The sequence below is a fragment of the Planomonospora sp. ID67723 genome (assembly GCF_015711605.1).
Lineage (GTDB): Bacteria > Actinomycetota > Actinomycetes > Streptosporangiales > Streptosporangiaceae > Planomonospora_A.
In genome coordinates this window covers 57672-173014 of record NZ_JABTEZ010000002.1, presented here as the reverse complement: position 1 = coordinate 173014, position 115343 = coordinate 57672, and the positions used below count along the sequence as shown (strand labels likewise).

Sequence of the window (115343 nt, the reverse complement as noted above, 5' to 3'; positions counted from 1 at the left end):
CGCTTCGCCGCCGAACTCGGCGTGGCCGGCCTGGCCGTGCCCGAGGAGTACGGCGGAGCGGGGTGCGGCGCGGCGGAGACGGCCGTCGTCTGCGAGGAGCTCGGCCGCGCGCTCAGCCCCTACCCCTACCTGTCCACCGCCGTGCTGGCCGTCGAGGCGATCAGGGCAGGCGGCGACCCGGAGGCGATGGCCCGCCTGCTGCCCGGCATCGCGGACGGCTCCCGCACCGCCACCGTCGTGTTCCCCGGCGACGCCGAGCTGTCCCTGGCCGGAGGCCGCCTGTCCGGCACCGCCCCCTACGCGCTCGACGGCGAGGTGGTGCTGGTCTTCACCGGCGGCGAACTGGTCGAGGCCGTCCCCTCGTCCCGCGCGCCGCGCACGACCCTCGACCCCGCCCGCCCGCTCGCCGCGCTCGTTTTCGACGCCGTCCCGGTCCGCCCCGCCGGCGACGGCACGGCCTGGCGCCGCGTCCGGGACCTGGGCGTCACCGGCCTCGCCGCCGAACAGACGGGCGGCGCCGCCCGCTGCCTGGAGACGGCCGTGGCCCACGCCCGGGAGCGCCGGCAGTTCGACCGCCCCATCGGCTCCTTCCAGGCCGTCAAGCACAAGCTCGCCGACCTGCTCCTGCTGGTCGAGTCCGCCCGCTCCGCCGCGCGCGCCGCCGCCCGCGCCCGCCCCGGGGACCTCGCCGTCGCCGCCGCGGTCGCCGGTTCGTACTGCACCGAGGCCTACCTGGCCGCCGCGGGGGAGAACATCCAGATCCACGGCGGCACCGGCGTCACGTGGGAGCACTCCGCCCACCGCTACTTCAAGCGCGCCACCGCCGACGCCCAGCTCTTCGGCCCGCCGCACGCCCACCGGGCCCGCCTGGCGGCCGCCGCCGGACTCTGACCGCCCTCAGAGTCCCGGCGTCTTCGGGACTCAGCCGCCGAGGAGCTCCTCCCAGGGGTGGCGGGAGGACGTGCGGCGGGTGGTGTCGAGGGCGTCGGCCAGCCGCCACGCGCCCGGACGGGCGTTCAGGCGGGCGCGGCCGAGGGGGTCGACGGCGCGCAGGACGAAGCACACGCCCATCACGTCGAGGGTGGCGGATCCGGAGGTGGCCGGCCCGACGGGGGTGACCAGGGCCCCGGGGAGGTCCGGATCGTCCACGCGTCCGGCCAGGTCGGCGGCCACCTCGGCGGCGTAGAGGCCTTCACGCCACTCGACGTACCAGCTGTGGTCCGTCCCCCGCCACCACGTCAGGTCACGGCAGGCCTCCATCAGTTCGGCGTCGCAGGCGAGCGCGGCCATCACCCGGCCGAACGCCTCGTAGCGGCGCGCGCCGGTCGGCTGGATCTCTTTGGGCGCGCTTGTGGAGCGCCATCCACGCAGTCCCCTCATGACTGGGAGCGTGCCACCTCCCGCGTGCCGCGCGCCCCCTCTTTGCCGCTTCTTCGCCGCTACCTCACGAGAACCCGCACCGGGGAACCGGCTTGTTCGGCGGAGTGCCGGTTTCGCCGCCGGAAGAGCGGGGTCGGCTTGTTGCCTTCCCACCAGGCTGGTAATCTCGCCAAGCGAGCGCTTGGTTAAATAGCGAGCCGCGACCGGGGAACGACGTGACACAACGGAGGCGTGGATGACGTCCCTACGGATCAGCCTGGGATACGAACTGGAGGTCCGCGGGCGTTCCCGCGAGGTCGAACAGCGCGCGTTCCGGAACGTGATCGACCAGGTGGTCCTGGGCGACCGGCTGGGCTTCGACACCGCGTGGTTCGTCGAGCACCACTTCACCCGGGGCTTCTCCCACTCGTCGGCCCCCGACCTGGTGCTGGCGGCCGCCTCCCAGCTGACCGAACGGATCCATCTGGGCCTCGGCGTGGTCCTGCTGCCCTTCCAGTCCCCCATCCGCACGGCGGAGCGGGTCGCGACCCTCGACGTCATCTCCGGCGGCAGGGTGGAGTTCGGCACCGGCCGGGGCGCGTCCCCGCTGGAGTACCAGGCGTTCCAGAAGCCGTTCGAGAAGTCGCGTCAGATCTGGGAGGACTCCCTGGAGGCGACCCTGGCGATCTGGAACGCCGACGGCGAGCCGGTCAGCCGGTCCAACGAGTTCTTCGAGATCCCCGACGTCGCGGTCTACCCCCGCCCCGCGCAGGTCCCGCACCCGCCGGTGTGGGTGGCCTCCACCTCGCTCGAGGGCTATCTCGCCGCGGCCAGGCACGGCTACAACCTGCTCGGCATGACGATGCTCAAGGGCCTCGACGACGTCGCCGAGGACATCGCCCGATACAAGGCGTGCCTGGCCGACAACGGCTTCGACCCCGCGACGCGCCGGATCGCGCTGATGATCCCCTGGTTCGTCGGGCGCACCCGCGAAGAGGCGATCGAGACCGCCTCCGACCCCGTCCTGTGGTACATCAGGCGGCAGGTCAACCTGGTCACCCCGCCCGACTACTACGACGCCCGGCACGCCACCCACAAGGTCCTCGGCCAGTTCGCCGCCGGGATGCCCCCGGAGGAGGCCATGGCCACGCTCCGCGAGCACCACATGGTCGTGGTCGACGACGTGGAGGGCTCCCGCAAGGCCGCGGCCAGGATCGCCGAGGCCGGGGCCACCGACCTCATCCTCCAGGCGCAGGTGGGCGGCCTGCCCCACGAGGACGTCTGCGAGTCGATGCGGCTGTTCATGACCGAGGTGATGAAGTGACGACTCCGGCGGGCCCGACGGCGGCCCCGATGACGTGGAAGACGCGCGGCGACCTGGCCGCGGCGGGCCGGAGCGCGACCGGGCTCCTGCTGGTCTCCCCCGACGGCGACAGCATCGTGCCGGGCGACCCCGCCGGGGCGGCCGGGGCCTTCACCGCGGCGCTGGAGGCCGCGGGAGTGGGACCGGCGGACCGGGTCGTGGTGGCCCTGTCCGGGGACGGCGAGCTGGCCGGCCCGCAGTGGGCGCACGCCGCGGCGCAGGTGGGCCGGGCGGCGGCCTCGGTCGGCCCCCGGGGGCGGCTCCGGCTGCACCGCGCGCTGGAGTCCCTGGGGGCGACGACCCTGGTGACCACGCCGACCGGGGCGATGGACCTGCTCGCCCGGCTGCACCTGGAGTTCCTGCTCGACCCGCTCGATCTCGGCCTGCGGAACATCGTCCTCACCGGTGAGATCGCCTCCCGGCGGACCATGGCGCACCTGGCCTCCGAGTTCGAGTCGCGGGTCACCGAGGTCTACAGCTCCCCGTTCACCGCGGCACCGCTGGGCTGGAGGTCCTCGGAGACGGAGCCGCTCACCCTTTCCGGCCCCGGGGCGGTCCGGCTGGCCTCGCTGGAGAAGGACGAGCTGCTGGCCCCGCCGTACTCGGAGGGCCTGGCGGAGCTGGTGGTCGTCGACGGCGAGACCGTGCTGCGGACCGGGCAGGTCGCCCGGGTGGCCCCGGGCGAGGCGGTCCCCGCGCCCGAGCACACGGTCGGCGACCACGTGCTGGTGCGCGGCGTCTGGCTCTCGCTGCCCCGCATCCGCAGGGCGCTCGGCAGAGTCGACGGGGTGTCCGGCTGGGAGCTCGGCATATCGCGGCAGGGCACGCTCGACTCCGCGGTCTTGACGGTGACGTTCAACCGGGAAAGCCTCGTCAGGAATCCCATGTGGAAGTCCCGCATCCAGCAGTCGCTCAAGGCGCTCACGCCGATCACGATCGCCGTCGAGGTCTCGCAGGAGGTCGCGGGGGCGGCGGAGTCCGGCACCGCGGTCGCCGCGACGGGCACGGTGCGCGACGCCCGCGGCCACCACCTGGGCGCGGACCGCACGGCCGTCGCTCCCTGAGCCGTCCCGGAGGCGCGAGATGGACGTTCCCGACTGGGGGACCATCCCCCGGATGCTGCGCGACCAGGCCAGGAACCATCCCTCCGACGTCGTCGTGGCCGACGGGGAGGTACGGCTCTCGCTCACCGAGCTGCGCGCGCACGCCGGATCCGTCGCCCGGGGCCTGATCGCGATGGGCGTCGGGGCCGGGGACCGGGTCGCGATCTGGGGCCTCAACGACCTGCAGTGGGTGCTGGCCGCGTTCGGGGCCTGGGACGCCGGGGCGGTCGTGGTGCCGCTGTCCTCTCGGTACAAGGGCATCGAGGCGGCCGGGCTGCTGCGCAAGACCGGGGCGGTCGTGCTGGTCACCGGCGAGGGCCCGGACGGCGCGGTCTTCACCGACCTGCTGGCCGAGGCCGTGGGCGGGCCCGTGGCCGGGCGGCCGTTCGCCGGGCTGCACGCCCTGCGGCACGCGGTCGTGCCCGAGGGCGTGCAGCGGCCGGGAACCCTCCGGCTCTCCCAGCTGCTCGCCGCGGGCGCCCGGATCTCCCGCGCCGAGGCCGAGGACCGGGCGCTGGCCGTACGTCCCGGGGATCTGTGCGAGATCATGTCCACCTCCGGCACCACCGGCACGCCCAAGGGCGTGATGCTGGAGCACGGCCAGGTGCTGCGCGGTTACTGGGACTGGGCGGAGATCGTCACGCTCGGCCCGGGCGACCGCTACCCGGTCATCGCGCCGTTCGCCCACGGGTTCGGGCTCAACGCGGGGCTGCTCGCCTCGGTGCTGCGTCGCGCCACGATGCTGCCGATCCGGATGTTCAGCCCGGAGCTGCTCACGGAACTGGTGCGGAAGCGGAGGATCACGGTCCTGGCGGGCCCGCCGACCCTGTTCCACCGCATGCTGGACGAGGTCGACACCACCGGCCACGCGCTCCGCGTGGCGATCTGCGGCGCCGCCTCGGTCCCCGCCGAGCTCGTCCGCAGGTCCCTGGAGCGGCTCGGGCTGGAGCGCATGATCAACGCCTACGGGCTGATGGAGGGCACGGTCGTCTCCATGACCAGGGCCGGGGACCCGGTGGAGGTCATCGCCTCCAGCACCGGCCGCCCGGTGCCGGGCGTGGCGGTCAGGATCGTGGACGACGAGGGCCGGGAGGTGCCGGTCGGCGGGCGCGGTGAGGTCCTCGTGAGCGGGTACGGCGTCATGCGCGGCTACTGGGACGAGCCGGGCAAGACCGCCGAAGTGGTCCGCGACGGCTGGTTGCACACCGGGGACATCGGCGTCCTCGACGCCCGCGGCAACCTCGCGATCGTGGACCGCAAGAAGGAGCTGTTCATCGTCAACGGGTTCAACGTCTCCCCCGCCGAGGTCGAGGGCCTGCTGCTGCGGGAGGGATCGCTGGCCCAGGCCGCGGTGGTCGGAGTGGCGGACGAGCGGCTCGGCGAGGCGGGCTGGGCGTTCGTGGTGCCCCTGCCGGGGGCGGCGGCCGATCCGGAGAAGATCATCGCCTGGGCCCGGGACAACATGTCCAACTACAAGGTGCCCCGGCGGGTGGTCGTGGTGGACGAGCTCCCCGTGAACGCCAACGGGAAGGTCGACAAGAACGCCCTCCGGGACAGGATCGTCGCCTAGCGGCGGGCACGTGTGCGGGCGCGATCGCGGGAGTACGTTGGAAGAGCGCCTTTCAACGACGGGAGCCGCCGATGCTGCGACTGCTCGCCGGAGAGGCCGCGCGCCGGTTCGGGGGGCGCGTCGCGGTCGACTCCGGCTCCCTCGCCCTGTCCTTCGCCGAGCTCGACCGCGTCTCCGACGGCGTCGCCGCCGGTCTCGCCCACCGGGGCGTGCGGATGGGCGACCTGGTCGCCCTCGCGCTCCCCGACGGGCCGGAGTTCCCGATCTGCTACCTGGCCGCGGCCAAGATCGGCGCCGTCACCGCGGGGCTCCGCCCGGGGCCGGCGGTGCCGCTGCGCCGTCTCGACCCGGCGCTGGTCGTCACCGCCCCCGGCCTGCTGCCGCCGCTCCCCGCCCTCGATGTGGTCACCCTCCCCCTCACGGATCGGCCGGGCAAGCGGGAGCCGTACGACACCGGTCGGCTCGCCGGGCTGCACCGGGCCGAGAGGCCGCCTCCTCCGCTGCCGCCCGATCCCGGACGCCCGGTGGCCGTGGTGTTCACCTCCGGGACCACGGGTACGCCCCGGGGCGCGGTCTTCTCCGACCGGCAGCTGGAGGCGGTGCGCGCGCACGGGGCCGGGCTGCGCTGGGGCACGGGCGACCCGCGGCTGCTCTTCCGCCATCTCGGCCACCTGACGTTCATGACCAGGCTGCCGGTCTTCCTGCAGACCGGGCGGACCGCGCACGTGCTGCCCCGCTGGGAGCCCGCGGCGGTGCTCCGGGTGCTGGCCGAGCACCGGCTCGGCGTGCTGCAGGGCACTCCCGGGCAGTTGGCCGGGCTCCTGGCCCACGAGTCGCGCGCGGCCCGCGGGCGGACGGGCCTGCCGCACCTGCGCCTGGTGCTGTCCAGCGGCGGCCCGCCCGGCGCCGGGCTCGTCCGGGCGCTGCGGGAGCGGTTCGGCGTGCCGGTCTGCAACCGCTACCTGTGCACCGAGGCCGGCCTGGGGCTGGGCACCCGGCCCGAGGACCCGCCGCAGGACGCCGAGCACACGGTGGGCCGCCCGCGGGGCGGGGTGAGCCTGGCGCTGCGGGACCCCGCGGGGCGCTCACTGCCGCCGGGAGAGGTGGGCGAGGTGCTGCTGCGCTCCGGCGCGGTGACGAGCGGGTACTACCGCGACGCCGGCGCGAGCGCCCGGATCCTCACCAGGGACGGTTTCGTGCGCACGGGCGACATGGGCTACCTCGATCATGTTGGCCGGCTGAGTCTAGTAGGGCGTGTTCCCGTTGATACACAATCGCGGGCATAACCCTCTGGGAGGCGACGTGTCACTGCGAGTGGTGATTGTGGGATCGGGCCCCGCCGGGATCTACACGGCCGAAGCACTGGCCAGGCAGGCCCCGGGGCCCGTCGAGGTGGACGTGCTGGAGCGGCTGCCCACGCCGTACGGGCTGGTGCGGTACGGCGTGGCCCCCGACCACACCTCCATCAAGTCGATCGCCGGATACCTCCGCCGGGTGCTGGAGCTGCCGGGCGTGCGTTTCCTCGGCGGGGTGGAGTTCGGCCGGGACGTCACCACCGAGGACCTGCTGGCCTGCTACGACGCGGTCGTCTACTGCACCGGTGCCATGGTGGACCGGCGGATGGGCATCCCCGGCGAGGACCTGCCGGGGAGCGTGGCCGCCACCGACTTCGTGAACTGGTACTGCGGCCACCCCGACATGCCCGGCGACCGCTTCGTCCTCGACAGCCCCGAGATCGCGGTGATCGGCGTGGGCAACGTGGCGGTCGACGTGGTGCGCGTCCTCGCCAAGACCGCCGAGGAGCTGCGGGCCACGGACGTGCCGGAGGAGGTCCTGGCCCGGCTGGCCTCGAGCCAGGTGAAGGCCATCCACATGATCGGCCGCCGCGGGCCCGAGCACGCCAAGTTCACCCTGAAGGAGCTGCGGGAGCTCGGCGAGCTGGCCAACGCGGACGTGTGCGTGCGCCCCGATGAGGCTCCGGTCTCGGTGGACCTCGCGGACCTGCCCCGCCAGGTCCGGGGGAACGTCGAGGTGATCCGGGCCTGGGCCGCCCGCCCGCCCGAGGGCCGCCCCCGGCGGCTGGACGTGCGGTTCTGGATGCGCCCGGTGGAGATCCTGGGCGACGGGCGGGTCGAGGCGCTGCGCCTGGAGCGGACCCGCCTGGAGGGCGGCAGGGTCGTCGGCACCGGCGAGTTCGAGACCCTCCCGGTCGGCATGGTCCTGCGCTCGGTCGGGTACCAGAGCGTCCCCCTGCCGGGAGTGCCCTTCTCCGAGGCCACCATGACCGTGCCCAACGAGGCGGGGCGCGTGCGCGGGCGCGAGTACGTGGCGGGCTGGCTCAAGCGCGGCCCCACCGGAGTGATCGGCACCAACAAGTCCGACGCCGCCGAGACGGTCCGCACCCTCCTCGCCGACCTCGCCGGCCGCGAACCGGTACGGCGCGCGGAGCCGGACGCCCTCCTGGCCGAACGCGGGGTCTCACCCGTGACCTACCGGCAGTGGCTGGACATCGAGGCCGCCGAAGCCGCGCTGGCCCGGAGCCTGGACCGCGGCGAGCGGGTGAAGCTCCCCGGGCTCGCCGCCATGCTCGGCGCCCTCGGCCGGCCGGGGTGAGCCACGGCGGCCCGGCCGGAGCGGGGCGGCTCGGTCCACCGTCCGGCCGATCCACCATCCGGCCGACGAAATCGCTAAGGAGGCCGACACCCGCGCCGATGAACGCTACGTGAACGGACCAATGGCTGACGAAGTCCCGGGGCAGGCGTCGAGGACCCCCCTCCCGGGAGACTCTGCGCACGGATCCCCCAAGGGCCCCGTCGCCAGAACGGACGCGCGCGCCGCGTCCGGTGCATCCACCTCATCTGCCGGCATTCTCACGCCCGGAAAGATCGCGGCCGAGCTCGACATCCTGGAGAGCACCACCGGCTACAACATGGAGGTGGCCTACGACCGCGCCGTGGAGCTGGAGCGGATGGCCGAGCAGCTCGGCGAGGTCGTCCTGGCGCTGCGCGCCAAGCTCGTCCAGGTCGACGTGCAGACCCGCTGGGGCGAGCTGGCCTCGGTGGTCCCGGTGATGTGGCAGGTCAACCAGTGGGCGGTCACCAACGACTGCCGGCCGCTGCTGGCCCGCAGCCATCTGATGATGGCGCGCGCCTACTGGGAGCTCGCCGACATGGCGTCCGTGCTGGAGCACATGGTGAGCTCCATGGAGGCGCTCGACGAGGACACCCTGCCCCGCATCCGGTTGACCCACCTGATGAAGCTGGCCGACGCGCTCGACGAGACCGGTTCCGTGGAGGCCTCCCGCGAGCGGTACCGGCAGGCCGAGCGCCTGGCCGCCACGATCGACGTGGAGCGGCACGTCACGGTGCTCAACAACCTCGCCTACGCCGAGTACAAGGCCGGGCGGTACGACGTCGCCTGGGAGGTCGTCGAGCGCCTGCTGGCGATCAGCGAGATGGGCGGATACGACCCCGACGCGCTCATCATGGACACCGTGGCGCGGGTGCAGATCGCGCTCGGCCACTATCCCGAGGCCGTGATGGCCGCCCAGACCGGCATCCTGATGCACGAGTCCCAGGAGCTGACGCACGCCACCGTGCTCCCGGAGGTGCTGCTCACCCTGGCCCTCTCCCAGCGGCACATGGGCGACACGAAGAACGCCCAGCGCAGCCTCGACCGGAGCCGGATGATCTGCGAGGAGCACGGCTACACCAGGATCCTGGTCCAGGTGCGGCAGGAGCAGGCCGAGCTGTACGCCGCGTCCAACGACTACCGCCGGGCCTTCGAGGCGTACAAGGTCTACCACGCCACCGAGAAGGAACTGGTCTCCATCCAGCAGGAGGCCCGGGCCCGGACCCGGCAGGCCATGTTCGAGGCCGCCGAGGCCCGCCAGGAGGCCGAGCTCTTCCGCGAGCAGGCCCGCCGCGACCCGCTCACCGGGCTGCGCAACCGCCGCTACGTCGACGAGCACCTGCCCGCCATCCTCACCGACGCCGCCGCGACCGGCGGTTCGGTCACGATCGCGCTCGTCGACCTGGACCACTTCAAGAGGATCAACGACACCTGCTCCCACGATGTGGGAGACCAGGTCCTGGTCGCCATCTCCGCGATGCTCGACGCCGTCCCGGCCGGCGCCACGCCGGGGTTCGCCGCGCGGATGGGCGGCGAGGAGTTCCTGCTGGTCATGGCCGGGGTGACCCCGACCGAGGCGGTGGCCAGGCTGGAGGACCTCAGGGCCGCCGTCGCCGCCCGCTCCTGGCGGTCGATCACCGGCGAGCTGCCCGTCACCGTGAGCATCGGCGTCACCGCCTCCCAGCCGGACAGCACCCAGGCCGAGCTTCTCGCTCTCGCCGACGCGAACCTGTACACCGCCAAGCACAAGGGACGTAACCGCGTCTGCGCCACCTCCGGCGCCACCGGAGCCCCGCTCGTCGCCGCTCCCGCCGGCGAGCGGCGGCGCCATCGCGACACCCCGGTCCCGTCCGACGCCGGTTGAGGCCCGGGCGGCCCGGGCGGCCCGGGCCGCCCAGGCGATGTGGACGGCCTGCCTGCCGCTCCGCCGGGTGCCGATGGTCGTGCACTCCCCGGAGCGACCGCCGTGAGGGACGCACTAAGGTTCGGTTGACCCCCGTACGTCCACGAGGAGCACCATCATGCGCGTCACTCTCGCCGACCCCCTCTCCCTGATCCCGGGCTTCGAACGGGCCCACCGGGAGCAGTCGGTGAGATATCCGGCGGCGGCGCCCGGGTGGCAGCCGGTGCACACCGTCTACGTGCCGGCCGACCGGTTCGGCGCGGGGACGGTCGCGGAGTGGGGGGCAGCGGCGCTGGAGCTGTTCACCCGGCACCTGCCGGGACCCGAGCACCTCGGTGCGCTCTTCGGCCTCCCGGCGCCGCTGGCCGGCGACGTGCACGGCAGAGTGGCCGCCAAGCTCTCCCGGGAGCCCGTCGAGGACCTGCGGATCGACTTCGAGGACGGGTACGGCGTGCGCCCCGCCGAGGAGGACGGCCACGCCGCCGGGGCCGCCGAGGCGGTCGCCGCCCTGCACGCGGCGGGCGCGCTCCCCCGCCGCTGGGGGCTGCGGGTGAAGTCGTTCGCCGACGGCGACCCCGGCCGGAGCCTGCGGACGCTGGACGGGTTCCTCACGGGGGTGACCGAGCGGGCCGGAACCCTGCCGGAGGGGTTCACGGTCACCTTCCCCAAGGTGCTGATGAGGGACTACCTGTACCAGTTCGCCGACTGCCTGGCCGCCCTGGAGCAGGGACTGGGCCTGCCCGGGGGGACGCTCCGGTTCGAGGTCCAGGTCGAGGCCACCCAGACGGTGGGATTCCTCGACACCGGCCTGGCCGCCTCACTCGGCGGCAGGCTGGCGGCCGCGCACTTCGGCGTCTTCGACTACACCGCGAGCTGCTCGCTCCCCCCGCACGAGCAGCGGCTGGACCACCCGGCCTGCGACCACGCCCGGCACGTCATGCAGACGGCGTTCGCCGGGACCGGCGTCGAGCTGTCGGACGGTTCGCTGGCCGCCTCGCCCGCCTCCGACGGCAGGGACGACGTCCACGCGCTGTGGGCCCGTCACGCCGAGCTGGTCGGGCACTCGCTGCGGCACGGCTTCTACCAGGGCTGGGACATGCATCCCTCGCATCTCGTCAGCCGCTTCGTCACGGTCTACGCCTTCCACCTGCGCCACCACGCCGAGTTCGACCAGCGGGTCCGGGCCTGGCAGGAGCAGCGCGAGGCGGGCGGCGGGGTGATGGACGAGCCCGCGACGGTCAAGACGATGGCCGCCGCGCTGCGCCGGGCGGGCCTGGCTCTCTGATGCGGGCCCTCTGATGCGGGCCCTCTGAGAAGGGCCCTCTGATAGGGACTCTCCGGGCGGACCGGCGGGGGCGGGGCAGGCAAGGCGTCCGCGGTGCCGGAGCCCGGCCGATCAGTCGATCAGGTCCCGCCAGCGGCGGACCCTGAGGGGGTCGACCGGGCCGGACCACGACGTCCGCACGGCGCTCCCGACGTGGAAGGCGCGCACGCCGTACTCCAGCAGGGCCGAGACATGGGCGGGCCTCAGCCCGCCACCCGCCATGATCAGCGGGCCGTCGCCCGCCTCGCAACGGGTCTTCAGCAGGGGCAGGCCGTCTCCCACCCCTCCGGAGGAGCCCGCGGTGAGCACGGTGGCGAGGTTGGGCAGCAGCCGGACGGCGCGCCAGGCCGCCTGGAGATCGGCCGCGTGGTCCACCGCCCGGTGGAAGGTCCAGGGCAGCGGGGCCACCGCGTGGATCATCGCCTCGGTGGCGGCCAGGTCCACCGCGCCCTCGGCGTCCAGGAAACCGAACACGAACCCGGCCGCACCCGCCTCGGCCAGCGCCTTGGCGTCGCGCCGCAGGCTCTCCAGCGACTCGGGCCCGGCCAGGAACGAGGCGTCGGCGCGAAGCATCACCATCTGCGGCAGCGTGCACTCCCTGGAGATCGCCGCGACCGTCTCCACCGCGGGGGTGAGCCCGTCGGACATCATGTCGGCGACGATCTCCAGGCGGTCGGCGCCGCCCTCCTCGGCGGCGACGGCGTCACGCACGTCGAGCGCGATCACCTCAAGCAGGGATCCGGTCATGAGGTGAGGCTATCGGATGGCTTTGTCCTAGGATCGCCCTGGTTCAGACGCGCTCCACCACCTGTTCGGCGCCCACCGGTCCGCGATGGTCCGCGAACGGCAGAATCGTCCCGGGGATGCCGCCGCGCAGACCTCCGGCCCGCTGGAACAGGGCTCCGGAGGCACGGTGCGGGAGGTCGACCGTGCGCAGGTGGGTGAACCGCTGCCGCCGGTAGTAGGCCTGCAACCCCGGGTTGTCCTTGGCGCAGTCCAACCGGAGCCATCTCCTGCCCGCGGCGAGCACGCGCAGTCCCGCCCAGTCGAGCAGCGCCTCGCCCAGACCGCGGCCGCAGTGGCTGCGGGCCACCGAGAGCTTGTGGACGTAGAGCGCGGAGCCGGGACCGTCCCCGGGGGTCCAGAACTCGGGGTCGGCGTGGCCGTCCAGGGCGACGGTGGCGGCCGGGCCGTCCGCGCCGTGCACCACGTACATGGCGCCCTCCTCGATCAGCGGGGCGATGCGCCCGGCGGGGAAGCCCCCGGCCGGCCACTGGCGGATGCCCCGCGAGTCCAGCCAGGCCGCGGTCTCCGCGAGCAGGGCGAGCACGGCGGGGAGGTCGTCGCCGGTCGCCCTGCGCAACGTCAGCCGACGCGGTGTGGCGAGATCGACGGTGTTCGAGTGCATGGTTCATCCCTTCGTTGCGGTGGGTGTGCGAGATGACACGGAGAGTGTCTGATCGGTGGCGCACGGCATCCATGCCGGACCGCGGGAGGCCGCTAGGGGCCCGAGGCGAAGCGCAGAAAGAGACCGCACCGGCCCGCGTGACGGACGCGGCCGGGTGCCCGCCCGTGGCACGGGCGGGACGGAGGCCGCCCGGTCAGGGCGGCCACGGGGACCTCAACGGCTTTCCAGCTCGTATCTGATCAGGTGCTTGTCCGCGGGGAGAACGGAGACGGCGACGCGCACGGGGGTGCCCTCCCCGTCGTATCCGACCCGGACGTAGACGACGACCGGTGTGCCCAGCTGGAGCTGGAGGCGCTCGGCCTCCGAACTGGTGGGCATCCTCGCCCAGATGTCGTCCACCACCCTGGTCTGGGGGTGGCCGAGCTCCTCCAGCACCCGGTTGGCCCCGCGCGCGATGTCTCCGGGGCGGGCGATCTCGGAGCCCGAGACGAGCGCGAGCGGGAAGTAGGAGTCGTTGGTGTTGTACGGCTGGCCGTCCACGAACCGCAGCCGGCGGCGGACCACGGCGAGTTCCTCGTCGGGCAGTTCCAGCCTGCTGGCGATCTCCTCGGGGGGGTGCACGATCGAGACCTCGATCTCCTGGCTCGGCTCGCGCCCCTCCCGGGAGACCGCCCACGCGAAGGCCTCGCGGGTCTCCCCCGGCTGCGGCTGGAGCTCGCGCTGCGGGTGGATGAGCAGCGGGCGGCGCTCCCGCACCACGGTCCCGCGGCGCGGGGTACGGGTGACCAGGCCCTCGTTGACCAGTTCGCCCAGGGCCAGCCGGACGGTGTTGCGGCTCACCTGGTGGGCAGTCATGAGCTCCGCCTCGGTCGGCAACTGGTCCCCTGGCCCGAGCACGCCGGAGTAGATGGTCCTCCTGAGCTCGGAGGCCACCAATTGGTACAGCGTTGACCGTGCCATTAAGTCCCCTTTATTCCAACAAAACTAGACGATCTGGTTCTAGTGGGGAACAGCCCCTTGACCCAGCCCTCCGAGAGCCGCATCATCCAATCGTTGGTACAAATCCACCGAAAGGTCGGCAGGGGGTGAATGCCGGTGCTGTCGGCCCGCGCGGGTACTCCGTACCTGCCCTGGCGCGATCCCTGCGAGGCGACGCGTTTACTGCGTTACGCGTTGCATCGCCTGGGATTCACCCACACCTACCAGAGCAATGGGAGCGGGATGTCCGTGCTTTCGGTGCTGACCGATCTGACCGTGTGGTGCAAGAACGGATCGTTCGTATGGCATGAGGACGGGCGCGAGGTCTCGCATCCGGCGGACGACCCGGTCGGAGCCGCACGGCTGATCGCCCTGCACTACCGGCGGCCGGCCTCCGAGAACGAGGCAGACGACGCGGAGGCCGCGGACTTCATCCCCACCGACTCCCTGCGCGAGTAGCCGGCCGGAGGACCCCATCCCTCGCCGGGGTCCTCTAGCCGCCGCGCGGGGGCGGAACGCGTCCTGGCGGGTCCCCCACGCCCGCCAGGGCGCGCTTTCGCGTCCTGTCCCGCGGCTCTGACGGCCCTTCTCTCCATCGCGGGCCCATGACCATGATGGGCGAGCAGGCGGCTGTCTCACCGGAGACGGGGGCGTTCGAAGGACCCGGCGGCCCGGCCCGCCGCGAACGCCGTACGGCTCCGGCTGATCGGCGGGTCGCCCCTGCTGGAGGCCGCCACCGCCGGGGGCGGCCTGTTCCCGGCCTCCTGCCCGGACGCGCCCGAGGACACGTGCGTCTGGGACTACCGCCCGGGTTCGCGGAAGGCCCGGCTGCGGACCGGCGAGCGGATCACCGTGCACGGCCGGCTGGGCCCGGGGCCGCGCGCTCAGCCCGCCGGACCCCAGTCGACCAGCGAGAGCGCCTCGTCCACTGCGGTGAAGGACCCCCGGACGAGCTGCCCGTCCTCGGGGGGCCCGTCTCCCCGCCAGTTGCCGTACACAACGCACTCGAGCGCCTCGGCCAGCCGCACTCTCACCACGACGTACGGCTCCCGCGCTCCCGGCAGGAAGGGCTGGTGGCTGACGATCCAGCTCTCGATCCGGCCGACGGGCTCGATCTGCCGCCAGCGCCAGCGGGGGGTCCGGCAGCGGTGGCAGTAGGCGCGGGCCGGGAAGCGGAGCGTGCCGCAGGTCTCGCACTCCTGGACCGCGAACTCGTGCCGGGCGGTCCGCTCCCACCACGGCGCCGAGTCCCGGTCGGTCACCGGGCGGATCGCCTCCGCGGACACCGGTTCACCCCTTCCTGAGGATCAGCGCCGAGGTGGCGGGCAGGATGTAGCCGGGCTGGGCGGTGGACAGGGCCACCTCGGCGCCGTCCACCTGCCGGTCGCCCGCGTCGCCCCGCAACTGCGAGACGGCCTCGGCGACGTGGTTGATCCCGTGCACGTACCCCTCCGAGAGGAACCCGCCGTGCGTGTTGACCGGGACCCCCTCGCCGGAGGCGGCGTACGGCCCGCCCTCGCCCTTGGCGCAGAAGCCGTAGTCCTCCAGCTGGACCACGACCGAGTAGGTGAAGCAGTCGTAGATCTCGGCCACGTCGATCTCGGCCGGTCCGACGCCCGCCTGCCGGTACAGGCGCGGGGCCATCTCCGCGGCGGCGGTCACCGTGACGTCGGGGTTGCCGCCGGACAGGAAGGAGTCGCCGCCTCCCCAGGCCGCCGCGGAGATCAGCACCGGCGTCCGGCGCAGGCCGGCGGCCCGCTCGGCGGTGGTGACGACCAGCGCGCAGGCGCCGTCGGTCTCCAGGCAGCAGTCGAGCAGCCGGAACGGTTCGGCGATCCAGCGGCCGGCGAGGTAGTCGTCCAGGGTGATCGGGGTGCGCATCAACGCCCGGGGGTTCTTCACCGCGCTGGCGCGCTGCCGTACGGCCAGCTGCCCGAAGTGCTCCTCTTTGGTGCCGTATTTGCTCATGTGGGCACGGGCGAACATCGCGTACTGCTGCGGCGGCGCGACGTATCCGTACGGCGCCTGGTACTGGACCTCCGGACTGACCGGCAGACCTCGTCCCGTCCCGCCCATCCGGAACTCCGAGCGCGCGTTGATCGCCCGGTAGCAGACGACCGTCTCGGCCACGCCCGCCGCGACCGCGAGCGCGGCCTGCCCGATCACGGCGTGCGAGACGCTGCCGCCGCCGAACTGGTCGAGGTGCCAGACCGGCTCGTGGATGCCGAGCGCGGGGCCGACCACCGAGGGGGCGGCCGAGTCGCCGACCCGATGGGTGGCCAGGCCGTCCACGTCGTCGGCGCTCAGGCCCGCGTCCTCCAGGGCGGCCATGATCGCCTCGCAGGCCAGGGTCAGCGTGCTCACCCCGGAGTTCCTGGAGAACCGCGTGTACCCGACGCCGGCGATGGCCGTACGGTCCCGGAATCCCGCCACACGCGCTCCTTCCGATTCCAAGCAAGCGCTTGGCCAGAGGCTAGGCCGCGCCGCTCGCGGGTGTCAACGGCGCTCCCGGCGGCCGGAGACCACGGACGGGCCCGTCCGGACGGCCTCGGCCCGGACGGGTGAGGGGCGGGCGGCAGGGGGCCGCCGGCGAGCGGCCGGGACTTTTTCCGGCGCCTCCCTACCATCCAAGCAAGCGCTTGGTAATATAGGTGGCGACGGCGGGCCTCCGCGCCTGCCGTCATCATCCCCTCGGGGGTCGATCGGGCGCGGTTGAGGAGGCGAGTCCGACCATGAGCACCCACGCGGCACGGCTGCTGCAGCAGGGCGGCCACCACCGCGCCCACCCGAACGGGCACGGGATCACCGCCAACGGAGCCGCCATGCGCAACGGCCTCTCCCAGGGCCCGTCCGACCACGACCACCCGTCCGTGGACGGCAGGCGGTTCCGGTCCGTGCTCGGCCATTTCGCCACCGGGGTCGTGGCCATCACCGCGATCGACCCCGATACCGGCGAGCCGTGCGGCCTGGCCGCCAACTCCTTCACCTCGGTCTCGCTCGACCCTCCGCTCGTGGCGTTCTGCGTGGCGCACACCAGCACCAGCTGGCCCCGCGTGCGCGCCGCCAAGACCTGCACGGTCAACGTGCTGGCCGAGCACCAGCAGCCGGTCTGCGCGGCGCTCGCGAGCAAGGGCGGCGACAAGTTCGCCGGGCTGGACTGGAGCGAGTCCCCCAGCGGCAACCCCGTGATCAGCGACGCGCTGGCATGGATCGACTGCTCGGTCGAGGCGGAGTACCCGGCCGGCGACCACGTCATCGTCGTCGCCCGCGTCCACCAGCTCGACACCCACGGCGACAGCGGCCCCCTGCTGTTCTTCCGCGGCGGCTACGGCCGCTTCCACCCGTGACGTCCTCCCCGCGGCCCGGAGCGCGGGCGCCCCACGCCGGAGGTGTCCGATGACGGACTTCCGCGACGAGGTCCGCGCCTGGCTCCAGGAGCACCTGAGCGGCGAGTTCGCCCATGCCCGCGGCCTGGGCGGGCCCGGCCGCGAGCACGAGGGGCACGAGGTCCGCCTGGCCTGGGAGCGGCTGCTCGGCGCGGCGGGCTGGACCTGCCTGGGCTGGCCCAAGGAGCACGGCGGGCGGGACGCCACCCTCGCCGAGCAGGTCGCCTTCCACGAGGAGTACGCCCGCGCCGACGCTCCGGCCAGGGTCGGGCACATCGGCGAGGGTCTCATCGGCCCCACCATCCTGGAGTTCGGCACCGAGGAACAGAAGCGCAGGTTCCTGCCGCCGATCCGCCGCGGCGAGGAGCTGTGGTGCCAGGGCTACTCCGAGCCCGAGGCCGGGTCCGATCTGGCCAACGTGCAGACCCGGGCGCGGCTGGAGGGGGACGAGTGGGTGATCACCGGCCAGAAGGTGTGGACCTCGCTGGCCCACGTCGCCGACTGGTGCTTCGTCCTGGCCCGCACCGAGCCGGGTTCACGGCGCCACAAGGGTCTGTCGTACCTGCTGGTCCCGATGGACCAGCCCGGCGTCGAGGTCCGCCCGATCGTCCAGCTCACCGGAACGAGCGAGTTCAACGAGGTCTTCTTCGACGGAGCCCGCAGCGCCGCCGGCAACATCCTGGGCGCGCCCGGCGAGGGCTGGCGGGTGGCGATGGCCACCCTCGGCTACGAACGCGGCGCCTCCACCCTCGGCCAGCAGATCGGGTTCCAGCGGGAGTTCGACCGCGTCGTGGCGGTCGCCAAGCGCACCGGCGCCGCCGAGGACCCGATCATCCGCGACCGGTTGGTCCGGTCGTGGCTGGAGTTGCGGATCATGCGCCTGAACGCGCTGCGCACGATGACCTCCCTGTCCGCCGGGGAACCCGGTCCCGAGGTCTCCATCGCCAAGCTCTACTGGTCGGAGTGGCACCGGCGGCTGGGCGAGCTGGCGCAGGCCGTACAGGGCAGGGCCGGGCTGGTCGCCGACGGCCCGCCGTACGACCTCAACGACCTGCAGCGGCTCTACCTGTTCAGCCGGGCCGACACCATCTACGCCGGCTCCAGCGAGATCCAGCGCAACATCATCGCCGAACGCACCCTCGGCCTCCCCAGGGGCTGAGCCCTTCCGAGGCGATCGGCGAGACCGGATCCGTGGCCGCCGGTGAAATGCGATCATGTGACAGAGCCTGGCGAGCAGGCGCCGTGACCACGGGAGACGCGCAATGACCGAGGTGTACACCGGGGCGAGCATGTCACTGGACGGCTACATCTCCGGGCCGGGCGAGACGGGGTTCGAGCACCTCTTCGCGTGGTACGGAAGCGGCGACACGGCCGTGCCGACCGCCAAGCCGGAGATGACGTTCCGCATGTCCGCGGCCAGCGCGGAGCATGTCCGCGGCGTCCTCGACAACACCGGGGCGCTGGTCGTCGGCCGCAAGCTGTTCGACTACACCGACGGCTGGGGCGGCACCCACCCGATGGACCGGCCCGTGGTCGTGGTCACCCACAGCGTGCCGGAGGGATGGCCCCGCGAGGACGCGCCCTTCACCTTCGTCACCGACGGCATCGAGAGCGCGATCGAGCAGGCCAAGGCCATCGCCGGAGACCGGACGGTCGGGGTCAACGGCGGCACCATCGCCCGGCAGTGCCTGGACGCGGGCCTGCTCGACGAGATCTGGGTCGACCTCGTCCCCGTCCTGCTCGGCGGCGGGACCCCCTTCTTCGAGCAGTTGGAGAACGCTCCGGTCGTCCTTGAGGGACCGGTCTCGGTCGTCGAGGGCACCGGCGTCACCCACCTCCGCTACCGCGTCCGCCGCCCGTGAATCTCCGTGGTCCGGGGAGGCGTGACTCCCCGGACCACGACCGCGCGGGGTGGCCACGGAGCTGATCTCCGACGAACGTCTCCGCCGGGGGCTGCGGGACCGGGCCGCAGGCGGTGTCGTCTCAGTCAGTGAGTACGGCTGGCCGATCTCCGGCGGTTTTTCTAGGTTTCCTCCATGAGCAACCGCCCGTTCGAGATCATCTGCGAGGTCGAGCCGCCGACCCGGCCCGACCTGAGGCACGTCCGGCACCAGATCGGCACGCTCGGCAAGGTCGCCGACGCCTTCCTGATCCCCGACAACCACATCGGCCGCGCCACGGTCTCCAGCGTCGCGGTCGCCCACGAGGTCGAGGCCATGGGCGGGCGGAGCATCGCCTGCCTCAACTCCCGCGACCGCAACCTGCTGGGATTCCGCCGCGACCTGCTCACCGCGGCCGCGTACGGGGTCGACCAGTTCCTGTTCGTCTACGGCGACAAGCCCACCGCGGGCGGCCGGACGAGCGAGCTGAACGTCCGCGCGATGATCGACGAGGTCCGCACCGCCTCGCAGGACCCCGCCTTCGCCGGCGTCCGGCCCTTCCGCGCCGGTACGGCGGCCGGGCTGCGCCCGCTGCCGGTGTGGAAGCGGGCGGCGGACTTCATGTTCGTCCAGGTCAGCTTCTCGCTGGAGGCTCTGCTGCGATGGCGGGAGGCCAACCCGGTGGACATGCCGGTCTACGCCGGGGTGATGGTCATCGCCAGCGAGAACCACGCCCGCCGCCTGGCCGACGCCATCCCGGACATCGACATCCCCGAGGAGCTGGTACGGCAGGTCGCCTCCGACCGGAACGCCGGGGTCGAGGCCGTCTGCGAGCAGGTGCTTCGGATCAGGGAGTCCGGGGCCTTCGACGGGGTCCATCTCGTCCCGGTGGCCCGCTACCGGGAGGTGGCGGCCCGGCTGGAGGACCTGCTCGCCTGATCGGCCCGCGTCCGGCGTGCCCGCGGACCACCGGCCCCGGGCCCGGCCCGCGCACCGGCCGGGGCGGGGAAATAGCGATCGCCGCTGATCGAACATCTGGTCGCGTGAGAAACCGATCATCAAAGTGGGGGCCATGACCGACCGCGCCGAGATCCGGGCCGGTGACCGGGACCGGGTGGCCGGATGCTCCGTGCCGCGGCCGGCGAGGGGCGCATCAGCGTCGACGAGCTGCACGAGCGGCTCGACCGGACGTACGCGGCGCGGACCGGTGGCGCCGGGCGGGAGAAGTGTCGGTCCCCCGTGGCAGGATGCGGCGAATGGCTGCCATACATCCTGTCGGGCATGAGAACACCATCGACCACGAGCACGCCGCCGGTCACGAGCACGGCGCGGCGCCCGCGACCCGGCCGTCCGGGTCCCGCCGCAGGGCGGGGACGGCGAGCGCCTCCCGTGGCTGAGCGCAAGCACGGCGTGCCCGCACCCGAGACCCGCAGCACGATCAGCGGTGAAGACTGGGACAGCGAGGATCTCGCCGACCGGTCCTACGAGCGGGTCGCCTTCCTCGACGTGGACATGACCGAGGCGACGAGCCGGGGCGCGGTCTTCACCGAGTGCACCTTCCGCAACGTCCGGTTCAACGCCTCCACGCACACCGAGAGCGCTTTCCTGAACTGCACCTTCACCCGCTGCACGTTCTTCGACGCGACCTTCACCGACTGCAAGCTCGTCGGGAGCATGTTCGACGGCTGCACCTTCGAGCTGCTGAAGGTCTCCGGCGGCGACTGGTCGTTCGCCGGCCTGCCCGGGGCCGGTCTGCGCAGCGCCTCCTTCAGTGATGTGCGGCTGCGCGAGGCCGACCTGACCGGGGCCCGGTGCGAGGGGGCCGTGCTCCAGCGCCTCGACCTGTCCGGCGCGTGGCTGCACAGCGCCGACCTGACCGGCTGCGACCTGCGCGGCAGCGACCTGTCCGCGGTCGACCCGCTCAACGTCACGCTGAAGAACGCGGTGATCGACCTCCCCCAGGCCGTCACGATCGCCACCGCGATGGGCCTGGTGGTGCGCTCCGAATAAGGGCCCGCACCGGCCCCCTCCGCCCGGACCGTCCGGACCGCTCGGGCGGCCGGATCCGAGCGCCGGGCCGCACGGCCTGGCAAGCGCACGGTCAGCGGCCGGTAAGCGCGCGGTCAACGCTCCCGGCGAGAGTCCGTGTCAGGCCCGCGAACGCGGACCTGACTGACGGAGACGACCGGGAGCCCGCATGAAGAACACCAACGTCCTCATCTCCGGCGCGAGCATCGCCGGGCCCGCGCTGGCGCACTGGCTGCGCAGGTACGGCTTCGCCGTCACGGTGGTCGAGCGGGCCCCGGCCCCGCGCGAGGGCGGCCAGGCGGTCGACTTCCGCGGCGCGGCGCACATGACCATGCTCCGGCGCATGGGCGTGCTGGAGGACATCCGCCGGCTGCGGACCACCCCGGGCCCGCTGACCGTGGTCGACGCGGCCGGCACGCCGGTGGCGAGCCTGCCGCCGGAGTTCACCGGCGGCGAGGTGGAGATCCTCCGCGGCGACCTGAGCCGCCTGCTGTACGAGCGGACCAGGGACGACGCCGAGTACGTCTTCGGCGACTCCATCGCCTCGATGGCCGAGACCCCGGCCGGGATGGACGTCGTCTTCGACAGCGGCGCCCGCCGGACCTTCGACCTGGTGATCGGGGCCGACGGACTGCACTCCAACGTGCGCAGGCTGGCATTCGGCCCCGAGGAGGAGTTCGTCCACCGGTCCGGCTACTACATCGCGATCTTCACCATGGACGGTGACCCCGGCACCGGTCCGGGCACGCTGCTCTACAACGAGCCGGGGAGGAGCGTGTCGGTGGGTGAGGTGCACGGCCGTACCGCCGCCGGGTTCGTCTTCACCACCCCGGAGCCGCTCGTCTACGACCACCGCGACGCCGCCCGGCAGAAGGAGCTCGTGGCCGCCGTCTGCGCGGGGATGGGCTGGCGGACCCCGCAGCTGCTGGAGGGCATGCGGGAGGCCGGCGACTTCTACTTCGACTCCATCAGCCTGGTCCGCATGGAGCGCTACACCTCCGGGCGCGTGGCGCTGCTCGGGGACGCCGGGTACGGCGCCACCTGCGGCGGCATGGGCGCCGGGATGGCGATGATCTCCTCCTACGTGCTGGCCGGGGAGCTGGCGGAGGCCGGCGGCGACCACCGGACGGCCTTCCCCCGCTACGAGGAGGCGATCCGCGGCTACGCCGCGGCGTGCCAGAAGGTCGCCGGGAACGTCGGCCCGTTCCTGGCGCCGCCCACCGAGAAGAAGATCCGGAGCCGGAACCGGGCCTACAGGATCCTGTCCTCCCGCATCCTGTCGGGCCTGCTCAACCGGATGACCACCAAGTCGGCGAACTCGATCACGCTCAAGGACTACGGGAGCGCGTGCAGCGCGAGCGGCTCGCTGCGCTGACCGGCGCCGGCGGCACCGGGCACGACCGGCCCGCGGCCCGCGCCGGATCCCCGGTCGCCGGCCGGAGGGCCGCCGATTCCCTCAATCCCTGATATGTCGTTAACGCGTTCCAAAATCAGCCTCCGGCGTCTGGCGGAACGGATATCCCCCGGTTTACGGTGCGCACCATGACCACCGACAGGCGCTCGGCCCACATCCTCGACGTTCTCGTCACCGAGTTCGGCGACTCCATGAAGCTCGACCCTCCGGCCTTCCGGCGCAAGTTCCGGAAGATGGCCGCCTCTCCCTTCGCCTTCTACCGGGGCAGCGCCAGCCTGTTCTACGCGGACATGACCGGTGCGTTCGCCGACGAGGCGTTCCTGGACGAGCAGACGCGCCGGGTGTGGATCCACGGCGACCTGCACGCTGAGAACTTCGGCACCTACATGAACGCCTCCGGCGTCCTGGTCTTCAACGTCAACGACTTCGACGAGGCCTACGTCGGCCCCTACGTCTGGGACCTCAAGCGGTTCGCGGCCAGCGTCGCGCTGATCGGCTACGCCAAGGCGCTGTCGGACGAGGTGATCTCGGGGCTGGTCGCCGAGTTCTCCCATGCCTACCTCGCCGAGCTGAACGGCATCGCGCACGGCGGCGACGACGCGATCGGCTCGCTGACCCTGAAGACCACCAGCGGCGTGCTGCACCAGGTGCTCCAGCGCGCCCGGCTCAACACCCGGGTGGCCCTGCTCGACCTGGAGACCACGGTCGAGAACTACGACCGGCGCTTCGCCGTCCTGGAAGGCCGCTACCCGGTCGACGAGGAGACGCGGCAGGCGGTCGAGGCGGCCTTCCAGGACTACCTGACCACGCTCCCCGCGGTCTCCGAGGTCGAGCACCGGATCAAGGACTTCGCGCTGCGCAAGGGCGTCGGCATCGGCTCGGCCGGGCTGCCCTCCTACAACCTCCTGCTGGAGGGGCACACCGAGGCTCTGGAGAACGACGTCATCCTCTACATGAAGCAGGCCCAGGTCCCGGCCGTGGCCCGGCACATCACCGACGAGAAGGTGCACGGCTACTTCAGGCACCAGGGCCACCGCACCGCCGAGTCCCAGCGCGCCCTGCAGGCCTACGCCGATCCGTGGCTGGGCTACACCACGCTGAACGGCGTCGGCCAGCTCGTCGCCGAGATCTCGCCGTACTCCGCCGACCTCGACTGGAGCGACGTCAACGAGCGCGAGGACCTCGCCTCCGTGATCCGGGACCTGGGCACGGCGGTGGCGCGCATGCACTCGGTGGCCGACGACGAGTCCAGCCACGACCTGGTCGACTTCTCCACCGAGGACGCGATCGTGACCGTGATCGGCGGCGACGAGAAGGGCTTCACGGGCATGCTCGTCGACTTCGCCCACGCCTACGGCGCCCAGGCCAGGACCGACCACCAGCTCTTCGTCGACCTGTTCCGCAACGGCCGCCTGCCCGGTCTCTGAGACAGGTCTCCAGGCCGGGCTCAGGCAGGGGTCCGGCTCCCCTCGGCGAAGTGGCAGGCGACCTGGGGCCCGGACGCGGCGGGCAGGATGCCCAGCGGCTGCGACCGGCAGCGCCCGTCGACTCCGGCCTCGGCCGCCTTCCCGGCGGCGAGGACCTGGCATCGGGGATGGAAGCGGCAGCCTCCGGGGACGCGGGTCGGGTCCGGCGGCTCGCCGCGCAGCACGACCGGCGCGGGCGAGTCGGGGAGCACCGAGAGCAGCGCCTGGGTGTAGGGGTGGGAGGGCGAACCCAGCACCTGCTCGACCGGGCCCGACTCGACGATCCTGCCGAGGTACATCACCGCGACGCGGTCGGCGATGTTCCAGGCGAGGCCGAGGTCGTGGGTGACCACCAGCGCGGACAGGCCCAGTTCCGCGCGCAGGCGCAGCAGCAGGGCGAGGATCTCGCCGCGCACGGAGGCGTCCAGGGAGGCGACGGGCTCGTCGGCGACCAGGACGCCGGGGTCCAGGGCCAGCGCCCCGGCGATGACCACGCGCTGCCGCTGCCCGCCGGACAGCTCGTGCGGGTACAGCGGGAAGAACCGCTCCGGGGGGCGGAGCCCGGCCCGCGACAGCGCCGAGGCGACCCGTTGCCGCTCGTCGCGCAGGCCGTGGATGCGCGGCCCCTCGGCGACCGCCTCGTAGACGGTGTGCCGGGGATTGAGGGACCCGGTCGGGTCCTGCGGAACCAGCTGGACCTCGCGGCGGTACGCCTTGAGCGCTCGGGTGGAGTAGGCCAGGGGCGTCCCGCCGTACCGGACGGTGCCCGAGGCGGGCCGCTCCAGGCCGAGCAGGGTGCGCGCCAGCGTGGTCTTGCCGCAGCCGGACTCGCCCACCAGCGCGACGATCTCGCCCTCGCCGACGGTGAGGTTGACTCCGTCGACGGCCCTGGCACGCCGCCCGCGCGAGGTGAACTCCACGTGCAGGTCTCTGGCTTCGAGCAGGGTCATGCGCTCTCCTTCGCCGGCCGCGCGGCCGGAGCCGCGTCCGCGCCGCCCGCCTCCGGGTCCGCTTCCGGCCCCGCCCCCGTGCCGGGCCGCGTCACCGGATCCGGTACGGCCTCCGGATCGGGCAGGACGTGCACGCACGCGGCGGTGTGCGGGGACGGGACGGTGTCCGGGGGCGGGGCGTCCCCGGGGGTACGGCCCGCGGGCCACAGCCCGACCTCCCGCCACGAGCACGACGGCAGCGCCACCGGGCAGCGGGGGTGGAAGGAGCAGCCGCCCGGCAGCCGCATGGGGTCGGGCGGATCTCCGCCCAGGCCCCGGGGCGCCAGGCGGGAGGCGAAGTCGCCGACGGTGGGGAACGCCTCGGCCAGCGCCCTGCCGTACGGGTGCCGGGCCCCGGCGAAGACCTCGCGCGAGGGCCCCGTCTCGACGACCCGCCCGGCGTACATCACCGCCAGCCGGTCGCAGGTCGCCGCCAGCACCGACAGGTCGTGCGAGATCATGATCAGGCCGATGCCCCGGTCGGCGATGAGCGAGCGGATCAGCGTGAGCACCTGGGCCTGGATCATCACGTCCAGGGCCGTCGTCGGCTCGTCGGCGATGATCAGGCGAGGTGAGCAGGCCAGCGCCATGGCGATCATCACACGCTGCCGCTGCCCACCGGAGAGCTCGTGCGGGTAACTCCGGGCCCGCCAGCCGGGCAGGCCGACCTGTTCCAGCAGCTCGGCCACCCGCGACCGGGCCTCGGCCGGGGTCGCCAGGCCGTGCACCAGCAGCGGCTCGGCGATCTGCGCACCGACCCTGCGCACCGGGTTCAGCGCGTGCTGGGCGCCCTGGAAGACCACCGAGGCGGAGGCCCACCGCACCGCGCGCAGCCTCCCCCAGGTCATCGTGAGCACGTCCTCGCCGTCCAGCAGGATCTCCCCGCCGACCCTGGCGGTCCTGGGCAGCAGCCGCAGCACCGCCATGGCCAGCGTCGACTTGCCCGAACCGGACTCCCCCGCGACGCCGAGGGCCTCGCCCTCGGCCAAGTCCAGCGAGATCCCGCGCACGGCGGGCACGTCGCCGGCGGTGCTCCGGTAGGTGACCGCCACGTCGCGCAGGTCCAGCAGCCTCCCCGGCCGTGTCCCCGCCTCCGCCGTCACCCGTGTCTCCGGCTGCCTCTCCGACGGCGTCACGCGGCCCCCCTCAGGCGTGGGTTGAGCACGGCCTCCAGCGCCCGGCCGCAGAGTGTGAACGCCAGGACCACCGCGACGATGCACAGGCCCGGCGGGAGCACGTACCACCACGCGCCGGAGGTGACCGCGCCCCAGTCGTAGGAGCCGCGCAGCATGCTGCCCCACGACGCCTGCCCCGAGTCGGCGCCGAGGAAGGCCAGGGTCGACTCGGTGACGATGGCGCTGGCCACCGTGAGCGTCGTGTTGGCCAGCACCAGCGGGGCCACGTTGGGCAGCACGTGCCGGGTCATGACGTGCCAGTGCCCGGCGCCCAGCACTCGGGAGCGCTCGACGTACGGCCGGGCCTCGACGGCCAGCGTCTGGGCCCGGATCAGCCGGGCCGTCGAGGCCCAGGAGGTCACCCCGATCGCCAGGACGATCGTGGAGGTGCCGCCACCGAGGATGGCCGCGAGCACCAGGGCCAGCACCAGCGAGGGCAGGACCAGGAACCAGTCCGTGACCCGCATCAGCACAGCCGAGGGCCAGCCCCGGAAGTGCCCGGCGGTGATCCCCACGACCGTGCCGATCACCATGCTGAGCAGCGCGGACAGGAACCCGATGAGCAGCGAGACCCGTGAGCCCCACATGATCATCAGCAGGATCGAGCGGCCCGACTCGTCGGTGCCGAGCGGGAACGCGAGGCTCGGCGGCGCCATCTTCGCCCCCGTCGCCCTCGTCACGTCCAGGCCGGACGGGTCGGTGACCAGGGGTGTGGCCAGGGACGCCAGGACGGCCGCGACCAGGATGGCGGCGCCGTACAGCCCGGCCCGCTGCGCTCGGTAGTCCCGCCAGAACCGGGCGATCCCCTCACGGCGGCGCGCCGTCGCCTCGCTCATGCCGCTTCCCCGCCCAGCGGCTCGGAATCCGCATCCGCGGACGCACCGTGCCCACTGATTCGCTCGCTCATGCGGACCTCACCCGGGGATCCAGGACGTGGTAGAGCACGTCGGCCAGTGTGTTCATGACGATCACCGCCACGCACAGGACCATGAACGTCCCCTGCATCACGGCGAAGTCCGGGCCCTTGATCGCCTCGTAGAACAGCAGGCCCAGCCCCGGCCAGGAGTAGACGGTCTCGGTGGTCACCGCGCCCTGGACCACCAGCCCGATGTGCAGGAAGACCAGCGTCACCGTGGGCAGCATGGCGTTGGGCACGGCGTGCCGGAGGCGCACCTCGGCGTCACGCAGGCCCTTGGCGCGGGCGGTGGTCACGTAGTCCTGGCCGATCTCGTCGAGCAGGGACGAGCGCATGACGACCAGGTACTGGGCGTAGACGACGGCGACGAGGGTGATGCACGGCAGCACCAGATGATGGGCGACGTGCAGCAGGTAGAGCGGGCCGCCGGGCGCGTCGACGTCCTCCATGCCGCGGGTGGGGAAGATTCCCGGGATCGGCCCCACCCCGGCGGCGAAGACCATCAGCAGCAGCAGGCCGAGCCAGAACGTCGGCACCGACCACAGGACGAGAGAGATCCCGGTGGAGAAGCGGTCCAGCCGCCCCCCGTGATTCCAGGCGGCCCGGGTGCCCTGCCACAGGCCGAGGGTGACGGCGACGGTCAGGCCGGTGCCGACCAGCAGCAGGGTCGGTCCGAGCCGCTCGCCGATGAGCTCGGCGACCGGGCGGCGGTACTCGTAGGAGGTGCCCAGGTCGCCCTGGAGTGCTTTGAGGACGAAGTCCAGGAACTGCTCCGGCAGCGGCCGGTCCAGCCCCATCTGGCGGCGGAGCAGGTCGAGCTGGTCCGGGGTGAGCGGCACGTCCCGGGTGTAGGCGATGGCGGGGTCGCCGGGGATCATCCGGAACAGGAAGAACGTCGCGACGACGACCATGCCGATGCTCAGCAGCGCGCCGCCGAGCTTGGCCAGAGCGTAGCGGAGCACGCCTCGCCAGGCCCCGGAGAGCGCCCCGTCCTTCCCCGTGTCCTTCCCCGGGGCCTCCCCGGGGCCCGGCGCCGGCCCGGCGGCGGGCCCGGTCTCGATGGGTACGGTCATGCGCCTTACCCGCGTCCGGTCCGGGCGGGTACGGCCATGCGGCCCGCCCGGTCCCTGCAGCGCGTCCGGTTCATGAGGGTCGTCCAGTCCATGCGGGTCTACTCCCGGTCGTCCGCGGCGGCACGGCGCCTCCGGGCCAGGAGATACCCGCCCGCGCCGAGAACCACTACCGCGGCCGCCGCGATTCCCACGATGAGACCGGTGGAGGAGCCGCCCCCGGCCGGCCCTCCGGACGGGGTCGCCACCGCCTGGAGCGAGTAGACGGGCCAGTAGCCGCTGCCGCCGTACAGGATGCCCTTGTCCTCCGGGACCGGGGTGATCGAGGTGATCCGGTCCTTTCGGTAGCCCTCCAAGTTGTTGGGGTAGTAGAGGGCGATGACCGGCGCGTCGGTGTAGAGCTTCTCCTGCATCCGCTTGATCAGCTCGGCACGCGCGGCCCGGTCGAGCTCGACCAGTTGCGCCTGGTAGAGCCGTTCGTACTCCTCGTTGCAGTAGAACGACTCGGTGCCGCCGCCCTCACCCGCCGCCGTCGGCCGCCGGCTGCACAGGTGGGTGGCGAAGACCTCCTCGGGATCGGGGTTGACCGACCAGCCGCTGATGGCGATGTCGTACAGCGCGGTGCTCCCGGTCTCCTCGGTGAACTTGTTGGAGTCGAGCTTGCGCGTGGTCAGCCGGATGCCGATGTCCTTGAGCCAGCCGGTGAGGAACTGGGCGAGCTTGTCCTCGACCGGGTCCTCGGTGTGGATGCTGAAGCGCATCTCCAGCCTGCGGCCCCCGTCCGGCATGGTGCGGACGCCGTCCGGGCCCGTCCTGTACCCGGCGTCGTCGAGGATCTTCTTCGCCCGCTCCGGGTCGAAGGTGACCCGCGTCCCGCCCTGGGCCTCCCAGAAGAACTCCTTGTACATGGGCGGGACGATCGAGCCGTCGGCGGGCACGGCCAGGCCGTTCTGCACCTGGTCCACCAGGGCCTTCTTGTCGATGGCGTGGTGGATGGCCCGGCGCACCCGGGGGTCCTTCAGCGCCGGGTGGCCGTCGCCGATCTCCTCGCCGTCCGCGGTGGCCGCGCCGGGGTTGAGCTGCAGGTAGGAAGCCCGCCGGCCCTGGGTGTTCCACTGCACGATGTTCGGGTCGCCGGCCAGTGCCGTGAAGTGCGGCCCGGACAGCCGGCCGATCCAGTCGATGTCGCCCTTCTTCAGCCCGACGTTGGCCGCCTCGGGGTTCTCGTAGAAGATGACGTGCAGCTCGTCGATCTTGGGGGCGCCGCGCCAGTAGTCCGGGTTGGCCTTCAGCTTCACGTAGGCGTTCTTCTTGTGCTCGATCGCGATGTACGGCCCGTTGCCGACGGCCGGATACTGCTCGGCCTCGAAGGCGGCGATGTCGGGGACCTTCTCCCAGACGTGCCTGGGCATGATCGGGATCGGCAGTTCCAGCATCGACGCCTGGGGCTTCCTGGTCGTGATGACCAGCGTGCGGTCGTCCCTCGCGGTCACGGAGGCGAAGTTCTCCACCGCCGGGCCGTTGGCCGTCTTGGCCCCCTCATCGGTCATGATCTTGTTGAGGGTCCAGGCGGCGTCGTGCGCGGTCACCGGGGCGCCGTCGGACCACTTCGTGTCCCGGATCTTGAAGGTCCACGTCAGCTTGTCGGCCGAGGTCTCCCAGGACTCCGCCAGGTCCGGGCTCGGCGCGAGGGTCTTGGAGTCGGGAGTCGTCAGGTAGGCGTACATCCACCGGTGGACCGAGGTCGAGACCACCCGGACCGCCAGGAAGGGATTCATCGAGTCGATGGCCTGGATCGCTCCCAGCCGGACGATCCTCTTGCCCTCGGCGGGTTCCCGCACGGCCTGCGCCTGCGCGGCGGTCGCGGGGAGAGCCGCGAGCGACAGCGCCAGGCCCAGCGCCGCCAGCCGCGCACCCAATCTGGTCATGGCGGTCCTCACCTTCCAGCCGGCTAATCGTTGTAGTCGAAGTCACACCGTGTCGGGACCACGTGTCAACGAGTCATGGAAGATTGTTTCACTCTTGTTTCTTTTACCGGCATTATTTTTCACTCCCTTCGCACGTGAAACCGACCAGTCGGTATGGACGCCGGGACGGTCGTACGGCATGCTTACCGGACATGAGTCTGTTCTCCGTGGAAGGTAAGACCGTCGTGGTCACGGGCGGTTCCCGAGGGATCGGCCGGATGATCGCGGCGGGGTTCGCCGAGGCCGGAGCCACGGTCTACATCTCCTCGCGCAAGGCCGCCGAGGTCGAGAAGACCGCCGCCGAACTGGGCTGCACCGCCGTACCGGCCGACCTGTCCACCGCCGACGGCGTCGCCGCGCTCGTGGAGGCGGTCTCCGCCCGCGAGGACCGGCTGGACGTGCTGGTCAACAACGCCGGGGCGACCTGGGGCGCACCCCTGGAGGAGTACCCCGAGCACGCCTTCGACAAGCTCTGGGGCGTCAACGTCAAGGGCGTGTTCTACCTGACCCAGCGCTTCCTGCCGCTGCTGCGCGCCGCCGCCTCCGCCGAGTCCCCGGCCCGGGTGATCAACATCGGCTCCGTCGACGGCATCCGGGTGCCCGCGCTGGAGACCTACGCCTACTCCACCACCAAGGCGGCCGTGCACATGCTCACCCGCCAGCTGGCCCACCGGCTCGCGGCCGAGTCGATCACGGTCAACGCGATCGCGCCCGGCCCGTTCGACTCCAAGATGATGGCCTTCGCCCTCGACGACCCGGGCACCCGCGACGCGATCGCCGCGAGCGTGCCGCTGGGCCGGATCGGCAGCCCCGAGGACATGGCCGGAACCGCGATCTACCTCGCCTCGCGGGCGGGCGCCTACCTCACCGGCGCCGTGATCCCGGTGGACGGCGGCATCACCACCCACGGATAGCCTCCCCCGCCCGGGGTCGCGCCCCCGAGGGGTCTCCGGCCACGGGCGAGCCCGGTTCCGCCCGCCCTCAACACAACCGCAAACTTCACATCTTGCCGCTGACGATCACGGGTGACACCGTGATCGCCATGGCGAACCGCTTCAAAGTGATCGCGACGGCCGTCCTGGCCGTCGCCGTCACCTTCCCCGCCGGGGCCGCCCACGCGGATCCCCCTGCCGCATCCCCCACCCCCGCTCCCACCCCCTGCGACGCCACCCAGACGACCCCCTCACACATCGGCGGCGTGCCCACGCCCCGCAGCGTGCTCGGCTTCGACCTCGGCGAGCGCGAGGTCACCACCGCCGAGTCCGACACCCTGCTGGCCGCGATCGACGCCGCCAGCGACCGGGTCGTCTCCGGCAGCCTGGCCACCAGCGCACAGGGCCGCGCGCTGAAGTACGCGATCGTCGGCACTCCCCGCAACATCCGGAACCTGCCCGCGATCGAAGCCGCGATCAAGCTGCTGCGCAACCCGCTGACCCCCGAACCCGCCGCCCGGGCCGTCGCCCGGACGACGCCCGCGATCCTCTGGGTCGCCGGGAACGTCCACGGCGGCGAGGAGAGCGGCACCGACGCCGCGCTGAAGACCCTGCACGACCTCGCGGGACGCGACGACTGCGCGGCCCGGCGCATCCTGGACAACGCCGTCGTCGTCATCCTGCCGACGCAGAACCCCGACGGCCGCGAGGCCGACACCCGGCGCAACGCCTACGCCTTCGACATGAACCGCGACTGGTTCGCCCGGACCCAGCCGGAGACCGACGGCAAGATCGAGCTGCTCCGGAAGTATCCGCCGCAACTGTTCGTCGACGCCCACGAGATGGGCGGCACGGAGTACTTCTTCCCGCCGAACGCCGACCCGTTCTACCACGACATCGCCGAGCCCGCGATCGGCTGGATCAACGACGTCTACGGCGCCTCGATGATCGGCGAGTTCACCCGGCGCGGGATCCCCTTCTTCAACCGCGACGTCTACGACATGTTCTACATGGGCTACGGCGACACGGTCCCGACGACCGGCTTCAACGCCGCCGGCATGACCTTCGAGAAGGGCAACGCCTCCCCGATCGCCGCCCGGACCTTCGAGCAGTGGCTCACCCAGTGGGTCTCGCTCTCGGCCGCCGCCGACCGCAAGACGGAGATCCTCACCGCCTGGGCCGGGATGCACCGGGACGCCTTCCGGCAGGGCCTGGCGGGCGAGCTGGAACCGAACAAGGTCTACAACCCCGGCAACGAGGTCATCACCCAGGTCCCGGACCGGAAGGTCCGCCACTACTTCCTGCGCGCCGACGACCCGGCCAAGAAGGCCGAGACCGACCTGATCGTCCGCCGCCTGCAGCGCATGGACGTGCAGGTGTTCAGGCTCGCCCGGCCGCTGACCGTCAGGGACTTCAAGGCGTACGGCAGGCCCGAGGCCAGGACCGTCCTGCCCGAGGGCACCTACTGGATCCCCATGGCCCAGGGGCAGAAGCACTGGATCCAGGCCATGCTCCACGAGGACGCCTACACGCCGTTCCCCTACTTCTACGACGTGACCGCCTGGAGCCTGCCGCTGCTGGCCAACGTCTCCGGCGGCTCCTCCGGAGCCGTGCTGCTCCCGGCCGCGACCCCGGTCAGACCCGTCGCAGCGCCTTCCGGCCGGGTCACCACCTCCCGCAGGATCGGCGTCCTGCAGATGGCGGGCCCGTCCCAGGCCGCCAACGAGTCCACCGGCTGGCTCCGCCACCGGCTCGACCGCGAGTGGAAGCTCCCGTACGAGGTGCTCGTCCCCGCCGACGTCGCCGCGGGCAAACTGACCGGGCTGGACGTGCTGCTGGTCCCCGACGGCCCGTCCGCCGCGGCCGACACCGCCCTCGGCGACGCGGGCCGTGCGGCGCTGCGGGACTGGGTCGCCGCGGGCGGCCGGTACGTCGGCTGGGCGGGCGGCACCCGGCTCGCCGTGCTGGCGGGTGTCTCCGGCGTCACCCTGGCCGAGCCGACCTCCGACGTGCCCGGCTCGCTGCTGCGGGCGACCGTCTCGCAGGGGCCGCTGAGCACGGGCGTGGGGCCGAGCGTGATGTCCTTCTACGCCTACGACCTGGTGATGCGGGCCGCCGACCCGTCCCACGCGGTGGTCTCCTACCCGGCCGCGGACTCGCCGCAGTGGTTCCTGTCCGGCTTCGCGCGGGGCGCCGAGGAGCTCGGCGGCACGGCAGCGGTGGTGGCCGAGCCGGTCGGCGCGGGCCACGCGGTGCTGTTCGCCGCCGACCCGAACTTCCGCGCCTTCACCGACGGCACCGCCAAACTCGTCGCCAACGCCGTCACCGCCGACCTGCCCTCCGCCCGGCTCAAGGCGCAAACCCCCGCGCCGGAGGCCGCCCGCGCCGCGGCGGCCGTACCCGACCGGGAGTCCCCGATCCGGATCACGGTCCCCCCGGCCCAGAAGGCCGCTCTGGCCGGGGTCCTGACCGGCTTCGGCGCCGCCTGGACCGAACAGCCCGCCCCCGGCGGCGCGGTCCGCCTCGTCGTCGCCAACCCCGGCGGCCTGAGCCTGGACGAGCACCCGTGGGCGGCGAAACTGCCCGGGGCCCTGCGCGCGGCGGGCGTCACCCCGCTCGCGGTGGCCCTGCCCCGCTGAGCCCCGCCGATCCATCCGGTACGGCGTGCGTCCTCACCCTGCAGACGCACGCCGTACTTCTGACCGGGCCGGCGCTCCGACGGCGAACGGGGATCGGTTCCCCTCATCGGCACCGTCCCATTCGTGGAGGGCGAAAAGCTGTCCGGCGGCGACGGCCCGTACGGCCGCCGCGGGATAGCCGATCGTGTCGGGAGGAAGGTCGTCCAGCGGGAACCAGGCGATCTCGGAGCACTTGTCCGGCTCGGCGTTGCACGGCTCGCCCTCCCATCCGCCGGCCAGGAAGAACAGCCCTACGCGGTCGGGGGCGCGGTGCATGACGTGGGCGAAGGACAGGTCCTCGGGGGCGATGGTCACGCCGGTCTCCTCGCGGGCTTCGCGCACGGCCGCGTGCACGGCCGACTCCCCCGCCTCCAGGTGGCCGGAGGGCAGGTGCCAGCGGCCGTCGCCGTAGCCGGTGTTCGCCCTGCGCATCAGCAGCAGCTCGCCGTCGCGGACCAGGAGGACGTGGACATCCACGATCGCCCTGAACCGCTCTGCCCGGCCCGGCCGGGAGGTACGCCGGTCGAGGGCCTGGACCCACTTGGCGGCGACCGCGGCGACCTGGACCAGCTCGGTCCGGAGCGCCTCGGGGTCGTCCTCGGCGAACGCCTCCAGCACCTCCTCGATGAGGATGTGCCGCCAGCTCAGCGTCCCGTCCGCGAACGCCGCCGAGGTCTCGTCCTTGGCCCGCTCCGCGGCGGCCGCGCCCTCCGGGCCGGTGCCGTCGGGGATGTCCTGGATCCCCCACCTCGCGTCCTGTGCGGCCCGCTCCGCCCCGATGTCGGCGAGTACCCGGGCCAGCGAGCCCGGCACGCCGAAGTCTCCGTCCGCCGCCGGGCTTGCCGGGGCCTGTTCCGCTCTGTCCACGCCGAGGCACGCTACCGGATCCGCGGGCTTCCGGAAGGGCGGCCGGCACCGGACTCGTGGTCCGGCGCCGGCCGCCCCGGCCGCGGGGTCAGGTGGCCCCGTCGGTGTCCGCTGCCCGGATCGGGCCCGGCCGGGCCGTCAGTACCGGACCTTGACGGTGGCGCCGGTGAAGTCCGCCGTCGCGTGCAGGCTGATGTAGACGTATCCGGCCGGCGGGTCGGTGACGGTGATGGTCTCGGCGTTGCCGGCGCCGGTCGAGCGCTTGGTGTACGACGAGGCGGTGGCCCAGGTGGCGCCGTTGTAGTAGAGGTCGGCGTTGCCCGTGCCGCCCGAGGAGGTGACGGTCAGGGTGCGGACGCCCGCGGGGAGGGACAGGTAGAGGTAGGCGTAGTTGCCTTCGGTCTCCACCAGGCCGCTGCGCCTGCAGTCGCGGTCCAGCCGCCTGGTGTCGGCGGAGGTGCACTCGGGGACGGCCGAGACGGTGACCTGCTTGGTGCTGGTGGCGGTCGCGCCGTCGTCGTCGGTGACGGTCAGCTTCACGGTGTAGGTCCCGGCGGAGCCGTAGGCGTGCGATGGGGCGGCGGCGGTGGAGGTGGCGCCGTCGCCGAACTCCCACCGGCGCGCGGAGATCGTGCCGTCGGGGTCGGTGGAGGTGTCGGTGAAGGCGGCGGTGAGCTCGTCGGCGGTGAACGTGAAACCCGCCGACGGCGCCCGGTTGGAGCCGCCACCGCCGCCCGCGCACCCGCCCGCGGCGCACTCGGCCAGCCACGTCCGCCAGTCGGTGTCGTAGCGGCTGCCGAGTGTGCCGGTCAGGAAGGACCGGGCGGAGTCCCACGCGCCGGTCCTGTAGTGGCCCAGCACGGTGGCGACGTCGCCGGGGTGCTTCTCGATCATGTACCGGACCGCGAGGTAGCCCCAGCGGTAGACGCGGGTGGTGTCGTGGGAGTAGGTGGTGTCCCACAGCGTGCTGAGCCGGTAGGTCTGCCGGGCCGCCTCGGTGATCGCGCCGTCGTAGACGACCTTGCGGTAACCGTAGGAGACGTACTCGGCGAAGCCCTCGATCCACCAGACGGTCGGCGTGGAGATGCCGGCGGTGAAGTCGCCGTGCATGTTGAAGCGGCCGTCGAGGTAGTGCGTGTACTCGTGGTTGAGGTTCCAGATCATGAAGTCCGGCCGTTTCCACTCGGCCTCGTAGGCGATGAACCTCGGCTGGTTGCCCGAGGCGGCCGGGTCGCCCTCCAGGTACATGCCGCCGTTGTCGGTGTCGATCCCGAACATCACCCCGGCGTAGGTCTGGTAGTCGGCGCTGGAGTCGAAGACGCAGACCTCCAGGGTGGTGTTGCGGTCGCCGGCGACCGGGCGACCGCCGCTCCTGGCGAGGTCGTGGAAGTAGGCGTCCTGCCCGGCCAGACCGGCGCAGGTCTCGGCGAGCTGTCCCGAGGTCATCTGCTGGGCGCGGATCCTGATGCCGGCGCCGCAGGTGCGGGTGACCGGCAGAGCCGCGGCGGCCAGCCTCCGCTGCAGGTCGCAGGTGCCGTAGAAGGAGCAGTTGGCCTTGTCGTACTGGTCGGCCATCTCCGCCGCCCCGACCCAGAGCCGGGCGGTCGGCCCGGTCATGCTGCTGCGCGAGAGCAGGCTCCTGACCAGCGGCCGGACCGTGGACCGCAGCGGCTGGTGCTGGAGGAAGCGGCTGAGTTCACGGCCGGCGTTGGAGGCGAGGTAGCCGCGCTCGGTGCCGAGCAGGCCGATGTGCTTCAGGGCGAAGGAGCTGAGCGTGTTCAGGATGCTCGGGTCCGACTGGACGGCGGTGACGAACGCGGGCACCTGGTGTCCGCGGAAGAGCACGGTGTAGGCGTTGTTGACCGCGTTGACCATCCACCAGTGCGCGTCGTAGGAGCTGTCGTAGCCGTCGAGCAGCCGCTTGACGACGTGGAGGTAGCGGTCGTTCTGCTCGGAGCTGTCGATCAGGGTGACCGCCTCGGCGAGGACCTCGCCGTTGGCGTCGCTGACCGTCATGGAGCGGCGGTTGCCGAAGAAGGCGTCGAGTCCGGCCTCGACGGCGGCCTCCAGCGCCTTGCCGTAGGGGCCCACGGTGGACGCGTTGGACCACTGGACGTAGTAGCCGGCCCGCAGGTACAGCACGAGCTGGGCGGTGCCGGTGCTGTTGTCCCCCGGGTAGGAGGCGGCGTTGTCCCGCAGAGCGTAGGCGACCGTGGTCATCTGCATCTCGCGGAAGGCCCGGCGGGCGTCGTCGCCGGACAGGTTGAACAGGGTGTTGACGCAGTCGGTGGCCGAGGACCTGATCTGCCGGACCAGGGCGCTCCCCGAGCGGCTCGTGAAGTCGGCCGGGTCGCAGGCCGCCGCCGCGGCGCTCCTGTTCTTCGGCGACGACGGCCTCGGGCGCGGCGCGGTCTCCACGGGCTCGTCGTAGTCGCGGCGGAGCGCGTCCGTCGAGGCGGGCAGAGGCGGGCGGTCCCGTACGGCCAGCCGGGACCTGCGGACGTGCTGCGGGTCGTCGTCGGCGGAGCTCGCCTTGACCGGCGCAGGCTCACCGGTCGGGCCCGTCCTCGCCGGCGGCACGGCGGTCACGTTCGCGGGCGACGCGCTGGCCGCGACCGCGGGCACGGCCGGCGCCGGATGCAGGAGCAGGCCGGCGGCGGTCAGGGCGGCGAGCAGCCGCAATCGGGTGGGCCTGGTTGCCAATTTTACCTCCGGGGGTGTCCATCGACGGATGGAGGCGGGAGAGGGGCCGGGGACCGGTCGAAGGGGATGCGCGCAGTCCGCAGCTTGCTGGCCGGAGGCGGTTCGCCGTCATAGGGCGCCGCATAATTCTTTGCTATGACCCCGCTGCGGAGGAGCCGGCGTCCGCGCCGCCTGCGCAACGGGACGGGGACGGACCATCCGGGGACGGGCCGCCGGATCCGGGGCCGCACCGGCCTCTCCGGCTCGGGGCGCCGGATTCCCCGGAAAGGAGCGGGCGCGGCCCCTGCGGATCAGGAAAGGAAGTCCTCCACATATCCGGCCACCAGCCGTGATATGTCACATAATTCTCACCATGGAGCTCGATCTCAGGCATCTCCGCATGATCTGCGCGATAGCGGAGGCGGGCAGCGTCACCCGGGCGGCCGCCATGCTGGGCCTCTCCCAACCGGCCATGACCTCCCAGCTACGCCGCGTCGAGGCCGTCGTGGGCGGGGAACTGTTCGCCCGGAGCCGCTCCGGGGCGGAGCCGACCGTCCTCGGACGCCAGGTCATCGCCCGCGCGCGCATCGTCCTCACCGAGGCGGAGACGCTCTTCGGCGACCTGCGCGGGTTCTCCGGCCCCGCGGGGGACATCCGGCTGGGCTGCGCGCATCTGGCCTGCGTGGCGAGCGTCGTGGAACGGGTGAGCGCGTCCCTGCCCGGCCGCGGGGTCTCCCTGCGCATCGAGCCGTCCGCCGTGCTGCTGGCCGAGGCGCTCGCTCGCGGTCACCTCGACGCCGTGCTGCTGGCCGTCGTCGAGGGGTTCGGCGTCACCCTGTCGGGACCGGTCACCAGCCGGACGCTGATCCCCAGGTATCCGATCTTCGTCGCGCTGTCGGCGGAGCACCCGCTCTCCGGGCAGGACGAGATCCGGCTGGCCGACTTGAGGGACGAGGCGTGGATCAGCCCGCCGGGCGCCGAGGACGGCTCGCTCGCCGCGCTGCGGGCCGCATGCCGGGCGGCCGGCTTCGAGCCCGACGTGCGCTACGACGCCCCCAGCGGTGCGGGCCACCCCCTGATCGCGGCCGGCCACGGAGTACGCCTGGTCGACCCCACCTGGCCCGCGGCGGCCGGCACGGTCGTCCGCCCGCTGGCCGGAGAGCCCCAGGCCGCCCGGCTGGTCATGGCCTGGCGCAGGGACCGGCTGAGCCCCGAGGACGTCGCGGCGGTCTACCGCGGCCTCGCGGACGCATACTCCGACCACGTGGACGACAACCCGGCCTTCAGCCGCTGGTGGAACGCCCACCCCGAGGTCCACCCCCTCCTGTGACGCACCCGCTGCCGGAGCACGCCGGGTGCCGTCGACGGACGTGGGGGGTCGTGGACCCCGTCCGGACGAGGCCGCCGGGACGTGTCTCGAAGAAAATCGTGGAAGGCATGTCCATCGGGACACCTCCCGTTCGTAGTAACGGCATACGGCGATCCCGCCGCACGAGAACACCACAGGACACAGGAGCCCAACCGTGAAGTACATGTTGCTGATCTACAGCGCCGGGACCGACGCCGCCGACACGGCCGCGGCGGCCGACGCCCCCTCCTTCGAGGACTGGATGATCTACGACAAGGCCGTGAAGGACGCGGGGATCTGGGTCTCCGGGGACGCGCTGGCGGACCTGACCACCGCCACGACGGTCCGGGTCGGCCCGGCGGGTGAGCGGACCGTCACGGACGGGCCGTTCGCCGAGACACGCGAGATCCTCGGCGGCTACTACGTCATCGACGTGCCGGACCTCGACGTCGCGCTCGACTGGGCCGCCCGCTGCCCCGGCTCGCGCGGCGGCGGGTCTGTCACGGTGCGGCCGGTCGCCGAGTTCGAGGCCTGACCGAGATGGAGGAGCGGGCAGCCGAGACCGTGACCCCCGCGGAGTCGACCGTGGAGGCGATGTTCCGCGAGGAGCGCGGACGGCTGCTCGCCTCCCTCGTCCGCCGCTTCGGCGATCTCGACCTGGCCGAGGAGGTCGCCTCCGAGGCGATCGAGGCGGCGCTGGTGCACTGGCCGGCCGAGGGCGTTCCGCCCAAGCCCGGGGCCTGGCTGATGACGACGGCACGGCGCAAGGCCGTCGACCGGCTGCGGCGGGACCGGGTCTACGCCGCCCGGCTCGCCGTCCTGCAGGTGGAGGCGGACCGGACCGGTCCCGTCCCGCCTGCGGGTGCGGACGGCGACCTGCCCGACGAGCGGCTGCAGCTGTTCTTCACCTGCGCCCATCCGGCGCTGCCCGCCGAGGACCGCGGGGCGCTGACCCTGCGCTGCCTCGCCGGACTGACGACACCCGAGGTCGCACGGGCCTTCCTCGTGCCGGTCGAGACGATGGCCAAGCGGATCGTGCGGGCGAAGAAGAAGATCCGCGAGGCCCGCATCCCGTTCCGCGTACCCGGCGCGGACGAACTGCCGGAGCGGCTGCCGGGGGTGCTCCAGGTCATCTATTCGATCTTCACCGAGGGCTACGCGGCCAGCTCGGGCCCGGATCTGCAGCGGCTCGACCTCGCCGAGGAGGCCATCAGGCTGGCGCGGATCCTGCGCCGGCTGCTGCCCGCCGAGCGGGAGGTCGCGGGCCTGCTGGGGCTGATGCTCCTGATCCACGCGCGGCGCGCCGCGCGGACCGGCCCGGACGGCGGGCTCGTGCTGCTCGACGACCAGGACCGCGGCCGCTGGGACCGTACGATGATCCGGGAGGGCAGCGACCTGGTGCTCGTCGCGCTGACCGGCGGCCCGCCCGGCCCGTACGGGGTGCAGGCCGCGATCGCCGCCCTGCACGACGAGGCTCCGGACGTCGCGACCACCGACTGGCCGCAGATCGTGGCGCTCTACGACGTGCTGCTCACTCTCGCGCCGTCCCCGATCGTCGCGCTGAACCGGGCCGCGGCGGTTGCGATGCGCGACGGCCCGGAAGCGGGCCTGGCGCTGCTCGACGGGCTGTCCGGCGAACCGCGGCTGCGCGGCTACCATCCGTACCCGGCGGCCCGGGCGGACCTGTTGAGCCGGCTCGGCCGGTTCTCCGAGGCCGCGGCCGCCTACCGGCAAGCACTCGGCCTGGCCGGCACCGGGCCCGAGCGCGCATACCTGCGACGCAGGCTCGACGTGGTCGAGGCGGCCGCCGTCAGCCCGGAAAACGGATGAAGGACGGGGGAACGCCGTCCGCCAGCCAGACGCCGTTGGCGCTGAGGCGGAACTCGTGCCCGGCCGCGCGCATCGCCCCCGCGTCGACGGCCAGCACGACCGGCTTTCCCCGGCGCGCTCCGACGCGGGTGGCGGTCTCCGGGTCGGGTGAGAGGTGGACGTGATGGCGGTTCATCGGCCGCAGCCCTTCGGCGCGGATCGCGGCCAGGTTCCCGGCCACCGTGCCGTGGTAGAGGAGAGCGGGCGGCTCGGCCACCGGGAGATCGAGGTCCACCTCCACCGAGTGCCCCTGACTGGCCCTGATCCTGCCGTCCTCGATCGCGTAGCGCCGCTTGTCGTTGCCCGCCACGACCTGTTCCAGCTCCGCCCGCGAGATCGGGAACCCGTGCGCCGCCGCCGCGGCCAGCAGCCTGTCGACCCCCACCCAACCGCGCTCGTCCAGCTCGATCCCGATCTGCTCGGGCTGATGCCGCAGATGTTTGGCCAGATACTTGGAGATCCTCACCAGCCGCCGCTCGTCCAACGCGCCCTCACGTGCGCCGTCGCGCCTGCGCGCCGCCTTCGCCGCGCCGCGCGAGCCCTTTCCTCTCACCTCTCGCCGTCCTCTCCGTCGACAAGCACATGAGTCCAGCCTCCCCGCCGGGCGAACGGCGCGTCCACGGGTTTTCCGGCGCCCGGCCGCTGCCGGCTACGCCCCCGGCGGAATCCGGACGGTCTCCACCCAGCCGGGAGGGGCGGGCGGATCCTCGCCGATCAGAGCGGCGATCAACCGGCACGACGGGTTCTCCCCGGGCCAGGGGGTGTACCCGTCGGTGAGGACGATCACCACGTCCGGCCGGTCGCGCGCGGCGAGCGCCGCCCGGATGCCGACGCGCATGTCGGTGCCGCCGCCTCCGGCGAGGGCGATCTGCTCGGCGGAGGTCACCCGGGACACCGCGTGCACGTCGGCGTCGCAGGCCAGCACGGTGACCCGGTTGCCCCGCAGGCCGACCTCCCGCAGCACCCCGCCGATCTCGCCCAGCGCCGCCGCGAGCTCGGCCTCGCCCATCGATCCGGAGGTGTCGACGACGACGGCCACCCGCGGCAGGGGGCGGCGCAGGCTCGGCAGCACGGCTCCCCGCAGCGCCGGGGTGCGGCGGGACGGGCGGCGGTAGGTGTAGTCGACCGCGCCTCCGGCCCAGGCGACCGCCTCCCGGACCGCGCCGGCCAGCACCCGCCGCCAGTCCACGACGGGTTCGAGCGTCCGCTCCGCCCAGCGCCGCCAGCCCGCCGGGAGGCTGCCCCGGGCGCGCTGGTGGGCACGCATCGCCTCGGCGGTGTGCCGGCGCAGGGCCTCCGCCTCGACCGGGCCGAGGCCCGCCGTGCCGGAGGCGTCGCCCAGCTCCCAGGGGGCCGGCCGGCCGTGGGCGCCCGAGCCGCAGTCGGGTGCGCGGACGTGCGCCGGCAGGCGCGGCAGGTACTCCTCGAACAGCAGCCCTTCCGGCAGGCCGAAGAGGCGGGGCTCCATCCGGCCCTCGGGCAGGGTCAGGCGGTCGGCGAGGAGGTCGTCGTTGATCTCGCAGTCCTGGGCGACGTTGATCCGGAACCGGTCGCGCTGGTCGGCGGCGGCGAGCCGGTCGGCGCGGCCGTGGTGGTCGCGGAGCAGGTGCGCCACCTCGTGGATCCAGACTCCCGCGAGCTCGGGCACCGACGTGGCCTCGACGAAGGCGGGCGAGACGTAGCATCGCCAGTGCCGGTCGACGCCCATCGTCGGCACGCCCGCGCTCGGCACGACCGACAGCGCGTACAGCGCCGAGGCGAGGTAGGGCCGCTCGCCTGCGGCCCGGTACCGGGCGGCGAGCAGTTTGACCCGGTCGAGGGCCGCACCGCGCTCCTCGCCGGACGTCCCGCCCCGCCCCCCGGCGGACGCCCCGCGCCGGCCGCCGCCGGGTACGCCGTCCTCTTCCCCGCCCGGTCCCGCCATGGATCAGCCGCCTCCGGGCAGCGCGCCGGAGAGCTGGAGCAGGTCCAGGAAACCGTCGATGCCGCTCGGCACCGGCCAGCCGGTGTCGCGCAGCGCCGCCAGATCGACGGCGGCCTGCGCCGCCACGTCGGGCACGCCCGCCTCGACGGCCTTGGCCAGCACCGCCCAACCGGCCTCCCAGCGGGAGCGGGTGAGCTCGCCCTGGACCGCGGCGACCACGGCGGTGAGAAACGCCAGTTGCCGATCGCCCCGCTCGGGCAGGGCGAAGGCGTCCGGGTCGGCCAGCACCCTGTCGGGGTCGGGCAGGTCGAGCTGGTCGAGATAGGAGAGCAGCTCGATGCCGGCGCCGTCGCCGATCGCGCCGACCACGGCCATGGCCACCGCCTCCGAGCCCGCCCGTGCCGCGTACCCGGTCGCGAGCAGCCGCAGCGCCATCTCCCAGGTCCGCGGGGACGGCCAGGCCCCTCCCCTGGCCTCGGCATCGGCGGGCATGTGGTGGACCAGCCCCGGCCGGGCGGTGAGGAAGCCGGAGATCGCGCCGCGGGCGCGGGCGAGCGCGCCGGGGACCCTGGCGGGGTCGACGACCGGGACGGGCACCTCCGGCCAGGTGCCGGCCATGCCCCGGGCCACCGTCCGGGGGTCGTGCGTCCAGCGCAGATGGACGAAGCGGTTGGCCAACGGCGGGCTCAGGTGCCAGCCGTCGGCGGCGCTGGACGGCGGGTTGGCCGCGGCGACGATCCGCACCGCCTCCGGCAGGGCCAGGCTGCCCACCCGCCGTTCGAGGACCACGCGCAGCAGTGCCGCCTGCACGGCGGGCGGCGCGGAGGACAGCTCGTCGAAGAAGATCAGGCCCCGGCCCGTCGTGGCGAGCCGGACCGCCCAGTCGGGCGGGGCCATCGGCACACCCGTCACGGCGGGGTCCTCACCGACGATCGGCAGCCCGGCGAAGTCGGACGGCTCGTGCACGCTGGCGATGACCGTCTCCAGGGGGACGCCCAGTCCGGCGGCGAGCCGCTCCATGCCCGCGGACTTGCCGATGCCCGGCTCGCCCCACAGCAGGACGGGCTGGTTGGCCGAGACCGCCAGCGCCAGCGCCTCCAGCCGCGGGTTCACCGCCGGCTCGGTCCGCACGGCGCGGGCCCGGCGGTTGAGGTCGTCGGCGGCGGCCAGTGGATCCGTCGCGGCGGCGTTCACTTTTTCTCGTTCGCCTTCCCTGCTCATGCGTCGCCGGACGGCTCATCCGGCCACAGGCCGGCGCCGATGCCCTGTTTCCTGAGAAACTCCAGGTCGCGGCGCTTGTACCGGTGGATCAGGTTGCCCAGCGAGAGGCCCTCCTGGTCGACTGCGTCGATCCGCGCCCCCGCGGCGAGCAGCGCCCGCACGAGGTCCGCGGAGCCGCGCTCGGCGACGGCCGTGTGCAGCGGGGTGCGCTCCCGCTGGTCCTCCGCCTCGAGGCCGAGGCCCGCCGCCAGGAGCCGGGGCAGCAGCGGCTCGTGGTCGAGCAGGTTCAGCACGTGCAGGAGCGTCCGCCCCATGCCGTCGCGCACGTGGGGATCGAAGCCCCCGTCCAGCAGCCGCAGCACCCCCGGGGTGTCGCCGTGCTGCGCCCGCTCGAACAACTCCCGCCGCTGGGCGCGCAGCACTCTGGGCAGCCGCCCGCTTCCCGAGGTCCACGCCTGCTGTACGGCGAAGCACCCGGCGACGGCCCCGCCGAAGGCCCGCATCGCGCGTTCGCGCTGCTGCTCCACCGCGCTGTGCGGCATCTGGAGGCCGCCGTCGCGGGCGGCCACCTCGTGCCACTCCCCCCGGCACCGGACCCGGACGGGAGCGGGGGCGGGAGGATCCGGCGGCCCGTACGGGCCGCCGGTGTCCGGGCGGCCGGGGAACAGGGAGGCGCGCACCAGCGGGTGCAGGTGGTCCGGGGAGATCCTGGCGTCGCGCAGCAGATCGAGATCGGGCAGGCGGCGCCAGCAGGCCTCGGGCAGGACCGTGGCGGCTTCCTTCTGCCGCTCGGTCAGCCGGCACCTCAGGCGTCCCCGATCCGGTCCGGGTTCGACCATCACGACCTCGTTCCACCCGTACAGGATGTGAAAGCGGTCCCCCTCGCCCTCGTCGGCCAGCCTCCGCATCTCCGGCCCGAGCCGGGTCAGCACCAGGGGGATCCACTTCATGACGTCCAGCGGTCGTCCCTCGTGCCAGCGGGTGCGCTCCTCCTCCGGCATGTCCAGGTCGATGCCCACGGCGGCGAAGGCCGCCGCGGTCATGCCCTCCTCGTGCAGCGAGGTGACCCACTCCGTACGCGCGGCGGGGTCCTCGTGTCCCGGGTCCGCCGCGGGCAGATCGGCCGCCGTGCGCGGGGTGCCGTCGGCGTCGAAGAACGGCGCTCTGTCGTTCCCGCCCCCGCAACGCAGCCGCAGTTCGGCGGTGTGCCGTACGTCCCACAGGTGCCGCGCCGCCGCCCAGTCCCGAGAGAGCTCGGACCACGACCAGCCGGGCGCCCGGCCGTCATGGACCCGGCCGAGGCGCAGCGTGAGCCGCTGCGGCCCGCCGGTCATCAGAGGCGTGGCCACGTGGAGGCGGGGGACCTCCGGCCGCCCCGGTGGGCCGTAGCCGGCCAGGACCACCTTCTCCCCGGTGGCGAGCGTGGTGTGGCCGTGCAGTATCCGGGGCAGGTGCCAGCGGAGCAGGTCCGGCGCGAGATGGCGCAGATCGTCTTCGAGCTCCGCCGCGACCGCAGCGCCGTACTCCCGGGCGACCCCGGCCAGGTCGAACGCGACGTCGACACCGGCGACGGCGCACGCGCCCCGCCAGTCTCCGGCCAGGCGCCGTTCGGCCGCCTGCTCGATCATCCATCGGGGCACCGCGTAGCGGCGGACCCGCTGCCAGCTCGCCGCCTCGTCGGGCGGGAAGATCAGAGGGGACGGGCGCACACTCACCGGTAGACGCTCCCGATCGCCCGCAGGTCGGCCGCGGTCCGTCCGGCCGGTCGCAGGCGCGGCGCGAGGGAGCGCTTCACTTTCCGGGGCACGCCGGGCCCCATCCCGACGTACTCCAGGAGCGTGTCGCCGCGGACACCCGCCAGCAGCGCCTTCGCGCCCCGCCCGGTGAGGCCGGTGTGGCGCAGTTCCAGCCGGCGCAACGGGCTGCCCGGCAGCGCGGCGGCCAGCGCCTCCGCCCCGGCGTCCCCGGTGGCGTTGGAGGGGGCTCCCAGGGCCTGCTCCGACGGCGGCCTGCCCAGGTCGAGCGCCTCGATCCCGCCGAGCGCGGCAGCCAGCGCCCGCGCCCCGGCCAGGCCGATCCCGTTCCCTCCCAGGCCGAGCCGGACCGGCCGGGCCGGGTCGGCCGCCGCGGCGAGCATCGCCGCGCCCTCGTCGCCCAGATGGTTGGCCTGCAGGTAGAGCTCGCGGACGCCCGCGTCGCGGATCAGCGCGGCCAGCAGCGGGGCCGCATCCGCGCCGAGGCCGTTCCCGCCGAGGAAGAGGCGCTCGACCGGCCGCGGCCGGTCCGCCAGGGCCGCCAGCAGGACGCGCAGGCCCTCCGCGGTGAGGCCGGTGTTGACCAGGTCGAGGGTGCGCAGCGTGGTGTTGCGGCGCAGCATCGCGGCGAGTGCGCCGACCCCGGCGTCGCCCACGGGGTTGCGTTTGAGCCAGAGCGCCAGCACGGTGCCGTCGGCTGACAGCCGGTCGGCGAGGGCCCCGGCTCCGGAAGCCTCGATGCGGTTGCAGCCGAGGTACAGCGTGCGCAGGCCGTGGCCGGCCTCCAGCGCGGCGGCGACCGCCCGGGCGCCCGCGTCTCCGATGGCGTTGGTGCCCAGCAGCAGGTGGACCGCGTGCGGGGAGTCCACGACGGCGGGCAGCAGCCGGGCCGCGCCCGCCGTGCCGAGCCCCTGCTTGCACAGGTCGACCCGCCCGTCCGGCCGCAGGGTGCCCAGCGGGAACGCCTCGTCGGCCTCGACCGGGGCCGGTACGGCCAGCCGGGCGAGGAGCGGATCGAGGCCCGCCGGGTCGGCGGGCGGCACGTCGGGGTGCTCGATCGCGGGGCAGCGCACGGGCGTCGGCTCGGTCATCACCACTCCACCGGTCGGTAGTCCTTCAGGAACAGGCCGGACATCCGCTCCCCGCCGACGCCGCGCACGATCGGGTCGTACACCCGGGCGGCCCCGTCGATGACGTCCAGCGGCGGGCGGAAGCCGGCCTCCCGCTGCGCCGTCTTGGCCGGATGCGGCCGCTCGTCGGTCACCCAGCCGGTGTCCACGCTGTTCATGTGGATGCCGGAGGCCGCGTAGTCGGCGGCGGCCGTACGGGTCAGCATGTTCAGCGACGCCTTGGCCATGTTCGTGTGCGGGTGCCGGACGGTCTTGTTCTCCCGGGAGAAGCTGCCCTCCATCGCCGAGACCTGCACGACGTACCGGTCGGGGAAGGGGGAGGCCTCCAGCAGCCCGCGCAGCCGCGAGGTGAGCAGGAAGGGGGCGAAGGCGTTGATCGTCTGCACCTCCAGCCACTCCACCGGGTCCACCTCGTGCAGGCGCAGGCTCCAGCTGTTGTGCTCGCGCAGGTCCAGCGGCTGGCCGGTCTCGTCCGTACGGCCGGCGGGGAAGAGCGCCTCCAGGTCGGGCTCCCGCACCGCCGTGCCGCCCCCGGCGGGCGCGCGGCCGTCCGTCGCGGCCGGGCGGGAGGAAGCGCCGGGGCTCCCCGGCGAGAGGGCGGGCACCACGGAGGGGAGGACGGGAGCGGCCTCTCCCCCGGCGTCCGCCACGTCGACCCCCGCGGCCTCGCCCGTCAGCGGATCGTTCTCGGCCGCGCGGACCTCACGGTGGTAGGCGGGCGGGCGGCGGATCGTCTGGGCGGCGTTGTTGACGAGGATGTCGAGGTGCGGGAACCGCCGGTGGACCGAGTCCAGCAGACCCGCCACCGCGGGCAGGTCGAGCAGGTCGACGCCGTGCACGTGCAGGCGTTCCAGCCAGTCCCCGGAGTCCCGGACGGCCGCGAACCTGCGGGCGGCGTCGCGGGGGAAGCGGGTGGTGACCAGGACCTCGGCGCCGTCCCGCAGCAGCTTCAGCGCCACGTGAAAGCCGATTTTCACCCGGCCCCCGGTGACGATCGCCCGTCGTCCGCGCAGGTCGCAGCGGGCGTGCCGGCGGACGAGGTTCTCCTCCGAGCAGTCGGAGCAGAGCAGGTGGTAGTCGGGATGGACCTGCCGGTAGAAGGTCTTGCAGACATAGCACCGGCGCGGGCGGGCCAGCAGGCGCGGGACCGTCACGGGAGAAACGGTGGGAGACACGGTGGGAGGCGTCGCGGGAGACACCGTGGGAGAGGTCGCGGTCTCCCCACGGGACGAAGCGGTGACCGCTCGCGGAGCCGGACCGCCGGCCGCCGGCTCTGAGCCGGGGTCCTGCTCCCGGTAGCGCTCGGAGGCGGCGACGGCCTCCTGGTCACGGCGCCTCAGGCCGGCTCGCCGTGCCGCCTTCCGGGCCTTCTTGTTCGCCCGGTGGATCTGCCCGGCGGCCTGGCGCACGGCCTCCCAGCGCGGGTCGTCGGGGTCCGCCTCGCTCGCCCGCGCCAGCACCCGCAGGCAGGTCTCGATGTCCTGCTGCGTCAGCACGGGACCGTCCGGCTGGGCGTCACCCCGTCGCGCGGGCTGATCGACACCATCACCTCTCCTCGTGAAAGACGGCGAGGCCGGCCGGATTCGAACCGGCGTCCTCCTGCTCGCAGCTAGGGCGCGACGACCTCTGCGCTACGGCCTCGCCGCCCGACAGCGTAGCGAACGATCGCGACATTTCATCCATCGCGCGAAGCCACACGGCTGCGGGCGGTCCGCCTGGCGGGGACCTGAGGGGCAGAGGCGGCGAGACCGGCCGGATTCGAACCGGCGTCCTCCCGCTCCGAAGGCGGGCGCGACGACCTCTGCGCTACGGCCCCGCCGCCCGACAGCGTAACCGGGAGGACGCGCCCCGGCGGCGCCGGGCCGCCGGGCTCCGGCTCAGGCCGGGGAGGCCCACCTGAGGACCGCGCGGGCCAGATTCTCCGCGGCGCCGGGGGCGTAGCGCAGGAACAGGTACGGCTCGGCGAGCTCGGCCTCGATGAGGGCGGGACTGCCGTCGGGGAGCCTGACCAGGTCCACGCGGGCGTAGAGCACGCCGGGGAACTCGGCCAGGACCCGCTCGGCGAGGGCGACCTGGTCGGCGGCGGGGGTGCGGACCTCGGCCCGGGCGTTGTCGGCGTCGGGTGCGGTGGTGCCTCCGGCGAGCATCGGGTTGCGGCGTACGGCGTGGCTGAACCGGCCGCCGAAGTAGAGCAGCGAGGTCTCCCCCTCGGTCTCGACCATGTCCAGGTAGGGCTGGATCATCACGGTGCGGCCCTCGGCCGCCAGCCGGGCCGCGTGGGCCGTCGCCTTCTCCCGGTCGGCGGTCCTGATCGTGTCCCGGGCGCCCGCCGAGATCGCGGGCTTGACCACGTACTCGGCGAGGACCGGGAGGTCGGCGGTCTCGCCCGGCGCGACCCAGGAGGTGGGGATGGTCGGGACCGCCAGGTCCCGCAGGTAGGTCTTGTCGGTGTTGCGCGCCAGCACGGCGGCGGGGTTGGCCAGCCGGGTCACGGCCTCGACCCGGTGCGCCCAGGCGAGGAACTCCTCGCGCCGGGCCACGTAGTCCCAGGCCGAGCGGACCACGACGACGTCGAAGGCGGCCCAGTCGACTGCGGGGTCGTCCCAGCGCACGATCCGCCCGGAGATCCCGGCATCGGCCCATGCGGCGAGCGCGATCTCCTTCTCGTCGTCGAATCCGTCCAGGTCCTCGTAGGTCACGTACGCCGCGGAGATGCTCACGAGAATGCCCCAATGTCAGTATCTAAACAACATTAAGGACATTACACATCGACGGCGGGGCCCGCCTCGGCGGATTTCCACGATCTGAGACGGCCCGTCCGCCGGGCGCCGGGCTCACCCGCCGTAGACCGGCTCCGGAGCGGGCGCGTCGGCGAGCAGCTTGGCGACCGCCTCGCCGACCTCGGCCGGTTCCCAGCGGGTGTCGCGCTCGGCGCGCGGGCCGTGCCGCCAGCCGCCGGCGAGCGAGATGACCCCGCCCTCCACCTCGAACACCCGACCTGTGACGTGTGCGGCCTCCGCCGACCCCAGCCAGGCCACCAGCGGCGCCACATTGGCCGGGTCCATGGCGTCGAAGCCGCCCTCCGGCCGGGCCATCGCCTGCGCGAAGACCTCCTCGGTCATCCGGGTGCGGGCGGCCGGGGCGATGGCGTTGACGGTCACGCCGTACCGGCCCAGCTCGGCGGCGGCCACCAGGGTGAGAGCCGCGATGCCCGCCTTGGCGGCGGCGTAGTTGCCCTGGCCGACGCTGCCGAGCAGACCGGCTCCCGAAGAGGTGTTGATCACCCGGGCGTCCACCCGCTCTCCGGCCTTCGACCGCTCCCGCCAGTGCGCCGCGGCGTGCCGCAGCGGCAGGAAGTGCCCCTTGAGGTGGACGCGGATCACGTCGTCCCACTCGTGCTCGGTCATCGAGACCAGCATGCGGTCGCGGACGAACCCGGCGTTGTTCACCAGCACGTCCAGCCGCCCGAAGGCGCTCAGCGCCATCTTGACCAGCCGCGCGGCGCCGTCCCAGTCGGCGACGTCGTCGCTGTTGGCCACCGCCCGGCCGCCCATGGCCTGGATCTCCCCGACCACGTCCAGCGCGGGACCGCCGGAGCGCCCGCTCCCGTCCGGGCCGGTGCCGAGGTCGTTGACCACGACCTTCGCCCCCTGCCGGGCGAACTCCAGGGCGTGCTCCCGCCCGATTCCGCGCCCGGCCCCGGTCACGACCACCACGCGCCCGTCACAGATCCCGCCCATGCAAAGGTCCCTTCGCCGTGATCATCCAGAGTTTCCGGGAGTTCACCCGCCCTGTCCAGAGGCGATCTCCCGCCAGGCCGGGACCTCGCCGCCGCCGTGCAGGGCGATCTCGGCCCCGGTGACGTAGCCGGGAGCGGCCAGCCACAGGCAGGCGGCGGCCGCGTCCGCGGGAGACGCCATCCGCCCGGCCGGGATCGCCGCGCCCATCCGCCGGACGCCCTCCGGCCCGCCGTAGTGACCGGCCGCGGCCTCGGTCTCGGCGAGGCCGACGACCACCGTGTTGACCCGGACGCGCGGGGCCCACTCCGCGGCGAGGCAGGCCGCCAGGTGGTGCAGGCCCGCCTTGGCCGCGCCGTAGGCGGAGGTGCCGGGCGAGGGGCGGGTGCCGCTCGAACTCCCGATCATGATGACCGAGCCGGCGGCGCCCGCGGCCAGGAGCGGGTGGGCGCGCTGGGCGACCAGCAGCGGCGCGGTGAGATTGAGCTCGATGACGCGGGCGTGCAGCCGGGCGGGGGTTCCGGCCACCGGCGCGTACGGCGAGCCCCCCGCGTTGTTCACCACGACGTCGAGCCGGCCGTACCTCTCCTCGATCCCGCCGACCAGCCGGTCCACGTCCGCCGGATCCCGCACGTCGGCCGTCACGAGGCGGCCGGGGACGGCGGTCGCCGGCTCCTTGCGGGCGCACACGACCACCTCGGCACCGGCGCCCAGGAACGCCCCGGCGATCCCGGCGCCGATCCCCCTGGTCCCGCCGGTCACCAGAACCACGGAGCCGGTGTAGTCGTAGGAGACCCGCATCCCGTCCTCGCCCTCTCCGCCCGCCTTGCCGCACGCCACCATACCAAGCAAGCGTTAGGTAAAACAGGGGAAAGAGAGGAACGCCCTTTACCAAGTAATGTCAGTGCATTTCAGACATGCGACCCCCGGCACCGGACGACGGCTCAGACCGGGAGGTCCCCGGCGAGGAGTTCGGCGGCGGCCTGACCGCAGACGCGGGCGGAGCCGTGCGTGGCGATGTGGACGGCGCCGAGGTCGGAGCGGCCGGGCAGCCCCATCTCGACCACGGCGGAGTCCGGGCGGGCGGCCAGGATGTGGCCGAGCGCGTCCGCCTGCCAGGCGTGCCGGTGGGCGTCACGGACCACGAGGACCAGGGGGCGCCCGGCGGCGGAGGCCAGCACGGCCTCGACGGCACCCCCGGTGGCGGTCGAGGCGTCCAGACGGGTCACCGTGGTGCCGGGCAGGAGTTTGCCGAGCGGCTCGCCCACCCCCCAGGGGGTGCCCTTGTCGATGGCGAGGTTCATCTCCGGGGCGAGCTCGACCACGTGCGGCGGAGCGGGCAGCGGGAGGACCGCGGAGGCGGAGCGGCGGGTGACCTTGAGCGCGCGCCGGGCGGCGGCCAGGCCGGCCGGGACGTCGCCGGGGCGGCCGGGGACCGCCGGAGGGACCTGGCCCGGGGCGCTCCACGCGGCGAGCTCGGCGACCCTGCGGGCCGCGTCGGCCAGGCGCTCCTCCGGGAGCCGCCCCTCGACCACGGCGTCCACGATGGCGTCGCGGACCAGGATCGCGGTCCGCTCGTCGGCGTTCTCCCCGCCCACGCAGACGGCGTCGGCGCCCCCGGCGATGGCCCGGGCCGAGGCGCCGCCGATGCCGTAGGGCCCGGAGACGGCCGCCATCTCGATGCCGTCGGTGACGATGACGCCCTCGAAGCCCATCTCCACTCTGAGCAGGTCGTGCAGGATCCGGCTGCTGAGCGTGGCGGGCAGTTCCCCGTCGTGGGCGGAGACCAGCAGGTGGCCGGTCATGACCAGGCGCACGCCCGCCTCGATCGCCGCGCCGAAGGGGCGCAGCGCCACCTCGTGGAGCTCCTCGGCGGTGGCGGTCACCAGCGGGAGACCGTGGTGCGAGTCGACGGCGGTGTCGCCGTGGCCCGGGAAGTGCTTGGCGCAGGCGGCCACGCCCGCGGACTGCAGCCCTCTGACCCAGGCGACGGTGTGCCGGGCGACGAGCTCGGGGTCGGCGCCGAAGGAGCGCAGGCCGATGACCGGGTTGTCGGGGTTGGAGTTCACGTCCGCCGAGGGCGCGAAGTCGACGTTGACGCCCGCCCTGGCGAGGTCGTGGCCGAGGTCTCTGGCGATCCTCTCGGTGAGCTCGGCGTCGTCCACGACGCCGAGCGCGTAGTTCCCCGGCCGGGTGCTCCCGGTGGCGGCCTCCAGGCGGGTGACCTCTCCGGACTCCTCGTCGATGCCCACCAGGACGTGCGGGTTCTCCGCGCGCAGCGCCGCCGTGAGCTCGGCCATCTGGGAGGGGGAGGCGATGTTGCGGGAGAAGAGCACCACTCCGGGCAGCCCCTCCCCCAGCCGCCGCCGGAGCCAGTCGGGCGGTGTCCGTCCTTCGAAGCCGGGGAGAAGAACCGTGTCGGCCAGCCGGAGCAGCTCAGGGCCGCGCTTCATGCATCCTCCTCGCCTGGCGGACCGGCGGCATGGCCTGCCGGACGCGTGCGGACAACCCGTCGTCTCATGGGCCGCGAGAAAGCGCTCTCGTCCGGCTTGGGCGCAAATCTAATAGGAAAGTTTCCTAATTGCTATAGGGCTGACCACGGGTCTTCCGGCCCCAGGTCACGCTTGAGTGACGTCTGGGACGGAACGGTCCGGGAAGCGGGCCGGTTCAGACGGCGTCGGGGACGAGGCGGTCGTCCCGGACGCCGAAGCCCGCAGCCGTCCGCACCGGGGAGCCCGGCCTGTCGACGAAGTCGACGGCGCGGTAGGCGGCGTGGAAGCCTTCCACCCCCGCCGTGCAGACCACGTAGCCGCGGCGGCCGTCGAAGAACCTCAGGTGCGGGTTGGCCGCGAGGACCGCGGCGGAGTCGGTGGCAGGAGGCATGCTGGTCACCGACGAGCCGACGAGCTCCACCCCCGCCGGGGCCGAAGCCGGATCGGCGAAGTCGGCCCGCAGTTCCCCGGCCCAGGCGTTGTGCACGTCACCGGCGATCACGACCAGGCCCCGGACGCCCGCGCCCGTGACGCGCCGGCGGAACTCCGGGTAGCCGTCCCACGCGTCCGCGCGCAGGTTGGGCGGCGGGCCCGGGACGAACCTGCGGGAGAAGAACAGCGGCTGCACCAGCACCTTCCACCGTGCCGCCGACCCGGCCAGCCGGGCCAGCAGCCACTCCTCCTGCGCGGTGCCGAGCATGGTGGCCGCGGTCCTGTACTGGCGGACGTCCAGGACCAGGAAGTCCGCGGCCCGGCCGTACGGCCGCCACCGGTGCATCTGCAACCCGGACGCCGAGGGCCGCACCCGCAGCGGCAGGTGCTCGTAGTAGGCCTGGTAGGCGGCGGCCCTGCGGCGCCTGAACACGGCCGGGTCGGAGCCGTCGCCGGGCAGCGCGCCCCGGTAGTTGTCGCGGACCTCGTGGTCGTCCCAGGTGGCGATCCAGGGCGCGGCCCGGTGCGCGGCCTGCAGATCCGGGTCGGTCCGGTAGCGGGCGTAGCGGTTGCGGTACTGCTGCAGGGTCTGGCACGCCTCCTCGGGCGCCTCCAGCCGGCGGACGTAACGGCCCGGACCGGGATCGGCGGGCCTGCCGTACTCGTAGATGTAGTCGCCGAGCTGGAGGACCACGTCCGGCCGCTCGTCGGCCAGGTGCCGCAGCGCGGTGAAGTGGCCGTGCTCGTAGCGCTGGCAGGAGACGAAGGCGAACCGCACCGGCGTCGCGGCGCCGGCGGCCGGGGCGGTCCTGGTCCGGCCGGCCGGGCTCGTCGTGGCGGCGAACGGCGCGCCCACCGAGAAGCGGTAGAAGTAGTCGCCGCCCGGCCTCAGCCCGTCGACCTTGACGTGCACGCTGTGCGCCCAGCGCCGGTCGGCCTGGGCGGTGCCCTGCCGCACGATCCGGCGGAAGCCCTCGTCCTCGGCGACCTGCCAGCGGACCGGCACGACCAGGCCCGGCATCCCGCCCGGCCTTCGGGGGTCCCGGCCCAGCGGCTCCGGGGCGAGCCGGGTCCAGATGATCACGCTGTCGGGGAGCGGCTCCCCCGACGCGACGCCCAGCGTGAAGGGGTAGCCGAGATTCGTCATGACACGATCGTGTCGTACGGCATGCGGCCATGCTGATGATTTGTCAGAGTATTCCGGTGATCGTCATATCAATCCGCCTGCACTCCCACCGCGGCCCTGGGCCGCGATCAGGGAACAAGCGCTTGATCAATGGCGAGGGGAGGGGTGAGCTGGCGCGTTCCCGTGAACAAGCGATTGCGCAAGGGCTCATAATGGGAAGGTGAACACGCGAAAGAACTCCGGCGGCGCCGCCACCACCCCGGTCAAGCGCCAGGGCACGACGAAGCGCGCGACCGCGTCCGGCTCGGCCTCCGAGCGCCGCGACCACCTCGTCAAACTCGCCGCCGAGCTCTTCGCCCGCAAGGGGTTCCAGGCGACCACCGTCCGCGAGATCGCGGAGGAGGCGGGCATCCTGTCCGGGAGCCTCTACCACCACTTCGACTCCAAGGAGACGATCGTCGACGAGGTGCTCACCACCTTCCTCGACGACCTCGTCGGCCGCTACCGGGCCGCCCTGGAGCAGGACGGAGACCCCCGCACGATCCTGTCAGAGATGGTGCGGATCGGCTTCAGCACCCTGGAGCCGCACCGCGCGGCGATCACGGTCATGCAGAACGACTGGAACTACCTGCGATCCCTGCCCGGTGACCGCTTCGACTACCTCGTCAAGGCCGAGGACGAGGTCGAGCGCATGTGGGTGGAGCAGATCAAGCGCGGCCAGGCCGCCGGGCAGTTCCGCGCCGACGTGGACCCCAAGCTCACCTACCGGATGATCCGCGACACCATCTGGGTCGCCGTCCGCTGGTTCCGCCCGGGCGGCCGGCTCAACACCGCCGGCCTCGCCGACCACTACGTCACCGTCCTCTTCGACGGCCTGGCCACCGGAGAGCGGACGAGCCAGCAGGCCTGACCCCGTCGCGGCCTCCGCCAGCCCGAGGCCACGATCGACCCCCCACCCGGTGAGCGCGGCGGCCGGCGTTGAACGCACCGCACGCACGGCGAACGAGGAGCGGCGAGTGACCCCGGAGACGCTGCAGAAGGCCGTACGGCTGGCGCTCGCGGAGGTGGCCGACCCCGCCAAGGCTTCTGCCATGCAGGCCTACATGAAGTCGGCCATGCCGTTCCTGGGCGTGCAGGCCACACCGCGCCGCGCGGTGCTGAGGAAGGTCTTCGCCGAGTATCCGATCGACAGCGCTCCCGAGTGGCGCAGGGCCGTGCTCGCCCTCTGGCGCGAGGCGGAGTACCGCGAGGAGCGCTACGCGGCGATCACCCTCACCGGGTTCCCCCGTCACTGGGGCCAGACGCTCTACACCCTCCCGATCTACGAGGAGATGGTCGTCTCCGGAGCGTGGTGGGACCTCGTCGACGAGGTCGCCATCCAGCGGGTCGGACCCCTGCTGAAGGCGTTCCCCGACACCATGCGCCCCCTCATGCTCGAATGGGCGCACAGCGACGACCTGTGGAAGCGCCGCACCTCGATCATCTGCCAGAACAAGTTCAAGGCCGCCACCGACACCGGCCTGCTCTACGCCTGCATCGAGCCCAGCCTGTCCGACACCGATTTCTTCGCCCGCAAGGCGATCGGCTGGGCCCTGCGCGAGTACGCCAAGACCAATCCCCGCGAGGTCCTGCGCTACGTCGCGCACAAGGGGATCAGCGGCCTGAGCCGCCGCGAGGCCCTGAAGAACCTCCCGGGCCGGTAGACGCCCGCCCGCGTCTCGCCATCTTCGCCGTCACGGCGGAGCGACGCCCGAGGGTCCGGGCGGGACGCCACCGCCCGGACCGCTGCGCCCCTCCGGGCTACCTGATCGTGTACGGGTCGCCGTAGACCTTCCAGGAGAGCGGGGTGTCCAGGTCCAGGTTGCCCTTGTTGAGGAAGACCCGCTGGGCGGTGTCCACCCGGCTGGTGTCCTCGTGGGCCGCCTCGGCCTGCATGGCCTTCTTGCGGGCGTCCAGGAACGCGTGCAGGTACCTGGTCTCGTCACCGCCCTGAGCCGGGGGCTTCGCCTTCTTCAGAGCGTTCTTCCGGATCGACCAGAAGCTCTCCGGGTCGCTCCCGCCGCCGTGCATGACGATGGCGTCGTAGTAGGCGAACTGGCCCAGGGCCCGCAGGCCGTCCTTCTTGGCCTGGGTGACCGCCGGGTTGAAGTAGACCCGGTCGCGCTCGTCCTCCTGCGCCCGCTGGAACGCCCCGTCCCCGGCGGCGGCCTTCCAGTCCCTGACGAACTTCGAGCCGAGGCCCGCGTGGGAGTCGGTGCCGTTCACCCTGCGCAGGGCCGGCAGGTACTTCGCGAGCACATTGCCGGGTTTGCGCTGCGCGTAGAGCTCGACCAGGTCCAGCATGTCGCCGGTGCCCGAGCAGAAGCCGATGATCCCGGCGGTGTAGCCGCGGCCGTCGCCGATGTCCTCGATGTAGCCGAACTGCGCCCGCCAGTCGAGCGAGGAGTTCTCCGCGCTGGAGACGAGCCGCATGGCGACGTCCTTCTTGCGCGGGTCGGTGAGGTCGACCCGGGCGGAGGACACAGAGGACACAGGGGACGCAGAGGACGTCACGGACATCGCGGACGCCGCGGGCTGCGGAGCCGCGTGTCCGGAGGGCGCGAACGCGATCAGGGCCGGGACGGCGGCCAGGGCGGGGGCGAGGCGGAGCACGGCGCGGCGGCCGGGGCGAGGCGCTGACGAGATGGGCACGTGTCTCTCCAGTGAGGGTGACGGAGGATCGTCCCCGGGCGTGTCTGCCCGGTTCGTTAGGAAACCTTCCTAACAAACTTAACCGCTATCGCACCGCGCCAGTCAATCAGTTCCGCCTTAATCGCCGGATAGCACCGCCTTAAGGGTGGATTAAGCCCCTAAGGCGCTCCTCCGCCGCTACTTCAGCGCACCGGCGGTGAGGCCCTTCTGGATCTGGCTCTGGAAGAGCGTGTAGACGATCAGCATCGGCAGGATCGCCATGCTCAGCGCGGCGAACAGCGCCGACCAGTCGGCGTCGTACCCGGCGGCCGTGGAGATGTCGGCGATGCCCTGGGTGAGCACCCACTTGTCCTTGGCCGAGGTGAGCAGCACCAGCGGGAGCTGGTACTGGTTCCACTGGCCCAGGATGTTGAAGACGGTCACGCTGACGATGCCCGGCCTGGCCATCGGGAGCATGACCTGGAAGAACACCCGGGTGTGCGAGGCCCCGTCCACGAAGGCGGCCTCGGCCACCGCCCCGGGCAGCGTGCGGAAGAACGCCGCCAGGAAGAACACGGTGAACGGCAGCGAGTAGGCGATGTAGACCAGGACCAGCCCGCCGTGGGTGTTCAGGCCGATGAACGGGCCGACCACCGGGACCCGGCCCATGTTCTGCACCACGAAGAACAGCGGGGTGAGCGCCAGGTAGACCGGGAAGGCCAGGCCCGAGACGAACAGCAGGTAGATCGCCCGGTTGCCGCGGAACCGGTAGCGGGCGAGCACGTAGGCGGCCATCGAGCCGAACAGCATCGTGCCGAACGTGCTGAACGCCACCACGACGACGCTGTTGACCATGTACTGCCCGACGTGCGCCTGCTCCCAGGCGCGGGCCCAGTTGTCGAACCGCGGGAAGGCCGGAAGCGACCAGGCGTCGCCGAAGATCTCGTCCTCGCTCTTCACCGAGGCCAGGAAGGTCCACACGATCGGGACGATCACCAGCACCGCCCAGACCAGCAGCGCGACGTGGGTCAACGCCGAGAGCGGCCCGAGCCGCCTCCTGCGCTCCTCGCGGGCGTGGGCCCGGCCCCGGACGATCACTGCTCCGGCCATCAGAACTCGATCCGCTCACGCCGCGACAGGCGCAGGGCCAGCGCCGCGAACCCGATGGTGAAGAAGAACAGCACCACGCCCATCGCGCAGGCGTAGCCGAACTTGAAGTACTCGAAGGCATTGCGGTAGATCTCCGCCGCCATCACGGTCGTGGAGTGGTCGGGACCACCCTGCTCGGCCGTCATGACCCAGACGATCGCGAAGACGTCCAGTGCGAGGATGCCGAGGTAGATCCAGCCGACCTGGACGGTGTCCCAGAGCAGCGGGAGCGTGACCCGGAAGAACATCGGCGGCCCCGAGGCCCCGTCGATCGCCGCCGCCTCGAACAGCTCACGCGGGATGGAGGCGATGCCCGCCGAGAAGAGCACCACGTAGAACCCGACCGCCTGCCAGACCAGCACGCCGAGGATCGACCAGAGGGCGACGTCGGTGTCGGACAGGAAGCCGACCGGCTCCAGCCCCATCGCGATCAGCGGCGCGTTGAGCATGCCGCTCCGGTCCGGACGGAAAACCTGCTGGAACAGCACCGCGACCACGGCGACCGCGAGGACCTGGGGGAAGAAGAACACCACCCGGTAGAACCGCGACCCCCGGACGCCCCCGGCGCCCCCCGTCCCGCCCGCGTTGAGCAGGAAGGCGAAGAACAACGCGATCACGATGGTGAGCAGCGGCAGCAGGACCAGCAGGAGGAGGTTGTGGCCGACCGCCCTCCAGAAGACGTCGTCGGCCAGCAGCCTCTCGAAGTTCTCGGTCCCGACGAATCGCGGGTCGGCGTTCACCCCGCGCCAGTCGGTGAAGGCGATGTGGAACGCCTGCGCGTAGGGGGCGATCACGTAGATCACGTAGAGCGCCACCGGGACCGCGAGGAAGCCCGCGACGAACCGCGTCCTGCCGTGCCTCATGGGTCGCTCACCGCTCCTCACTCGCTGCGCGGCCCGCTCGTCCCTCGCCGACCACTCCGCTCCCCCCGTCGCACCCGCTCCCGCGCCTCATGGGTCGCTCACCGCTCCTCACTCGCTGCGCGGCCCGCTCGTCCCTCGCCGACCACTCCGCTCCCCCCGTCGCACCCGCTCCCGCGCCTCACGGGCCTGTCACCTGGTGAACTTCTTGACCGACGAGTCGTCCTTGATCGCGTCGGCCTTCCGCTGGGCGCGCTCGGCCCACTCGTCCACGGTCAGCTTCCCGTTCATGAGCTGGCCCGAGGCGGCGGCCACCTCGTCGTGCAGCTCGGCGTACCACTTGCGGAACAGGAACCAGACCGTGTTGTCCCCCGCCGCCTCCCGGGCCCGGGAGGCGCTCGCCAGGCCCGGCTTGAGCGTGCGGCCCCTGCCGGCGTCCTTGACGACGGTGAGCGTGGAGACCAGCTCCATGAAGTCCCCCGCGCCCTGCCTGGAGAGCATCGCCCGCATGTACTCCAGGCCCGCGCGGGGATTGGCCGACCGGGCCGGCACGACGTACTCCTCGCCCGGCTGGACGTGCAGCGTGCCGTACGGCATGGCGTCGGAGGCGGTGAGGTCCGGGAGCGGGAACATCGCGTATCCGAAGTCGGCCGGGGTGGTGTCCTTCTGCTCGTTCTCCAGCCAGGAGCCGCAGGGCAGCATCGCGACCTGCCCCTTGTTCTGCGCGGTCTGGGTCTGGACGTGGTCCAGTCCGGCGGTGCCCTGCAGGAGGTACTTGGCGCCGAGCTCGGCGAAGGCGGTCGCCGCCTGCTTGACCGGCTCGGCCGTCCAGGCGCCGTCCTGGAGGTTGTCGATGTTCTTCAGCACGTCCTTGCCGCCGACCTTGGCCGCCAGGGTCAGGATGGCCTCGTAGATGTAGTAGGGGTGCCTGCCCGCGTAGGTGAAGGGCGCGGCCCTGCCCGACTTCTTGATCGTCTCGCAGAGCGCCGTGAACTCCTCCCACGTCGTGGGCACCTGCCAGCCTTCCGCGTCGAAGAGCTTCTGCGAGTACCAGATTCCCCAGACCGTGTTGACGTAGTTCAGGACGTACGGCGTGCCGTCGTAGCTGCCCAGCTCGATGGCGGCGGAGTCGATCGTGTCGCGCACCGGGACGGCGGGGTCGTCCCAGCTCGGCGCGGCGTACAGCGGGGTGAGGTCGGTGAGCTGGCCGTCCTGGACCAGGGCCCCGAAGTCCATCGCGTTGGCGCCGGAGTTGTTGACGAACTCCGGCGGGTCGCCCCCGGCGAAGCGCGGCTGGAGGGTCTTGGCGATCTCCTGGGTCGCGTTGTGCCTGATCTCCAGCTTGGGGTACTTCGCCTTGAGCATCGGTTCGTGGATCTCCTTGGCGTAGGCGTCGCCGAAGCCGCCGTCGAAGATCCAGATCTCCAGGGGCCGGTCCTCGGCGAGGCCGAGCGGGTTGGCGGCGCTGGTCGCCCCGGCGGCGGGCGCCGGGGAGACGGCGCCGTCGCCTGCCGGGGTGGCGCAGGCCGACAGCGCGGGCAGGGCGATCCCGGCGAGGACCGCACTTCGCAGGAGCTCTCGTCTGGACAACGGAGTCATGCTTCCTCCTGGGTAACTGGGCACGACGACTAGGCACCTCGCCGGATCCTTCCGGCATAGCGGCTCTCCAGAGCCCGGTTGTGCTCGTCTCCGCCGGTCACGTTGGCGGAGCGGTAGACCGGCGGGTCCTCACCCGCCTCGATCAGTCCGCGCACCGTCTCGGCCACGACCATCTGGGCCAGCAGCGCCGAGGTGATCGTGGAGACCGCGCCGAACGCGCCGCCGTCCGGGAGCGGCAGGACCGCGTCGCCGTACGGGGCGCCGTTGTCGAGCACCACGTCGGCGAAGTCGAGGAGTTTGCGCCCCGAGGGATGGCGGGAGGCCATCGCGGTGCTGTGCTGGACCGAGGTCAGGGCGACCAGGCCGTGGCCGCGCTCCTTGACGATGGAGGCCAGTTCCACCACCGAACCGTTCACGCCGGAGCTGGAGATCAGCACGAACACGTCCCCCGGCTCGACGGGGGCCAGGTCGTAGATCCTCCGCGCGATCGACGGATCGCGCTCCAGCTCGCCGGGAGGACCGGTCAGCACGTTCACCGGCGCCCCGCCGTACAGGACGACATCGCGCAGGGCGAGCCGGTTGCTGGGCACCAGACCGCCCGCGCGCCCGGCGATCTCCATCGCGACGGCCTCGGAGTGGCCGGAGCCGAAGGCCTGGATCACCCCGCCGGCGCGCAGCGAGGCGGTCATCAGCGCGGCGGCCCTCCCGACAGCCTCGTCCCGCGTCCGGGCGATCTCGTCGATCAGGACCCGCACCTCGTGGACGTAGTCGGCCGCACCGGTGTCCAAGCGATCAGCTCCTCTCCACCCGGTGGCTCTCCAGCGCCCGGATCGTCCGCTCGAACGACTCGTTGGTCCGCTCGTAGGTGCGCTGCGCGACCGCGACGTAGACCGCGTCCAGCACGAAGAGCTGGGAGTGCACGGCGGCCAGGCCGCCCAGCCTGAAGGTGGTCTCCCGGCTCGCGGTGGTCAGCACCCGGTCGGCGAGCTCGGCCAGCGGGGAGCGGGCGAAGGAGGTGACGGCCACGGTCAGCGCGCCCCGGTCGCCGGCCTCGGCGAGGGACTCCAGGACCTCCCGGGTGCGTCCCTGGTGGGAGATGCCGATCGCCACGTCGCCCTCGGCCAGCAGAGCCGCGTCGGCCAGCGCCTCGTGCGCGTCGGCATGGCTCCAGCAGGGCACGCGGATACGGCGCAGCCGTCCGCCCAGCATGCCTGCGACCGCGCCGCTGGTGGAGACGCCGAAGATCAGGACCCGCCGTGCCGCGACGATCGCGTCGGCGATCGCGGCGACGGTCTCCGGGTCGAGCTGCGCGGCGGTGTCCTGGATGAGCCGGGAGTCGGCGGCGGCCATCACGCCGATCGCCGCGTCGAGCGGGTCGGTCGGGCCGATCTCGTGGCCCACCCCGGCGTCCCAGTGGGCCTGCGCGGCCCGGCCGGTCTCGGTGGCGAGCGCGACCCGCAGCTCGGCGTATCCGCCGAAGCCGAAGATCCGGCAGAAGCGGGTGACGGTGGCGGGTGAGCTCCCGCTGACCTCGGCGAGCGCGATGATCGTGGACCTGGCCGCCCCTGCGGGATCGGCCAGGATCGCCTCCCCCACCCGGCGCAGCGCCTCGGGCAGGGCAGGCGTCTCGGTCTGGATGCGTCCGAGCGCGCCGGCGGCCACAGGCGTTCCTTTCACCCGCTGGGGGATGGATGAAAATTATTCTTGCCTGCGGGCCGCGTCAAGGGCGACACGGGACCGTCGCCGGAAGTCAGCCCTCCCGCACGAGGAGCGCGGCGCTGCCGTAGCTGCCGCCGAACCCGGTCACCAGCGCCGTCCCGCGGCCCCGCCGGAGCTCCCGTACGGCCTGCGCCACGTTGTTGAGCCCGTGCACGTAGCCCTCCGAGAGCAGGCCGCCGTGCGGGTTGACCGCGGCGTGGCGCCGGTGGAGCAGGAACTCCCCGAGCTCGGCGCGCGCCGCCAGGCCGAAGTCCTCCAGCTGGCGGGGAACCAGCCAGGAGTAGGCGTCGTAGAGCAGCGCCACGTCCACGTCACCGGGCTTCATGCCCGACCGTTCCCAGAGCAGGGGCGCGAGGTGGGCGGAGAAGGTCTGCGTGACGTCCGGCGACCGGTCCATGGAGGAGCAACCGGGACCGCCGCCCCGGACCACGGTGTGGATGCGGGGCGCCGCCGGCGCCAGCCGTACGTCGCGGACCACCAGCGCGCACGCGCCGTCGGTCTCCTGGCAGCAGTCGACGGTCCGCAGCGGTGAGCAGACGTACGGCCTGGCCAGGTAGTCCTCAAGGGAGAGCGGGTCCCGGCGCAGGGCACGGGGGTTGGCCGCGGCGTTCTCGCGGGACTGGGCCACGACCGCGTGCAGGTGCTCCCCGGTCAGGCCGGTCTCGTGCAGGTAGCGCTGGGCGGCCAGGGCGAACATCGGGATCGGGCCGGCCATGCCGTACGGGCGGGTGAAGCGCTCCTGCGGGCCGGTGGAGACGGTGTTCATGCGCGTGCCGGAACGGCCGTTCAACGCGCGGTAGACCAGGACCGTCCGGGCCAGGCCCGCGGCGACCAGCATGGCCGCCTCGCCCAGGATGGAGGCCGCCTGGGTGCCGCCGCCGGTGATGTCGTTGTGCCAGCCCAGCCGCTCGATCCGCAGGGCCGCGGCGACCTGGACCACCGGGGCCGAGTCGTTGAGGTGGTAGCTGAGCACCGCGTCGACCTCGCCGGGCTCGACGCCCGCGTCGGCGCAGGCCGCCCGGGACGCCTCGACCGCGAGTTCCAGCTCGGTCCTGCCGGACTCCCGCGTCAGGGCCGTCATCCCGATGCCGGCGACGGCCGCCCTGCCCCGCATCGAGCCTCCCGGGAGGTTCGTGTCACCCGCCGGGACGGGGCGCGATCCGCCCCGGCGGGTGACGCCTGTGGGCCGCCCTCCGCCGGGCCGCCGTCCGCCACGCTAACGCGGCCCATCCACTTAGGCAAGCGCTTGCTCGGTACCGGTCGCGCCGGGCCGCCGGGTGGCGGGCGGAGGCCCGGCCGCCGCCCGCTCCCCACCGGCCCGGGCGGGATCAGGAGGGCACGGGCGCGCGGTCGACCCCCCGGGTCACGTCCGCCCATTCGTCCAGGTCACGCAGTCGTGCGGCGAGGGAGGCCCTCATGTCGCCCTCGGCCTGCCCGCCCAGCGCCAGACGGAGCGGAGGGTGCTCGGCGTCCACGGCGGCCAGCATGGCCCGCGCCACCCGGGCCGGGTCGGCGAACGCCTCCGCCGGCAGCTCGCCGAGGGACCGCTGCACGGCCCGCACCGTCGGGTCGTAGTCGGGCACCGGCTCGGCGAAGGCGAGGTTGGACAGGAACGCGGTGGCCGTGTAGCCGGGCTCGATCAGCGTCACCTTGACACCGAGCGGTGCCAGCTCGGCGGCCAGGGCGTCCGACAGCCCCTCCACCGCGTACTTGGTGGCGGCCAGCAGGCCCACTCCCGGGTGGGCCGTCTGCCCGTACACCGACGAACCCTGCAGGACGTGCCCGGAGCGCTGCGCCCGCAGCACCGGCAACGTGGCGCGCAGCACGTTGAGGAGACCGAAGACGTTCGTGTCGAAGACCGCCCTGGCCTGCGCGTCGCTCGCCTCCTCGACGGCTCCGAAGAGGCCGTATCCCGCGTTGTTCGCCACCACGTCGAGGCGGCCGAACTCGGCGACGGCCCGGTCGACGCCGCCGCGCACCGCGGCCTCGTCGCGGATGTCGAGCCCCAGGACGAGGAGGCGTCCGGGGAAGCGCCCGGCGAGGCCCGCGAGGTCGGCGACGTTGCGCGCCACCGCGGCGACGCGGTCACCGCGGTCGAGGGCCGCGAGCGTCAGCTCGCGGCCGATTCCGGAGGAGCCGCCGGTGACGAACCAGGAACGGCCGGTGGTCATGGACTCTGCTTTGATCGACATGGTTATGACCGTAGTCAGTTTGCACATAACTAGCAAGCCGAGCACCTAGCATTAGTTATTTGCTCAAGGCATTTGCTCCATGCTTACCTATGATGGTGGACGTGGTCACCGATCAGGGGCAGCACAGTCCTCTCAGCCCGCACGAAGCCGCGGACCTCGTGCTCGACTTCGTCAACACCCGGCCGATCGCCGGTCGCGAGGAGCGGCTGGCCGACGCCTCGTCGGCGGCGCTCTGGCTGCGCACCACCGGACTGGTCGCCGAGGGGATCCTCGTCACCGAGGGGGACGCCACGACCGCCCGCGAGCTGAGGGAGGCCCTGGTCACCGTCCTGCTCGCGCACGCCGGCGAGCCGGACGACGGCACGGCGCTGGAGGCGGCCGAGGCGTACCTGCGGCGCAGCGGGGTGCTGTACCCCCTGTCGCCCGTCGTCACCTCTCGGGACGTCCGGCTCCTCCCCGCCCACGCGGGTGTGCCCGGCGCCTTCGGCAGCCTGCTCGCGGCCGTGGCCGATCTCGCCCGGCAGGGCACGTGGACGCGGCTGAAGGCCTGCCGCAACCCGCCCTGCCACCTCGGGTTCTACGACCGCACCCGCAACTCGTCCGCGACGTACTGCAGTCCGCGACCCTGCGGGGCGCAGGTCGCGATGCGCTCCTACCGCAGCCGGCGGGCGGCGGGAGAGCAGGGCCGCAACCCGTAGGGGCCGGCGGGCGGCGCTCGGCCTCCGGGCCGACGGGACGCGCCCGCTGGTCGCACTTTCCGGGAAAAACATGAACAAAGATCAAAAATCGGCTCCCATCGTCATCTAGCATCGCCAGCAGATGATCAGCGAGGGTCCGAGGAGAGCGTCATGGACGGCGAGCAGACACCGGCGGGGATCGATCCGACGGTCCCGAGCGTGGCCCGGATGTACGACTACTACCTGGGCGGCAAGGACAACTTCGCCTCCGACCGCCAGGCCGCCGAGGAGATCATCAAAGCGGTCCCGGACGCCCGGGCCAACGCCAGGGCCAACCGCGCGTTCCTGTCCCGGGCGGTGACCGAGATCGCCGGCCGCGGCGTGCGCCAGTTCCTCGACATCGGCTCCGGCCTGCCCACCCAGGAGAACGTCCACCAGGTCGCCCACCGCGTCATCCCCGACGCCCGGGTCGTCTACGTCGACAACGACCCCATCGTCCTGGCGCACGGCAGGGCCCTGCTGGAGGACAACCCCCACACCGTCGTCGTCCAGGCCGACATGCGCGAGCCCAAGGCCCTGCTCGACCACCCCGCCATCCGCGCGAACATCGACTTCGACCAGCCGGTCGCCGTCCTCCTGCTGGCCATGCTCCACTTCGTCCCGGACGACGACGCCGCCGCCGGCATCGTCGCGGCGGTCCGCGACGTCATGGTCCCCGGCAGCCACCTGGTGATCTCCCACATCCACGCCGGAGACATGCCGGAGGAGGCCCACGCCAAGGCGACGGGCGTCTACCGCGCCACCTCCGCCGGGTCGATCGTCACCCGGCCGCCCGCCCACCTGGCCGCCTACACCGAGGGCCTGGAGGTGCTCGACCCGGGCATCGTCCCGGTCCAGTCATGGCGCCCGGAGTTCGAGGAGGACGCCGCCGCCGACCTCTCCCGCCCCGGCATCATCGGCGTGGTGGCCCGGATGCCGTGACGGGTCGGACCGGCCTGCCGCGGCCGGCCGTCGCACGCGGCGCGCTCCCGTCCCCGAACGTCGCCTGAAGAGGAAGCTCCCCGTCGGAAGAGGACGGCGCCGCGCTGCGGCAGATGTCGGCGTCGCGCGCCCGGGCGGGCCGCGCCTGCTGCTCATCGGCGAGGAGCCCGCGCAGATCGGTGACCGGGACCTCGGGCGGGACCTCGGGCGGCACGATCCGGGCCGGCACGCCGTCGCGGTTCTCCAGCGCGGTTCGCAGCACCTCGTGGCGGGCGACGACCCTGGCCGGGGCGGCGGTCACGGCGTCAGGCTCGGCACCGGCCGGCACGCCGGCGCCGAACGGGATGTTGCGGACGGCGCGGCCGGGTTCCAGCTGGTCCGCAGACCAGAGCCGCTCCTGCGCGAAAGAGGACAGGAAGCACGAAACCGGGCGCCCGACCCACGGGCGTACTCACGCCCGTTCGGACTCCTGCATGGCCTCACGCAGGCTGCGGGGCCTCATGTCCGTCCACACCTTGTCGACATACTCGAGGCAACTGTTACGGTCGCCCGAAAATCCTTCATCCCGCCAGCCGGCCGGCGTGGGGCGGTCCGACGCCCAGATCGAGTATTGCTCTTCGTGGTTGATCACTACCTTGTAGTCGCCATTGGGCATGGACACGCCTACTCCTTATTCGCCGCGTCGCGGGGTCGCCGGACACGCCAAAGAACAATGTGGGACTCAGAGCCCAAAACACGACAAATTACGGCCCACGAAGGGGCGGTAGGACACTTTATCCGGCCCTGACAGCGCCAGTAGTCGTCCTCGACGAAGTGCCGCCGATTGAAGTCGACCGGAACCCGGCAAGTCAACACTTGTCGGGAGAACCGCACCCCATGATCACTGACAGTACTCGTGACCGGAAGGTGGAGGATTGACAGCACATGGGTGAACTGTGGAATATGGGCCGGGCCCAAAATCGTCACCACGATACGGGCCATAACGGGTAATCCATACAAGTTTTGTGGGTTCATCCTTAATTCCGTGCTTACCAGCGTGGAGAGAGGCGTCGTCCAGCATGGCGGTGCACAGTCACCTTCCGTTGCCGGCCAGAGCGGCATGACGGGAATCACCGAGGTCATCGACAGGCGCACTGACCTGGTTATAGGGGATCCCAACGCGGGGGACGCGGTCATGGGACCGACAGAGGAGGGCCCATGACCGGGCTGGCAGTCATCGGCACCGGTGGCCTGGCCAGAGCCGTCTGCTATGCCCTGGCCGTGACCGGCCCGCCGGCTCAGGTCACCGTGATCGGGCGCGACCCGGCTCGGACCGCCGAGGTATGCCACATCAGTATGGTCAGAGCCGCACTCGCCGGCTCCGGCGCGACCTTCCGCCCGGTGACGGGCCCTCTGCCCGAGGCCCTGGCGACCGCCGCTCCGGCGGGCGTGCTGCTGGCCGCCTCCAGCCAATCCCCCTGGGAGTCGCTCGGCTCCCCCTCGGCCTGGACCTCCCTGCTCCGGCGCGGCGGCTTCGGGCTCACGCTGCCGTTCCAGGCCGAGGCCGCCCTCCGCGCGGGCACGGCGCTCGCCGATGCCGCCCCCGCGTCCTGGTTCGTCAACGCCTGCTTCCCCGACGCGGTCAACCCCGTGCTGGCCGCGTGCGGCGTCCCGGTGCTGTGCGGGATCGGCAACGCCGGCCTGCTGGCCGCGAGCCTCCAGACCGCCCTCGGTCTGGCCGACCAGCGGGAGCTGCAGGTGCTCGCCCACCACGTCCACCTGCATGCGCCCGCCTCCCCCGAGGACGAGGCGCGGGTCTGGCACCGGGGCCGCCCGCTCGCCGACGTCGGCACGCTCCTCGCCGCCCAGCGGGCCGCCCAGCGCACCGAGCTCAACCACGTCACCGGCCTGACCGCCGCCCGGGTGCTGGGGTGCCTGCTCACCGGCGGCGACCTCGACACCGCCCTGCCGGGGCCGCTCGGCCTGCCGGGCGGCTATCCGGTACGGCTCACGGCCGGCCGGCTGGACCTGCGCCTGCCGCCGGGCCTGGACCGCGCCGAAGCCGTCGCCTTCAACCAGCGCTCAGCCGTACGGGACGGGGTGGTCGTGGAGGGCACGCGCGTCACCTTCGGCCCCGCCGCCCGGGAGGAGCTCGCCCGGGTCGCCCCCGACCTCGCCGACGGCTTCCCCGCCGCGGACCTGGACCCCGCCGTCACAGCCTTCTCCCAGCTCAGAGACCGGCTCCGAGACCTCCCCGCCTACCACTGACGAGGTGCGCCCGACGATGCACGCAGCGAACCTGCTAATCGACTACTACGACCGCCTCCCCGCCTCGATCGCGGCCTGCGTCGACGACCTCGAACCGGTCAGATCGGACATCGGCTTCTCCCCCGGCTACCACCTGCCCGCCCTCGACGCGGATGTGGAACGTTTCCTGTCGGTGGCCACCGCCCGCTGGGAACCGCTCGGCGCGTACGGCGAGCACCGGCTGACCCTGCTCGACCTCACGGGCAACCCCGCCACGGGCACCACCAAGACCTTCGCCTCGCTGATGATCGTCGCCCGCGCGGTGGAGTACATCAGGCGGTACGGCGAAGCGATCACGATCTTCTCTCCCACCTCGGCCAACAAGGGCGTCGCGCTGCGCGACGCGGTGCTGCGCGCGATCGAGACCGGACTGGTCCGCCCCGACCAGCTGCGCACGGTGATCCTGGCGCCCGGCTCGTGCCTGGCCAAGCTCCGCTCCAGCCGGCTGTCCGCCGATCCCGAGCTGCGCGAGCTGAACCCGATGCTCGTCTACAACGGCTCCGAGCCGGAGCAGGTCAAAGCGCTCGGCCGGGCCTTCGCCGACAAGTACGCCGGCGACCTGCGGGCCAACGGCGAAAACCTGTGGTACTCGCTGGACCTGGCCAACTACCTCGTCGCCGACACCGCCAGGGCGTACTTCGAGCACGCGGCCTCCCCGGTCACCGGGCCCCGGCTGCACGCGCACGCGGTCTCCAGCGCCTTCGGGCTGCTCGGCTACCACCGCGGCCGGGACGTGCTGGAGGCGTCCGGCTCCTCGAGCCCGGAACACCGGCCCGCCAGCCTGCTCGTGCAGCACCTCGGCACCCCCGACATGGTGCTCAACCTCCGCAGCGGGTCCTTCGACCGGGCCGGCCTGCCCGAGTACACCCTGGCGGACGGCCTCTACCGGCAGTCGGCCGACCCGCGCTTCCCCGCACTGACCTACGACCCGGACGAGGTGCTCGACCCGACGTTCTACACCCACCGGCCCGCCACCTCGCCCTCGATGAACGCGATCATCGAGCGCTCGGGCGGCGACGGCATCGTGGTCTCGCTGGCCGAATGCGTGGCCCGCTATCCGCAGGTGCGCGAACTGCTCGCCGGGACCGGCTGCGAACTGCCCGCCGACTTCCGCCGGCTCCGGGAGTGGTCCCTGGTCATGGCCCTGACCGGCGTGCTCAACGCCGTCGACCGCGGCCTGGCCGACGACTGGCGTGACGTGGTGGTGCACGGATCGGGCCGCTACACCTCGGCGGACTACACGCCGCTCGAGCCGGAGGCGATGACCGAGGTCGCGACCGTCGAGGACGTCGCCGCGGTGGTCTGCCGCTGATGTCTCTCCCGGAGGACGCGATCGCCGTCGTCGGCATGGCCGGGCGTTTCCCCGGCGCTCCCGACGTGCCCTCGCTCTGGCGCAACCTGCTCGACGGCGTGGACGCCGTGCACGACTACACCGAGGCCGAGCTGCGGGCACTCGGGGTGGGTGAGCGGCTGCTGGCCGATCCGGCGCACGTGCGAGCGGGCGGCCGCCTGCCCGACGTGAGCGCGTTCGACGCCGACTTCTTCGGCGTGACAGCGGACGAGGCCGCCGCCATGGATCCCCAGCAACGGATCTTCCTCGAGCAGTCCTGGGCCGCGCTGGAGGACGCGGGCTGCGACCCCGCGGCCTTCGACGGCCTGGTCGGCGTCTTCTCCGGTGCCTCGGTCAACCGGCACTTCCTCTACCGGCAGTTCACCGGCGACCCGGACGAGCCGCTGGTCCCGGGCTTCGCGCCCGACTACGCGGCCGCCCAGGTGGCCTACCGGCTGGGCCTGACCGGCCCCGCCATGGCCGTGCAGACCGCCTGCTCGAGCTCGCTCACCGCGGTCTGCGTGGCCGCCCAGCACCTGCTCGACTACCGCTGCGACCTGGCGCTCGCGGGCGGGGTGAGCGTCACCGAGCCCCGCTTCCTGCACACGTCCGGCGGCCTCGTCTCGCCCGACGGCCGCTGCCGTGCCTTCGACTCCGCCGGCCGGGGCGGCGCCTACGGCAGCGGCGTGGCGGTCCTGGCGCTCAAGCGCCTGCAGGACGCGGTCGAGAGCCGGGATCGGGTTCTCGCCGTGCTCCGGGGCTGGGCGGTGGGCAACGACGGCGCCCGCCGGGCCGGGTTCGCCGCCCCCGGGCTCGACGGGCAGGCGAGCGTGGTGGCCGAGGCGCTGGCGGACGCCGACCTGGCGCCCGGCGCGATCGGTTTCGTCGAGGCGCACGGCAGCGGCACCGCGGTCGGGGACGCGATCGAGGTCGCCGCCCTGGTCCAGGCCTTCTCCGGCGACCCGCTGCCGCCGGGAGCCGTCGCGCTCGGCTCGATCAAGACCAACATCGGCAACCTCGACGCGGCGGCGGGCGCGGCGGCGCTGATCAAGGCAGTGCTGGCGGTACGGCACGGCGTCATCCCGGCCAACCTCCACTTCGAGCGCGCGGACCCGGACGTCGAGTTCGGCCCCTTCTACGTGCCGGTCAAGAACGTGGCCTGGGAGGCGGAGACCCGGCGTGCCGGGGTGAGCTCCTTCGGCCTGGGCGGGACCAACGCCCACGTGATCGTCGAGCAGGTCGCGGACGGACCGCCGCGCCCGGCCTCCACCGGCTGGCGCGTCCTGCCCGTCTCGGCCCGGACGCCCGAGGCGTTGCGCCAGGCCCGCATGCGGCTGGCCGACCACCTGGAGGCGGCTCCCCGGACCGGCCTGGACGACGTCGCCCACACGCTGACCGCCGGACGCCGGGCCTTCGCCCACCGGGCGGCGATCGTCTGCCGGGATCTGCCCGGGGCCGTCGCCGGGCTTCGCGGCCTGCCGTGCGACGCGCCGGAGGAGGCTCCGGAGGGCCTGACGCGGGCGGCCGAGGCCTGGGTGGCGGGCGACGAGCCCGCCTGGCCGCCGGCGGACGGCCGCGTCGTCTCGCTGCCCGCCTACCCGTTCCAACGGCAGGAGGTCTGACCATGGGACCCGACACCGGCTCGCTCGGCCGTTGGTTCTCCGTTCCGCAACCCCGCCACGCGGCGCCCCTGCAGCTGTTCTGCCTGCCGTGGGCGGGCGCCGGGGCCGGGGCCTTCCAGGGCTGGGCCGCCGCGGCGGGACCCGGGATCGAGGTGCTGTCCATGGTCCTGCCGGGCCGGGAGGGCCGCTTCTCCGAGCCTTTCGGCATCGACATCGGGGAGCTCGCCGACGCCGTCTCGGCCCGGGCCGACCGGCCGTACGCGATCTACGGGCATTCCATGGGCGGCAGGCTGGGCTTCGAGGTGGTCCGCGAGCTGTCCAGGCGGGGCGAGCGGCTGCCGCGGCGGTTGTACCTGGGCGGGTGCCGGCCGCCGGACCATGTGGAGCCGCTTGCCGAGCTGTCGGAGGTGTCGGACGAGGAACTGCTCGGCAGGCTCACCGAGCTCGGCGGCCTGCCGGAGGAGCTGACGGCCGAGCCGGAGCTGTGCGAGCTCGTCCTGCCGATCCTGCGCGCGGACTTCACCTGGCTGCACGAGTACGTCTACCGGCCGGGGCCGCCGATCGAGGTGCCGATCGAGGCCTTCGCCGGAGCCGACGACAAGTCGGTCCCCGTCGAGGCCATGCGGGGCTGGGCCAGGCACACCACCGCAGGCTTCACCCTCAGCGTCGAGCCGGGCGGCCACTTCTTCCTGCGCGAGCGGCGTGACCACATCCTGGACCGGGTGCGCGACGGCGCGTCCGCGAATGCGGACTCCGAGCCCTCGGGCGAGGAGATCGCATGAGCGAGCGCAGCGAGCGAATCAAGGGGCACAGTGCGTCCGCGAATGCGGACTCCGAGCCCTCGGGCGAGGAGATCGTATGAGTGAGCACCGCATGCCGCTCGGCGACACCGGCTGGTGGGTGTGGAGCGAGGCGCTGCTGCGCAGCACCGGCTTCCCGGCCGACGGCCTGGCACGCCTGTCCACCCCCGGCTGCGCGCAGGCGGCGGACGCGTTGCTCTCGGGCGAGCTCGCGGCGGAGGACTTCGGCGATATCCTCGCGGAGACCGGCCGGGAGCTGGGCGACGAGCTGACCCGGATCGCCGCCGACCCGCTCTTCCGCGAGGCGATCACCTGGCAGAACCGGGGCGCCCTGGTCGCGCTGGACGCCCTGGCCCGCGGCGGCCGGCGCGACAGCAGGCGGCGCGAACGGGAGCGCGTCGCCGTCAAGTACTGGCAGCGCTACAGCGCCAAGAACGAGACGGTGGGCTTCTTCGGGCCGGTGACCTGGGTTCGGTGCACGGAGGGTGGCCCGGCTCTGGAGGTACGGCCCGGCGAACGGCTGCTGTCGGACCGGCGCGTGTTCTTCGAGGACTGGGCGCTGCGCGCGTACGCGGCGAAGCTGGCCGAGGATCCCGAGGTACGCCGCTGGCTGCCACCCGCCCTGCACCCCCAGCTGACCCTGGACGGCCGCCAGGTGCGGCGGCCGGCGCAGCCGCCCGTCCCGGTGTCGGCCTCCGAGGCGCTGCTGCTGTCGCGATGCGACGGCAGGCGCCGGGCCGTCGACGTGGCCGCCGAGGTGGCCGGGCAGGCGGGCATCCGCACCGAAGCCGACGCCTACCTGCAGCTCGACCTCCTCGCCGGGCGCGGCCTGCTGACCTGGCAGGGCGACGTGCCGCAGAGCCCGCACGCCGAGGAGCACCTCCGGCGGCTGCTGGCCGGCATCGAGGACCCGTCCGTGCGCGAGCGGGCCCATGCCGGGCTGGAGCGGCTGGCGTCCGCCAAGCGACGGGTGGCGGGCGCCGCCGGCGACCCGGATGCCCTGCGCGCCGCGATGGAGGCGCTCAGCACGGTGTTCAGCGAGGTCGCCGGCACCGACTCGGTCCGCAGGACGGGTCAGACCTACGCCGGCCGCGGCCTGGTCTACGAGGACACCACGCGCGACGTGCGCGTGACCGTGGGCAAGCCTCTGATCGACGGCGTCGCCGAGCCGCTGGCGCTCATGCTCCAGGCCGCCCGCTGGCTGACGGCCGAGCTGGCGACGGCCTACGGCCAGGCGCTGCGCGAGCTGTACGAGGAACTGCGCGCGGACGGCCCGGTGCTGCTGTCCGACCTGTGGTACCTCGCCCAGGGCATGCTGTTCGGCGCCGGCCCCAGACCCGTGGACGCCATCGCCGAGGAGTTCGCCCGCCGCTGGTCGGAGCTGTTCGGCCTGGACCGGGTCGACCCGGACACCGCCGAGCTGACCTTCACCGCCAGGGAACTGGCCGCCTCCGACGCGTTCGCCGCCGCCGGCCCCGGCTGGTCGGACGGCCGGCTGCACAGCCCCGACCTGCAGATCTGCGCCGACAGCGTCGAGGCGGTCAATCGCGGCGACTACCTGGTGGTCATGGGCGAGATGCACGCGGCCTGGGCGACCTTCGACTGCGCCGTCTTCACCCTCGCCCACCCCGATCCCGGCCCGCTGCGCGACGCGCTGGCCGAGGATCTGGGAACCGACCGGGTCAGGCCGCTCTACCCGGTGGAGTGGCCCCGCTACACCGGCCGGGTGACGCACGGGCTGGACCACCCGACCGACATCGAGCTGGGCTGGACGGCCGCTCCCGGCGCCGACCCCGACCGGCTGGTGCCCGCCACGGGCGTGCTGGTCGACGAGGTGGGCGGGGAGCTGGTGGCCACCATGCCGGACGGGAGGAGCCGGCCGCTGCTGGAGGTCTTCTCGCAGCTGGTGTCGATCCACGCCGTGGACGGCTTCAAGCTCGTCGGAGGCGATCGGCACACCCCGAGGATCACCATCGACCGGCTGGTCGTCGCCCGCCGTACCTGGCGGACCACCGCGGACGCGACGGGACTGACCGACGCCGGCGGTGAGCGCGCGCGGTACCTGGCCGTGCGCCGCTGGCGGCGTGAGCTCGGCCTGCCCGAGCAGGTCTTCGTCAAGCTGTCCACGGAGATCAAACCGCTCTACGTCGATCTCACCAGCCCGGTCTTCGCCGACCTGCTCTGCTCGATGGTCCGCTCGGCCCGCCTCACCGCCGGGCGGGACGTGCGGCTGGTGATCTCCGAGATGCTCCCCGGCCCGGACCAGACCTGGCTGTCCGATGCCGAGGGCCGCCGCTACTTCACGGAGCTGCGCATGCACATGGTCGATCCCCTGGTCGATCCCCTGGTCGATCCCCTGGTCGATCCCCTCCCTGGAGGCGCGGGATGACGACGCTGCCCGATCTGGTGCTGGCCCAGGCCGAGCGCCGCCCGCAGGCGCCCGCCGTGCGGCAGTGGCAGGAGGTGCTCACGTACGGCGAGCTGGCCGGACGGGCGGGCGGCCTGGCCGCGCGGCTGTCGGACGTGGGACCGGAGCAACTGGTGGGAGTCTGCCTGCGGCGCCGGCCGAGCATGGTCACCGGGGTGCTCGGCGTGCTCCTGGCCGGAGGCGCGTACGTGCCGCTCGATCCCGACGGCCCCGCCGCGCGCAGGGAGCAGATCATCCGGAACGCGGGGCTCCGCCTGATCGTGGTCGACGAGTCCACCGCGGAGTTGTTCGACGGGGTGCGAACCGTCCCGGTGGAGGGCCCGTCCGCCGCGCCCGGACGGTGTCCGGCCCTGCCCGGCAACGCGGCCTATGTGCTGCACACCTCGGGATCCACCGGCACGCCCAGGGGCGTGGTGGTCAGCCATCGCAGCGCCTGCGCCTACACGCTCAGGAACATCGAGCTGCTGGGCGTCGACGAGGACACGCGCGGCCTCGCCTTCGCCTCGCTGGGGTTCGACGTGTCGGTGCACGACCTGTTCGTGCACCTGGCCGCCGGGGCCACGCTGATGCTGGCCGGCGAGGACGACCGGCGTGACCCCGTGCGGCTCCAGCGTTTCTGCCTGGAGCACCGCGTCACCTCCGGTGACCTGCCGGTCTCCCTGCTGCCGGTGCTGGATCCGGCCCACCTGCCCGAGTGGCGGGTGCTGTCCACCGGTTCCGAGGCCCCCGGCCCTGAGCAGGTGGAGCGCTGGGCGGGCCGCCGGTTTCTCAACTACTACGGTCCGACCGAGACAACGGTGGCGATCACCGTCTTCGAGGCCGCCGGAAGCTGGGACCGGCCGCTGCCGATCGGCACCGTCCAGCACGGGCACCGCGTACACGTCGTGGACGAGGAACTGCGTGAGGTTCCGGCGGGCGTGCCGGGCGAGCTCCTGGTCGGCGGGGTCGGGCTGGCCCGCGGATATCTGGGGCGACCCGGTCTGACAGCCGAACGCTTCGTGCCCGACCCGTTCGGCGGCGACGGCGAACGGCTCTACCGGACCGGCGACCTCGTGCTGCTGCAGCCGGACGGGAACCTGATGTTCCTGGGCAGGACCGATCGGCAGGTCAAGATCCGCGGGCAGCGGGTGGAGGCCGGCGAGGCGGAGACCGTGCTGCGCGGGCACCCGCAGGTCGGGCACGCCGTGGTGGAGGCGGTCGAGGGTCCGGCGGGTGTCCGGCTCGTGGCCTTCTGCACCGCGGACGGCGTGAGCCCGGACCTGCTGCGAGAGCACTGCGCGGAGCGGCTGCCCGAAGTGATGGTCCCCGCCGAGGTGCTGATCCTGCCCAGCCTGCCGATGTCCCCGTCGGGCAAGGTCGACGTCCGGGCGCTGCATGCGTTGGTGCCTGATGCGCCGGTCCCGGGTGGGCCGCCGAAATCGCCGACCGAGCGCGCCGTGGCCGAGGTCTGGGCCGGAGTGCTCGGCCGCGCCCCGGGGCCGGAGGACGACTTCTTCGCCTCCGGCGGGCATTCCATCAGCGCCATGCGCCTGGTCAGCGGCCTTCGCGGGGCACTGGGGCGTGAGGTGGCGGTGGAGGACGTCTACGCCGCGCGCACCCTCGGCGCGCTGGCGGCGCTGGTGGAGGCCGCACCTCCCGCGGCCGGGGAACCGCCCTCCGGCAGCCCGCCCGCGCTGACCGCGGCGCAGCGTCGGTTGTGGTTCCTGGAGCAGCTCTTCCCCGGCAACGTCGCCTACAACATCGCGCTCGCCGAGCGCCTGCGCGGCCCGCTCGACGTGATGGCGCTGGAGCGGGCGCTGAACGCGGTGGCCGAGCGGCACGAGGTGCTCCGCTGGCGGGTGCCCGACGACGGTGGTGTGCCCCGCGTGGAGGTGTCCGCGCCCGAACCTGTGCGGATAGCGGTCGAGGCACTGGACGGCGCGCCGGACGGGCCGGGCAGTCACCCCGGCAGTCACCCCGGCAGTCACCCCGGCAGTCACCCCGGCACTGGGCCGGACGACCTGCCGGATGGGGTCCGCGCCTGGCTGGACCGGGCCGGCGCCCGGCACTTCGACCTGGCCCGCGGCCCGCTCTGGCAGGCCAGGCTGCTCCGGCTGGGCCCGGACGACCACGTGCTGTCGGTGACCTTCCACCACGCCGTCTTCGACGGCTGGTCGGAGGGCCCGTTCTTCGACGACCTGGCCCGCGCCTACGCCGGCGAGGTCCTGGACGAGCCGGGGGTGACCTTCGCCGACTACGCCGCCTGGCGAGCGGCGCGGGACGGCAGGCGGGCCGGGGAGGACCTGGCCTGGTGGACCCGCTCGCTGGCCGACGCCCCCACGACGCTCGACCTCCCCAGGGACCGCCCGCGGCCGGCCGTGCAGAGCCATGCCGGCGCCCTGGCCACCGCCGCGCTGACCGCCGAGACCACAGCGGGCATCCGCGAGCTGGCCGTACGGCTGGGCACCACCGCGCCGAGCGTGTGGCTGGCCGCCTTCGCCGAGCTGGTCCGGCGTGTCACCGGCCGTGACGACATCGTGGTCGGCACCCCCGCGGCGGACCGCAGGCACGAGGCCTTCCAGGACCTGATCGGCTTCTTCGTGGACATCGTGCCGCTCCGCCTGCGCTCGGCCGGGGAGGCCTCCTTCGCGGAGCGGGTGCGCGGCTGCGCCGATGCGATGATCGACGCGATGGCCAGGCCCGGCGCCGCCATCGAGGACATCGTCGGAGCACTGGCGATACGCCGCGACCCCGGCCGGGCGCCGCTGGTGCAGGTGCTCTTCAACGTCTTCAACTTCCCGGAGCCGCGGCTGGAGCTGAAGGGGCTGAGCTCCACCGGCATCGTGCCCGCGCCCGCGGGTTCCCCGTTCGATCTGACGGTCTACGTCGTCGAGCGGGACGGGAGGTACGCGGTCGACCTCGTCTACAACACCGACCTCTACACCGCCGAGCGCATCGAGCTGCTGCTCCGGTCTTTCACCGACCTGCTCGACCAGGCCGTGGCCGACCCGGACGCCCCCGCGGCCGGCTTCGAGCTGAGACATGCCACCACGCTCGCGCACGGCGTGACGGACGAGCCGGTGCAGGCCGTACGACCGGAATCCGGGCTCCGCGCGGCCCCCGCCACCGACACCGAGCGGCTGCTCGCCGGGATCTGGCGGGACGTGCTCGGCCGGGCCGACGTGCTCGCGACCGACAACTTCTTCGACGTCGGCGGCACCTCCATGGCCGTCGTCGTGGTCCGCGACCGGCTGACCGCCCTGACCGGGCGCCAGGTGACGGCCGTGGACATGTTCCGCTACCCGACCGTACGCGCGCTGGCCGCCCACCTCGACGGTGATGCCGCGAATCCGGAACTGAGCCGCGCCGACCGGCGTGCCGACACACGCCGCCAGCAGCGGGACAAGCGCAGGAGGAGACAGTGACAGAGTTGTCCAACGACTCGGGCGCCGAGCCCATCGCCATCATCGGCATGAGCGCCCGCGTGCCGGGCGCGAACGACCTCGACCGGTTCTGGCGCAACCTGGTCGACGGGGTGGAGTCGGTGACCTTCTTCACCGACGAGGAGCAGCTCGCCTGGGGGGCGACTCCGGAGGAGCTGGCCCGCCCCTCCTTCGTCAAGGCCGCGCCGGTCATGATCGACATGGAGGGCTTCGACAACCGCCTGTTCGGCATGAGCGCGCGCGAGGCGGAGCTGGCCGACCCGCAGCAGCGGGTCTTCCTGGAGCAGTCGCACGCCGCGCTGCAGGACGCCGGCTACGACCCTGCCGCCTACGAGGGCTCCATCGGCGTCTACGGCGGATCCGGGCCCAGCCAGTACCAGTGGCTCAACCTGCAGACCAACCCCGATCTGGACAGCGACGCGGTCAAGCTCGGCATGTCGATCGGCAACAACATCGACTACGTCGCCACCACGGTCTCCTACCGGCTCAACCTGCGCGGACCGGCCATGACCGTCACCACCGCCTGCTCCTCCTCCCTGGTCGCCCTGCACCTGGCCTGCGAGTCGCTGCGCAACGGGGAGTGCGACATGGCGCTGGCCGGCGGGGTCTGCGTGGAGCTGCCGCACGGCGCCGGCTACCCGGCCATGGACGGCTTCACCAGCTCCGACGGGCACGTCAGGCCGTTCGACGCCCGCGCGGACGGCACCATCTGGGGCAGCGGCGTCGGCGTGCTCGTGGTCAAGCGCCTGGAGGACGCGCTGGCCGACGGCGACCACATCCGGGCCGTGGTGCTGGGGAACGCGATCAACAACGACGGCAGCAACAAGATCGGCTTCTCCGCGCCGAGCCACGCGGGCCAGACCGAGGTGATCGCCGAGGCGCTCGGCGTGGCCGGGGTGGATCCGCGCACCATCGGCTACGTCGAGGCGCACGGCACCGGCACCGCCCTCGGCGACCCCATCGAGGTGGCCGCCCTGAGCGAGGTCTACCGGCGCAGCACCGACGATCGCGGCTGGTGCGGCATCGGCTCGGTGAAGTCCAACATCGGCCATCTCAGCCAGGCCTCCGGCGTCGTCGGCGTGATCAAGGCGGTGCTCGCCATGGAGCACGGCCTGATCCCGCCCAGCATCAACTTCGAGCGGCCCAACCCGGCCATCGACTTCGACTCCAGCCCCTTCTACGTGGTCTCCGCCCCCACCAAGTGGGAGGACGGCCCGCGCCGGGCCGCGGTGAGCTCCTTCGGCATCGGCGGCACCAACGCCCACGTGATCCTCCAGGAGGCGCCGCCGCCCGCCGCCGCCACGAGCGCGCGGGGGCCGCAGCTGCTACGGCTCTCGGCCCGCACCGAGAGCGCGCTCGACACCATGCGCACCCGGCTCGCCGAGCACCTCACCGAGCACCCCGAGCTCTCCGTCGCCGACGTGGCCCACACGCTGCGGGTGGGCCGGCCGGAGCTCCGGCACCGCGTCGCCGTCGTGGCCGGCGACCTGGCCGGCGCGGTGAGCGCGCTGACCGACCGCAGGCGGCACCCGGCCGGGAACGCGGGCGGAACGCCGCCCAAGGTGGCCTTCCTCTTCTCCGGGCAGGGCGCGCAGTACGCGGGCATGGGCGCCGCGCTCTACGCGGCCCAGCCGCTCTTCGCCGCCGCCGTCGACGAATGCGCGGAGCTCCTCCGCGCCGAGCTGGGCGAGGACATCAGGCAGCTGATGTTCGCCGAGGGCGGCGACGACAAGCTGCGCGAGACCCGCTTCACCCAGCCCGCGCTGTTCACCGTGGAGTACGCGCTGGCCAGGCTCTGGCAGGAGCTCGGCGCACAGCCCTCAGGCATGATCGGCCACTCCATCGGGGAGTACGCCGCCGCCACGCTCGCCGGGGTGTTCACCCTGCCCGACGCACTGCGGCTGGTGGCGGCGCGCGGGCGGCTGATGCAGTCGATGCCCGCCGGCTCGATGCTCGCGGTGATGAAGGACGAGCAGGAGATCGCCGAGCTGCTCGTCGACGGGGTGAGCGTGGCCACGGTGAACGGCCCGGGCACCTGCGTGGTGGCCGGGACGGACGAGGCGATCACGGCCTTCGCCGAGCTGCTCGACGGCAAGGGCGTCAAGGCCACCCGGCTGCGCACCTCCCACGCCTTCCACTCGCCGATGATGGAGCCCGTCCTGGCGGAGTTCGAGTCCCTTGTGGCCTCCGTGCCGCGGCAGGCGCCCGCCCTGCCGTTCCTGTCCAACGTGACCGGCGACTGGATCACCCCCGAACAGGCCACCGACCCGGCCTACTGGGCCGGGCACATCCGCCGTCCGGTGCGCTTCGGCGACTGCGTGGCCCGGCTCCTGGCCGAGAAGGACTGGGTGATGCTGGAGTGCGGGCCCGGCAAGCAGCTGGCCCAGCTCGCCCGCATGCAGCTGCGCGGCGCCAAGGACGTGCTGCCGCCGCTCACCAGCCTGCCCGGCCCCGGCGAGAGCGCCGGAGACCTGGACGTGCTGTACGGCTCCGCCGCCCGGCTGTGGTCCGCCGGGGTGCCGATCACCGTGGACGGCGGCCGGGGCCACCGGGTGCCGCTGCCGGGCTACCCCTACGAGCGGGAGTACCGCTTCATCCCGCCGGGTGAGGCCGGGGCCAAGCCGAAGGCGCAGCAGCCCTCCGGCCCCCGGGCGCTGGAGGACTGGTTCGAGGTCCCCGTGTGGCGGCAGCTCGCGCCCTCCCCGCTCGGCGAGCCGGTCACCCGCTGCCTCGCCTTCGTCAGCGGAGAGCGCGGCGAGGAGCTGGTGGCGGCGCTCCGGGCGCAGGGCACCGAGGTGACCGTGGTCCGCCCCGGCGCGGACTACTCCGCCGGGTTCACCGTACGGCCCGGCGAGCGCGCCGACTACGACGCCCTGATCGGTGCGCTCGGCGACTCCCTGCCCTCGCGCGTCGTGCACGCCTGGGCTCTGGACAGCGACCCGGCCCAGGCGCAGGAGCACGGCTTCTTCAGCCTGCTCTCCCTGGTCCAGGCCCTGGCCGCCGAGCAGCGGGCCGACGGGGTCCACATCGACGTGCTCACCTCCGGCACCGAGGACCCCCTGGGCGGCGCCGACCTGACCCGGCCGGAGTACGCGCTCGTGGCGGGCATCGCCCGGGTCGTGCCGCTGGAGGTCGACGGCCTCCGGGTGCGCCACCTCGACCTCGAGTCCGGCGGCACCCCCGCCGCGAACGTCCTGGCCGAGCTGCGCAGGGAGCCGGCGGGCGACGTGCTGGCTCTGCGGGGCGGGCGCCGCTGGGTCCGCGAGTTCCAGCCGGTACGGCTGGGCGAGGGCGAGGGCGGACTGCGCGAGGAGGGCGTCTACCTGATCACCGGTGGCCTGGGTGGTATCGGCCTCACCCTCGCCGAGCACCTCGGCACCCGGCTGCGGGCCCGCGTGGTGCTGCTCGGCCGCAGCGGCACGGTGACGCCGAGGGCCGCGCGCACGATCGCCCGGATCGAGCAGGCGGGCGGCAAGGTGACGGTCCTGGCCGCCGACGTCACCGATCCCGCCCGGTTGCGCGAGGTCAGAGAGGAGATCCTGGCCTCCCACGGCGGGCTGCACGGCATCGTGCACGCCGCGGGCCTGCCCGGCGGCGGCATGGCCGAGATCAAGGAACGGGCCGCCGCGCAGGCCGTGTTCGATCCCAAGGTCGCCGGAACCGCCGTGCTGTTCGACGTCTTCGGCGATCTCGGGCTGGACTTCGTCGCCCTCTGCTCGTCGGTCACCGCCGTCAGCGGCGGGTTCGGCCAGGTCGACTACTGCGCGGCGAACGCCTTCCAGGACGCCTTCGCCCGCGCCCGGCACGGCACCCGCGTCCTGAGCCTCAACTGGGGCGCGTGGCTGGAGGTGGGCATGGCCGCCGCCACCGGTCCCACCGCCGTCGCCGGGGGAACGCCCGTCGACCACCCGGTCGTGCGCAGTCGTACCCACGACCGGGCGTCGGGGCCGCTGGCCGCGGACGCCCACTGGGTCCTGGACGAGCACCGCATCGGCGGGGTGCCGGTGCTGCCCGCGACCGGTCAGCTGGAATGCGCCAGGGCGGCCTTCGCGGCCGTCGTCCCGGCGCCGGGCGAGGGCCATGCGGTGGAGCTGCGCGACGTGGTCTTCCTGGAGCCTCTGGCCGTGCCGGACGACACCACGACCGAGCTCGTGGTCGCCTTCACCGACGGTTCGGCCTTCGAGGTGCGCGCCGGCGATCGGCTGCACACCCAGGGCGCGGCGGCATGGGTACGGCCCGCGCCGGTCGCGGCCGTGGACGTGGCGGCGCTGAAGGCCGCGATGACGCCGGAGATCGTGCAGGACGGCGAGTACGCCGGAGTGCTGACGTTCGGTCCGCGGTGGCGCTCGCCCGAGCTGATCTGGCGGGCCGAGGGCGAGGAGCTCGCCTTCGTCGAGGGGACCGGGCAGGTGGCGGCGGAGGTCGGCGACTGGGGCCTGCACCCCGCGCTGCTCGACGTGGCCACCTCCTTCGGCCGGGGCAACGGCGGCGGCGCCTACCTGCCGCTGAGCTACGGCCGGCTGCTGGTCAGGTCGGCGCTGCCGGACCGCTTCTACAGCCACCTGCGGCGCAGGGGCGACGGCGGCACCGAGGTCGTCACGGCCGACCTGACGCTGATGGACCAGGCGGGCACGGTGCTCGTGGAGATCGAGGAGTTCGTGCTGCGGCGCATCGACGCCTCGGCGGTGACCGGGTCGCTGAGCGCCGGGGACCTGCGCTCCGACACCGGCATCCGCCCGGCGGACGGCGCCGAGGCGTTCTTCCGCGTGCTGGCCGCGGCCGACCTCGGCCCGCAGGTCGTCATCAGCGCGACCGCGCTCGCCGAGATCACCCGGCGGGAGCGGCTGACCCGCCAGAGCCTCGAGACCCAGGCCCCGGTGGTCAGGACCGAGGACTTCGTCGCACCGGAAGGCGAGGTGGAGGCGGCGCTGGCCCGGGTGTGGAGCGAGATCCTGGGCGTGCCCGACGTGGGTGCCGACGACGACTTCTTCGAGCTCGGAGGCAACTCGCTCATCGCGGTCCAGCTGATCGCGCAGGCTCGGGCCGCGGTCGGCGTCAAGCTGCCGATGCGCACGCTCTTCGAGGCCCCGTCCGTGCGGCAGATGGCCGCCAGGGTCGAGCAGATCCGCGCCGAGCAGCCCGCGGTCCCGGCGTCCGGCCCGGCCGCCCCTGCCACCCCGGCGGCCCCTGCCACCACGATCCCGCGCGTGGCGAGAGGAAGGTAGCCCCATGCACGCCGAGCATCGCGAGTTCCGGGCGGAGTGGCTCGAGGAGTCCATCGCCGCCCGGTTCTGGGCCGTCGCCGCCGAGCATCCGGACCGGACCGCGGTGCTCGGCGAGGAGGGCCCGCTCACCTACGCCGAGCTCGCGCAGGAGGTCCAGGCCGTGGCGGCGGCGGTGCACGGCGCCTCCCGGGTCGGGCTCCTGGTCGGGCACGGCCCCAGGATGGTCGCCGCCATCCTGGGCACGCTCACGGCCGGGGCCACCTACGTGCCGCTCGACCCGGCCTATCCGCCGGCCCGGCTGGAGAGCATGTCCGAGCTGGCCCGGCCGGAGCTGGTCGTGACCGTGCCCGAGCACAAGGACCTGCTCACCGGCGACCTCGTCGACCTCACCTCGGTGCCGCCGGCGCCGGGTTTCCGGCCCGTCGCCGTGGATCCGGGCTCCCCGGCGTACATCCTGTTCACCTCGGGCTCCACGGGGCGCCCCAAGGGGGTCGTGCAGACTCATCGGGGGGCGTTGTTCCAGATCCGGACGCATACCAACAACCTGCGCATCCGCCCTACTGACCGGATCAGCGTCGTCTCCTCCTTCAGCTACGACATGGCGGTGACGGACGGCTTCTCCGCGCTCCTCAACGGGGCCGCCGTGGTGCCCGTCGACCTCCGGCTGCACGGCTTGGGCCGGCTGAAGGAGGCGCTCGTCGACGGGCAGGTCACGATCTATCACTCGACGCCGACCGTCTACCGCTATCTGCTGGACTCCCTCTCCGAGGGAGAGGTGCTGTCGGATGTCCGGGTCGTCGTCCTCGGCGGCGAGGAGGTCGTCCGCCACGACCTCGACCGCTTCCGGCGGCACTTCCCCGCCTCCGGCGTCTTCGTCAACGGCTACGGGGCCACCGAGATCTCCTTCGTCGCCCAGAACCACCTGACCGCAGCCGAGATGGGCGACGAGCCAGTCGTGCCCATCGGGCGGCCCCTGGACGGCGTGGAGATCGAGCTCAGGCCGGACCCGGCGGAGGGTGAGATCGTCATCCGCAGCCCGTACCTGGCCGGCTATCTGGGCGCCGCCGAGCGGGACCAGGCCAGGTTCGGCGTCGATCCGGACGGCATGCGTTTCTACCGGACCGGCGATCTGGGGCGGTGGCTTCCCGATGGCCGGCTGGCCTACCTGGGCCGCCTCGACCGGCAGGTGAAGATCCGCGGCCACCGCGTCGAACTCGGCGAGATCGAGGCCGTGCTGGCCGCGCTGGTGCCCCGGGCCGCCGTCGTCATCCGCGAGGTCCGCGGCGAGCCGCAGATCGTGGCCTACGTCCTGGGAGGCGACTCCTCGGGACTGCGCGAGCGGCTGGCCGAGGTGCTGCCCGACTTCATGGTTCCGGCTGAGATCGTCGGCGTCGACACGCTGCCTCTGACCCCCACCGGGAAGGTCGACACGGCCGCCCTCCCGGATCTTCACCCCGGACCCGCTCCCGCGCGGGCGGTGAACCTGCCGGCGCCGGAGGCCGGGCGCGCCGCCGAGATCGCGGCCGTCTGGGGCGCCGTGCTCGACGTGCGGGAGGTGGACTGGCAACGGTCCTTCTTCGACCAGGGCGGGCACTCGTTGCTCATGGCGAAGGTCCAGCAGCGGCTCGAAGGCGTCCTGGGCCGGCGTGTCCCGCTGACCACTCTCTACGCCCATCCCACCGTCGCCTCCCTTGCCCACCACCTCACGGCGGGGGAGGCGGAGGCGCCGAGCGACGCCCCCGCGACCCGTGCGGCTCTGCGACGGCAGCGCCGGCGGTCCTGAAGCCGCTCGGCCGGATCGCGGCGCGCTTGCCGTCTGCGCGCGGCGGAAGACCTCAGGCATTGGCTAGTTGTACTATCCAATAATGCGGATATCCCAGCTCAGCGCCGCCTCGGGCGTCCCCATCCCGACGATCAAGTACTACCTGCGCGAGGGTCTGCTCCCCGCCGGGGAGCAGACCTCCGCCACCCGGGCGGAGTACGGCGCGCGCCACGTGCGGCGGCTCCGCCTCATCCGGGCGCTGCTGGAGGTGGGCCGGCTGCCCATCGCGGCCATCCGGAAGGTGCTCGCGGCCGTGGACGACGAGACGCTGAGCATGCACCACGTGCTCGGCACGGCCCACTATGCCATCGCCCCGGAGATCGAGCCGCACCCCGACGACGAGGCCTGGCACGCGGCCCGGGGCGAGGCCGACCGGCTGATCGCCGACCTGGGCTGGCAGGTCGACGCCCAGGCCCCCACCCGCGACGAGCTCGCCCAGGTCATCCTCACCCTCGACCGGCTCGGCCTGCCCGCCACCGGCGAAGCCCTGCGCCCCTACGCCGAGAAGGCCATGGAGCTGGTGGCCGAGCACGAGATCGGCGTCATCCCGCTCGACCGCACCCGCGAGGAGGCGGTGGAGGCCCTGGTCGTCGGCACGGTCGTGCACGGACGCGCTCTCGACGTCCTGCGCCGCCTGGCCCAGGAGTCCGCCTCCGCCAGAATCTTCGGGATTTCAGGGACATCAGGGGATTAGGCTCCTCGCATCGAACTGAGCCGCGAGGAACTCCGGTCAGCCCTCGGCCGGAACCGCGAAGAGCTGAGGACGGGGCTCGCCGGCCTCCACCGGCTGCCGACCGGCCTCACGCCGGGACGGGCGCCGGGCCACCAGCTCACGAGCCTCGCCCGGATCAACGAGGCCGCGCCCAGGATGGGGAGCCCCCTCAACCCGCGCGACCTGGAGGCGATCGGGAGGGCGGACCCCCGTCTCCTCCGGCGCGCACAGGAGATCATCAAAGCCTACGGGCTCACCTGGCCCGGGTGACGGCCCGCCCCGCGGCTACTCGCTGAAGCCGACCGGGCGCTTGAGGAGCCACAGGGCCGCGCGCTGGAGGATCGTGCGGTGGACCGGGTTGTCGTAGGAGCGGGTGTCGTGGCCCAGGGCGTCGTAGAGGACCCGGCCGCGCCGTACCGGACGGGCCCAGAGGAGGGGCTGGCCCATCGAGGAGGCCAGCGGCGTCACGTCGGGCAGGACGGACAGGTCGCTGTAGACCTCGTCCACCAGGTCGAAGTCGCGCAGGCCGTCGACGACCGGGTGCCCGCCGTGGACCCGCACGGTCGCCCAGCCCAGCGGCGGGTGCTGGGACTTCGACCAGTCCCAGCACGCCCCCAGCACCCGGGGCCAGCCCTGCCAGTCGTCGAAGCAGACAGGGGCCGTGTGCATGCAGAGCAGGCCGCCGCCCCGCTCCAGGTGGTCCAGGAGCGCGGTGCGGGCCGCGGCGGGCAGCTCGAAACGCCACCGGGCGCGCTCGCCGGCGAAGCGCTGCTGGGGCATCCGCCAGCGCAGGGCGTTGATCGTGATCAGCTGGTATTCGGGCGCGTCGGCCAGGCCGCCGGCGATGTCCTCGGTGATGTCGGACTCCACCCCGACCTCGGCCAGGGTCCCGGCCAGGGCGGCGGAGGTCGCGGGGAAGTCGTGGAACAGGCCTCCGGAGAGGATCAGGTTTCGGGCCACGGCTCCACTTCAACACGGAAGCACGCCGGTCGCCACCGTATGGCCACAGGACAGTCACGGCACGGCAGCTCACAGTAGTGCGAGCAGGGCTGTGAAATCTTCCCGTAACGCTCCTGCCTGGAGAAACGGACCTATGTAACATCACGTTCACATATGGGCAATGGATGCGAAATCGCGACTTGCGACTCTTTGGTGGCAGCAGACCACTCCCTCCCCAAGGACTCCGGCGATGACCTTCAAGGCTGAATACATCTGGATCGACGGCACCGAGCCGACCGCCAAGCTTCGCTCGAAGACGCGAGTCCTCGCCGACGGCGCCGAGCTCCCGATCTGGGGCTTCGACGGGTCCAGCACCAACCAGGCCGACGGCCACTCCTCCGACCGCGTGCTCAAGCCGGTCTTCACCTGCCCGGACCCGATCCGCGGCGGCGCCAACGTCCTGGTCCTGTGCGAGGTCCTGGACATCGACATGACCCCGCACTCCAGCAACACCCGCGCGCTGCTGACCGAGGTGGCCGACAGGTACGCCGACCAGGACTCCTGGTTCGGCATCGAGCAGGAGTACACCTTCTTCAAGGAGGGCCGCCCGCTCGGCTTCCCGATCGGCGGCTTCCCCGCTCCGCAGGGCGGCTACTACTGCGGCGTCGGCGCCGACGAGGTCTTCGGCCGCGAGGTCGTCGAGAAGCACCTCGACCTGTGCCTGGAGGCCGGCCTGAAGATCTCCGGCATCAACGCCGAGGTCATGCCCGGTCAGTGGGAGTTCCAGGTCGGCCCGGCCGGCCCGGTCGAGGTCTCCGACCACATGTGGGTCGCGCGCTGGCTGCTCTACCGCGTCGCCGAGGACTTCGGCATCGCCGCCACCCTGGACCCCAAGCCGGCCAAGGGCGACTGGAACGGCGCCGGCGCCCACACCAACTTCTCCACCAAGGCGATGCGCGAGGGCTACGACGCGATCATCACCGCCTGCGAGGCGCTGGGTGAGGGCGACAAGCCGCTGGAGCACGTCAAGAACTACGGCCACGGCATCGAGGACCGCCTCACCGGCCACCACGAGACCGCCCCGTGGAACAAGTACAGCTACGGCGTCTCCGACCGCGGCGCCTCGGTCCGCATCCCGTGGCAGGTCGAGGTCGAGAAGAAGGGCTACATCGAGGACCGTCGCCCGAACGCCAACGTCGACCCCTACGTGGTCACCCGTCTCATCGTGGACACCTGCTGCGCCGCTCTGGAGAAGGCCGGCCAGGTCTGATCCGTGATTCGCGGGCGCGGCTGGCCCGCGACGCGCACGAGGCCGTGGACACCCTGCCGGGGGCGTCCACGGCCTTATGCGTTGTGGGATCCTTCGGAGGTCATCTGCCCATGGTGCGAGGGGAACAGGCATGGACAAGCCGGTCATCGTGACGGTCGACGACGATCCGGGCGTCTCCCGCTCGATCGCGCGCGACCTGCGGCGCCGGTACGGGCACTCCTACCGGATCGTCAGGGCCGAGACGGCCGCGCAGGGCATGGAGAGCGTCCGGGAGATGCGGCTGCGCGGCGACGACGTCGCGGTGATCCTCGCCGACTACCGGATGCCCCAGATGAACGGCGTGGAGTTCCTGGAGCAGGCCATGGACCTGTACCCGCACGCCCGCCGGGTGCTGCTGACCGCCTACGCCGACACCGACGCGGCGATCCAGGCGATCAACGTCGTGGACCTCGACCACTACCTGCTCAAGCCCTGGGACCCGCCGGAGGAGAAGTTCTACCCGGTGCTCGACGCCCAGCTCGACGCCTGGCAGCGCACCGACCGCCGGGCAACCGGCGAACTGCGGGTGGTGGGGGCCCGCTGGTCGGCCCGCTCCTATGAGGTCCGCGACTTCCTGGCCCGCAACCAGGTCCCCTACCGCTGGCTGCTGGCCGAGGACCCCGAGGGGGCGCAGCTGCTGGCCGCCGCCGGGACGGACGGCGGCGCCGATCCGGCCGCGCTGCCGCTGGTGGTCACCGCGGAGGGCGCCGTCCTCACCGCCCCGGCCACCGCCGAGCTGGCCTCGGCCGTGGGGCTGTCCACCGCCCCCGCCACCGACTTCTACGACCTGATCGTCATCGGCGGCGGCCCGGGCGGGCTGGGCGCGGCGGTCTACGGCGCCTCCGAGGGACTGCGCACCGTGCTGGTGGAGAAGCACGCCTCCGGCGGGCAGGCCGGGCAGAGCTCCCGCATCGAGAACTACCTGGGCTTCCCGGACGGGGTCTCCGGCTCCCAGCTCGCCGACCGGGCCCGCCGCCAGGCGCTGAAGTTCGGCGCCGAGCTGCTCACCGCCCGGACCGTCACCAGCCTGGAGGTCAGGGGCCAGGCCCGGGTGGTCGGCTTCGCCGACGGCGGCAGCATCGCCGCGCACACCGTGATCCTGGCGACCGGCGTCTCCTACCGGCGGCTGTCCGCCCCCGGCCTGGACGAGTTCATCGGCGCGGGCGTCTACTACGGCGCCGCGGTGACCGAGGCGCCGGAGTGCCGCGGCTGCGAGGTCTACATCGTCGGCGCGGCCAACTCGGCCGGCCAGGGCGCGGTCCACCTGTCGGGATACGCCAGCAAGGTCCACCTCGTCGTCAGGGGCAAGGGGCTGGAGAGCTCCATGTCGCACTACCTGATCGAGCAGATCGCGCGGATCCCGACCATCGAGGTGCTCACCGAGACCGAGGTGGTCGGCGCGGAGGGCGGCGGCCACCTGGAGCGGCTCGTCCTGAAGAGCCCGGAGGGCGAGCGCACGGTCGAGGCCGAGCGGCTGTTCGTCTTCATCGGGGCCGAACCGCTCACCGACTGGCTGGGCGACGCGGTGGAGCGGGACCCCAAGGGCTTCGTGCTGACCGGACCCGACCTGACCGCCGCCGGGGGCCGGCCCCGCAACTGGCCGCTCCGCCGTCAGCCGTACCACCTGGAGACCAGCGTGCCGGGCGTGTTCGCCGCCGGCGACGTCCGGGCCGACTCGATCAAGCGGGTCGCCTCGGCGGTCGGCGAGGGGGCGATGGCCGTGGCCCTCGTCCACCGCTACCTGGAGAAGGCATGATCGCCAAGGACGTGCTGCGCGGGCTGTTCCTGTTCGAGAAACTGCCGGAGGACCGGCTCGACTGGCTGGTCGCGCACGGCGCGGAGCGCGAGGCGGGCGCGGGCGAGCTGGTCGTGCGGCAGGGCGACCCGGCCGACTGCTTCGTCGTGCTCGTCGAGGGCGAGGTGGTGATGTCCACCCTCACCCCCTCCGGCGTCGTCTCGATGGCGCCCACCTCCCAGGCCGGCGTCTACGCCGGCGCCGTCGCCGCCTACCTCGGCGACCGCGCGCCCGGGACCTACCTCCACTCGCTCCGCGCGATTCGGCCCTCGCGGTTCTTCGTGCTGCCCGCCGCGGAGTTCGGCCGGATCATGACCGAGTGGTTCCCGATGGCGGTCCACCTGCTGGACGGGGTGCGCCTGGGCGGCCTGGCCCAGCGGGACCTCATCGACCGGCGGCAGCGGCTGACCGCCCTCGGCACGATCACCGCCGGGCTCACCCACGAGCTCAACAACCCGGCTGCGGCGGCCGTACGGGCGGTGGGCGAGCTGCGGGAGAAGGTCAGGTCCTCCCGGCGGCGCCTGGCCGAGCTGGCCGGGGCGGGCATCGCGCCCGACCGGCTGCGCGCGCTGGTGGACCTGGAGGAGCGGTGCGCGCAGGGAACCGCCGGCCCGCCCGCCCGTTCCCCGCTGGAGGTCTCCGACGCGGAGGACGAGCTGGGCGAGGCGCTGGAGGAGGCCGGTGTCGACGACGGCTGGGAGCTCGCCTCCCCGCTCGTCGCCGCCGGCTTCAGGCCGGAAAGTCTGGAGAGGGTCCGGGGCGAGGTCGGCGAGGACCATCTGCCGGCGGCGGTGCACTGGCTGGCCGAGGCGGTCGAGATCTCCCAGATGCTGGACGAGGTGGCCGACGCGACCGAGCGGATCACCTCGCTGCTGGCCTCCGCCAAGCAGTACTCCCAGATGGACCGCGCACCGTACCAGACGGTGGACGTGCGCGAACTGCTGGACAGCACGCTCGCCATGTTCCGCGGCAAGATCCCGCCGGGGGTGAGCGTGGCCGTCGACTACGACCCGGAGCTGCCGCCGCTGCCCGCCTACGCCGGGGAGCTCAACCAGGTCTGGACCAACCTGATCCACAACGCGCTGGACGCGATGGCGGGGACGGGCACGCTCACCGTCCGCACCCGCCTCGAGCACGGCGCCACCGGGCTGGTCGAGATCTGCGACACCGGCCCCGGCGTGCCCGAGCACCTGCGCGAGCGGATCTTCGAGCCGTTCTTCACCACCAAGGCCGTCGGCGAGGGCACCGGTCTGGGCCTGGACATCTCCTTCCGCATCGTGGCCGGTCGGCACGGCGGCGACCTGCGGGTGGAGTCCGCCCCCGGCGACACCCGCTTCCAGGTCCGGCTGCCCCTCACCGAGCAGCCGGACGCCTGACCGCACTCCGCTCCTCGGGCGGGGGTATGGGCTCATTTTGGCGTTTTGGGGTATTTCAAGGTCCATGTGGAAACTAGCCTGAGAGGGACCTCCGGCATGCCAGCCGGTCCAGTCGTTCCAGGAGGAAGCCGTGGCGAAGTTCATGGACGTCCATCGCGGTATGACGGGCATCACCGAGGAGCAGCTTCGCGAGGCGCACGCCGCCGACCTCGCGATCCAGGACGAGGAGCAGGTCTCCTTCGAGCACGCGTGGGCGGACCCGGAGGCGGGCCTCGTCTACTGTCTGTCGGAGGCTCCCGGTGCGGACGCCGTGCAGCGCGTCCACGAGCGGGCCGGTCACCCGGCCGACGAGATCCACCCCGTGCCGCTGACCGTCTGACCCGGTCGCGCGCGGCTCCCAGGAGCCGTTGACGCCGTTGACGCGGAAACAGGGTACGGCCTCCGCGTGGTCCGGGCGGATCACACGGAGGCCGTACCGGTCTCGGCTCACGGGCAGAGGCCGCGCAGAGCAGGTCAGCGGACGACGCCCTGGCTGGCTTTGCCGTCGCCGTCCCAGTCGCCGGTGATCGGCAGGTCCGTTCCGTCGCCGTAGGCCACCGCGTGCGTGGTCTCGGTCCCGGTGGTCACCGGGCTGGTGCGCAGGTAGAAGGTGTTGCCCATGCGCACTCCCACGTTGTCCTTGCCGTCGCCGTCCCAGTCGCCCACCAGCGGCACCGCGTTGGGGTTGCCGTACATGAAGGCGTACTCGTGCTGGCCGCTGGCCGGGTTGTTGCTGATGTAGAACCGGCCGCTGCGCGGGTCGTAGGCGCTGACGGTGTCCTTGCCGTCGCCGTCCCAGTCCCCCACCGCCGGGATCATCGGGCCGTCGCCGTAGGCCACCGACTGCGTGGTCTCGGTTCCGGAGGTCACCGGGCTGGTGCGCAGGTAGAAGGTGATCCCCATGCGCACTCCCACGTTGTCCTTGCCGTCGCCGTCCCAGTCGCCCACCAGCGGCACCGCGTTGGGGTTGCCGTACATGAAGGCGTACTCGTGCTGGCCGCTGGCCGGGTTGTTGCTGATGTAGAACCGGCCGCTGGTGGGGTCGTAGGCGCTGACGGTGTCCTTGCCGTCGCCGTCCCAGTCGCCCCGGATCGGGATCATCGGACTGTTGCCGTAGTTGATCACCGGCCGGGTCTCCACGTTCGAGGTCTGGCTGTCGGACAGATGGAAGTTCAACACCCCCAGATCAGGCGAGCCGCTCCACAGGGCGTCGACGAGCAGCTGGGCGTCGTGGACCTCCCTGGCGTAGGCGCTGGGCACCGCCGAGACCTGTACCTTCTGGCAGATGGCGCCGATGTCGCCGCTCATCCAGCTGTTGTTGGGGAATTTCCGCAGCATGGCGTTGAGGAACGCGTTGGTGGCGTACACCGGGTCGACGAGCTGGGCGGGGGTGCCCCAGCCCTGGGAGGGCCGCTGCTGGAACAGGCCCAGGCTGTCGTGGTCGACGGCTTGGGTGTAGTTGTGCAGGGTGCTCTCGGTGATCGCGGTGGTGACGGCGATCACCGCCGCTCTCTTGTCCAGCCCCCTGCCCTTGGTCGTGCTGGTGATGATCCGGGCACACGAGACGTTGTAGGCGTTGACCGAACGGCCCAGCCGCGGGCCGTTCATCTGGGGCCGTACCCGGTTGGCGACGGCCGTGTCACCGGAGGTCGGGCCGCCCGGCACGCACTGGGCGTACGCTATCGCCGCCGCGAGTTCGGGGGGTACGGGCGGACCTGCCGGGCCGGGGATGCGGCCGGTGGGGTCCGGGCTCGGGATCTGCGCCGAGCCCGTACCGGCGGTGGGGTCCGGGCTCGGGGTCTGCGCGGCCGCGGTGCCGGTGCCGCCGGCCAGGAGGCCGCCGACCAGCGCGGTGAGCACGATCAGCGGGCGGAGTCGGGAGGCGGGGAGGGCGGTCGTCGAAGAGGTGCGGGGGGAGTCGGTGTCCACGGCGTTCTCCTGAGATGTCGTCACTGGGAAGTCGTCGTTCGGAAGTGGCGGTGAGGGCGGCCGAGCGGCGCCCCGGCGGGGCCGGCGGAGGAGCACGCTCGCCGGGCTCCGCGGAAAGGGGCGCCGCAGTCGGGCGGGGGAAGGAGTCAGCGGACGACGCCCTGGCTGGCTTTGCCGTCGCCGTCCCAGTCGCCGGTGATCGGCAGGTCCGTTCCGTCGCCGTAGGCCACCGCGTGCGTGGTCTCGGTCCCGGTGGTCACCGGGCTGGTGCGCAGGTAGAAGGTGTTGCCCATGCGCACTCCCACGTTGTCCTTGCCGTCGCCGTCCCAGTCGCCCACCAGCGGCACCGCGTTGGGGTTGCCGTACATGAAGGCGTACTCGTGCTGGCCGCTGGCCGGGTTGTTGCTGATGTAGAACCGGCCGCTGCGCGGGTCGTAGGCGCTGACGGTGTCCTTGCCGTCGCCGTCCCAGTCCCCCACCGCCGGGATCATCGGGCCGTCGCCGTAGGCCACCGACTGCGTGGTCTCGGTTCCGGAGGTCACCGGGCTGGTGCGCAGGTAGAAGGTGATCCCCATGCGCACTCCCACGTTGTCCTTGCCGTCGCCGTCCCAGTCGCCCACCAGCGGCACCGCGTTGGGGTTGCCGTACATGAAGGCGTACTCGTGCTGGCCGCTGGCCGGGTTGTTGCTGATGTAGAACCGGCCGCTGCGCGGGTCGTAGGCGCTGACGGTGTCCTTGCCGTCGCCGTCCCAGTCGCCCCGGATCGGGATCATCGGACTGTTGCCGTAGTTGATCACCGGCCGGGTCTCCACGTTCGAGGTCTGGCTGTCGGACAGATGGAAGTTCAACACCCCCAGATCAGGCGAGCCCGAGCCCGCTCCCACCGGGGCCGAGTACCCCACGATGTCGCCGTCCCCCCGGGAGTAGCTCTTCTCCCTGATGCGGTCGCCGCTGTTGCCCTCGATGGTGTGAACGGTGCTGCCGTCGGCGGACTTGACCATTCCGACGTGGTCGATCTCGCCGTTGTTGTTCCAGTCGAAGACGACGGCGTCGCCGGGCTGGGGGGTGTAGCCGCTGGCGCGGGTGTGCCAGGTGCCGTGCCTGGTGCCGTAGTCCCTGAAGGAACTCGCCCATCCGGTCAGGACGCCGCCGCTGCCCTCGGGGACTTCGGCGTGGGGCACGCCGGCGTTCTTCCACACGTACTTGACGAAGTCGGCGCACCAGTCGCTGTTGCGCCACTGCACCCCGTCCGAGGAGGGGCATCCCCCCGCGGGTTTCCAGGTCCGGAAATATCCGGTGTAGTAGTTGCACCCGCTGCCCATCGGCTGCTCATGGTTGCGTGAGCCGTTGGCGAGCTGGCCCTGCGCGACGGAGACGATGGCGGCGCGGGACACGCCTGCCGCCATGGCGGGCGTGCCGCCGCCTGCGACCGCTCCGGCACCCAGGAATGCCGTGGCGGTCAGCCCCGCGCCGAAGCGGCGGAAGAAGCGTGAGCGGTTCTCCGCCTTCGCGGGAGGGATGTTCGGCTCGAACATGGCCGGTCCTTTCTCCAGGGTGTGCCGGACTCTGCGAGAAAGGCTGGCCCCGGCTGCTCCAAGATCTCTGCAACAACGCTCCAGGTCCGCCTGTAGGCGTTCGAGAGCCGCGCCTGAGAGCCGCGGCGGCCGGGAAGGCGGCCGGATGACGGATCCGGGCGGTGCATCCGGAGACACCGCGGCCGGTCGATTCCGGACGCCGCCGAAGAGGTTCCGTCCACGACGTCGAGGTGCTATGACTGCCTTGCATGGTCGTTTACGGCCATACGGGGAGGATTGTTGGAACTTCGCCTGCTCGGTCCGGTTGAGGCGTGGCAGGGAGAGCGGCGCCTCGCGCTGGGAGGCCCGAAGCCGCGAGCCCTGCTGGCCACTCTGCTGCTGGGCGCGGGCAGGGTGGTCTCCGTCGGACGTCTGGTGGACGTCCTCTGGGAGAAGGAGCCTCCGGCCAGTGCGCACGCGCTCATCCAGACCTATGTGTACGGATTGCGCAGAGAGTTCGCCTCGGCCGGTGAGGAGCACCTGATCGAGACGCGGCTGCCCGGTTACGCGGCCCGGGTCCGCTCCGGGCAGCTGGATGTGGAGGTGTTCGAGCGGACGGTCGCGGCCGGCCGCCGCCACGCCGCCGACGACGATCACGAATCCGCCGCCGCCGAGCTGCGCGAGGCGCTGGCGTTGTGGAGGGGAAGCGCCCTCGGCGGGATCGGCAACGCGCTGCGCGGCGAGGCGGAGCGGCTGGAGGAGATCCGGCTGTCGGTCCTCGAGGAGCGGGTCGGGGCCGAGCTGGCGCTCGGCAGGGAGGCCGAGACCGTCGCCGAGCTGGCCGAGCTGGTGAGGAACCACCCCACGCGCGAGCGGCTCCGCGCGCACCTCATGAAGGCCCTGTACAAGCTGGGCCGCCAGGCGGACGCGATAGGCGTCTACCACGAGGGGAGGCGGACGCTCGCCGACGAGCTGGGCGTCGATCCCTGTGCGGAGCTGCGGAGCCTGTACGAGGCGATGCTGCGGGCGGATCCGTCGCTGGCCACGCCGGTTCCGCCGGTGAGGCCGGCCCCGGTCGCCTCACCGCGGCGCCCGCCCGCGTCCGCCCTCCCCCCGGCTCCCGCCCCGCCCGCCGAGCCGGCCGTCCACGTCCCCAACCAGCTCCCGCGGGACATCGCCGACTTCACCGGACGCGACAAGCAGCTCGGCGAGCTGTCCGCCGCCCTGACCGCGCCCGGCGACGCCATGACGGTGTGCGTCATCTCCGGCAAGGGCGGGGTGGGCAAGTCCACCCTCGCGGTGAGGGTCGCGCACCAGGTCGCCGCGGCGTACCCCGACGGGCGGCTGTACGCGGACCTGCGCGGCGTCACCGGCTCGCCCGCGCCCCCTCTGGAGGTGCTCGGGCGGTTCCTGCGGGCTCTCGGGGTGCCGCCCGGAGCGATCCCCGACACGCTCCAGGAGCGAATCGACGCCTACCGGAGCGCGCTGGCCGAGCGCCGGGTGCTCGTCGTCCTCGACGACGCGGGCGCCGAGCAGCAGGTCCGCCCCCTGCTTCCGGGCAGCCGGACCTGCGCGGCCCTGGTCACGGCGCGCCCGAGACTGGCCGGGCTGGACGGGACCCGGCTGAGCGATCTGGACGTCCTCGGCGCCGAGGCCTCCGTCGATCTCCTGGCTCGCATCGCCGGGCCCGAGCGCGTCCACACCGAGCACGAGGCCGCCGAGCGGATCGTCCGGCTCTGCGGCCACCTGCCGCTGGCGCTCCGTACGGCGGGCGCGCGGCTGGCCGCGCGCCCGCACTGGCCGCTCACGACGCTCGCCACCCGCCTGACCGACGAGCGCCGCCGCCTCGACGAGCTCACCGCGGGCGACCTGGAGGTGCGGGCGAGCGTGGCGCTGAGCTACCAGGGGCTCGACGAGGTCGCCAAGACGGCGTTCCGCCGGCTCGGGCTGCTGGGCGTGCCCGACTTCGCGTCGTGGGTCGTCGGCGCGCTTCTGGACGTACCGGAGGAGGACGGGGAGGAGGTCGTCGAGCGGCTGATGGACGCCCAGCTCATCGACCACGTCACCGTCGACGTCGCGGGTCAGGGCCGCTACCGGCTGCACGACCTGCTGCGCGTGTACGCGGCCGAGCGCGCGGAGGCGGAGGAGCCCGTCGCGGAACGGGCGGCGGCGGTGACCCGGGCGCTGGGCGGGTGGCTGTGGCTGATCATGCAGGCGTCCGCGGCCAGCCCCTCGGGCGCCCTCTCGCTGCGCCGCGGTTACACCACGGCCAGGCCCGCCGGCTCCGCGCCCCCCGGCCGGGCGGCCCGTGACATGACCGCGTGGTTCGCCGCGGAGGCCCCGGCGCTCGTCGTCGCCGTGGAACGGGCCGCCGCGATGGACCTCAGCGAGGTGACCTGCGAGGTGGCCGCCGCGCTGTGCTCGTCGTCGTTCTCGGTGGACACCCGCTTCGAGGAGTGGCGGCGCACCCACGAGGCGGCGCTGGAGGCCGCGCGGCGGACCGGGAACGTCCTGGGCGAGGCCACCCTGCTGGTGGGACTCGGGCAGTTGCGGTGCAGGCAGGACCGCTACCCGGAGGCGCAGGTGTTCTTCCGCCAGGCCCTGCCGCCGCTGCGCGAGGGCGGCGACGTCCACGGGGAGGCGGTGGCGGTCGCCGGCATCGGCGTCGCCTGCCGGGAGCAGGGCGACCTGGCCCGGGCCTCGGCCCGTCTTCGGGAGGCGGGCGCGACCTTCCTGGAGCTCGGCGACGACGCCGGCATCGGCTACGTCAACCGGCTGGCGGGGGCGGTGCTGCTCGAACAGGGCGACTTCGGGGGCGCGCGGTCCCTGCTGGAGGAGGCGCTGGGCGCGTACCGCAGGCTGGGCAGCAAGCGGGGCGAGGGCCTGACCCTGCGCTCGGCCGGGCTGGTCCACCGCGCCTCGGGCGACCTCGTCCCGGCGGAGGCGTTGTGCGAGCAGGCGGTCGTCCTGCTGGAGGAGGCGGGTGACACGCTGATGACGGCCTACGCCGTCCAGTCGCTCGCCAAGACCCGCATCCGGCTCGGACGCGGTCCCTCGGTCCTGCCCGGCCTCATGGAGGCGCTGAGAGTGTGCGAGCAGCACCGCGACAGGTTCGGCACGGCGCTCATCCAGCGCACGATCGGGGAGCTGCATCTGGCCTGCGGCCGGTACGGCCCGGCGCTGACCTGGCTGCACCGGTCCGTCGAGCTGTGGGAGGCGCTGGAGCTGCCGCTGTTCCGCGCCCGCACGGTGCGGGATCTGGCCGCCGTCCACGAGGCGGCCGGCGAGGCGCGGACCGCCCGGACCCTCCGCTCCGAGGCCCTCGCCGTCTTCGCCGAATTCGGGGTCCGCGAGTACGGCGAGCTGTCCGGCCTGGAGTGATGCGCGCCCACTCGAACCGCGGGTGGGCGTCTGGCGTGTTTTTACAGTGAACTTGTAGAACTCCGGCGGACTCTGGCGGTGGTCTCGTCCATCGCCGTACGCCCGCAGGATGACGTTCCAGGCGGTGGGCCCCGCCTCACCTCTGGGAGCGCACAGTGCAAGAGATCGTCCTCATGTCGGATCCCCGCATCTCCTCGATCCCGGTCGAGGAACGGGGCGAACCCCTCACCGACCTCCGGCCGGTGCCGGACCTCCTGCTGGACGGGCGCCTGGCCGATCCCGACGGCGCGTACGCCCACCTGCGCCAGGGGCACGTCGAGCGGCTGCTGCGGGCCCAGAAGCACCTGCCCGACGGGCTGCGGCTGCTCATCGTCGAGGGCTACCGGCCGCTCGCCCTGCAGGAGCAGTACTTCCGGGCCTACGCCGGCAGGCTCCGCGAGGCCAATCCGGACTGGTCCGACGAGCACCTCTACGTGCAGGCGAGCCGCTCCCTGTCGCCTCCCCACATCGGCCCGCACGTCTGCGGAGCCGCGGTGGACCTCACCCTGTGCACCCGGGACGGCATCGAACTGGACATGGGCACCGAGGTCAACGCCAGCCCGGAGGAGAGCGACGACGCGTGCTACACGGACGCGGGCAACATCACCCCCCAGGCCCGCCGCAACCGGGCGGTCCTGAGCGAGGTGCTGACCGGTGCCGGGTTCGTCAACTACCCCACCGAGTGGTGGCACTGGTCGTACGGTGACCGCTACTGGGCCTGGAGCACCGGGGCCCCGGCGGCCGTCCACGGCCAGGTCGACCTGGTCCCCGCGACACGCGCCGGCCGCCCGGGCGCGTAGCCCGGCCGGCACGGCCGGGGTCCCGGGCAGTGCCGGCCGCCGACGGTGCCGGTCAGCAGCCCCCTGGCCCGGCCATGTCCATGAGCCGGGCCAGGACCCTGCCGCCGGAGACCCGAACGCCGTCGTGCTCCCACTCGTTGGTCACCCAGGCCCGCACGCCCCCGACCGCGCGGGCGGTCTCCATGGACAGGCGCTCGTCGACGTACATGTCGTCGTAGTAGACGGCGGCGGCCACGGGCACCCGGTTGGCGGCCAGCCGTACCGGGTCGTAAAGGGCGGGCCAGTCGGCGGCGGCGAGGATCTCGGCGGCGCCCCTGAAGGGGCGCAGGGCGGCGATCTCGTCGAACATCCAGGGGTAGATCATCTCCCCGGTGGGCAGCAGCGGGCGGGCGTCCTCGGCGAACTCCTCCGGCCGCAGCCGGTGCGCCGACCACGCGGAGGCGGCGCCCTGAGCGTAGATCGGCTCGTGCAGGACCGCGTACAGCGGGTTGCCCACGAAGCCGGTGGCCGTCATGACCTCGTAGCGGAACACGGCCGACAGCTCGCCGCCGGTCCAGGCCTCGTCGAGGAGCCAGTGCAGGTACTCGGCGCCGTCGCCGGTGCCCAGGCACATGCCCAGCGTCTGCAGGCGGCGCACGGTCAGCACGTCCCCGTCGGGCAGCAGCACCTCCTCCCCGCGCAGGTGGTCGGCTATGGCGTCCAGGCGGGCGCTGTCACCGGGGTAGCGGGCGAAGAAGCGGTCCACCTTGGCGCGGACCCGGGGGTAGGTGCGGGAGTAGACGTCGTCGGCGGTGGCCGTCAGGCCGGGCAGCCCTCCGGTGACGTGGCAGGCCTTGAGGCCCTCGGGGGCCCGCGACAGGTAGGTGAGGGTGATGAACCCGCCGTAGCTCTGGCCGAGCGTCTCCCACGGCCGGTCCCCGCAGAGCCTCCTGCGGATCAGCTCGGCGTCGGCGACGATCGCGTCGGCCCGGAAGTTCCTGAGGTAGGCGGCGATCTGCGCGTCGGTCCCCGTCAGGGTGGCGGCCGTGGCGGGGGTGCTGCGGCCGGTCCCCCGCTGGTCGAGCAGGAGCACCCGGTGGGTCTTCAGCGCGTGGCCCAGCCAGCCGTCGGCCGCCGTCGGCCGCGGGGACTTGCCTCCCGGACCGCCCTGCAGGAACAGCAGCCAGGGCAGGTCGTGGTCCCGCCTCGCCGGATCGACCGCCTCCCGGGCGAACACCTCGATCTCCGGCCCGCCGGGGTCGGCGTGGTCGAGGGGGACGGTGAAGACGTGGTCGGTCAGGGCGACGCCGGGCAGCAGGACGGTCATCCGCGAAACGGTACCCGTTCCCGGCGGCGCGGGCGTTCGCGGCCGGGATCCCCGCGCGGTCGCTCACCTGGACCGTCCGCGGCAACCACTGATACGCTCCCAAGCGAGCGCTTGGTTTCGTACGGCCAGCCGTACCCGGAGCGCGGAACGGGACACACGGAGACGACCGCCAGGGGACAGCCGATGAAGTTCTCGACCTTCCACCTCTTCCACCGGTTCGACGGCCAGAGTTTCAAGGAGGTCTACGACTACCACCTGGAGCTGGCGGAGCTCGCCGAGGAGCTGGGGTTCACCGGGGTGCGGCTGGCCGAGCACCACTTCCGCGACTACGGGGTGGTGCCGAACCTGTTCACCATGCTCTCCCACCTGGCCGCCCGCACCGAGCGGCTCCGGTTGGGCACCGGGATCGTGGTCCTGCCGCTGCACAACCCGGTCCACGTCGCCGAGGAGGCGGCCATGGTGGACCTGCTCTCCGGCGGGCGGCTGGAGCTGGGCATCGGGCGCGGATACCAGAGCTTCGAGTTCGAGGGCTTCGGCATCGACCTGGCCGAGGCCCGCGACCGGTTCAACGAGGCGCTGGAGGTGGTCCTCGGCCTGTGGACCAGCCCCGCCTTCCGGCACGAGGGCAAGTTCTACCGGACCGGCGCCGAGGTCGAGCTGGTCCCCCGGCCCGTGCAGGACCCGCACCCGCCGATCCACGTGGCGGCGGTCTCGCCGGAGACCGTGACCATGTACGCCGAGCGCGGCCTGCCCGTCCTCGCCGACCCGGCCGCGCCGTTCCGCAAGGTGGTGCGGGCCGCGGAGACCTGGCGGGAGACCGCGCAGCGGGCCGGGTACGACGTGGCCAAGGCGGAGCTGGTCGTCGCCCGCAGCGTCTACGTCGCCCCGACCGCCGAGCAGGCCCGCGAGGACCAGGCCCGCTTCGAGGCGATGTTCGACCGTGGCCGGATCTTCAACGCCAGGAGCGCGCCGATCGACCCGAGGACCGGCAAGGCCGCGCAGGGCTTCGAGTACTACCAGGACCGCTATCTCAAGGGCGGCTCGGTCTCCAACGACTTCCGCTGGGAGCAACTGGAGGTCATCGGCGACCCGGAGCGGGTGATCGGGCAGATCAGGCTGCTCCAGGAGGCCGGCTTCGCCAACCTGCTCTGCGACTTCGGCAGCACCCGGCCGATGCCGCTGGACGACATGAAGAAGGTCATGCGGTTCTTCGCCGCAGAGGTCATGCCCGCGTTCCAGTAGTCCCCGTCCCCCAGGAGGCGCGATGATCCACCAGCTCACCCTGTCCGACGTCCTCGCCGAGCACGCCCGCAGCCGCCCGCAGGTGACCGCGGTGGTGGACGGCGAGGTGCGGCTCACCTACCCCGAACTCGACGCGCGGGTCACCCGCCTGGCGAACGCGCTGGCCGCCCGGGGGGTCGCGGCCGGGGAGCGGGTGCTCTGGCTCGGCCAGAACTCGCACGCGGTGCTGGAGCTGCTGCTCGCCTCGTCCCGGCTCGGCGCGGTCTTCTGCCCGGCCAACTGGCGGCAGTCCGCCGACGAGCTGGCCTTCGTGCTGGCGGACCTGACGCCGAAGGTCGTGGTCTGGGAGCCCTCCGAGACCATCGCCGCGCTCAGCGCGGACGGCTGGATCCCGGCGGGCGCCGGTTACGAGGAGTTCCTCGCGGGCGGGTCAACCGCCGATCCCGGTTTCACGGACGACACCGCGCCCGTGCTCGCGCTCTACACCGCCGCCTTCGACGGCCGCCCCAGCGCGGCCCTGCTCAGCAGCGCCGCGCTGGTCGCGCACAGCACCTCACTGCTGGTGGTCCGGCAGATGGAGCCGGGGTTCACCTTCCTGAACAACGGCCCGCTCTTCCACGTCGGGACGATGATGTTCTGCCTGGCCACATTGCAGATCGGCGGGACCAACGTGTTCACCCCGGCGTTCGACGCCGAGGAGGTCTGCCGCCTGGTCGACGCGGAGAAGGTGACCCAGGCGTTCCTGTTCGGCCAGATGATCGACGCCGTGGTGGCCGCCAACGCGGGCGGCAAGTACGACCTGTCCTCGCTGCGCTTCGTCTCGCACTCCGACGAGTGGGACGCGATGACGACCGTGGACGACTCCCCGTGGTGCCGCTCCAAGATGGGCGGATACGGCCAGACCGAGGTGGGCGGCATGCTGACCTTCCTCGGCCTGGCGCCGGGCGCCGCCGGGTTCGCCGGGCGGCCGTCACCGCTGGTGCAGGTCCGCATCCTCGCCCCGGACGGGAGCGAGGTCCCCCCGGGCGAGACCGGGGAGATCTGCGCGCGCGGCAAGTCGCTCTTCTCCGGCTACCTCAACCGGCCGGAGCTGAACGAGGCCAAGACCCGGGGCGGCTGGCACCACACCGGCGACCTCGGCCGCCGCGAGGCCGACGGCACGATCACCTTCATCGGCCCCCGGCTGCGCATGATCAAGTCAGGTAACGAGAACGTCTACCCGGCCGAGGTCGAGCGGGTGCTGAAGTCCCATCCCGCCGTCACCGACGCCGCGGTCATCGGCGTGCCCGACGAGCGGTGGCACCAGGCGGTGAAGGCCGTCGTGGTGCTCGGGGCCGGGGAGACGGCCTCGGCCGAGGAGCTCGCCGAGCACGTGCGGGGGCAGCTCGCCTCCTACAAGAAGCCCCGGCACGTGGAGTTCGCCGAGTCCATCCCGAAGAAGGGCTTCACCCCCGACTACGACGCCCTCGACGCGGCGTACGGCGGCGGCAACTATCCCGGCGCCTGACGCGCGCGCGTCACGCCGTCTCGGCGGCGTGACGCACCCCTCCTTCGAGGACATCGAGGAGGTCGGTGGAGTGACGCAGGAGCTGGCGGGCCAGCTCGGAGCTCTCGCTGATGGCCACCTCCCACAGGTCCTTGGCGGCGTCCTGCTGCCGGGAGAGGACCACCAGCGCGGAGGTGGGCGACAGCGCGATCAGGAAGCCGTGGTTCAGCAGCGGGTGACCGCCGGGCAGGTTCGCTCCCCGCACCCGCCAGTTGCCGTACTGCGCCACGTCCGAACCCAGCACCAGCACCAGCGGGCAGCGGGCCAGCAGGGCGCGGTAGATGATGGACATCTCGACGTTCCAGCCGTGGCCCTCGGGCAGCAGGAACCCGATGACCGGCGGGATCGGGGACTGGGCGATGGGCCCGGCCAGGGTGAGGGTGAGGGTGTTGATCTCCTCCCAGCTCAGCCCGCTGGACACGTGCGCGCCCGCCTCGACGGCCAGGTCCCAGTAGGCGGCCTCCTGGTCCTCCGGGGCCTCGCGCAGGCGGATGGGGGCCCTGGGCTGGGGCACCGTGTCCGGCAGCTCGCCGGGACGGCCGTGGAAGTAGCCGCGCTGGTAGTTCCCGCCGAGGCTGCGGCCCATCAGGTGGCCCGACTGGTTCTCGACGTTCTCCACCAGCAGCGTCGCCCGGCTGTGCTGGGCCTCGCTCAGTGCGGCCGTCAGCGCCTGGCCCATGTACGCCCGGCCGTGGGTGAGCAGGTGGTGGTCGAGCTTGACCACGTCGGGCTCGAGCACCGGAAGCATCGCCAGGCCCGCCGGGCTGAACTCGATGTCCCCGATCGACACCCCCCACCGCGCGGCACGGGCGCGCCGCACCGTCTCCAGCACCTGTCGGGGGTGGCGGTCCATCGCCTCGCCGGAGAGCTCGACCAGCACCCGGAGCTGCCGGGTCGCCTCCCACACCACCGGGAGCAGGTCCTCGGGGCACTCCACGATCAGCGAGTCGGCGGCGACGTTGACGAACAGCGAGACGGCGCCGGGCATCTTGCGGGCGAGCATCTGGCGGAACGCCTCGGCGCGGCAGATCCAGTCCAGCTCACCCGCGCGGCCCACCGCGCGGGCCGCGGCGAACAGCCGGTCCGGTGCGCGCAGCGGGGTGTCCCGCGGGCCGCGGCTGAGCGCCTCGAACCCCACCACCTGGTTGTGCAGCACGTCCAGCACCGGCTGGAACTCCACCTCGACCAGCCGGTTCTCGATGATGTGGGTGATCAGATCGGTGTGCTGGGTGATCCCCACCGGCTGCTCGTGCGAGGGCCGCAGCTGCGACGCGCTCAGCGTCGTGGCCGCCGACATGTCGAACTGGGAGGCCGGAGACTGGGGAGCCGGCTCCTGCTCCTGACCGGGGCGCTTCTTCCCCCAGAGCACTCCCGGGTTGAAGCTCGGGCGGTCCTCGGCGGGGCGCTCCCAGAGGATCCATCGGGTGGAACGGTCTTCTGCCATGATCAGCCCCCTCCTCGGGGACGCGCGTGCCGGGAAACGGTCAGCTCCGCACGTCATCCGGTGGCACATCTCCGATGACGGCGGGACAGGTTCTGTCCTGCGCCACCTCATCGGCTGCGATCCCCGCTACCTGACCCGAAAACGGATGAACCGTGTGGGCTCTCCGGCGGGGCGCACGGTTCAGAGGATCGCGAGGGGATTGATGGGGCTGCCGGTCCCTCCCTCGATCTTGAGGGGGGCCGCGACGAAGACGAAGTCCCCGCCGGTACGGCCCGCGCACGCCGCGCTCAATTCCTCCAGCCAGAGCATCTCGGCCAGGTGGACGCCGTGCCGCCAGAGCAGGATCAGGTGGAGGTCGTCCTCCAGGCCCTCGTCGGCGAGCTGGCGGGCGTTGAGGCCGCCGATGGCGGCGTTGTCGGAGGCGACCACGGCCACGTCCCGGGCGGCGAGCCAGCGGCCTCCGTCCGCCGACAGGCCGGGCTGGCCGGCCCAGTACTCCTCCGGGGAGCTCTCCCAGGCCAGCGGCCAGCCGGTGCGGACCACGGCCACGTCGCCGGGGCGCACGTCGTCGCAGATCTCCGCCAGGAGCTCCGCCGGGATCCGGAAACCGGCGGGCAGGCGGTCGAGGCCCAGGTGCCGGGGCACGTCGAAGAGGACCCCTCTGGCCACGACGCCGCCGGCGTGCTCGATGCCGCAGCGGGTCGCGCCGTACGACCTGACCCGGGCGGCGGGGTGGCCGTTGTAGAGCTCCTCACCCGCCCACATGTGGCACAGCGCGTCCATGTGGGTGGTGGTGCCGTGCGGGGTGACGACGACGGCGTCGTCGGCCATCCGGAGTCCGGCGCCGATGGGACGGGTCCCGGCGGCGTAGTCGCCGCCGTCGACCGACATGAAATGCTGCGGCAGCGGGCGGCCCCTCAGGTGCGGGACCGTCGCCGGGGCCGACGAGGAGGTGGCCCCTCTGATCGGCATGGCCAGACTGATCACCTGGCCGGTGACCGCCGAGGTCAGGGCGGCGAGGACCGCGGCGGGGGTCAGCAGGTTCAGGGTGCCGCGCTGGTCGTCTGGGCCGAAGCGGCCCCAGTTGTTAGGCTCGTGAACCAAGCGATTGCTCACTTTCTTGAGGACGGGTCATGACGGCGGATGGCGAGATCCGGAAGCACCCCGGCACGAAGACGAGCGGGCGGTGCGACCCCCGCTTCTCCCGGGTCCGCGAGGTGTTCGACAAGCACTTCGCCGGCGGCGAGGAACTGGGCGCGGCGTTCGCGGTCTACCTGGACGGCGAACCGGTGGTGGACTTGTGGGGCGGCGTCGCCGACCGGCGCACCGGCCGTCCCTGGGAGCACCACACCCCCGCGCTGGCCTACTCCTGCACCAAGGCGGTGACCGCGACGGCCGGGCTGCTGCTGGCCGAGCGCGGGCTGCTCGACCTGACCGCGCCGGTCGCCGACGTCTGGCCGGAGTTCGGGCAGCGGGGCAAGGAACGGATCACCGTCGAGCAGCTGTTCACCCACCAGTGCGGGCTTCCGACGATCGAGGAGCCGGTCCCGGTGGAGGAGTTCGAGGACCACGCGGCCATCGCCGCCCGCCTGGCCCGGCAGGAGCCGATCTGGGAACCGGGCACGGCGCACGGCTACCACGCGCTGACCTACGGGTTCCTCCTCAGCGAGGTGATCAGCCGGGTGTCGGGCAAGAGCGTGGGCGAGATCGTGTCCACCGAGATCGCCGGTCCGCTGGGGCTGGAGCTGTGGATCGGGGCGCCAGACGACGTGGCGGCGCGGGCGGCCCGCCTGTCCGCCGGGGACCGCGTGAAGCCGGGAGGCGCCGGAGGGCCCCGGGCCGCCGGCGCGTCCGATGCGGCCGGGGCGTCGGGCGCATCCGGGGCCGGAGCGCCGTCCGCCCCGGCGGAGACCGACGCCGGGGCCGCCACACCGCCGTCCACCGTGGCCGAGCTTCCCGGGCAGGGGCCGGGCGACCCGGTCTACGAGATGGCCAGAGCCTCCCTCGACAAGGACAGTCTGATGAACAGGGCCCTGGGCAATCCCGGGGTCCACAGGCTGCCCGGCGGCGCCAACCATCCGGTCATCCTGCGGGCCGGATGGCCGGCGATGGGCGTCGTCGCCACGGCCCGGGGCCTGGCCGGTTTCTACCGGGAGCTGGTCGCCGGGCGGATCCTGCGCCCCGAGACGCTCCGCGACGCCATGCGGCGCCGCGTCAACGGGCCGGACCGGGTGCTGTTCATCGACAGCTCCTTCGGCCTGGGCTACATGCGCCCGGCCCTGACCTTCCTCACTCCCGCCCGGGGCGCCGAGACCGCCTTCGGCCACACCGGCCTGGGCGGGTTCCTCGGCCTGGGCGACGTGGAGCACGGGCTGGCCATGGGCTACACGATGAACAAGATGGCCAACGCCGTCTCCGGCAGCCTCCGCGCCTACCGCCTGGCCGAGGCCGTCTACGACGCGCTCGGGTAGGGGGCCCGTCCGGGCGGGGGCGCGCGCCTCCGGCGCGATCCGGCCGTGCGCCCCTCCCCGGCCGTTCACAGGTGCGCACGGCCGTCCCGTGTCCCGGCCCGCCGGATGCCGGCTCAATGCATCGTGACGCCGCCGCTGACCGACAGAGTCTGGCCCGTGACGTAGGCCGCCCTGTCGGTGCAGAGGTAGGCGACGAGACCGGCGACGTCCTCGGGGGCGCCCAGACGGCGCAGCGGGATGCCCTTGGCGATCTTGTCGACCAGCCCGGGTTTCTCGGCGTCGACCCTGCGGAGCATCGGGGTGTCGGTCGGCCCGGGGCAGACCACGTTCGAGGTGACGTTCCCCCGTGCCGCCTCCCTGGCGAGGGTCTTGGCCAGGCCGAACAGGCCCGCCTTGGTCGCCGCGTAGGCGCCCTCCCCGCCGGACCCGGCCCGGGCGCCGTCCGAGGAGACGAAGACCAGCCGTCCCCATCCCCGCCCGGTCATGCCGGGCAGCAGCAGCTTGGTGAGAAGCATCGGCGCCCGCAGGTTGACGCGCCACATCAGGTCCCAGTGCTCCGGATCACTGGTGACGAACGGCTCCACGATCGACACCCCCGCGTTGTGCACCAGGATGTCCACCGGCCCGGCCCGGGCGCAGAATTCCTCGATCGAGGCCGGATCCGCCAGGTCCACCGTCAGGTGCCGGGCACGCGCCCCCGGGGCACCCGGCTCGGCGGCGGCCGGATCGGGGAACGCGCCGGTCAGGGCGGCTGCGGTGGCGGCGGCGGCGGACCCGTCGATGTCGGCGACGATGACGTGGGCGCCGAGGGAGGCGAGGTCACGGCAGATGGCTCCGCCGATGGCGCCGGCTCCGCCGGTGACGACGGCGGTCCGGCCCTGCAGGCTCATGCCCCGCATCACTTCCACGCCTCCGCGATCTCGGCGGCGGTCACCCTCGTGGCCAGCAGGCTGACGGTGTTCTTCAGTACGGCCTGCGCGTAGTCGTCCGGGACTCCCGCCACCGCGTCGGTCACCACCGCCACCCGGTAGCCCAGGTTCACCGCCTCCAGGGCGAGGCCGGGGATGCCGAGGTTCAGCGAGAGCCCGGTGGCGACGACGGTCGAGACCCCGAGCGAGCGCAGGGTCGTGTCCAGCGAGGTGCCGGTGAACGGCGAGAAGCCGTGGTAGCGGCGTGACTCGAGGTCGCCGGGGTCGCGCAGGGCGGGCAGGACCTCGACCGCCCCGGTGCCCTCCAGCATGTGGGCGGGGTCCTTCAGCAGGGCGACCGCGAACGGGCAGTTGCCGGTGTGGGAACCGGCGCGGTCGGCGCGGAAGGCGGCCGTGCAGTGGATCACCGGGACCCCCGCGGCGCGCGCGGCGGACAGGACCACAGCCGTGTTCTCCGTGACGCCCCGGCGCTCGCACACCTCCACCAGCTCCGGGAAGCGCGTCAGGTCGCCGGCGACCCCGCGCTGCATCTCCATCACCAGCACCGCGCTGCGCCCCGGCGGGGCCAGGGCTCCAAGATCGACCGGCATCCGACCTCCACACCCGGCTGACACGAGCGCTTGCTTGGTTACACGGGCAGAGCGTAACACGAGACGAATCGCGCAGCTCCCCACTCAACGTGATACTCAGGTCGCACTCCGCCAAAGTTCGTGAAGCATGACAACCGGCCCCCCGGGTGAGACCGTCGAACAAGGCGACGGCACTCGGGAGGGGACTGCATGGTTCCGGGATACCGCGAGGTTCGAGAGCTCGGCACGGGGGGCGGCGGCCGCGTCGTACTGGCCACCTACACCGAGACCGGCGCCTACGTGGCCATCAAATACCTGAACTCCGCCCTGAAGGACGACCACCGGTTCGTGGCGCGCCTGCGCCGGGACGCGCGCGTCCTGGTGGACCTCGACCATCCGAATGTGGTCAGGCTGTACGAGTACTACGAGGACGTGCTCTACGCCGCGGTCGTGATGGAGCTGGTCGACGGCGTCGCGCTCCGGAGGATCCTCGCCCACGGCGGCGCGACGGGTCCCGAGGCGGCGCTCGCCGTGTTCAAGGACGTGCTGCTGGGCCTGGCGAAGGCCCACTCGCGGGGCATCGTGCACCGTGACTGCAGGCCGGAGAACGTGCTGGTCCAGGCGGACGGGAACGCCAAGCTCTCGGACTTCGGCCTCGCCGTTCCGGCCGGATCGGCGGGCGAGCCCGCGGGCGGCCCGGCCTACCTGGCGCCCGAACGGTGGTCCGGGCATCCGGCCAGCCCGGCGGCCGACCTGTACGCGGCCACCCGCGTGTTCTCCGAGTGCCTCACCGGACGCGCGCCGTACCGGGCGGACCTCGCCGGAGCTCCGGCCCCGGCGGAGGCGGTGCCGGATCCGGTCCGGCGGCTGGTCGCGCGCGGCACGGCCGAGAACCCGGCGGACCGGCCGCCGACGGCGCGGACGTTCGCCGCGGAGCTCGAGGTGGCCGCGCTGGCCGCCTACGGGCCAGAGTGGGAGCAGCGCGGGCGGCGGCGCCTGGCGGAGCGCGCCACCCTGCTCGCTCTGACCTTCCCCCTGGCCAGGGCCGCGCCGCAGGAGGGCATCCCGGCCGCCCGCGCCCGGGGCTGCCGGATGGACCGCTTGCGCCGGGGCGGCCGGAGCCCGGGGGCACGGCTGGTATCCGCCGCCGCCGTGGCGGCCGTCGCGGTCACCACGGCACTGGTCGCCGCCGACCGGCCGTCCGGCCCGCTCGCCTCCGACACGGTCTTCACGCCGCCGCCGGGATCGCACTCCGCGGGTGGGGCGGGCTCGCCGGAGGGCGCGGCGGATCCCCGGTCCGGGTCGCCGGCCCCCTCCGGGACCTCGAAACGATCGCGGAACGTCGCCGCCGACCGGCCCGCGCCCCCGGAGACCTCCGCTCCGGGCCGCCCGGCCACCACGCCGCGGGAGAGCCGGTCGGCCGTCCCGGTGAAGCCCCCGCCCCCGGACCCGACCGGGGGGACCCCCCCACCCACCGCTCCCCCGTCGTCTCCCGCCCCGCGCCACGAGGTCAGCGGCCTGGCCGTCGCCGGGATCGACGGGGGCGGGGCCACGGTCGCCCTGCGCGCGTCCACCACGGCGGAGGTCGTCCTGACCGCCCGGTTCGCCGAGGGCCGGACCCCGGATCTGCTGGAGGAGACGGCCGTGCGCACGGTCGCGCTCTCCGGCTCCGACACCTACGTCCAGCAGGTCCCGCACGCCTTCACCGCCCCTCCCTGCGGGCAGACCCTCTTCCGCCGGGTCACGGCCGCCACTTCGCCGCAGGCCCCCGACGGCGCGCACTCCCTCGTCGTGGAGGTCCGGGGCGACCCGTGCCCGAGCCCTTCGCAGTCCGGCGGCCCGACCGGTGACCCGGGGAACGGCCCGGGAGGAGAGCCGGAGGGAGACCCGGAGAACGACCCCGGGGACGGGGCCGGGGACGGCCCGCAGGAGCCGGCCGGAGATCCGTCACAGGACCCGGCGGGCCGGGACGAATCCGGTGAGTACCACACCTTGTGAGCAAACCAAGCGTGCGCTAGCTTGGCGATCGATGGCCAGTGACACGCTCACCTACTGGGATGCCTGCCGTCGCGGCGAGCTGCTCGTCCAGCGCTGTACGGCCTGCGCCCGGCGGGTGCACCTCCCCGCTTCCGAGTGCCCCCACTGCGGCGGCGCCGGCCTCGTCTACGAGCCCGTCTCGGGCGAGGGCAGCGTGCACACCTTCACCGTGGTGCACCGCTCGTTCGTGCCGGAGTTCCGGGGGCGGGAGCCGTACGTGCTGGCCTGGATCGACCTGCCCGAAGAGGTGCGGGCGTTCGGGCAGGTGGTCGGGTGCCCGCCCGAGCAGGTGCGGATCGGCATGCCGGTGCGCGTGACCTTCGTCGACGACCTACCCCAGTGGAGACCAGCGTGAGCAAGCTCGGCAACGTCCTCATCCCCGTCGGCGACCTGGACGAGGCGATCGCGTTCTACTCCGGCGCGCTCGGGCTGGCGGTCAGGTTCCGCGACGGCGACCGGTTCGCGGCCCTGGACGGCGGCGGCGCCACGGTCGCGCTCGTCGCGGCGGCCGAGCAGGTCGCCGGGGCCGCCACCGCGCCGTCCTACAAGGTCGGCGATGTGGCGGGGGCCGTGCGGGAGCTCGCGGAGGCGGGCGCCGAGGTCGTGCGCGAGCCCGAGACCGGGCCGCACGAGATCCGGGCCGTGCTGCGCGACCCGTCGGGCAACGCCTTCGTCCTCTACTCGTCCCTCCAGCCGTAGCCCTCACCCGTCCCTCTCTACCCGGAGCCAACCGGAGGCCCCCATGGCGCGATCCCCCTACGGCAACTACGCCTACGCCATTCTCACCGCGGGCGCCCTGCGCACCCCGGACCGGGTGGCGCTCACCTACTGCGGCACGCAGAGCTTCACTTACGAGCAGCTCAACCGGATCGTCAACCGGCGCGTCCACGCGCTCACGGAGGCCGGGGTCGAGCCGGGACGGCGGGTGGCGGCGCTGCTCAACGAGACGCTGCACGTGGCCGAGGTCTACCTCGCCACGGCCAAGCTGGGTGCGGTCACCGCGGCGCTCAACCCCTACTGGCCGGTGGAGACGCTCCAGGCGGTCGTCGCCGCCTCCGGCGCCACCGCGTTCGTCTACGACTCGACGGTGGAGCAGGTGGTGGCGCAGATCAGGCCGGAGCTGCCCGGGGTCACCGCCTGGATCAAGGTCGGCGGTCCGGGCGACGACGCGGTGGACCTGGACGCCCTGACGGCCGGGGCCTCCGAGGAGGAGCCCCAGCCCGGCGCGGCCTGGGACGACCCGCTGGCGCTCTACTACACCTCCGGCACCACCGGCCTGCCCAAGGCCGTGGTGCACACCCACGCCTCGGCTCTGGCCACGGCCCAGATCTGGCTGGACGTCCCGCGCTCGGAGGACTCGGTGCTCGGCACCGGCGCGATCATCTGGGGCATCGGCTTCCCGGCGCTGGTCGGGCCCGCGCTCTACGCCGGGATGCGGCTGGTGCTGGAGCAGGACTGGGGGCCGGCGAACTTCCTGAAGGTCGTCCCCCGCGAGAAGGTCACGCACGTCTCGCAGATCCCCTCGTTCTACGCGGCGCTGCTCGGTTCCGACGACCACGCCTCCGCCGACCTGTCCTCGCTGCGGGTCATCATGCTCGGCGGCGAGCCGCTCCCGGCCGCGCTGCTCGCCAGGATGAAGGAGCGGCTGCCGCAGGCGGGCGTCTACTGCTACTACGGCCAGACCGAGGCCCCCTACACCTGCTTCGGCCGGGTCGACGACGGCAGCACCCCGCTCGGCTCGTCCGGCCGGGCGCGCACCGGCAACGCGGTACGGATCACCGGCCCCGACGGCGGCCGGCTGGTCGGCGTGACCGGCGAGATCAACCTGGCCGGGCCGCACCGGATGGCCGGCTACGACGGGCTGCCCGACAAGACGGCCGAGGTCCTGCGCGGCGAGTGGTACGTCGGCGGCGACCTGGGCGTGCTCTCCGAGGACGGCGACCTGACCGTGCTCGGCCGCCGCGAGGACGCCGTCCTCAAGGGCGGAACGTGGTCGCAGCCCTCCGTGATCGAGGAGGCCGCGGTGGCCCTCGACGGCGTGGCCGAGGCCGGGGCCGTGGGCGTGCCCGCGCACACCGAGGGCGCCGGCGCCACCGAGCAGAAGGTCCTGCTCGCCGTGGTCCCGAGAGCCGGGCACTCACTCGACCCGTCGAAGCTCGCACTCGCGCTGGCCGAGTCGCTGCCCGGCCACCAGCGCCCGGACCACATCGTCGTCGCCGAGGAGCTCCCCCATTTCCAGGACGCCTCCGGCGGGCCGGGGAAGCTGCTCCGCCGCGAGATCCGCGAGAAGTACCAGCACCTGATCGACTGACCCCTTCCCTTCCAGGAGAGAGGACCGCATGCTCCCCGAGCACGAGGTCAAGGCGCTGCTCAGGAACGCCGGAGTGGCCGTGCCGCGCGGCGTCACGGTGACCGTGCCCGTCGCCCCTGCCGGGACGGCCGGGAGCGCCGTGTCCGTGGGGCCCACCGTGGCCGGCGAGGTCGCCGCCGCGGCCCGGGGGCTGGTCCCCCCGCTGGTCCTCAAGGCCTACGGGCCCGGCCTGGTGCACAAGTCGGACGCCGGCGCGGTACGGCTGGCGCTCGGCGACGCGGCCGAGGCCGGTGCGGCGGCGAGCGGGATGCTGGACGCGCTCCTCGCCCAGGGCATCATGCCCGGCGGGTTCCTGGTCGAGGAGCAGGCCGCGCCCGGCGTCGAGCTGATCGTCGGCCTCGTGGACGACCCGGGGTTCGGCCCGGTCCTGCTGGCCGGGCTCGGCGGCGTCTGGACCGAGGCCATGCGGGACACGGCCCTGCGGTTGTGCCCGGTCTCGGCGGCCGACGCCCGGGAGATGCTCGCCTGCCTGCGCGGCGCCCCGCTGCTGCACGGATACCGGGGCCGCCCGGCCGTGGACGTGGACGCCGTGGTCGAGCTGCTCGTCACGATCGGCGGGGCGGGCGGCCTCTGGGAACGGCTGGAACTCGGCGAGTTCGAGCTGAATCCGGTGATCGCCACCGGGAAGGGCGTCATCGCGGTCGACGCCCGCTACCTGCCCGACGGTTTGCGGGACCGCGGTCCGGCGGGCGAGGGCGTCGGGCCGGGCACCGATTTCACGGCGCTGTTCGAGCCGCGGGCGGTGGCCGTGGTGGGAGCGTCGGCGAACCGGCCGAACTTCGGCAACATGTTCCTGGAGTTCTACAAGGGCACCGGGGTGCCGCTGGTCGCGGTCCACCCGGAGGCCGACGAGATCGACGGGGTACCCGCCGTACCGTCGCTGGCCGAGACGGACGCCGACTACGCGCTGGTCGCCGTCCCCGCCGGACGGTGCGCCGAGGTCGTACGGCAGGCCCGCGGCATCCCGTTCGTCCAGGTGATGAGCGGCGGGTTCGGCGAGGCGGGCCGCCCCGAGCTGGAAGCGGACCTGGTACGGGCCGCGGCCGGGGCCGGGACCCGGCTGCTCGGGCCGAACTGCATGGGCGTCTACAGCCCGCGCGGCGGGCAGACGTTCGTCGGCGGCGAGCCGGGCCCGCCGGGGCACGTGGCACTGGTCTCGCAGAGCGGCGGCCTGGCCGGGGAGGTGATCAAGGTCGGCGAGCGGCGCGGGCTCGCCTTCAGCCGGGTGGCGACGGTGGGCAACTCCGCCGACGTGACCCCGGCCGAGCTGCTGCGCTGGCTGGCCGCCGACGAGCAGACCTCGGCCGCCGGCATGTACCTGGAGGATCCCCGCGGCGGCCGGTCTCTGTTCGAGGCGCTGATGTCCGTGCGCGGCCGCCTCCCGGTGGTGCTGCTGGTCGGCGGGCGGAGCGGCCAGGGCCGCCGCGCCGCCGCCTCCCATACCGGCGGCATGGTCGGTGACGCCCGGATCTGGCAGTCCCTCGCCGACCAGACCGGGGTCACCCTCGTCACCGGCCAGGACGACCTGATCGGCGCCCTGTCCTTCTTCCAGTCCCACGCCGCCCGGCTGCCCGCCTCCGCCCCTGTCGCCGGCCCCGGTCCCCTCTCCCCCCGCGCACCGGACGGAGTGCTGGTGATCGGGCCCAGCGGCGGGGCGAGCGTGCTGGCGGCCGACGTGTTCGACGAGGCCGGCCTCTCGCTGGAGGCGCTGCCGCAGGAGGCTCTGGACGGGCTGAAGGCCCTCGGGGTCGGGGTGGGAAGCTCGCTCGCGAACCCGCTGGAGATCCCGGTCGGTCCACGGGGACGGGCGGAGCTGGTCCGGGAGGCCGTCGCGGCGATCGTGGCGCGGAGGCCGTACCCGGATGTCGTGGCCCACGTCAACGTCCAGAGCTTCTTCACCTACGGGACCGCGGCCGAGCCCCTGTACGCCTACGCGCGCGCCCTGGCCCGGGCCCAGGAGGAACTGCCCGGGGTCAGGATCACCCTGGTCACCAGGAACGGCGAGTGCGCGCCGTGCGGAGTCGAGGAGGAGGTCCGCACGATCATGGCCGGAGCCGGGATCCCCGTCTACCGGTCGATGGAGGCGGCCGCGGTGGCCGTCGCCGCCGCCAGGCGTTTCATCCGGGCCGCTCAGGGTCACCGGGCCGCCCGCACCACTGGAGGAGCTTGAGATGGGTCTGCTGGACGGCAAGGTCGCGCTGATCACCGGGGGCGCGCGCGGCATGGGCGCGGCGCATGTACGGCTGTTCGCCGAGGAGGGCGCGCAGGTCGCCTTCGGCGACGTGCTGGATGAGGAGGGCAAGGCGCTCGCCGAGGAGACCGGGGCGCTCTTCGTCCATCAGGACGTGACGGACCCCGGAGACTGGGAGCGGGCGGTGAACGCCGTCGTCGAGACGTACGGCAGGCTCAATGTCCTGGTCAACAACGCCGGAATCCTGAAATTTCGCCGTATCGCGGATATGACGCTGGAGGAATACGACCGGATCCTCGACGTGAACCTCAAGGGCACCTGGCTCGGGATCAAGTCGGTGATCGAGCCGATGAAGGCGGCCGGCCGCGGCTCGATCGTGAACATCTCCTCGGTCGAGGGCTTCATCGGGGCCGAGGGCATGTCCGCCTACGCCGCCTCCAAGTTCGGCGTGCGCGGCGTGACCAAGGCCGCCGCCCGCGAGCTCGCCCGTTTCAAGATCC

92 protein-coding genes, 2 tRNA genes and 1 pseudogene (2 of these 95 cut by a window edge) are annotated in these 115343 nt (G+C 73.1%); 51 read left to right on the top strand and 44 right to left on the bottom strand.

Translation table 11 applies throughout. The features are described from left to right. Positions 1-891 carry the 3' portion of an acyl-CoA dehydrogenase family protein gene (locus HS041_RS13475; RefSeq protein ID WP_307845276.1) on the top strand. The gene continues 111 nt to the left of window position 1, outside the view, so the window shows 891 of its 1002 coding nt (coding positions 112-1002); its start codon lies off the left edge, out of view; its stop codon occupies positions 889-891. Positions 892-921: 30 nt separating this feature from the next. Here the strand turns inward: HS041_RS13475 and HS041_RS13470 are convergent, their stop codons facing one another. Beyond that, on the bottom strand, positions 922-1380 hold the full coding sequence (locus HS041_RS13470; protein ID WP_230879056.1) for a hypothetical protein: 459 nt from the start codon (positions 1378-1380) through the stop codon (positions 922-924). A 235-nt stretch (positions 1381-1615) separates the two neighbouring features. Here HS041_RS13470 and HS041_RS13465 point away from each other — a divergent pair, with 235 nt between their 5' ends. The 7 genes from HS041_RS13465 to HS041_RS13435 all read left to right on the top strand — a co-directional run bounded on the left by HS041_RS13465 (position 1616) and on the right by HS041_RS13435 (position 11214). After that, a complete protein-coding gene (locus tag HS041_RS13465) occupies positions 1616-2683 on the top strand; it encodes an LLM class flavin-dependent oxidoreductase (RefSeq protein ID WP_196441025.1) in 1068 nt (355 codons plus the stop codon). Beyond that, positions 2680-3786, top strand: coding sequence for a phenylacetate--CoA ligase family protein (locus HS041_RS13460; RefSeq protein WP_307845275.1), 1107 nt, complete (start codon positions 2680-2682; stop codon positions 3784-3786). Before HS041_RS13465 ends, HS041_RS13460 begins: the two co-directional genes overlap by 4 nt. A gap of 19 nt (positions 3787-3805) precedes the next feature. Next, a complete protein-coding gene (locus tag HS041_RS13455; RefSeq protein WP_196441024.1) occupies positions 3806-5395 on the top strand; it encodes an AMP-binding protein in 1590 nt (529 codons plus the stop codon). A 71-nt stretch (positions 5396-5466) separates the two neighbouring features. Further along, positions 5467-6681 carry a class I adenylate-forming enzyme family protein gene (locus tag HS041_RS13450; RefSeq protein ID WP_196441023.1) on the top strand — a complete coding sequence of 405 codons (1215 nt, stop codon included), beginning with the start codon at positions 5467-5469 and terminating at the stop codon, positions 6679-6681. A 16-nt stretch (positions 6682-6697) separates the two neighbouring features. Further along, the gene (locus tag HS041_RS13445; protein WP_196441022.1) at positions 6698-8008 is read left to right on the top strand and encodes an FAD-dependent oxidoreductase; all 1311 of its coding nucleotides are present in this window, start codon (positions 6698-6700) and stop codon (positions 8006-8008) included. A 121-nt stretch (positions 8009-8129) separates the two neighbouring features. Further along, positions 8130-9890, top strand: a complete 1761-nt coding sequence (locus HS041_RS13440; protein ID WP_196441021.1) for a sensor domain-containing diguanylate cyclase — start codon at positions 8130-8132, stop codon at positions 9888-9890. Positions 9891-10047: 157 nt separating this feature from the next. Then, positions 10048-11214: a DUF6986 family protein gene (locus tag HS041_RS13435; protein WP_196441020.1), complete on the top strand. Its 1167-nt coding sequence runs from the start codon at positions 10048-10050 to the stop codon at positions 11212-11214. Positions 11215-11325: 111 nt separating this feature from the next. Here the strand turns inward: HS041_RS13435 and HS041_RS13430 are convergent, their stop codons facing one another. From HS041_RS13430 to HS041_RS13420, 3 genes are all read right to left on the bottom strand, one after another. Next, positions 11326-12000, bottom strand: a complete 675-nt coding sequence (locus tag HS041_RS13430) for a copper homeostasis protein CutC (protein WP_196441019.1) — start codon at positions 11998-12000, stop codon at positions 11326-11328. A 43-nt stretch (positions 12001-12043) separates the two neighbouring features. Continuing rightward, positions 12044-12661 carry a GNAT family N-acetyltransferase gene (locus HS041_RS13425; protein ID WP_196441018.1) on the bottom strand — a complete coding sequence of 206 codons (618 nt, stop codon included), beginning with the start codon at positions 12659-12661 and terminating at the stop codon, positions 12044-12046. 213 nt (positions 12662-12874) lie between these two features. After that, positions 12875-13621 (bottom strand): GntR family transcriptional regulator, encoded by a 747-nt coding sequence (locus HS041_RS13420; protein ID WP_196441017.1) that lies wholly within the window; start codon positions 13619-13621, stop codon positions 12875-12877. 261 nt (positions 13622-13882) lie between these two features. Here HS041_RS13420 and HS041_RS13415 point away from each other — a divergent pair, with 261 nt between their 5' ends. Then, a complete protein-coding gene (locus HS041_RS13415; RefSeq protein ID WP_196441016.1) occupies positions 13883-14098 on the top strand; it encodes a hypothetical protein in 216 nt (71 codons plus the stop codon). A 425-nt stretch (positions 14099-14523) separates the two neighbouring features. Here HS041_RS13415 and HS041_RS39265 read toward each other — a convergent pair whose 3' ends face one another. Continuing rightward, a complete protein-coding gene (locus HS041_RS39265; RefSeq protein WP_307845274.1) occupies positions 14524-14925 on the bottom strand; it encodes a Zn-ribbon domain-containing OB-fold protein in 402 nt (133 codons plus the stop codon). 4 nt (positions 14926-14929) lie between these two features. Further along, the gene (locus tag HS041_RS13405) at positions 14930-16072 is read right to left on the bottom strand and encodes a thiolase C-terminal domain-containing protein (protein ID WP_196441015.1); all 1143 of its coding nucleotides are present in this window, start codon (positions 16070-16072) and stop codon (positions 14930-14932) included. Positions 16073-16371: 299 nt separating this feature from the next. Between HS041_RS13405 and HS041_RS13400 the strand changes: the two genes are divergently transcribed. From HS041_RS13400 to HS041_RS13365, 9 genes and pseudogenes are all read left to right on the top strand, one after another. Further along, positions 16372-16986 carry a flavin reductase family protein gene (locus tag HS041_RS13400; protein ID WP_196441014.1) on the top strand — a complete coding sequence of 205 codons (615 nt, stop codon included), beginning with the start codon at positions 16372-16374 and terminating at the stop codon, positions 16984-16986. 49 nt (positions 16987-17035) lie between these two features. Next, complete coding sequence (locus tag HS041_RS13395) at positions 17036-18184, top strand: acyl-CoA dehydrogenase family protein (protein ID WP_196441013.1); 1149 nt, start codon at positions 17036-17038, stop codon at positions 18182-18184. Between the two features lie 103 nt (positions 18185-18287). Continuing rightward, positions 18288-18887 carry a dihydrofolate reductase family protein gene (locus HS041_RS13390; RefSeq protein WP_196441012.1) on the top strand — a complete coding sequence of 200 codons (600 nt, stop codon included), beginning with the start codon at positions 18288-18290 and terminating at the stop codon, positions 18885-18887. A gap of 174 nt (positions 18888-19061) precedes the next feature. Then, a complete protein-coding gene (locus HS041_RS13385) occupies positions 19062-19844 on the top strand; it encodes a methylenetetrahydrofolate reductase (RefSeq protein WP_196441011.1) in 783 nt (260 codons plus the stop codon). Positions 19845-20027: 183 nt separating this feature from the next. Beyond that, positions 20028-20105: pseudogene (locus tag HS041_RS40430) on the top strand (DUF1707 domain-containing protein); the annotation flags it as partial. 56 nt (positions 20106-20161) lie between these two features. After that, positions 20162-20302 (top strand): hypothetical protein, encoded by a 141-nt coding sequence (locus HS041_RS38245; RefSeq protein WP_230879546.1) that lies wholly within the window; start codon positions 20162-20164, stop codon positions 20300-20302. Beyond that, on the top strand, positions 20295-20915 hold the full coding sequence (locus tag HS041_RS13375; RefSeq protein WP_307845402.1) for a pentapeptide repeat-containing protein: 621 nt from the start codon (positions 20295-20297) through the stop codon (positions 20913-20915). The genes HS041_RS38245 and HS041_RS13375 overlap by 8 nt, the downstream gene beginning before the upstream one ends. A gap of 187 nt (positions 20916-21102) precedes the next feature. Then, on the top strand, positions 21103-22308 hold the full coding sequence (locus HS041_RS13370; protein WP_196441010.1) for an FAD-dependent monooxygenase: 1206 nt from the start codon (positions 21103-21105) through the stop codon (positions 22306-22308). A gap of 167 nt (positions 22309-22475) precedes the next feature. Then, the gene (locus HS041_RS13365) at positions 22476-23774 is read left to right on the top strand and encodes a DUF2252 domain-containing protein (RefSeq protein ID WP_196441009.1); all 1299 of its coding nucleotides are present in this window, start codon (positions 22476-22478) and stop codon (positions 23772-23774) included. A gap of 20 nt (positions 23775-23794) precedes the next feature. Here HS041_RS13365 and HS041_RS13360 read toward each other — a convergent pair whose 3' ends face one another. The 5 genes from HS041_RS13360 to HS041_RS13340 form a co-directional block, all read right to left on the bottom strand. Further along, entirely contained in the window at positions 23795-24763 is a 969-nt protein-coding gene (locus HS041_RS13360; protein WP_196441008.1) for an ABC transporter ATP-binding protein, read from the bottom strand. Next, positions 24760-25872: an ABC transporter ATP-binding protein gene (locus HS041_RS13355; protein WP_196442470.1), complete on the bottom strand. Its 1113-nt coding sequence runs from the start codon at positions 25870-25872 to the stop codon at positions 24760-24762. The genes HS041_RS13360 and HS041_RS13355 overlap by 4 nt, the downstream gene beginning before the upstream one ends. A 62-nt stretch (positions 25873-25934) precedes the next feature. Then, on the bottom strand, positions 25935-26813 hold the full coding sequence (locus HS041_RS13350) for an ABC transporter permease (protein WP_196441007.1): 879 nt from the start codon (positions 26811-26813) through the stop codon (positions 25935-25937). A gap of 67 nt (positions 26814-26880) precedes the next feature. Further along, positions 26881-27966, bottom strand: coding sequence for an ABC transporter permease (locus tag HS041_RS13345; RefSeq protein ID WP_196441006.1), 1086 nt, complete (start codon positions 27964-27966; stop codon positions 26881-26883). A gap of 98 nt (positions 27967-28064) precedes the next feature. Continuing rightward, a complete protein-coding gene (locus tag HS041_RS13340) occupies positions 28065-29891 on the bottom strand; it encodes an ABC transporter substrate-binding protein (RefSeq protein WP_196441005.1) in 1827 nt (608 codons plus the stop codon). Between the two features lie 191 nt (positions 29892-30082). On the opposite strand from HS041_RS13340, the gene HS041_RS13335 reads away from it, so the two are divergent. Beyond that, the gene (locus tag HS041_RS13335) at positions 30083-30844 is read left to right on the top strand and encodes an SDR family oxidoreductase (RefSeq protein ID WP_196441004.1); all 762 of its coding nucleotides are present in this window, start codon (positions 30083-30085) and stop codon (positions 30842-30844) included. A gap of 92 nt (positions 30845-30936) precedes the next feature. Beyond that, complete coding sequence (locus HS041_RS13330; RefSeq protein WP_196441003.1) at positions 30937-33501, top strand: M14 family zinc carboxypeptidase; 2565 nt, start codon at positions 30937-30939, stop codon at positions 33499-33501. Between the two features lie 33 nt (positions 33502-33534). Here the strand turns inward: HS041_RS13330 and HS041_RS40005 are convergent, their stop codons facing one another. Further along, complete coding sequence (locus HS041_RS40005) at positions 33535-34407, bottom strand: NUDIX hydrolase (RefSeq protein ID WP_307845273.1); 873 nt, start codon at positions 34405-34407, stop codon at positions 33535-33537. A gap of 138 nt (positions 34408-34545) precedes the next feature. Then, positions 34546-37110, bottom strand: coding sequence for a collagenase (locus HS041_RS13320; protein WP_196441002.1), 2565 nt, complete (start codon positions 37108-37110; stop codon positions 34546-34548). Between the two features lie 352 nt (positions 37111-37462). On the opposite strand from HS041_RS13320, the gene HS041_RS13315 reads away from it, so the two are divergent. From HS041_RS13315 to HS041_RS13305, 3 genes are all read left to right on the top strand, one after another. Then, on the top strand, positions 37463-38419 hold the full coding sequence (locus tag HS041_RS13315) for a LysR family transcriptional regulator (protein WP_196441001.1): 957 nt from the start codon (positions 37463-37465) through the stop codon (positions 38417-38419). A 202-nt stretch (positions 38420-38621) separates the two neighbouring features. Next, positions 38622-38972, top strand: coding sequence for a YciI family protein (locus tag HS041_RS13310; RefSeq protein WP_230879190.1), 351 nt, complete (start codon positions 38622-38624; stop codon positions 38970-38972). A gap of 5 nt (positions 38973-38977) precedes the next feature. Further along, the gene (locus HS041_RS13305; protein WP_196440999.1) at positions 38978-40267 is read left to right on the top strand and encodes an RNA polymerase sigma factor; all 1290 of its coding nucleotides are present in this window, start codon (positions 38978-38980) and stop codon (positions 40265-40267) included. On the opposite strand, the gene HS041_RS13300 is transcribed toward HS041_RS13305, so the two are convergent. The 13 genes from HS041_RS13300 to HS041_RS13240 form a co-directional block, all read right to left on the bottom strand. After that, positions 40248-40859: an RNA 2'-phosphotransferase gene (locus HS041_RS13300; RefSeq protein WP_501224828.1), complete on the bottom strand. Its 612-nt coding sequence runs from the start codon at positions 40857-40859 to the stop codon at positions 40248-40250. The genes HS041_RS13305 and HS041_RS13300 overlap by 20 nt on opposite strands. Positions 40860-40955: 96 nt before the next feature. Then, complete coding sequence (locus HS041_RS13295; protein ID WP_196440998.1) at positions 40956-42230, bottom strand: vWA domain-containing protein; 1275 nt, start codon at positions 42228-42230, stop codon at positions 40956-40958. Between the two features lie 3 nt (positions 42231-42233). Then, the gene (locus HS041_RS13290) at positions 42234-43451 is read right to left on the bottom strand and encodes an AAA family ATPase (RefSeq protein ID WP_196440997.1); all 1218 of its coding nucleotides are present in this window, start codon (positions 43449-43451) and stop codon (positions 42234-42236) included. Next, a complete protein-coding gene (locus HS041_RS13285; protein WP_196440996.1) occupies positions 43448-45166 on the bottom strand; it encodes an ankyrin repeat domain-containing protein in 1719 nt (572 codons plus the stop codon). Before HS041_RS13285 ends, HS041_RS13290 begins: the two co-directional genes overlap by 4 nt. Next, entirely contained in the window at positions 45163-46296 is a 1134-nt protein-coding gene (locus HS041_RS13280) for a leucine-rich repeat domain-containing protein (RefSeq protein ID WP_196440995.1), read from the bottom strand. Before HS041_RS13280 ends, HS041_RS13285 begins: the two co-directional genes overlap by 4 nt. Next, positions 46296-47831, bottom strand: a complete 1536-nt coding sequence (locus HS041_RS13275; protein WP_196440994.1) for an SDR family NAD(P)-dependent oxidoreductase — start codon at positions 47829-47831, stop codon at positions 46296-46298. The genes HS041_RS13280 and HS041_RS13275 overlap by 1 nt, the downstream gene beginning before the upstream one ends. A gap of 72 nt (positions 47832-47903) precedes the next feature. Then, positions 47904-47976: transfer RNA gene (locus tag HS041_RS13270), tRNA-Arg, on the bottom strand. A gap of 102 nt (positions 47977-48078) precedes the next feature. Then, positions 48079-48151 (bottom strand) — tRNA-Arg (locus tag HS041_RS13265). A 61-nt stretch (positions 48152-48212) separates the two neighbouring features. Next, a complete protein-coding gene (locus HS041_RS13260) occupies positions 48213-49055 on the bottom strand; it encodes an ATP-grasp domain-containing protein (RefSeq protein WP_196440993.1) in 843 nt (280 codons plus the stop codon). Positions 49056-49169: 114 nt separating this feature from the next. Next, positions 49170-50075: an SDR family oxidoreductase gene (locus HS041_RS13255; protein ID WP_196440992.1), complete on the bottom strand. Its 906-nt coding sequence runs from the start codon at positions 50073-50075 to the stop codon at positions 49170-49172. A gap of 42 nt (positions 50076-50117) precedes the next feature. Next, positions 50118-50915, bottom strand: coding sequence for an SDR family oxidoreductase (locus HS041_RS13250; protein ID WP_374058862.1), 798 nt, complete (start codon positions 50913-50915; stop codon positions 50118-50120). 101 nt (positions 50916-51016) lie between these two features. Continuing rightward, positions 51017-52525, bottom strand: a complete 1509-nt coding sequence (locus HS041_RS13245) for a glycoside hydrolase family 3 protein (RefSeq protein WP_196440991.1) — start codon at positions 52523-52525, stop codon at positions 51017-51019. Between the two features lie 214 nt (positions 52526-52739). Continuing rightward, a complete protein-coding gene (locus HS041_RS13240) occupies positions 52740-54143 on the bottom strand; it encodes an alkaline phosphatase D family protein (RefSeq protein ID WP_196440990.1) in 1404 nt (467 codons plus the stop codon). A 199-nt stretch (positions 54144-54342) separates the two neighbouring features. Between HS041_RS13240 and HS041_RS13235 the strand changes: the two genes are divergently transcribed. Together HS041_RS13235 and HS041_RS13230 are read left to right on the top strand one after the other, a co-directional pair. Next, on the top strand, positions 54343-55032 hold the full coding sequence (locus HS041_RS13235) for a TetR/AcrR family transcriptional regulator (protein WP_196440989.1): 690 nt from the start codon (positions 54343-54345) through the stop codon (positions 55030-55032). 106 nt (positions 55033-55138) lie between these two features. Next, complete coding sequence (locus HS041_RS13230) at positions 55139-55825, top strand: DNA alkylation repair protein (protein ID WP_307845272.1); 687 nt, start codon at positions 55139-55141, stop codon at positions 55823-55825. 97 nt (positions 55826-55922) lie between these two features. Here the strand turns inward: HS041_RS13230 and HS041_RS13225 are convergent, their stop codons facing one another. The 8 genes from HS041_RS13225 to HS041_RS13190 all read right to left on the bottom strand — a co-directional run bounded on the left by HS041_RS13225 (position 55923) and on the right by HS041_RS13190 (position 64311). Continuing rightward, a complete protein-coding gene (locus HS041_RS13225) occupies positions 55923-56813 on the bottom strand; it encodes a chitosanase (protein WP_196440988.1) in 891 nt (296 codons plus the stop codon). Between the two features lie 177 nt (positions 56814-56990). Then, positions 56991-57902, bottom strand: a complete 912-nt coding sequence (locus HS041_RS13220) for a carbohydrate ABC transporter permease (RefSeq protein ID WP_196440987.1) — start codon at positions 57900-57902, stop codon at positions 56991-56993. Then, positions 57902-58804, bottom strand: a complete 903-nt coding sequence (locus HS041_RS13215; protein ID WP_196440986.1) for a carbohydrate ABC transporter permease — start codon at positions 58802-58804, stop codon at positions 57902-57904. Before HS041_RS13215 ends, HS041_RS13220 begins: the two co-directional genes overlap by 1 nt. A 189-nt stretch (positions 58805-58993) precedes the next feature. Beyond that, complete coding sequence (ngcE, locus tag HS041_RS13210) at positions 58994-60400, bottom strand: N-acetylglucosamine/diacetylchitobiose ABC transporter substrate-binding protein (protein WP_230879054.1); 1407 nt, start codon at positions 60398-60400, stop codon at positions 58994-58996. Between the two features lie 29 nt (positions 60401-60429). After that, positions 60430-61188, bottom strand: coding sequence for a sugar isomerase domain-containing protein (locus HS041_RS13205; RefSeq protein ID WP_196440984.1), 759 nt, complete (start codon positions 61186-61188; stop codon positions 60430-60432). A gap of 4 nt (positions 61189-61192) precedes the next feature. Next, positions 61193-62062 carry a MurR/RpiR family transcriptional regulator gene (locus HS041_RS40000; protein WP_196440983.1) on the bottom strand — a complete coding sequence of 290 codons (870 nt, stop codon included), beginning with the start codon at positions 62060-62062 and terminating at the stop codon, positions 61193-61195. 88 nt (positions 62063-62150) lie between these two features. After that, positions 62151-63233 (bottom strand): thiolase C-terminal domain-containing protein, encoded by a 1083-nt coding sequence (locus HS041_RS13195; protein WP_196440982.1) that lies wholly within the window; start codon positions 63231-63233, stop codon positions 62151-62153. A gap of 214 nt (positions 63234-63447) precedes the next feature. Further along, positions 63448-64311 (bottom strand): SDR family NAD(P)-dependent oxidoreductase, encoded by an 864-nt coding sequence (locus HS041_RS13190; protein WP_230879053.1) that lies wholly within the window; start codon positions 64309-64311, stop codon positions 63448-63450. Between the two features lie 101 nt (positions 64312-64412). Here HS041_RS13190 and HS041_RS13185 point away from each other — a divergent pair, with 101 nt between their 5' ends. Together HS041_RS13185 and HS041_RS13180 are read left to right on the top strand one after the other, a co-directional pair. Further along, the gene (locus HS041_RS13185) at positions 64413-65009 is read left to right on the top strand and encodes a CGNR zinc finger domain-containing protein (RefSeq protein ID WP_307845271.1); all 597 of its coding nucleotides are present in this window, start codon (positions 64413-64415) and stop codon (positions 65007-65009) included. A gap of 150 nt (positions 65010-65159) precedes the next feature. Then, on the top strand, positions 65160-65969 hold the full coding sequence (locus HS041_RS13180; protein WP_196440981.1) for an SAM-dependent methyltransferase: 810 nt from the start codon (positions 65160-65162) through the stop codon (positions 65967-65969). Here the strand turns inward: HS041_RS13180 and HS041_RS13175 are convergent. Both HS041_RS13175 and HS041_RS13170 read right to left on the bottom strand, forming a co-directional pair. Next, positions 65941-66270, bottom strand: coding sequence for a hypothetical protein (locus HS041_RS13175; protein WP_196440980.1), 330 nt, complete (start codon positions 66268-66270; stop codon positions 65941-65943). The genes HS041_RS13180 and HS041_RS13175 overlap by 29 nt on opposite strands. 150 nt (positions 66271-66420) lie before the next feature. Continuing rightward, complete coding sequence (locus HS041_RS13170; protein ID WP_196442463.1) at positions 66421-66624, bottom strand: MbtH family protein; 204 nt, start codon at positions 66622-66624, stop codon at positions 66421-66423. Positions 66625-67166: 542 nt separating this feature from the next. Between HS041_RS13170 and HS041_RS13165 the strand changes: the two genes are divergently transcribed. The 9 genes from HS041_RS13165 (at position 67167) to HS041_RS13125 (ending at position 85598) form a co-directional block, all read left to right on the top strand. Then, positions 67167-68216, top strand: coding sequence for a Rossmann-fold NAD(P)-binding domain-containing protein (locus HS041_RS13165; protein WP_196440979.1), 1050 nt, complete (start codon positions 67167-67169; stop codon positions 68214-68216). A 16-nt stretch (positions 68217-68232) separates the two neighbouring features. After that, the gene (locus HS041_RS13160) at positions 68233-69567 is read left to right on the top strand and encodes a DUF6002 family protein (protein WP_196440978.1); all 1335 of its coding nucleotides are present in this window, start codon (positions 68233-68235) and stop codon (positions 69565-69567) included. Continuing rightward, positions 69567-71207 carry a beta-ketoacyl synthase N-terminal-like domain-containing protein gene (locus HS041_RS13155; RefSeq protein WP_196440977.1) on the top strand — a complete coding sequence of 547 codons (1641 nt, stop codon included), beginning with the start codon at positions 69567-69569 and terminating at the stop codon, positions 71205-71207. Before HS041_RS13160 ends, HS041_RS13155 begins: the two co-directional genes overlap by 1 nt. A 2-nt stretch (positions 71208-71209) precedes the next feature. Next, positions 71210-71989, top strand: coding sequence for a thioesterase II family protein (locus HS041_RS13150; protein ID WP_196440976.1), 780 nt, complete (start codon positions 71210-71212; stop codon positions 71987-71989). A gap of 76 nt (positions 71990-72065) precedes the next feature. Further along, positions 72066-74396: a lantibiotic dehydratase gene (locus tag HS041_RS13145; protein ID WP_196440975.1), complete on the top strand. Its 2331-nt coding sequence runs from the start codon at positions 72066-72068 to the stop codon at positions 74394-74396. After that, positions 74393-77839, top strand: coding sequence for a non-ribosomal peptide synthetase (locus HS041_RS13140; RefSeq protein WP_196440974.1), 3447 nt, complete (start codon positions 74393-74395; stop codon positions 77837-77839). The genes HS041_RS13145 and HS041_RS13140 overlap by 4 nt, the downstream gene beginning before the upstream one ends. After that, positions 77836-83082: a type I polyketide synthase gene (locus HS041_RS13135; RefSeq protein WP_307845270.1), complete on the top strand. Its 5247-nt coding sequence runs from the start codon at positions 77836-77838 to the stop codon at positions 83080-83082. The genes HS041_RS13140 and HS041_RS13135 overlap by 4 nt, the downstream gene beginning before the upstream one ends. 4 nt (positions 83083-83086) lie before the next feature. Next, complete coding sequence (locus HS041_RS13130) at positions 83087-84865, top strand: non-ribosomal peptide synthetase (RefSeq protein WP_196440973.1); 1779 nt, start codon at positions 83087-83089, stop codon at positions 84863-84865. An 82-nt stretch (positions 84866-84947) separates the two neighbouring features. Continuing rightward, on the top strand, positions 84948-85598 hold the full coding sequence (locus HS041_RS13125) for a MerR family transcriptional regulator (protein WP_196440972.1): 651 nt from the start codon (positions 84948-84950) through the stop codon (positions 85596-85598). A 303-nt stretch (positions 85599-85901) separates the two neighbouring features. Here HS041_RS13125 and HS041_RS13120 read toward each other — a convergent pair whose 3' ends face one another. After that, entirely contained in the window at positions 85902-86576 is a 675-nt protein-coding gene (locus tag HS041_RS13120; RefSeq protein ID WP_196440971.1) for a ThuA domain-containing protein, read from the bottom strand. A 229-nt stretch (positions 86577-86805) separates the two neighbouring features. Between HS041_RS13120 and glnII the strand changes: the two genes are divergently transcribed. The 4 genes from glnII (at position 86806) to HS041_RS13100 (ending at position 91414) form a co-directional block, all read left to right on the top strand. After that, positions 86806-87825, top strand: a complete 1020-nt coding sequence (gene glnII / locus HS041_RS13115; RefSeq protein WP_196440970.1) for a glutamine synthetase — start codon at positions 86806-86808, stop codon at positions 87823-87825. 130 nt (positions 87826-87955) lie between these two features. Next, positions 87956-89620, top strand: coding sequence for an NAD(P)/FAD-dependent oxidoreductase (locus HS041_RS13110; RefSeq protein ID WP_196440969.1), 1665 nt, complete (start codon positions 87956-87958; stop codon positions 89618-89620). Next, positions 89617-91035: an ATP-binding protein gene (locus tag HS041_RS13105; protein ID WP_196440968.1), complete on the top strand. Its 1419-nt coding sequence runs from the start codon at positions 89617-89619 to the stop codon at positions 91033-91035. Before HS041_RS13110 ends, HS041_RS13105 begins: the two co-directional genes overlap by 4 nt. Positions 91036-91165: 130 nt before the next feature. After that, a complete protein-coding gene (locus tag HS041_RS13100; RefSeq protein ID WP_196440967.1) occupies positions 91166-91414 on the top strand; it encodes an SCO4226 family nickel-binding protein in 249 nt (82 codons plus the stop codon). 134 nt (positions 91415-91548) lie between these two features. Here HS041_RS13100 and HS041_RS13095 read toward each other — a convergent pair whose 3' ends face one another. Beyond that, on the bottom strand, positions 91549-93003 hold the full coding sequence (locus HS041_RS13095) for an FG-GAP repeat domain-containing protein (RefSeq protein ID WP_196440966.1): 1455 nt from the start codon (positions 93001-93003) through the stop codon (positions 91549-91551). 146 nt (positions 93004-93149) lie between these two features. Beyond that, the gene (locus tag HS041_RS13090) at positions 93150-94538 is read right to left on the bottom strand and encodes a CHAP domain-containing protein (RefSeq protein ID WP_196440965.1); all 1389 of its coding nucleotides are present in this window, start codon (positions 94536-94538) and stop codon (positions 93150-93152) included. A gap of 279 nt (positions 94539-94817) precedes the next feature. Here HS041_RS13090 and HS041_RS13085 point away from each other — a divergent pair, with 279 nt between their 5' ends. Further along, positions 94818-97898: an AfsR/SARP family transcriptional regulator gene (locus tag HS041_RS13085; RefSeq protein WP_196440964.1), complete on the top strand. Its 3081-nt coding sequence runs from the start codon at positions 94818-94820 to the stop codon at positions 97896-97898. 155 nt (positions 97899-98053) lie between these two features. After that, on the top strand, positions 98054-98737 hold the full coding sequence (locus HS041_RS13080; protein WP_196440963.1) for a M15 family metallopeptidase: 684 nt from the start codon (positions 98054-98056) through the stop codon (positions 98735-98737). A 52-nt stretch (positions 98738-98789) separates the two neighbouring features. On the opposite strand, the gene HS041_RS13075 is transcribed toward HS041_RS13080, so the two are convergent. After that, positions 98790-100043 carry an alpha/beta fold hydrolase gene (locus HS041_RS13075; RefSeq protein WP_196440962.1) on the bottom strand — a complete coding sequence of 418 codons (1254 nt, stop codon included), beginning with the start codon at positions 100041-100043 and terminating at the stop codon, positions 98790-98792. Positions 100044-100226: 183 nt separating this feature from the next. Between HS041_RS13075 and HS041_RS13070 the strand changes: the two genes are divergently transcribed. Both HS041_RS13070 and HS041_RS13065 read left to right on the top strand, forming a co-directional pair. After that, complete coding sequence (locus HS041_RS13070) at positions 100227-101285, top strand: LLM class flavin-dependent oxidoreductase (RefSeq protein WP_196440961.1); 1059 nt, start codon at positions 100227-100229, stop codon at positions 101283-101285. Positions 101286-101307: 22 nt separating this feature from the next. Next, positions 101308-102792, top strand: coding sequence for an AMP-binding protein (locus HS041_RS13065; RefSeq protein WP_196440960.1), 1485 nt, complete (start codon positions 101308-101310; stop codon positions 102790-102792). A gap of 10 nt (positions 102793-102802) precedes the next feature. Here the strand turns inward: HS041_RS13065 and HS041_RS13060 are convergent, their stop codons facing one another. Both HS041_RS13060 and HS041_RS13055 read right to left on the bottom strand, forming a co-directional pair. After that, complete coding sequence (locus tag HS041_RS13060; protein ID WP_196440959.1) at positions 102803-104275, bottom strand: EAL domain-containing protein; 1473 nt, start codon at positions 104273-104275, stop codon at positions 102803-102805. A gap of 180 nt (positions 104276-104455) precedes the next feature. Continuing rightward, on the bottom strand, positions 104456-105379 hold the full coding sequence (locus HS041_RS13055) for a cyclase family protein (protein WP_196440958.1): 924 nt from the start codon (positions 105377-105379) through the stop codon (positions 104456-104458). 29 nt (positions 105380-105408) lie between these two features. Between HS041_RS13055 and HS041_RS13050 the strand changes: the two genes are divergently transcribed. Continuing rightward, complete coding sequence (locus HS041_RS13050; RefSeq protein ID WP_196440957.1) at positions 105409-106746, top strand: serine hydrolase domain-containing protein; 1338 nt, start codon at positions 105409-105411, stop codon at positions 106744-106746. 113 nt (positions 106747-106859) lie between these two features. Here the strand turns inward: HS041_RS13050 and HS041_RS13045 are convergent, their stop codons facing one another. Both HS041_RS13045 and HS041_RS13040 read right to left on the bottom strand, forming a co-directional pair. Next, on the bottom strand, positions 106860-107645 hold the full coding sequence (locus HS041_RS13045; RefSeq protein WP_196442461.1) for an SDR family NAD(P)-dependent oxidoreductase: 786 nt from the start codon (positions 107643-107645) through the stop codon (positions 106860-106862). Further along, a complete protein-coding gene (locus HS041_RS13040; protein WP_196440956.1) occupies positions 107645-108265 on the bottom strand; it encodes a cysteine hydrolase family protein in 621 nt (206 codons plus the stop codon). Before HS041_RS13040 ends, HS041_RS13045 begins: the two co-directional genes overlap by 1 nt. A 189-nt stretch (positions 108266-108454) precedes the next feature. Here HS041_RS13040 and HS041_RS13035 point away from each other — a divergent pair, with 189 nt between their 5' ends. The 6 genes in view from HS041_RS13035 to HS041_RS13010 are tightly spaced (at most 43 nt apart) and all read left to right on the top strand, a layout consistent with a single transcriptional unit that may run on beyond the window. Further along, positions 108455-110242: a serine/threonine-protein kinase gene (locus tag HS041_RS13035; protein ID WP_196440955.1), complete on the top strand. Its 1788-nt coding sequence runs from the start codon at positions 108455-108457 to the stop codon at positions 110240-110242. A gap of 31 nt (positions 110243-110273) precedes the next feature. Beyond that, positions 110274-110636: a Zn-ribbon domain-containing OB-fold protein gene (locus HS041_RS13030; protein ID WP_196440954.1), complete on the top strand. Its 363-nt coding sequence runs from the start codon at positions 110274-110276 to the stop codon at positions 110634-110636. Next, positions 110633-110980: a VOC family protein gene (locus tag HS041_RS13025; RefSeq protein WP_196440953.1), complete on the top strand. Its 348-nt coding sequence runs from the start codon at positions 110633-110635 to the stop codon at positions 110978-110980. The genes HS041_RS13030 and HS041_RS13025 overlap by 4 nt, the downstream gene beginning before the upstream one ends. A gap of 43 nt (positions 110981-111023) precedes the next feature. After that, positions 111024-112592 (top strand): class I adenylate-forming enzyme family protein, encoded by a 1569-nt coding sequence (locus HS041_RS13020; RefSeq protein ID WP_196440952.1) that lies wholly within the window; start codon positions 111024-111026, stop codon positions 112590-112592. Positions 112593-112620: 28 nt separating this feature from the next. Further along, entirely contained in the window at positions 112621-114822 is a 2202-nt protein-coding gene (locus HS041_RS40425) for an acetate--CoA ligase family protein (RefSeq protein WP_196440951.1), read from the top strand. Between the two features lies 1 nt (position 114823). Beyond that, a protein-coding gene (locus HS041_RS13010) for a glucose 1-dehydrogenase (protein ID WP_196440950.1) crosses the window boundary here: on the top strand, positions 114824-115343 show its 5' portion. Its footprint extends 230 nt past the window's final position; the window shows 520 of its 750 coding nt (coding positions 1-520); it begins with the start codon at positions 114824-114826; its stop codon lies off the right edge, out of view.

Excerpts from the sequence above, each read along its gene's own strand:
- HS041_RS13335 (WP_196441004.1), top strand. The coding sequence starts at position 30,083 with ATGAGTCTGTTCTCCGTGGAAGGTAAGACCGTCGTGGTCACGGGCGGT.
- HS041_RS13050 (WP_196440957.1), top strand. The coding sequence starts at position 105,409 with ATGACGGCGGATGGCGAGATCCGGAAGCACCCCGGCACGAAGACGAGC.
- HS041_RS13450 (WP_196441023.1), top strand. The coding sequence starts at position 5,467 with ATGCTGCGACTGCTCGCCGGAGAGGCCGCGCGCCGGTTCGGGGGGCGC.
- HS041_RS13140 (WP_196440974.1), top strand. The coding sequence starts at position 74,393 with ATGACGACGCTGCCCGATCTGGTGCTGGCCCAGGCCGAGCGCCGCCCG.
- HS041_RS13155 (WP_196440977.1), top strand. The coding sequence starts at position 69,567 with ATGTCTCTCCCGGAGGACGCGATCGCCGTCGTCGGCATGGCCGGGCGT.
- HS041_RS13180 (WP_196440981.1), top strand. The coding sequence starts at position 65,160 with ATGGACGGCGAGCAGACACCGGCGGGGATCGATCCGACGGTCCCGAGC.
- glnII (WP_196440970.1), top strand. The coding sequence starts at position 86,806 with ATGACCTTCAAGGCTGAATACATCTGGATCGACGGCACCGAGCCGACC.
- HS041_RS13415 (WP_196441016.1), top strand. The coding sequence starts at position 13,883 with ATGTCCGTGCTTTCGGTGCTGACCGATCTGACCGTGTGGTGCAAGAAC.
- HS041_RS13340 (WP_196441005.1), bottom strand. The coding sequence starts at position 29,891 with ATGACCAGATTGGGTGCGCGGCTGGCGGCGCTGGGCCTGGCGCTGTCG.
- HS041_RS13400 (WP_196441014.1), top strand. The coding sequence starts at position 16,372 with ATGAGCACCCACGCGGCACGGCTGCTGCAGCAGGGCGGCCACCACCGC.
- HS041_RS13075 (WP_196440962.1), bottom strand. The coding sequence starts at position 100,043 with ATGACCGTCCTGCTGCCCGGCGTCGCCCTGACCGACCACGTCTTCACC.
- HS041_RS13280 (WP_196440995.1), bottom strand. The coding sequence starts at position 46,296 with ATGACCGAGCCGACGCCCGTGCGCTGCCCCGCGATCGAGCACCCCGAC.
- HS041_RS13240 (WP_196440990.1), bottom strand. The coding sequence starts at position 54,143 with ATGACGAATCTCGGCTACCCCTTCACGCTGGGCGTCGCGTCGGGGGAG.
- HS041_RS13310 (WP_230879190.1), top strand. The coding sequence starts at position 38,622 with ATGTTGCTGATCTACAGCGCCGGGACCGACGCCGCCGACACGGCCGCG.
- HS041_RS13190 (WP_230879053.1), bottom strand. The coding sequence starts at position 64,311 with ATGTCGATCAAAGCAGAGTCCATGACCACCGGCCGTTCCTGGTTCGTC.
- HS041_RS40425 (WP_196440951.1), top strand. The coding sequence starts at position 112,621 with ATGCTCCCCGAGCACGAGGTCAAGGCGCTGCTCAGGAACGCCGGAGTG.
- HS041_RS13105 (WP_196440968.1), top strand. The coding sequence starts at position 89,617 with ATGATCGCCAAGGACGTGCTGCGCGGGCTGTTCCTGTTCGAGAAACTG.
- HS041_RS13110 (WP_196440969.1), top strand. The coding sequence starts at position 87,956 with ATGGACAAGCCGGTCATCGTGACGGTCGACGACGATCCGGGCGTCTCC.
- HS041_RS13420 (WP_196441017.1), bottom strand. The coding sequence starts at position 13,621 with ATGGCACGGTCAACGCTGTACCAATTGGTGGCCTCCGAGCTCAGGAGG.
- ngcE (WP_230879054.1), bottom strand. The coding sequence starts at position 60,400 with ATGACTCCGTTGTCCAGACGAGAGCTCCTGCGAAGTGCGGTCCTCGCC.
- HS041_RS13305 (WP_196440999.1), top strand. The coding sequence starts at position 38,978 with ATGGAGGAGCGGGCAGCCGAGACCGTGACCCCCGCGGAGTCGACCGTG.
- HS041_RS13470 (WP_230879056.1), bottom strand. The coding sequence starts at position 1,380 with ATGAGGGGACTGCGTGGATGGCGCTCCACAAGCGCGCCCAAAGAGATC.
- HS041_RS13435 (WP_196441020.1), top strand. The coding sequence starts at position 10,048 with ATGCGCGTCACTCTCGCCGACCCCCTCTCCCTGATCCCGGGCTTCGAA.
- HS041_RS13090 (WP_196440965.1), bottom strand. The coding sequence starts at position 94,538 with ATGTTCGAGCCGAACATCCCTCCCGCGAAGGCGGAGAACCGCTCACGC.
- HS041_RS13160 (WP_196440978.1), top strand. The coding sequence starts at position 68,233 with ATGCACGCAGCGAACCTGCTAATCGACTACTACGACCGCCTCCCCGCC.
- HS041_RS13195 (WP_196440982.1), bottom strand. The coding sequence starts at position 63,233 with ATGCGGGGCAGGGCGGCCGTCGCCGGCATCGGGATGACGGCCCTGACG.
- HS041_RS13385 (WP_196441011.1), top strand. The coding sequence starts at position 19,062 with ATGAGCAACCGCCCGTTCGAGATCATCTGCGAGGTCGAGCCGCCGACC.
- HS041_RS13440 (WP_196441021.1), top strand. The coding sequence starts at position 8,130 with ATGGCTGACGAAGTCCCGGGGCAGGCGTCGAGGACCCCCCTCCCGGGA.
- HS041_RS13165 (WP_196440979.1), top strand. The coding sequence starts at position 67,167 with ATGACCGGGCTGGCAGTCATCGGCACCGGTGGCCTGGCCAGAGCCGTC.
- HS041_RS13170 (WP_196442463.1), bottom strand. The coding sequence starts at position 66,624 with ATGCCCAATGGCGACTACAAGGTAGTGATCAACCACGAAGAGCAATAC.
- HS041_RS13465 (WP_196441025.1), top strand. The coding sequence starts at position 1,616 with ATGACGTCCCTACGGATCAGCCTGGGATACGAACTGGAGGTCCGCGGG.
- HS041_RS13215 (WP_196440986.1), bottom strand. The coding sequence starts at position 58,804 with ATGAGGCACGGCAGGACGCGGTTCGTCGCGGGCTTCCTCGCGGTCCCG.
- HS041_RS13255 (WP_196440992.1), bottom strand. The coding sequence starts at position 50,075 with ATGGGCGGGATCTGTGACGGGCGCGTGGTGGTCGTGACCGGGGCCGGG.
- HS041_RS13150 (WP_196440976.1), top strand. The coding sequence starts at position 71,210 with ATGGGACCCGACACCGGCTCGCTCGGCCGTTGGTTCTCCGTTCCGCAA.
- HS041_RS13020 (WP_196440952.1), top strand. The coding sequence starts at position 111,024 with ATGGCGCGATCCCCCTACGGCAACTACGCCTACGCCATTCTCACCGCG.
- HS041_RS13455 (WP_196441024.1), top strand. The coding sequence starts at position 3,806 with ATGGACGTTCCCGACTGGGGGACCATCCCCCGGATGCTGCGCGACCAG.
- HS041_RS13290 (WP_196440997.1), bottom strand. The coding sequence starts at position 43,451 with ATGAGCAGGGAAGGCGAACGAGAAAAAGTGAACGCCGCCGCGACGGAT.
- HS041_RS13065 (WP_196440960.1), top strand. The coding sequence starts at position 101,308 with ATGATCCACCAGCTCACCCTGTCCGACGTCCTCGCCGAGCACGCCCGC.
- HS041_RS13060 (WP_196440959.1), bottom strand. The coding sequence starts at position 104,275 with ATGGCAGAAGACCGTTCCACCCGATGGATCCTCTGGGAGCGCCCCGCC.
- HS041_RS13245 (WP_196440991.1), bottom strand. The coding sequence starts at position 52,525 with ATGAAGCGCGGCCCTGAGCTGCTCCGGCTGGCCGACACGGTTCTTCTC.
- HS041_RS13425 (WP_196441018.1), bottom strand. The coding sequence starts at position 12,661 with ATGCACTCGAACACCGTCGATCTCGCCACACCGCGTCGGCTGACGTTG.
- HS041_RS38245 (WP_230879546.1), top strand. The coding sequence starts at position 20,162 with ATGGCTGCCATACATCCTGTCGGGCATGAGAACACCATCGACCACGAG.
- HS041_RS13130 (WP_196440973.1), top strand. The coding sequence starts at position 83,087 with ATGCACGCCGAGCATCGCGAGTTCCGGGCGGAGTGGCTCGAGGAGTCC.
- HS041_RS13370 (WP_196441010.1), top strand. The coding sequence starts at position 21,103 with ATGAAGAACACCAACGTCCTCATCTCCGGCGCGAGCATCGCCGGGCCC.
- HS041_RS13350 (WP_196441007.1), bottom strand. The coding sequence starts at position 26,813 with ATGAGCGAGGCGACGGCGCGCCGCCGTGAGGGGATCGCCCGGTTCTGG.
- HS041_RS13295 (WP_196440998.1), bottom strand. The coding sequence starts at position 42,230 with ATGGCGGGACCGGGCGGGGAAGAGGACGGCGTACCCGGCGGCGGCCGG.
- HS041_RS13070 (WP_196440961.1), top strand. The coding sequence starts at position 100,227 with ATGAAGTTCTCGACCTTCCACCTCTTCCACCGGTTCGACGGCCAGAGT.
- HS041_RS13220 (WP_196440987.1), bottom strand. The coding sequence starts at position 57,902 with ATGGCCGGAGCAGTGATCGTCCGGGGCCGGGCCCACGCCCGCGAGGAG.
- HS041_RS13045 (WP_196442461.1), bottom strand. The coding sequence starts at position 107,645 with ATGCGGGGCATGAGCCTGCAGGGCCGGACCGCCGTCGTCACCGGCGGA.
- HS041_RS13360 (WP_196441008.1), bottom strand. The coding sequence starts at position 24,763 with ATGACCCTGCTCGAAGCCAGAGACCTGCACGTGGAGTTCACCTCGCGC.
- HS041_RS13430 (WP_196441019.1), bottom strand. The coding sequence starts at position 12,000 with ATGACCGGATCCCTGCTTGAGGTGATCGCGCTCGACGTGCGTGACGCC.
- HS041_RS13345 (WP_196441006.1), bottom strand. The coding sequence starts at position 27,966 with ATGACCGTACCCATCGAGACCGGGCCCGCCGCCGGGCCGGCGCCGGGC.
- HS041_RS13250 (WP_374058862.1), bottom strand. The coding sequence starts at position 50,915 with ATGGTGGCGTGCGGCAAGGCGGGCGGAGAGGGCGAGGACGGGATGCGG.
- HS041_RS13315 (WP_196441001.1), top strand. The coding sequence starts at position 37,463 with ATGGAGCTCGATCTCAGGCATCTCCGCATGATCTGCGCGATAGCGGAG.
- HS041_RS13145 (WP_196440975.1), top strand. The coding sequence starts at position 72,066 with ATGAGTGAGCACCGCATGCCGCTCGGCGACACCGGCTGGTGGGTGTGG.
- HS041_RS13035 (WP_196440955.1), top strand. The coding sequence starts at position 108,455 with ATGGTTCCGGGATACCGCGAGGTTCGAGAGCTCGGCACGGGGGGCGGC.
- HS041_RS13395 (WP_196441013.1), top strand. The coding sequence starts at position 17,036 with ATGACGGACTTCCGCGACGAGGTCCGCGCCTGGCTCCAGGAGCACCTG.
- HS041_RS13390 (WP_196441012.1), top strand. The coding sequence starts at position 18,288 with ATGACCGAGGTGTACACCGGGGCGAGCATGTCACTGGACGGCTACATC.
- HS041_RS13030 (WP_196440954.1), top strand. The coding sequence starts at position 110,274 with ATGGCCAGTGACACGCTCACCTACTGGGATGCCTGCCGTCGCGGCGAG.
- HS041_RS13040 (WP_196440956.1), bottom strand. The coding sequence starts at position 108,265 with ATGCCGGTCGATCTTGGAGCCCTGGCCCCGCCGGGGCGCAGCGCGGTG.
- HS041_RS13365 (WP_196441009.1), top strand. The coding sequence starts at position 22,476 with ATGACCACCGACAGGCGCTCGGCCCACATCCTCGACGTTCTCGTCACC.
- HS041_RS13125 (WP_196440972.1), top strand. The coding sequence starts at position 84,948 with ATGCGGATATCCCAGCTCAGCGCCGCCTCGGGCGTCCCCATCCCGACG.